The following is a 115,343-nucleotide window of genomic DNA, read 5'->3' as shown; positions in this document are numbered from 1 at the left end:
GTTTCCATGGTGCGCCGGGGCAGTGTAATTGTTTCTTTCTTGTTTGGTGCGATGGTTTTCCAGGAAAAGAATTTGCGTGGAAAGGCTGTCGATTTGGCATTGGTCCTGTTGGGTATGTTGTGCCTTTATATGGGTAGCCGTTAATTCTTCTCTTTTTGTTTATATTCAGGGCCTGTTTAAAAATCGCTTTCTGTCATGTTGAGTAGAGCGAAGCGAAGTCGAAACATCTCCCTAATACTTTTTCATGCGCATAGTGGACTCCCTCGATACCCCCTTTTGCCTCTCCCGTTTGGCGGGGGAGAACAACGCTCGGGATGACAGGGAAAAGGAATTTTAAAGAAGCTTTTAGTTTGGGAGATTGGAAAGCCTGTTGGTCGGCAAGTATATATTTGAGGAAAGTATAAATAAATATTTTGCCGCACTTGTTTGTCTCACACTTTATCCCCATCTTTGCGTCGCAATTTTTTAGAAAACCGATATGAAAAGACTGATTTCCACCCTCTGCCTGTTTGCTGTACTTGCAGTTGCTTCAGCGCAAGAGGCCCGCACATTGTTCGTCCACATGCCCGATTCCATTCTTCCTCTGCTGACTCCTGTCAATAGAGCCGATTGCATAGATTTCCTAGACAGCCGGATGCGTGCTGTGGTAACCAACCGCTTGGGAGGAAAATCGGAGATGCTTACTCTGACGCCGGATTATATCCGTTTGCAAATGACGCCTAAAAGCACCTGGCAAATGCGCTTGTTGCCATTGACAGATTCTACACAAGTCATTTGTACCGTTAGCACAGTCTATGGTCCTGCCCCCGATTGTACTATTCGCTTTTATGACACCCGCTGGCATTTTCTGCCTGCGGTTTCTTACCTGCCCGTCCTTCCACAAGTAGAAGATTTCTTGCTTGACATACCAGATTCGGCTTGCAATTATCGCCTGCGTGACGTCCGCCGTCAGGCCGATTTGCGCTTGCTTGATGCTACTCTCACCGCCACCGGCGACAGTCTTGTTTTCCGTCTGGGCACACCATCTTATATGGAACGCGAAGCGGCAGAAGAACTTAAGCCGTTCATCCGCCGCTCCATATCTTACTTGTGGCGTGATGGACAATTCCATCCCGTCGTCAGGCAATAATCCTATTTCACTTTAATCCGGTCAAAACCTTCGCCATATACACCAATCACGGCGCTTTGTGATACAAATGCTTTCGGGTCGATGTCTTTAATCAAGCGGAAAATGATGGTCGACTCGCGTTTCTTGGCCAGTACAAACAACATTTTGATTTCACGGCCTGTATAGAACCCGGATGCATTGATCACCGTCACGCCCCGATGAGGATATTGGTTGATGTGTTTCCCTATTTCTTCATATTTTTCACTGATGATGAAAAACTGTACCGATTGCCGGGCACTGTTCACAACCTGGTCCAATACAAAACTTGAGATGAACAGGGTTACATATCCATAGACAACTTTTTCCCAGTCGTGCAATACCAGATAACTGGACGTAATGATGGTCAAGTCCATGATGCGCATCACCTGTCCCAGCGTTATGTCCCGATATTTATGCACCACGGCAGCGATGATGTCTGTTCCTCCCGTACTGCCGTTGTTTGAAAACGCAATGCCGATACCCGTTCCACAAAATGATGCTCCTAATACACAAGCCATGAAAGGCTGGTCGTCCAACAGATGTACATCTTGGGTTATTTCCTGGATAATGGCCAAGAATGTCGACAAGGTAAATACTGCAAATATTGTCTTGATACTGAATTTCCATCCCAGTTGCCAGATGGATACGATGAGCAGCACGACGTTGACACCCAGGTAGACATATTGCACGGGCAGCCCTATGGCAAAATAGACAATAGAGGCGATGCCCGGCACGCCACTGGCTGTGATGTCTTGTGGCAGCAGAAACAGTGTCCATCCGATGCCATACAGCACCATGCCTAAGGCAATCATCAGATAATCCCGCGCTTCGCGCATGACATTAAGCCGCAAGGGCGGGATGACAGCAGGAGTTTTCATGCCTTTAGTTTCAAGCCGTCTCTGAAAGCATTGCCGACTTTTTCACCTATTGCCAAATATGCATTGTGTACAGGGTCAAACGTCAAAGCATGTAATTTGTCGGGGTCTATCTTGCCCTGCTCATCCAGGATGCACTCGTCGGCCGATACATTGACGATGCGGCCAACCAGATGGCATGTCTCTGCGTCGTATGAAATAAGTTCACATTCTACGGCCATCGGCAATTCTTCGATAAGAGGTGCATTGACAAATTCGGACTTTACGGCATGGAAACCTGCTTTGGCAAATTTCTCTGCTTCCTTGTTGCCCGACACGATACCTACGTAATCACAGGCCACCAGTTGTTCTACGGTTCCCATGCTGACGGTAAAGGCACGTGTAGCCAGCAAGTTTTTCACTGTTTTATGGCCTGCACTGAGGCACAGATTGATTTGGTCATCATAATCGATACCACCCCAGGCTGCATTCATGGCATTGGGTCGTCCCTCTTCATCAAATGTCCCTACTATAAAAACGGGTTGTGGATATGTCCACGGTTTGGCTCCAAAATTCTTTCTCATAGATTTTTGATGGTTTTAGAACCTGTTAAAAAATCGCTCTCTCTGTCATGTTGAGCAAGCGGAGCGGAGTCGAAACATCTCCCTAATACTTTTCAGGCGCGTAGTGAGATCCCTCGACTACGCTCGGGATGACAGGAAAATGAATTTTAAACAAGCTCTTAAAAAAAGCATCCACAAGGGATGCTTTTACTTTTTAGTTATCAGTATATCTGTAATTTTAGATAGACAATTCACGAAGGACGTTCACCAACTCTTTCTTGATTGGCTTGTCTTTTTTGATAGCTTTGATGAAAGGTACATACACCACTTCGTCGTGGTCGATGCCAATCATCACGTTGCGCTGTCCCTCCATGATGGCGTCGATGGCTGCGGCACCCAGGCGGCTGGCCAGGATACGGTCGTGGGCCGTCGGGCTTCCGCCGCGTTGCAAGTGTCCCAGAATTGTTACACGTACGTCATATTGCGGGTATTCATTCTTCACGCGTTCGGCATAGTGCATGGCACCACCTGTCAGTTCACTTTCTGCCACCAGTACGATGCTGCTGTTTTTCGACTTGCGGAAACCGTTTTTGATAAATTCTTCCAATTGGTCTACTTCCGTGCTGAACTCGGGGATAATGGCTGCTTCCGCTCCGGAAGCAATAGCTCCGTTCAAGGCCAGGAAACCGGCGTCACGTCCCATCACTTCAACGAAGAACAGACGTTCGTGCGACGTGGCTGTGTCGCGAATCTTGTCTACGGCATCCAGAATCGTGTTCAGTGCCGTGTCATATCCGATGGTCGTATCGGTGCCATACAAGTCATTGTCGATGGTACCCGGCAAACCGATGCAAGGCACATCAAACTCTTCGGCAAAGATACGTGCGCCTGTCAGCGAACCGTCTCCACCGATGATGACCAGTGCGTCGATGCCTTCTTTTTTCATGTTGTCATAGGCTGTCTGCCGGCCTTCGGGCGTACAGAACTCCTTGCAACGGGCTGTCTTCAGGATGGTTCCGCCCAATTGGATGATGTTGCTTACATTCTGGCTTTTGAATTCCTTGATTTCTCCCGTCACCAATCCTTTGTATCCTCTGTATATGCCTTTTACGCTCAGTCCGTTGTAAATGGCGGCACGCGTCACGGCGCGGATGGCGGCGTTCATGCCGGGGGCATCACCTCCCGACGTCAAAATACCTATGCATTTAACTGCTCCCATGATGTATTTATTTTAGGATTAATTATTGTCTTCCGGTCAATTCGTTTTTCCGACCCTGCAAAGATACGAAAAAGCTAAAGTTGCCTGCTGTTATTTTACATTAAAATGTTATTTCAACTTCAGAACCTGTTTAAAATTCATTTTCCTGTCATCCCGAGCACAGTCGAGGGACCTCACTACGCGCCTGAAAAGCATTAGGGAGATGTTTCGACTCCGCTCCGCTTGCTCAACATGACAGAGAGAGCGATTGTTAAACAGGCTTTCATTCTTGCCTGTTCCTGAAAGGAGATTTTATTCCTTGGAGGCATAGAAGGCGTGGATGGCTTCTGATATCTCTTCCATCAGCCACTTCGGAGTCGAGGTGGCACCGCACACACCGATGGATTCAGCCCCCTCCAATAGCGAGTTGTCTATTTCTGTGGCGCTGTCAATCAGGTGTGAGTTGGGATTTACTTTCAGACATTCGCTGAACAGCATCTTGCCATTGGAGCTTTTCTTGCCACTGACGAAGAAAATCAAGTCGTGTGAGGCCGCAAACTCGCGGATGTTTGGAATCCGGTTGGCCACTTGCCGGCAGATGGTATCGTAATATTGGAATGTCACCCCCGGTGCCATGTGTTCCCGGATATATTCCACAATCTCGCGGAACTCATGCAAGGATTTTGTAGTCTGCGAATACAGCCGTATGCTTTTGTTGAAATCCAGTTGTTTGGTTTCCTCCAGGCTTTCTATCACGATGGCATGCCCTGCCGTCTGGCCTACCAGCCCCAACACCTCGGCATGTCCGCTTTTCCCGTAGATGACGATTTGTTTCTCCGAATCGTCGTCGCGGTTGTATTCCTGCTTAATGCGTTTTTGCAGTTGCAGCACCACAGGGCAGGTGGCATCTATGATTTCGATGTTGTTCCTTTGTGCGGTCTCATACGTTTCGGGCGGCTCACCGTGTGCCCTGAGCAGCACTTTGGCATCGTGCAGGCGGCCGAACTCTTCGTGGTTGATGGTCACTAATCCCATGGCCTTCAGGCGCTCTACTTCGCGGCTGTTGTGCACAATGTCTCCCAGGCAATAGAGTGTTCCGCCTTTTGCCAGTTCTTCTTCTGCTTTGCGGATGGCGTTTACCACGCCGAAGCAAAACCCCGAGCCTTTGTCTATTTCTATTGTTACGTTTGCCATACATTTTTCCCGGTCTGATTCTTTTTGTTTTCCTGCCATCTTTATACCAGATTCGTTTCTCCTCCCTACCTGCTCCCTACCTGGTCCTTGTGTATAGACAGGGACGAGGTAGGGAGCAGGTAGGAATTGGAAGCCTGTTTGCTGCGTCACGATAATCCGCACGTCCGGCGATACTGTTCTATCAGCCATGCCTTTTGTTCGGCTATGGTCAGATGGCTGTTGTCCAGCAGCAGGGCATCGTCGGCACGGCGCAGGGGGCTGACGGCGCGGTGTTGGTCAATGTCGTCGCGTTGTTTCACGTTGGCCAGTATGTCTTCGTAGTCAGCCGGTTGTCCCTTGGCTTTCAGCTCGTCGTAGCGGCGTTGGGCACGTATCTCCGGCGAAGCGGTGACGAACACCTTCAGTTCGGCATCGGGGAAGACCGTCGTGCCGATGTCTCTCCCGTCCATTACGATGCCTTTTTCGCGTCCCATCTGTTGCTGCTGGGCCACGAGGGCTTGCCGCACGAATGGCAGGGCAGCCACGGGGCTGACGTGTGCCGATACTTCCATGCTGCGGATGCGGTTTTCTACGTTGACGCCGTTCAGGTAAGTGTCCGGCCTTCCCGTTTCCGGGTTCAGGCGGAAAGAGATGCGGATGTTTCCCATTTCCTGTTCCAGCCGTTCAGTGTCGATATCATCTCCCGTGAACAGACCGTTGTCCAGGCAGAAGAGGGTGACGGCGCGGTACATGGCGCCGCTGTCGATGTAGATGTAGCCTATTTCCCGTGCCAGGTCTTTGGCCATGGTGCTTTTCCCGCAAGAGGAGAAGCCGTCGATTGCAATGGTTATCTTTTTCATGTGCTGAAATTTTTGTCAAAGGTACGGATTATCTTCCAATAATCTACCTCGGCGGGCAAAATCTATGAGGCTGTATCCAAATGAACTATCCTGTATCCTTTTGCGCTGTCATCCTGAACGAAGTGAAGAATCTCCTGCTTGCTTGGAGGGCTGGGAGATGCTTCACATACGTTCAGCCCGACAGACTATACCTCAATGAAATATTCAAAAGAGGTTTTGAGCGAAACTAATGATAGCGTTTCTCCTTTTTGAGGTGCCCTCATAGCGCTACCCTCAGGAAGGCAAGGGCCTATGTCCTTTTCCGATAGGTCCGGGCGGCTACGAGGCAAAGCAATCCCGCAAAGGCGGACAAGGCCGTGTAGGGCACCCAAAGGTCGGCCAAGGTAGCCCCTTTCAGGTAGACCGAACGCATGATTTCGATGAAATAGCGGGGCGGGATGGCGTAGGTAATGTACTGTGCCCATTGGGGCATGGAAGCGATGGGGGTGAACAGACCACCCATGAGCTGGAAGATGACGATGAAGGCGAACATCTGGAAGATGCTTTGCAGGATGGTGGATGAGCGGTTGGCGATGGACACACCGAGGCCGGACATGACGAGGCTGAACAGGATGGCTGCCAGATAGATGTTGAAGATATTCCCTTCCGGCACTAAGCCGTAAATCAGCCAGCCGATGAGCATTCCCACCGTGACGACCAAGATGCCTACAACCCAGTAGGGAATCAGCTTCGACAAGACAAATTCCAGCCTCCCCACCGGCGTGACGTTCATGGCCTCTATAGTCCCTGTTTCTTTCTCGCTGACCAAGTTGAGGGTGGGCAGGAAGCCGCAGATGATGATGAGCAACACGACCATGAGGGCGGGTATCATGTAGTTGCGGAAGTTGAGCGTAGGGTTGTAGAGGTTCACCGTGCTGTTCGCTGTCGCTTGGGGCAGGCTGATACCGGCTTCCGACTGCCATTGCGCAAGAGTGTGGGCTATGGACAGCGTGGCATATTGCGCCCCCAATGTTCCTTTAGTGGCGTTTACTCCGTTGGCCCTCAAGTCCAGCTTCGGCCTTCCGCCGTTGGCCAAGTCCTTCGAGTAATCTTTCGGAATGGTGACCAGCACATCCGCCTCGCCTGTTTCTATCTGCCGGAAGGCTTCGTCGTAACTGGAGTGGCAGCCCGTCACCGACAGGTATTCGGAGGCATCCATGTCGGCTATCAGGCGCCGTGACAATACCGTGTGGTCGTTGTCCACTACAGCCACGCCCACATCTTTCACGTCGAGTGTAGCCACCAACGGAATGATGGACATGACCAGAATGGGCATGACAAAAGACACATACCGTATAAGGGGGTTGCGCTTGATTTGCGTAACTTCTTTCCAGAGCAATATTTTCAAAGTCTTTGCGTTCATAGTGCGTTCATTGTTTCGTGTTAAACTTCTTGATGGCCAAGGCCAGCACAACCGTTGTCATGCCCGACAAGACCAGCACTTCGGTCAGGACGTAGCCGACGGGAAGCTGCTGGATCATCAGGACACGCATGGCAGAGATGTACCAGCGGGCCGGGATGATGCACGAGAACCATTGCAGGACTAAAGGCATGTTTTCCACCGGAAAAATCATGCCGGACAGCAGGACGACCGGAATCATAAACATCACGCCGGAAACCAACAGGGCGGAGACCTGCGTGGCAGCTATCGTGGATATAAGCAGCCCCAAGGCCAGCGCCAAGATGATGTAAAGGATGCTGAGCCATACGACATGTATGATGCCTGTGGAGAAGGGAAGCTCCAGCACGGTATAGCCCAGCAGCAGGATCAATACCAGTATGAGGCACGACAACAGGAAATAGGGCACCAATTTGCCTAAGATAATTGTCCGTGGACGCACGGGAGATACCAGCAGCAGGTTCATGGTTCCCGTCTCCTTCTCGCTGACAATCGAGACAGAGGTCATCATGGCGCAAATCAGTATGAATATCATGCCCATGATGCCGGGGACGAAGTGGTACGCACTCTTCAGTTGCGGGTTGTAGAGCGTGTTGGTCACGACGGGCACGTTGGTTCCTTGGCCCATGACGCTCTCGATATAGGCTGTAGCAGTCTGTGCCAAGGTGGTGTTGGAAGCATCCACAATGACTTGGTGCGTCAACTTCCCGTCTTCCACACGGAAGATGACGGCGGCATCCGCTTTCCCTTTCCGCAAGAGATTCTCCACCTCGTGGTAGGGCACCATGCCTTCGAACGTGAAATAGGAGTTGGCGCGGAAACGGTCTATCATCTGCCGGGTCTCGTCGGTGTGTTGTTCTGCCACGGCCACAATCCGTACGTTATTGACCTCGGTAGATATGGCGAACCCGAACAACAACAGCAGCACGGCAGGTATGACCAGCACCACCAGGGTGGTGCGGGAGTCGCGCAGGAGGTGCAGCACCTCTTTCTTGATGAGTGATTGGAATATCGACATTTTTTTAATAAAGAATTAAGCAATGAATGATGAAGAATGAAAAACCGGGCATGGGGATAAAGAAGGGAGGAATATGCGGTAGCTGCTTTCCGGTGCCTCTCTATTCCGAGTGTTTTATTCTTCCTGAAATTAGTCTCCTCCTCTTTGGGCATCCTGGGCTACGATTCTGAACACCTCGTCCATCGTCTCGGCCTGGTATTGCTGTTTCAGCCTTGCCGGGCTGTCCAACGCCTTGATGCGCCCGTCCACCATGATGGAGATGCGGTGGCAATATTCCGCCTCGTCCAGGTAGTGAGTGGTCACGAAGACGGTCATGCCTTCCGACGAAGCCCGGTAAATCATTTCCCAGAATTTGCGCCGGGTAGCGGGGTCAACACCTCCTGTGGGTTCGTCTAAGAAAACGATGTCCGGTTCATGCAGGGTAGCGGCGGTGAACGCGAGCTTCTGTTTCCATCCGAGGGGAATTTCCTTGACCATGACATTCCGCATGTTCTCCATGCCCAATGCCCGGAAAGCCGCATCGGTCTTTTCCTTTATTTGGGAGGATGACATGCCATAGATGGTAGCGAAAAGTTTCAGGTTCTCCCACACGGTCAGGTTTTCGTATAGCGAAAATTTCTGGCTCATATAGCCGATGTGGCGCTTGATTTCCTCCGCCTGGCTGAGGATGTCGTATCCGGCCACGGTGCCACTGCCTGACGTGGGATAGCTGAGTCCGCACAACATACGCATGGCGGTGGTCTTGCCTGCGCCGTTAGCCCCCAAGAATCCGAATATCTCGCCTCTCCGCACCTGGAGGGTGATGTGATTCACGGCGGTGAAGTCTCCGAATTTCTTGGTCAGGTCTTTTATCGAAATGACGGCTTCTTTATTTTTCAAGGTCATTGTCTGGTTCATCATGCTTGGCTAATTTTATAAACAAGTCCTCAATATTTCCTCGGGCCGGATATATCCTGGCATCTGCCAGTCCGTCCCGGCGGAGTTTGGCGACCGCGGCATCAGGATTAAAGTTGTCGCGGGCTACTACGTGCAGTGTGGCTCCGAAGGTGTAGCAATCCTCCACGTCCGGCAGAGCACGCAAAGCTTTGAGCAACGGGTACATGTCTGCGGCCGATGCGTTGTACAGGTTCTTGTCCATACCTTCGATCAACCTGGCCGGGGTGTTCATGTCGAGGATTCTCCCTTTGTTCATCAGGGCAATCTGCCCGCAACGCTCGGCCTCATCCATGTAGGAAGTGGAGACGAGAATCGTGATGCCTTGTTCTTTCAAGGTGGTCAGCATGTTCCAAAACTCACTTCTCGACACAGCATCCACACCGGTGGTCGGCTCGTCTAAAAGCAGCACTTTGGGCCGGTGTATCAACGCGCAAGCAAGGGCCAGTTTCTGCTTCATGCCGCCCGACAAAGCTCCTGCCCTGCGGTTGGGGAATTTCTCCAACTGAGCAAATATCGGAGCTATCAGGTCGAAATTGTCCTCTACGCGCACACCGAACAGCGAGGCGAAAAAGTGCAGGTTCTCGCGGACGGTGAGGTCGGGATAGAGGGAGAATTTCTCCGGCATGTAGCCGATTTCGGTGCGCAGTTGCCGGAAATCCTTTACCACGTCCAGTCCCGCCACGGTGACCGAGCCTTCATCAGGCGTCAGCAGGGTAGTCAGTATTTGGTACAACGTGGATTTGCCCGCGCCGTCCGGCCCGATGAGGCCGAACAGGGAGCCTTCGGCGATGGAGAGTGTCACAGAGTCGAGGGCCGTCAACTTCCCGTACCGTTTCGTGAGTCTTTGGATGTCTATGATGTTTCTCATAAGCGTATGGATAGTTCATTTGCCATAACCAACGTCCATGCTTCCGGTTGTTCCGGGCTGTCCTTTGCAGTGAAAGGCATTTCCTTGGTGTTGCAGAAGGATGGAATCCGCACTGCCTTTCCCGGAAATCCGTGGCATGGGGGCTATTCTTCGTCACTGTGGAGGGAAGCTTCTTCCATTTGGCTTATGCGTACCTCTCCGTATTGGCCGAGTTTCAACCTGCCGTCATTCTTCACTGCAACCTTTACGGCATAGACCAAGTTGGCCCTTGAGTCTTGCGTCTGGATGGATTTGGGGGTAAACTCGCTTTCCTGCGCTATCCATGTGATGCGGCCCGGATATTCATACCGTTCGTCTCCGCCGAAATCGGCAATCACGGTTACCGCTTGTCCAATGTGGATGTGGGCCAGTTGCGAGGCCGTGAAGTAACTCCGCAGGTAGATTCCGTCCAAGTTGGCCATTTTGAAGAGCGGACGTCCCGGAGTGGCATATTCGCCTTGTTCAGCATATTTCTCCAAGACTGTTCCGGTGGTCGGGGCCGTGATGCGGCTCTTACGTATCTGCTCTTCGACCTGTTCCTTCTGGTATTGCAAGGCCAAGGCACTTTCGGTGATGGAGGAGCGGTTTTTGTCGAGGGTAGATAGCAGGCCTTCCAGTTGCCCGCGCAAGGTGTTTAGCTGCGCCCTCGCGTCATCGCTTTGTTTGGGAGTGGCCGCACCGTCGGACAGCAGACGGGCGATGCGTGCACATTCGTTTTGCTGGTGGGCAATCTGCGACCTCAACGCTGCCGCTTGGGCAGCAATGTCGGGCGATGACTTTTCGGCAGAGCGTTGTTGACTCCAGAACTGTTGCCGTTGGAGCGACAGCAGGGTCGTGTCTACTAAGCCGACCGTTTGTCCGGCCATCAGGCTGTCTCCTTCTTCTATGCCGAATGTCACGAGCTTGCCTCCTGTTTCGGCAGATACAGTCACGGTATTGGCCTCGAAGATGCCGGTAGCATCATACTTGTCTCTGTCTTGGCAGGCAGCCAATGCGAGAAGAGCCACGGAAAATAAGGTTATCTTTTTCATTTGTTCAGAGTATATTTAAGTTGGTAAATGCTTTGAAGAAGTTGGATTTCGTGGTAAGCCGTAGCGAGCCGGGCTTGTTTTTCGTCCGTCAGCTTGGTCAGCAAGGCGGTGGCGTCAATTACTCCGTTGTCCAATTGCGACTCGGCGGCCTTCCGCACATTTTCGCGCAGGGTTACGATTCGGCCATCCTCTTTCATAACAGCTTTCAGTTCATGGATATGATCCAGTTGCGACCGGACTTTCATCCGGGTGTTGAACAGGAATACATCACGTTCCACGGCAATGTTTTCCGATGCAAGGCGGAGTTTCTGCCGGTGGTTTTTCTTGGTGTAAAAAGCTCCGATGTTCCACGAGACTTTTACTCCGGCAAGGAGATTGAAAGACAGGTCGCGGTTCATCATGCTTTCGAAATAATCGAGTCCCGGATAGCCATAGTACGCTTGGGCGAACAGGCCGATTTTGGGCATGATGCTGCTGGTGATGCTTGCGTTTTGGGCATCATTGGCCATCAGCCGTGCTTCGAAATGCTTCAATTCCGGTCGGTCGGGCATCAGGTCTTGGGGTATCGACGTCTCCGGCTTCAACAGCTTCTGCCCGGCAAGGCTCTTCCCGATGAATATTTCAAGCACTTTGCGGTAGCTTTCTGCTGTGCTTTCTGCTTGGGTGAGCTGTTGGGCAGTGTTGAGACATTGTGCTTCCACCATGTCCGCATCGCTTTGCAGAGCGGTGCCGTTTTTCTGCATGGCCCGCAGCTTGTCGAGATTGCTTTGGAGTAATCCCTGCATGTTCCGGGTTTGCTTGACTTGTTCTTCAATCAGCAATATCCCGAAATACAAATTCTCTACTCTTTCCCGGATCGCATAAAGCTGCACTTCCAGTGCCGCCTGGCGTTCTGCATCTTCGGCATGTTCAATCTTCCGCCGGGATTGGGCTGCTCCCCCATCCCAGATGTTCTGGCTGATGTCCGCTCCGATTTTATATTGCCATTCATTCAGGCCGGAGACAGGGGTACCGGTTTGGCTGATGAGCCGTGCCAAGGATTGTGGAAAGGAAGGAGTTTCATTCTGCACGGTGCCTTGCCCGTACAGGCTGATTTGCGGGAGCCAGCTTTTGTTGATGTCTGACAGGTTCACCTCTTTGGTCTGGGTCAGCAAATCGTATTTCCGGATGAGCGGATAGTTGTCTTGTGCCAACGCGACACATTCTTCTAACGTCATCTGGGCAGAAAGATGGGTTCCCGCCCAGAGTGATAATACCAAAAGAAAATATAGTTTCAACATAGTCAATGGATTTTTAGTTTCCTCAAAACAGTTTCCACGTTCTCTTTCTTGCGCAAAGCCAGAAACTCGTCATAACTTTCATAATAATCTCCTATTGCTCCTTGGATAATCGGGGCTGCCATAAAGGGGAAAACATTGAGCGACACGATGTCTATCAGTAGCATTCGGGCATCTACAGGGCGGCAAAGCCCTTGGGCAGCGTATTCGTCAATCTCATGCTGTAGGCTATTCAAGAGGTTGCTGACGATATGCAATGTATTCTGCTTCATAAGCTCGACATGTTCCGGTCGGGTGAGTACCTCGTTTACAATAAACCGCGGCAGGTCTCTGTTGGCCGAGATGAAATCGAAATGTCGCTCTACTCCTTGGCGGATTCTGTCTTCCAAAGGCAGATGATTATCGCCTATGGCACTCAGGATAATGTCGCCTAACATGTTGATTTTCTCTGCTAAAATCCGTTCGAAGAGTTTATCCTTTGTACGAAAATAGTAGTGCAGCATGGCGTGAGTCACACCGGCAGCTTCTGCAATGGAAGCTGTTCTTGCTCCAATATATCCTTTTTCAAAGAATTCTTTTTCAGCCGCTTGAAGAATCCTTGTTTCTGTGTCTCGTGACTGGTTCTGCTCTTTATCCATCTTGTATAACATTTTAGTTTGACTAATTTGATTAACAGACTTGTTAGTGTAAAGATATAGCTTTTTCCGATACATAAGTTATGGCGGAAAGCGGTTTTACTTAGATTAAGATTTATTTAACGAATATTTATTGCATATTCTTTCGCTTTATTCTATTTTCGCGGCGAATCTTAAACCATTGAAAGACTTATAAGCATATATTATGAAAACATATTTTAAGAAGAAACTCTGCTTGCCTTCGGAAAAAAGGTAGAAGTAAATTCATCCCTAATGAATTTTGATGTAGAAGAAGAATCCATGGAAACTTTTAATAACCTATTCGTTTAATTACCTAATTCAATTAACCCAAATTTATGAAAAGAAGCAAATTGTCGCAATTATTATTGCTTTTGCTGATGTTTCCCGGAGGGAGCCTTGTGCTTGCCCATCCGAATGGGGCATCAAAACCAAGTGATTTGCCGATCTCACAGCAGACAGTGTTGAAAGTAAAAGGCACTGTTGTCGATGCGGCGGGTGAGCCATTGATAGGCGTGAATATCCGCGAGCGAGGGACGAGCAACGGTACGATTACCGACATCAACGGTAGCTTTTCCTTGTCTGTAGCTGAAGGAGCCGTTATTGAGGTTTCTTATATAGGCTACAAGACGTTGGAGCTGGAACCGCAACCGGACCTCGGGCAGATAGTAATGACGGAAGATACCGAAGTGCTGGACGAAGTGGTCGTGACCGCATTGGGTATCAAGCGTGCTGAAAAGGCATTATCGTATAATGTGCAAGAAGTGAAATCCGATGAATTGATTCGTGCCAAAGATGCCAACTTTGTCAATTCACTGAACGGTAAGATTGCAGGTGTGACCATCAACCGGAGCGCCAGTGGAGTGGGTGGTGCAACCCGTGTGGTAATGCGTGGTGCCAAGTCCATCGAAGGAGACAATAATGTATTGTACGTGGTCGATGGTATTCCCTTGTTCAATACTAATTTGGGACAAGGAAACGAAGTGCTCGGCGATACCAGGGCCGCTACGGAGGGCATTGCCGATTTCAATCCCGAAGACATTGAGAGCATTTCCGTATTGAGCGGCCCTTCGGCTGCGGCCTTGTACGGAAGTAGCGCTGCCAATGGTGTGATATTGATTACTACCAAGAAAGGAAAAGAAGGAAAGCTACAGATTTCATTCTCTTCTTCCACGGAGTTCAGCAAGGCTTATATGACTCCTGAATTCCAGAATACATACGGAAACAAGGAAGGCGTGTTTGAAAGCTGGGGAGACAAACTGGCGACGCCCAGCTCATATGACCCGAAGGATGATTTCTTCAATACCGGAACGAATTTTATAAACTCGTTGACATTGTCTACCGGAACGGAGCACAATCAGACTTTTGCTTCGATTTCGTCTACCAATTCGAAAGGCATTGTCCCGAACAACCGGTATGACCGCTTGAATTTTACCATCCGCAATACATCGACGTTCTTGGACGATAAGTTGCAATTGGATTTGGGCGCATCGTATGTGAAGCAGAAAGACCGCAACATGGTGTCTCAGGGCCAATATTGGAATCCGGTGATGGCTGCTTATTTGTTCCCCCGCGGTGAAAACTGGGATGCTATCAGGACATTCGAACGCTACGACCAGAGCCGTAACATACCGGTGCAGTATTGGCCGGTGAGTGACGGTACGTATGGCAATCAAAATCCCTATTGGACGGCCTACCGCAATGTGGCTCCCAGCGAGAAGAACCGCTATATGTTCAACGTAGGCTTGACTTATAAGATTTTCGACTGGTTGAACGTGGCTGCACGTTACCGCATGGACGATTCTTATATAGATTTCGAACGGAAGATATATGCTTCTTCTTACGACGTGTTCACGGAAGGTTCCTCAAAAGGTCTTTATGAATACAATAACTACAAAGACCATCAGGAATACGCGGATTTCATGGTAAACATCAACAAGCAATTCAAGGATTTCAATATCTCTGCTAATATCGGTTACAGTTATTCTAATTACGGGTCTGAAACCAAGGGATACAGAGGCCCGTTGCTGTTGGTTCCGAATTTGTTTGCCGCCAGCAACATCGATTCTTCCAAAGCTCGTGCGATTGAAGACGGAGGAGATTCCCGTGTACGCAATCATGCGGTGTTTGCCAGTGTCGAATTGGGCTGGAAGAGCATGGTTTACTTGACCCTTACCGGACGTAATGACTGGAACTCGCGTTTGGTGAATACAGACGAAGAGTCGTTCTTCTATCCGTCCATCGGCTTGTCGGGCATCATTTCCGAAATGGTAGACCTTCCCGATTTCATTTCTTACTTGAAAGTCCGTGGTTCTTATACAGAAGTGGGTGCCCCGATTTCAAGTTCAGGTTTGACTCCGGGGACTGTGACGACTCCCATCGTAGGTGGCAGTTTGCAGGAAGATGGCATCTATCCGTTTACCGACTTTAAGGCCGAACGTACCCGCTCTTATGAATTTGGCCTGAGCGTGAAATTGTGGAACCACTTGAACGCTGAGGTGACTTACTACAAGTCGAATACTTACAACCAGACTTTCCTTGGAGACCTTCCGGAATATTCAGGCTACAAGCAGATTTATTTGCAGGCAGGTAATGTGGAGAACCGTGGATGGGAAGCTTCACTGGGTTATAGCAATACCTTTAAGGATTTCGGATTCTCTTCTTCGCTGACGTTCTCTCGCAACATCAATGAAATTAAGGAGATGGTTCACGATTATCATACCGACCTGAGCCTGGAGCCCATTAACATTCCGCAGGTATTGAAAGAAAACGGCCGTGTCATTCTGAAAGAAGGCGGCAGCATCAACGACATCTATGCCAACTCGTTCTTCAAGAAAGACAGCCAAGGTTTTGTTGAAATCAAGCAAGACGGATCTTATAGTTTGGAAACCGGTGATCCGGTATATTTGGGTAAGACGACTCCTGATTTTACTTTGGGATGGAACAACTCGTTCTCTTATAAAGGATTTGGCCTGAGCTTCTTGATCAACGGACGTTTCGGCGGCGTGGTCACTTCTTCCACAGAAGCCATTTTGGACCGCTTTGGCGTGTCAAAGGCTTCGGCCGAGGCACGCGACTTGGGCGGGGCTTTGCTTCCCGGACAAGGAAGAGTGGATGCTGAGACCTATTACAAAATGATTGGTACGGGTGACTACCAGACTTCCGGTTATTACGTATATAGCGCAACCAATATCCGCTTGCAGGAACTGACTTTAAGTTATACCTTCCCCAATTCGTGGTTTAAGAATGTATTGAAAGACGTGACAGTGTCGTTCATTGCCAATAACCCGTGGATGATTTATTGCGAAGCTCCGTATGACCCGGAACTTACCCCGTCGACAGGGACCTATGGGCAAGGTAACGATTATTTCATGCAGCCGAGCGTAAGAAGTTTTGGTTTCGGTATTAAAGTTAAATTGTAATGTTACTATGAAAAAAGTAAATCGATATAAAGTATTTGCAGGTGTTTGTGCATTGGCCTTGTTAGGTTCTTGTGACTATGAAGACATAAACACCAATCCGTATGAGATGACGGAAGAAATGGGCAAGATGGACGGCATTGCCATGGGTGGCCCTATGGTGACGTTGGAAAGGTATGTTATCCCCGTAGGCACGCAGGCCGACGGTACGGACATCATCAACCAGTATCAAACGTCTTACCATCTGGCAGGAGATATTTGGAGCGGCTATTTCAGTGAAGACAACAACTGGTACAGCGGCAACAATCACATGACTTATTATTTGCAGGACGACTGGGTTTCTTCCATGTATCGTAATTCCTACACAGAGCCCTTCGCTTCTTGGAAAAAGATAAAGCAGGAATCGGAAAAAGCCGGTGCGCCGGAAGCCTTTGCATTGGCGCAGATTCTGAAAGTCTCCGCATGGCACAAGACGCTTGAAACCTTTGGTCCTATTCCTTATACACATGCCGGGGAAGCTGCCTTGGTTATTCCTTTCGACAGCGAAGAGGAGGTGTACGACGCCATGTTTGCCGACTTGCAGAGTGCTGTGACTGAATTGTCTTCGTTGGCCGAACAGGGAGGAACGGTAGTCGCCGATTTTGATGCCGTTTATGGCGGCGATGCAGCCAAGTGGGTGCGGTATGCCAACTCGTTGATGCTGCGCCTGGCGATGCGCCTGAAATATGTAGCGCCGGACAAAGCCAAGCAGTGGGCAAAGACTGCTGTTGACGGCGGAGTGATGACCGTAAGGACTGACGAGGCACAGATGAGCACTGGTGCCGGGTATGTATTTGTCAATAACATCGAGTGGCTGGCCGCGCAATATGGAGAGGCTCGCATGGGTACAAGCATGTTTGCTTACCTGAACGGTTACGAAGACCCGCGCCTGAGCAAGTATTTTTCTCCTGCCGACGCCGCTAATAGCTATGCGCTGGAGGCTTTTGACGGAAGCAAGTATGCCCCGGTTCCTCCCGGACACGTACAGGGAAATAACTTGTTTGAATTGTTCTCGCTGCCGAACATGACCAGCTCTACGCCTACTTATTGGATGCGTGCGTCGGAAGTTTATTTCTTGCTGGCTGAAGCAGCATTGGAGTGGCCGGAGTTCGGCGATGCAGAGTCGTTGTACAAGCAGGGCATCCAGATGTCGTTCGAAGAAAACGGCCTTACGGCTTCCGAAGTCGATGCCTACTTGGCTACGGGAGCTACACCGGTGGCTGTCAGTGTCAGGGCCGATGGCTATTCTTACGGAGCGTCCGCTCCGACAAGGGCCACGACCGAGTTTACCGGCAGCAATGAAGAAAAACTGGAGAAAATCATGATTCAAAAATGGATTGCCCTTTATCCGAACGGGCAGGAAGCATGGACAGAATTCAGGCGGACGGGTTATCCGAAGCTGAATCCTGTGCAGAATAACAGAGGGGCGGCCCAAGGCGTAACAACGGAAGGCGGTATTCGCCGGATGGTTTACCCGTTGAGTTTCTCGCAGTCGGAGGAAGACAGGGCCAACTATGAGGAGGCTGTGCAGAAGTTGAAAGACAAAGCAGACACGCCTGCTTCCAGATTGTGGTGGGATTGCAGGTAATTATTAACAACTAAAAAATGATGAATATGAATAGTATATTGAAAAGAATATTGTATGCGTTTCCTCTGCTCGGAATGATGGTTGCATCGTGCACGGATGTTGAGAAAATCGAGATGGACCATATCGGAGGATACAATACGATGGATAATGAAGAGAGCGAAGCTTATTATTCCGACCTGCGCGCGTGGAAAGCTACCGCTCAGAATTACGGGCGTCCTGTATCTTTTGGCTGGTTCAGCAACTGGTCTCCGGAAGGCCCGATTCGTAAAGGTTATCTGACGTCATTGCCGGACAGCATTGACATGGTCTCGATGTGGAGTGGCCCGTTTGACTTGAATGAAGCCAAGATTGCGGATAAGAATACGTTCCAGCATAAGAAAGGCGGCAAGGTTTTTGTCTGCTACATCCTGCATAACATCGGAACGGGCATTACCCCGGCTTCTGTGGCAGAGAAAGTGCAAGAAGAGAATCCTGACGCTTCCAGCGATGAGATTACAGCCTTGACCAAGAAGGCCACCGAAGAGTATTGGGGATTCACCAGCGGCGTGAAAGGCTCGGAAGACCATACTGCCGCCATCCGGAGATATGCCAAAGCTTTGGTGGATACGATTGTCGCCACCAACTATGACGGCCTGGACATCGACTGGGAGCCGAATAACGGCGGCGATGGAGACGGTAGTTTGAAAGGCAACGGCGGACGCTATCTGCACGTGCTGGTGGAAGAAATCGGCAAATATTTCGGCCCGAAAGCCACGGAGCGCCCGAATGGAAAATATTACTATTTCATGATTGACGGCGAAATCTGGAATGCCTATAAGGAATCGGCACCTTACTTCGATTACTTCATCACGCAGGCATACGGGGACAGCTACTTGGACTATCGCGTATCGACGCTTCAGAACTGGTGCGGCGAGTATTATGACTACCGGAAGCATATCTTTACCGAGAACTTCGAGTCTTCTTGGAACACGGGAGGCGTATTGCTCCGCCAAGCTGCCTACAACCATCAGAACGGGCCGAAAGGCGGCGTGGGAGCGTTCCGCCTGGACAATGACTATGACAATACTCCAGACTACAAGTATATGCGCCAGGCCATTCAAATCAACCAGCAGGCTTACGAGGAATGGATAGAGGAGCATAGTGGCAATAACAACGATAACACAGAACAGTAACCTTATGAAACGTATCAATTTATATTCAGGTATTTTGGTTGCAATGGCTTTCTTGTTTTTCGGTTGCAACGATAGTGAGAACGACTTGCTGGAATCGAAACTGTACTTCGAAAGTGATGTAATCAATGTGGAAACGGAAGAAGACACTTATGAATGTGAGGTAGTCTCGCGGCTGTCGAGCATGGTGGGCAATGACGTAAGTGTCAGTTACAGCGTGGGCGGCCAGGATTTGGTGGACCAGTATAACCAGAAACACGGGACTGCCTGTCTGCTCATGCCGGAAGGCAATTATGAGATGGAGGGACATTCGTCTGTCATCAAGGCCGGTGAACTGTATGCCGGTGCGTGCGCTGTCTCGCTGAAGAACATCCAGGCCGGGGAAGATGGCGTCACTTACGTGCTGCCGCTCTTGCTGAACAGTTCGGACATCACGCTGATGAACGGGGAAAATGTGACGTACATTGTGGTGAAGAAACCTATCATCATTGATAAAGTGTATGACATCACTCCCAACTGGCTGGATGTGCGTTTGCCGAAGAGTTGCGCGTCGATGAGTTCTGTCACCTACGAAGCTTTGCTTTATGCGGAGCGGTGGAACAATCTGGGTACCATCATGGGCAACGAGGGCATCTTGATTTTGCGTACGGGTGACTTGAACCATCCGGACAATGAAATCCAGGTAGCGGGCAACGTGCAGCTCCAGATACCGGAAGACGTGGTTAACAGCTATGCGCTGAACAAATGGTACCACGTAGCATTCACTTACGATTCTCCTTCGGGCATGGCTGCCATCTACCTGAATGGGGAAAAGGTGGCTGAAAAGGGCGTGGGAAGCGGTCTGACCTTCGACTTGAACCAGCACTTCAGCATCGGTTATGCTTACGACTACGACAGCCGCCGCACATGGTATGGCTTCATGAGCGAGGTGCGCCTGTGGTCAGTGGCCCGCACTGCCAACCAACTCCGCGACAACATGATGTACGTAGACCCGGCGAGCGACGGATTGGTCGGCTATTGGAAACTGAACGGCGAAGATTACTACGAGGAAAATGGCGTATGGTACGTGAAAGACCAGTCGCCCAACGGCAACAACGCCACTTCCAACCGGGGCCTGCGCGGAGACAATGGCGGCAGCCAGACGTTCGTAGAACCGACAGTCGTAGACATGAGAGTGAAGATTGAATAATCCGAAGGACTTGTTATCGCGTTGGACACGGACGGCGTGTCCGGGATAAACAGAGTGAAGCCTGCTTGCCGAGGATAACTTGGCAGCAGGCTTTTTTCTTGTGCGCACGAGCCATTTGGAGGGTGCGGACGAAGCAAGGCTGAAGTTCGGGACAGGCAGAGCTTTGCCGTAGGGGCAGCGCGGGCACTCAATGGCCAATGCCCTCTTTGGAAAGTGTGAATCCTTCGTGGAAGGATAAAAAGGCCGGTTGCTTTGCAGAAAAACAATCTTTTGTGTACAGGAATAGAAGGAAAAACGCTATATTTGCCACAAAAGGAACACTGATACGAACCGAATGTATGGGTTATGGAAGTAAAGAAGTCGTCCGAAGCTGACTTGGAGCAATATCGAAGCACGTGGCTGTTGCTTGGCTGCGTGGTGGCATTGTCTGTCTTGTTTGTAGCTTTTGAATGGACGGGACGTACCGATGACCCGGATTTGCAGGCATTGCTTCCGGAACTGGTGTTTGAGGAAGAACTTGAAGTTCCGGTGATTGAGCAGCCCGAGGTTGTTCCTCCTCCGCCTCCTGTGGTGCCATCCGTTACGCCGGAAGTGATGACGGTGGTGGAAAATGATGTCCCGGTAGAGGATACGCCTGTCGAGATTCAGGCACAAGTAGATGTGGCTTCTGTCAATGAGTCAGCGCCCATGGAAGCGGAAGAAAATTTATCAGCAGAAAAAGAAAACTTTGTTTTGGTTGATGAGTTGCCTGAATTTCCGGATGGAGGACAGGCTGGCCTGATGCGTTATCTGACTCAGCATATCCGTTATCCGTTGTATGCACAGCATCGTAACTTGCAGGGCAATGTACTGTGTCAGTTCATGGTGAATGAAGACGGCAGCATATCGGATGTGCGTGTGTTGCAAGGTGTTCATCCGGTTCTGGACAATGAAGCAGTCCGGGTGCTTCGCTTTATGCCTCGTTGGAAGCCAGGGCGATTGCGCGGAAAGCCTGTACGTGTGTGCTATTCCTTGCCTGTGGTATTTAGGTTACAGTAAAATTTAGTTTAATAAGATATTGTATGTTTACGACTACTGAATTGTTGGAGAAAATAAATAATCACCTTGCCGGGCTGAAATTTACCCGCCAGCCGCAGGGCTTGTATGAACCCGTTTCTTACGTACTCTCGTTGGGAGGGAAACGTATTCGTCCCGTGTTGATGCTGATGGCCTATAACTTATATCACGAGGACGTGGAAAATATTCTGGCACCGGCTACGGGCATTGAGGTGTATCATAATTATACGTTGTTGCATGATGACTTGATGGACAAGGCTGACATGCGCCGGGGCAAACCGACTGTGCATAAGGTCTGGAATGAAAATACGGCCATTCTGTCCGGCGATGCAATGCTGGTGCTGGCCTATCAGTTTATGGCGCAGTGCAATCCGGTTTATCTGAAGGCAGTTTTGGATGTGTTCAGTCTTACTGCCCTGGAGATTTGTGAAGGGCAGCAGATGGACATGGACTTTGAGGTCCGTAAGGATGTGACAGAGGCGGAATATTTGGAAATGATCCGTCTGAAGACGTCGGTCCTTCTGGCTGGCAGTTTGAAGATGGGGGCTATGCTGGCAGGGGCTACGGAAGAAGATGCCGGACATTTGTACGATTTTGGCATAAACCTGGGCATTGTGTTCCAGTTGAAAGACGATTTGTTGGATGTGTATGGAAATCCGGAAGTGTTTGGAAAAAACATCGGAGGGGACATCTTGTGCAACAAGAAAACTTATTTGTTGATAAAGGCCCTGGAACTGGCAGATGAGAAGCAGCGCCGCGCTTTGGATTTTTGGATAGATGCCGATACTTATGTGCCCGAGAAAAAGATTGCGGCAGTAACGGCGTTGTACGACGAGATAGGGGTAAAAAACGTGTGTGAGGGCTTGATGGATGAATATCTTATTAAGGCTCGTGCTGCATTGTCTGCTGTGAACGTGCCGTCGGAGCGGAAACATGCTCTGGAGGAGCTGATGGATAAACTGACGATTCGCCAGTCTTAAAAGAATGAGATAAACTGATGTGTTACACTAAATAATAGAAGTGATGCCATACAGACGGTTGCCAAACACAGATCAAGCCAGAATTCGTTCACTTAAAGCGGTAGCAGCCAAAGCTGATTCCTATAATGTATATGACTTGGCGGTTTCGCTGAAAACATTGCGGGAGATTTGTAACTTCCTGCCCAAATTTGAAGCGGCCCAAATCTATTATTCAGAGTGTTATGCCCGTCAATCGGAGGCTGCTCCCAAACATCAGCAACACGTTAAGATGGCCCGCCTCTATGTGTCACACTTCATTCAAGTGCTCAATCTGGCAGTAATACGCAATGAAGTCCGTGCCATACATAAAAACTTATATGGCCTGGACTTGCAAAACAATGTTGTACCCGACTTATCGTCGGAACATGCCTTGGCCGAATGGGGACGAAAGATTATAGACGGGGAAACACGGCGTACGACACAAGGAGGTGTTCCTATCTATAATCCTACGATTGCGAAAGTAAGGGTGCATTACGACATTTTCATGGAGAGTTACGAGAAACAGAAAAGCCTGCAAGCATTGACTGCCCGTAGCCTGGAACAACTGGCTTCCATGCGCGCAGAAGCGGACGCTCTGATACTGGACGCCTGGAACCAGGTTGAGAAAAGATACGAGAAGGTAATCCCTGCTGAAAAACGGATGGAGCTTTGCCGGGATTATGGATTGATTTATTATTATCGGACCGGAGAAAAGAAAAGAGAAGCGAGCGTATGAGATTGGTAGATTCACATTCACACCTGTTTCTGGAAGAATTTGACGAAGACTTGCCACAAGTGGTTGAACGTGCCAGGCAGGCAGGTGTTTCACATATATTTATGCCTAATATTGACAGTACGACAATAGCACCTTTGTTGCGAGTGTGTGAGGAATATCCTGGCTATTGTTTCCCCATGATAGGGTTGCATCCCACGTCTGTCAACGATAATTATGAAGCCGAATTGTCCGTGGTGAAACAACAGTTGCTTTCCAATGAACACTATGTGGCTGTGGGAGAGATTGGGATGGATTTGTATTGGGATAAGACTTATGAGAAACAGCAGCGAAAAGCTTTGGACGTTCAACTGAGTCTGGCATTGGAACATGATTTGCCTGTTGTCATCCATTGCCGTGAGGCTTTTGAGGAAATCTTTCAAGTGTTGGAGCCTTATAAGAATACACATTTGAGAGGCATTTGGCATTGCTTTACTGGGACAAAAGAAGAGGCTCGGCGTGCCTTGGCTTTTTCGAACTTTTTGTTGGGCATCAATGGAGTGGTGACATTCAAGAAATCTGCCTTGCCGGAAGTGTTGCGTGACATACCACTGGACAGAATGGTATTGGAGACGGACGCTCCCTATTTAGCACCCGTCCCTCATAGGGGACAAAGGAATGAGACTGCTTTTGTGAAAGACACTCTGCTGAAATTGGCTGATATCTTGGGAGAGCTGCCGGAATATGTGGCCGAGACGACCTCTGCAAATGCTCTGAAAATGTTCGGTCGAGAGAGCTAACTCTATCTAATTTCTTTAAAATATATTAAAAAGACTGCTATTGACAGATAAAAGCTTCTTGAATGTGGAAGAAAATAAAAAAATAAACTACTTTTGCACCCGAAAAAATTGAAACAGCATTTTCGAGAGTGAAGGAAAGATGCTCGAGTGGTTGAAGAGGCACGCCTGGAAAGCGTGTATACCCCAAAAGGGTATCCGGGGTTCGAATCCCCGTCTTTCCGCAGAATTGCAAGGATAACGAAAAGAACTTCTAAGGTAAACTTAGAGGTTCTTTTTCTTTTTATGGCAATTTGTAACAAGGGAGTAGAAGAGGTATTTGAAAAAAAGCTATCTTTGAGGCGTAATTTAGAATCAGATATTTATATAATCACGATGAAACGTTTATTCCTGTTGTTTATTTTGTCCGGTATATTGGCTTACTTGCCTGTGCAGCGGATGGTGGCGCAAGAGGCTTCAGAGGTTCTTCCGGTAGAAGAGACGGAGCATGTGCTGGAGAAGGAAGGAGAGTCGAAAGATGGCATCCACAAGGTGTTGAAAGTCAAGTTTATCGAAGGCTCGGCTTTCTTTATGAGTTGGATTGCCATTGCTTTTGTCATTGGATTGGCTTTCTGTATCGAGCGGATTATTTACTTGAGTCTGTCTGAAATCAATACGAAGAAATTTGTGGCGAGTGTCGAATCGGAACTGGAGAAGGGGGATGTCGAGGCGGCCAAGGAGCGTGCCCGCAACACGCGGGGGCCGGTGGCGTCCATTTATTACCAGGGGCTGATGCGGATAGACCAAGGGGTGGATGTCGTGGAGAAGTCGATGGTGGCTTATGGAGGCGTGCAGTCGGGCTACTTGGAGAAGGGGTGTTCGTGGATATCGTTGTTCATAGCCATAGCGCCGTCGTTGGGTTTCTTGGGCACGGTCATCGGCATGGTGCAGGCTTTTGACAAGATTCAGCAGCTTGGCGACATATCGGCTACGGCGGTTGCCGGGGGGATGAAGGTGGCGCTGATTACCACGATTTTCGGGCTGATTGTCGCATTGATTTTGCAGGTATTCTATAATTATATCTTGTCGAAGATAGAGGCGTTGACGAATGATATGGAGGATGCGTCGGTGTCGTTGTTGGATATGGTTATCAAGTATGAGTTGAGGCATGGGAGGCAAGGGCATGAGTGATGCGGAGAATCGGTCTCTGCGTAAGTCCGGGAGGCTGCGGATACAGAGGCTTTCGGGGGCGGTCTTATGGCTGTTGTTGGGCGTGACGCTGTTGGTGTCCGTAGGGTTCTTCATGGGTGGTGAGACGCCCGAAGGGCAGCGTGTGGTCGCAGATGCTTCGTTGTCGGAGCCGCGGGGCACGGACGGGCTGATGGTGTGGATGTATGTGTTGCTGGGGCTCACGTTGCTGGTGTCTGTGACCGGTGTGATTGTCAAGTTTGCGGCACGCTGTGTGGTGGCTCCGCGTTCGGCTCTGCGGTCGTTGATGGGCGTGGCGCTGGTGGCGGTGGTCTTGGCTGTGTCGTGGTGGGCGGGCAGCGGTAGTCCGTTGTCGATGCCGGGTTATGACGGCGGGGAGAATGTGCCGTTCTGGTTGAAGGTGGCCGACATGTTCCTGTACACCATCTATGTGTTGATGGGACTGGCGGTGGCATTGATGGTGGGGTTTGGCATTGCCCGCAGGTTCAGGTAAATCGGGGGAGGAGGAGTGACGATGTACAGGAACAGGAGGTTTGGGCGGAGGGTTCCCGAAATCAATTCGAGCTCGACGGCAGACATTGCTTTTCTGCTGCTGATTTTTTTTCTGATGACTACTTCGATGGATACGGACATGGGGTTGCCGCGGCGGTTGCCGGAGTGGGCGGCCGACGGAAGGAAGCCGGAGACGGTGGAGGTGCGCGAGCGGAATGTGTTGTCCGTCAGGCTGGATGCCGACGATCGCTTGTGGTGTGACGAGCGTCTGGTCGGACTGGCGGAGCTGCATGCCGTGGCCAGGGAGTTTGTTGGGAATCCGGAAGGCCGCGAGGACTTGCCCGAACGGGTGGCGACGGAGGTGCCGGGGTTGGGGACGGTGGAGGTGACGAAGAATCACGTCATCCTGTTGTCGTGCCACCGCGAGGCTACGTACAAGGCTTATGTGGCGTTGCAGGACGAGTTGGCCGGGGTGTACGAGGAGTTGCGCAACGAGTTGTCGCGCCGTCGTTGGGGGCAGGATTATGCCGACTTGGCACCTGCCCGTCGGCAGGCCGTGCGCATGGTTTATCCCCAGCGGGTGTCGGAGGAGACGTATGGCGGGGAAGGAGGGCGGCCATGAGCAGGCGGTTCGGGCGGGAGCGCAGGAGGGAGGTGCCGAGGTTGAATACTTCGTCGTTGCCCGACCTGATATTCACTTTGCTGTTCTTTTTTATGCTGGTGACGAACTTGCGCGAGTCGCGGCCCAAGGTGGACTATCGCGTGCCGGAGGCGGCGAGGGCCGAGCGTTTGGAGAAGAAGTCGCTGGTGACGACCATCTATGTGGGGCGGGCCGCCGCTGGTGATGCACCCGGTGCCGTCGGTGGGTTTTGCATCCAGTTGAACGACAAGCTGGCCACGGTGGACGACATCCCGGCCTTTATCGCCGCCGAGCAGGCGCGGCTGGCGCCGGAGGACCGCGGGCGCATGGTGGTGAGCCTGAAGGTGGACGGCGATGCCCCCATGGGGTTGGTGGCCGACGTCAAGGAGGCGTTGCGTAGGGCGGGGGCGTTGAACGTCAGTTACTCGGCACGCGAGGCGGAAGCGGACGAGGCGTCGGCAGACTGAGGGTGCGCTGCCCCGGCCGGCTCTTTCTCAAGGATTCTTTCGCCAGGCTTTACACGGCCTCTCCGCATGGGCGGGGAGGCCGTCTTTGTTACGGTCGGAAGCATGTCTTCACTACGCTGGGAAATGTGTCTTCGCACCGCTCGGAATCTTGTCTTCGCACCGGTGGATTCTTTATCGCACACTGTGATATATTCATAGCGCACTGCGATATATTCGTAGCGCACTGTGATATATTCATAGCGCACTGCGCTATATTGTTTTTATCAGCCTGAGCATATATTTTCCATCCCTGCGAGCGATGATTTCCCGCAGGGGTCTTCAGGTATGGTTGGAAGTATCCGTCGGTGGATGGAGACGAGTGTGAGGAGTGTCCCTCCGCCTCAGTCCGGGCAGGTGCCGTACACCTCGCGGTAGATGCGTTGCTTGACTTCGTCGTAGGCCCGGTCGGCGTCCAGTGCGCCGTAGGCCATCAGGAGCATGGGCAGGAAGCTGTCGCCGGGCTTGTAGGGCGGTTGCCGGTAGGGCTTGTCCCACAGCCGGAAGCCCTGCCGCTGGTAGAAACCTATGCGGCGGCGGGCCAAGTCGTTGTCGGGCATCTCCACCTCCAGTACCAGCGGCCGGGGGGCCAGGTCGGCACATAGCCGTTCGATGACTCGGGCGCCGTAGCCTCCGTTGCGTCGGGCGGGGTCGATGGCAAAGTGCTCGCCGTAGCAGAAGGTGCCGAAATCCCAGTAGGTGAAAAAGCCGACAGGCGTGTCGTCACTCTCCAGGACGATGTTGTTGTAGAAGGCCGGCTTCGTGTCCGTGTAGAGGCGCAACTGCTCCAGCGGCCTGTACTCCTCCGGTGGGAAGGACTGTACCATCAGTTCTTCCATGAACCGATACCAGTCGGCATCGGCTGTCGTGATACGTTGCAGTCTAATCATGTTCTTACGATGTTTAAAGTCAGGTTATTATTCTGTGTAGAACTCAATCAGCCGGCGTAAAGCCCGCTGGCATACGGGGCAGAAGGCCGGATACTCGTTTGTGCGCATGCGGCAGTTGTACGAGGCACGGTACAGCCCCCGGGCCGAGTAGGCCGCCCCTTCGTACAGGCCTACCTCGTGCATGTTGAAGTTGTCGGCCGGTGTGGGCAGAGGCGTGCCTTCGGGAATCATGTCCTGCCACTTCGAGGCAAAGTCCACGCGCGTCGTCACGTTCTGTTCCCACGGCTCCACGTCGGTCGGATACGTATCGTTCATCACATCCTCGTCGTAGAAATACTCGTCGGCCAGCCCCCCGAAGCTGTGTCCGAACTCATGCACCACCACCGGGCGGAAGTCCTTGTGATGCGCCGTCGTCAGCGTGTACGAATTGTAGATGCCTCCTCCTCCATATTCATCGGTATTGGCCAGCACGATGATATGCTCATAGTCTATCCCCGCCAGTGCGTCGTGCAGGGTCTTGAGGTGCGAGGTCGTCAGGTAACGGTCGGAGTAGAACGTGCTGAAGTGCGAGCCGAAGGCCGTGCTCCGCCACTCGCTCAGCCGTGGGATGCTCACCCCGCTGTCTTCCGACGGGCTGGCCACTGCCACGACGTTGAACCGCTCCTTCATCGAGCGGAACGGCTCGTGTCCGAACAAGCTCTCGCAGGCCGTCTGCGCGTCGCGGTAGAACATGTCCATCTCTGCCTCCGTGTAGCCCTCGGCCACGATGGCTACGTCGATACAACGGTCGGCCTGTCCGCTTTTCAGCAGGTAGCGGTGCGGGCAGACATGAGTCTCTCCCTTCCGCCGTATCAGGATGTCTTCCGGGTCTACACGGTGTTGCAGCCGGGCACGTACCTGTCTGTGCGAGTCGAACAAAGTGACCTCTACCGACACCGCCCGCCGGGGGAAGGGCAGCAGGAAGGTGTTTTCGAAGCCCTTGGCCGTGGTGCGTGCCTCGTCTGTCTCCAGCCATTCCTGGAACAGTGCGGAGAAAGAAGTGCGGTATATGACCGTTCCGTCTGTTGCGTCCTTCATCGTGATTTGTCCGTTGCCGGCCAATGGCAGTTCCGACAGGTGGTGGCGCCTTCCGGCCCAGCGGGGCAGTGAGGAGAGTTCGTCCACGCAGATGGTTTGCCGCTCGGCATTGCCTGTAAACAGGTAGTCCACGCGCAGTGTCCGGTCCGTAAAGTAGTGTTCGAATGTTTGTGCCTTCACTGCTCCCAGGCAGAGGCACAGGCAGGCAAGAAGCAAGTGCTTTTTCTTCATAATCGGGTGTATTTTTTCTCGGCAAAGATACACTCTTTGTGCATCATTCGCTCCTTTTCTGCTAATAAAAGTAACAAACTGTATCTGTTTTGAGGGGAAAAATGACTAACTTTGCATCAACTTGCAAGCGGATGCAGGGGTTAATGTGTTTTTTTCAATCAATAATACGAAATGGGACAGCATCAATTGGATAGTTTGGACGTGCAGATTCTGAAGCTGATTGCAGACAATGCACGTATTCCTTTCCTGGAGGTGGCGCGCGCCTGCAACGTGTCGGGGGCGGCCATCCACCAGCGCATACAGAAGTTGGCAAACATGGGCATTCTGAAAGGCTCGGAGTTTATCATCGACCCGGAGAAAATCGGTTATGAGACTTGTGCTTACATTGGCATATACCTGAAGGACCCGGCATCGTTCGATGCGGTGACAAAGGCATTGGAGGCTATTCCGGAGATTGTGGAGTGCCACTTCACGACCGGTAAGTATGACATGTTCATCAAGCTGTATGCCCGGAACAATCATCATTTGCTGAGCATCATCCACGACAAACTGCAACCGCTTGGTCTGGCTCGTACGGAGACGTTGATTTCGTTTCACGAAGCCATCAAGCGGCAGATGCCGATATTGCCGGCGGAAGAGGAGGAGTAGCGGCAGCGGAATCAGCGTCGCACGTAGTCTACAAACGCATAAGGGCAGGGATGTTTCTCGTCAGCAGGACGGGCGTCCCTGCTTTTTTCTTGCCACGTGGCGGGGTCGATGGGGGGGAACCATACGTCGGCCCGGGGGGCTTCGGCGTCTATTTCTGTCAGGCACAGCTCGTCGGCCAGGGGGAGGGCCTGGTGGTAGAGGCTGGCGCCGCCGATGATGTAGACGTGTTCATCCGGTCGGCACGAGGCCAGGGCTTCGTCCAGGGTGGGAAACACCTCCGCGCCGGGCAGTTGGAGTCCGGCTTGGGAGGAGAGGACGATGTTACGTCGGTTGGGCAAAGCGCCTTTGGGCAGGGATTCGAATGTCTTGCGGCCCATCAGGATGGTGTGGCCCGTGGTGAGGGATTTGAAGCGTTTCAGGTCGTTGGGCAGCCAGAAAAGCAGCTTGTTTTGGTAGCCGATGGCACGGCGGCGGTCGATGGCGGCGATGAGGGTGAGGGTCATGTTGGAAATCGTTTTTAAGGGGTTTGAAAAAAGACCGCGGTGTTTCCGGAAAAAGACCGCGGTGTTTCTGGAAAAAGACCGCGGTGTTTCTGGAAAAAGACCGCGGTGTTTCTGAGAAAAGACCGCGGTCTTTTTTGGAGAGGACCACGGTGTCTTCGCGAGAGGCCCGCGGTGCTTCCGCGTTGGCATCCTCATTCCCCCGCGGAGGAGGGACGGGGAGGGGGTTACACCGACACTTGTCCGGCAATGTGCGGCCAGGGGTTGTAGTCCGTCAGCTCGAAGTCTTCGTAGCGGAAGTCGAAGATGCTTTTCACGTCGGGGTTGAGGTGCATCCGGGGCAGCGGGCGTGGCGTGCGGGTGAGTTGCAGCTTCACCTGCTCCAGATGGTTGGTGTAGACGTGCGTGTCGCCCAGCGTATGTACGAAGTCCCCGGCCTTCAGCCCCGTCACCTGGGCCATCATCTGGAGCAGCAGGGCGTAGGAGGCGATGTTGAAGGGGACTCCCAGGAACGTGTCTGCGCTGCGCTGGTACATCTGCAGGCTGAGCCGTCCGCCGGCCACGTAGAACTGGAAGAGCAGGTGGCACGGGGGCAGGTTCATCCGTCCCAGGTCGGCCACGTTCCACGCGCTGACGATGATGCGGCGCGAGTCGGGGTTGTGCCTGATGGTCTCCACGGCTTCGCTGATTTGGTCGATGAAGCCCCCCTGGTAGTCCGGCCACGAGCGCCACTGGTAGCCGTAGATGTGCCCCAGGTCACCGTCGGCATCGGCCCATTCGTTCCAGATGCGCACGCCGTGCTCCTGCAGGTAATGCACGTTGGTGTCGCCGCGCAGGAACCACAGCAGCTCGTAGATGATGGACTTGAGGTGCAGCTTCTTGGTGGTCAGCAGCGGGAACCCGTCTTCCAGGTTGAAGCGCATCTGGTGGCCGAACACGCTCAGCGTGCCCGTGCCCGTGCGGTCTTCCTTATGCACACCTTCGGTGAGGATGCGGTCGAGGAGGTCTAAGTATTGTTTCATTGCTCAGTATGATTATGTGTCAGGTCGTTTTCTTTTCTCCTGCAAAGGTAAACTTTTCTCTGAAATGGAGCAAATCGTCCTTACAGTACAGGCGTGAACAAGTGGGCGAACCATCCGACGAACTTCTTCCAGCCCGAGCGCTGTTTCCAGATGTCCGGCGTCAGCAGTGTGCTGTTCTGGCGGTTGCGTTCGAACAGCGCATTGAGCGCTGCCGTGGTGCGGGGGGCGAAGATGAAGGCGTTCGTCTCGTAGTCATAACGCAAGCTGCGGCTGTTCAGGTTGGCCGTGCCCACCGTGCAGTAACAGTCGTCCACGGTCATCACCTTGGCATGGTGGAACCCTCCGTTGAAAAGGTAGATGCGCGCGCCGCGCTTCATCAGCTTGTGCACGTAGTAGAGGGCGGCTTCGGGCGTGAAAGGCACATCGCTGACGCTGGGAATCATGATTTCCACCTGCACACCGCGTTTCAATGCCCGTTTCAGGGCGGTGCGTATGGACTTGGTAGGCACGAAGTAGGGATTGATGATGCGGACCACGTGGCGGGCACTGTCGATGGCGGCCGTGTAGGCATGGCTGATAGAGCGGGGCGTCTCGCGCGGCACGCGGTCTACGATGGCCACCTCCTCAGCCTCCTGTTCCGGGATGTCGATGTCGGCAAAGTATTCCGGCCCACCCACGTGCTGGCCGGTCTCCCGGTTCCACATGGTCAGGAAGATGCCTTGCAGGTAGCGCACGGCATCGCCGTCGATGCGCACATGTATGTCATGCCACGCCCCTATCTTCGGCAGTCCCGTGATGTAGTAGTCGGCCACGTTCATGCCGCCCGTGTAGCCCGTCCGTCCGTCGATGACCACAATCTTGCGGTGGTCGCGGTGCAGGGCGTGGTTGACGTAGGGGAAAGTGATGGGGTCGAACTTCACCAGCTCGATGCCTCGGGCGCGGATGGCCTTGATATGCTTTTCTTTCAGCGGCTGGCTGTTCGACCAGTTGCCGAAGGCGTCAAACAAGGCACGTACTTCTACGCCTTCCTGCACCTTCTGGGCCAGCAGGTCGAACAAGGCATTGGCGATGGAGTCGTTGCGGAAGTTGAAGTATTCCAGGTGTACATGATGGCGTGCCCGGCGGATGGCGTCGAACAGGTCGGCAAATTTATCCCGTCCCGTAGTAAGCAGTTTCACGCGGTTGTTGCCTGTCACGGGGATGCCTGTCGCACGCAGGTAGTCCATCATCAGCGTGTCGCTCGCTGTTTGGGCGCGTGTGGCAGCCACGGGGAGGAGGATGCCCAGCAGGATAATCAGTATAGTGTGCTTCAAAACTATCTTTGCTTAATCAGTTTCCGAGGGGGCAAAGGTAGCATAAAAAAGCGAAACTTGGTGCAAAGCGGGGCTACTTGTTCCGTTTTCTTGTCTTTTAAGCCAATGAGGCTATTTTTTTGTAAGCCAGGAACAGCAGTACTGCGCCAGCTATGAGCAGCGACTTGGGGTCGACGTCGGCCGCCATGCCTTGCTCCACCATCGAGGTGACGGCCTCGCGCAAAGCGTTCCACAGCAGTTGTATGCCGTCCAGCGCAATGAAGAGCACCAGGGCGAGGGTGAAGCCCAGCCGGGTCCACCACAACACGAACCGTTCGCGGCGGTCGGGCAGGTGCCGCATGACGCGGCGGCTGAATCCGTTGTCGGCAATCTCCCGGCGTCCTGCGGAGAGGAACTGTTCTATTTGTTTGTCATCTGTTTCCGTCATATCCATTCTGTTTTAAGTACGTAGCCAGTTTTTGTTTCGCCCGCGACAGGTGGCTCTTCACCGTGCCTGCGGGGCATCCTGTGATGCCTGCAATCTTGTCGATGCTCAGGTCATCGAGGTAGAAGAGTGTGATGCAGGTGCGTTCTATTTCTTTCAGTGTGGCCAAGGCTTGGTAGAGGTCCATCTCCAGTCCCACGTCTTTCTGGCGGGTGCTGCATTGGGCGTCGACCTGGCTTGTGTCCAGTTCGTCGGTCTCTTTCCGGCTGCGAATATAATCATAAAATACGTTATATGCAATACGGTAGAGCCAAGTGGAGAAGTTGGACAGCCCCTTGAAGGAGGCGATGCAGGTGTAGGCTTTGATGAAGGTTTCTTGGGCCAGGTCGTCGCTGAGGTCGGCATCGCCGCAAGTCTGGTTTAGGAAGAAGCGCCGCACGGGCGACTGGTATTTCCTGACCAGCTTGTCGAAGGCCGCGGTGTTGTTGAACACCGCGACTTGTGCCACCAGTGCTATGTCGTCCAGGCGTTTCATTCTGCCGTCGGGGCGTTAGCATCGGACGATTCTTCGTTCCGCGTCTCGTCCCGGGTGGATTCTTGCCGGGGGCGGGTTTCGGTGTGTGTCGTGGGTCTCTCTTCTTTCTTGGGTGTGGTGTAGTAGATTACGAGTTGGCCGGCTCCGATGCACATGATGAGCAAGCCGATGCAACTGATAGAGGCTTCGCCTGTCAGCAACCACAGGAAGATGACCAACCCCAAGCCCAAGGCAATGTTCTTGATGCCCTTCACGCGGTTGTCCGGCAGGGTCACTTCTTTGAAGACGTCCTTCGGCAGCGGTTGTCCGCTGGCCAGGGCCTGCTGCATCAGGAGGAAGCGGCGCTTGCGGTTCTTGTTGCGGAAGTAGAATATGAGGAGGATGATGGCCAAGGGGGTGATGAAGAACACGAAGCTTCCCGCGAAGAACAGTGTGACAAACATCTGTGCCTTGCTGCCCAGCCATTCCCAGTCGGTGATGTCCCAGGTGTAGTCGATGCTGCGCGATGTGGTGTAGGTGTGGTCTTGCGCCGTTTCGTAGGTGGTGATGCTCAGCGTGTCGGTCTCGGCTTTTCCGTCGCGCACGGTGTCCAGCAGTTCGATGATGCGTTTCGTGTTGCCCAGACTGTCGCGTTCGGTCACGATTCTTTGCTTTCCTTGTGCCGGCAGACAGAGCGCTGCGGCGGCGATGAGAGTTAAAAACAGGGTTTTCATAAATCTGATGTCTTTTTTATGGTTTCTTTGTGTGTTAGACGGAAACCGGAGTCCATTTGGTTGCAAAGGAACGACTTTTTTTGCAGATTTTCTTCTGGTGCGGCCGGGCATTTGCTCTTGTTCGGAAGGAAGACGGCTCGTGTTCGGAGTGGCGGCGGCTTTTGTCCGCAAGAGGCGACGGGCGAAAGAAAAGGCGGACCGCCGGGAGTTGGTTGCCCGGCAGTCCGCCTGCTTCAGTGCGTCAATGAATGTAGGTCCGGCAGTCGGTTTCAGAACAATTCCTGTTCGGTAAACCGCCCCAGGCGTACGTATTTGTCATACAGATGCTGGTAAGCCTCGTGCCGGGCCGCATCAGGCTGGTATTCTTTGGAAAAGCCCGAGTTCATGGCTTCGATGGCGTCTTCCACCCTGGGGTAGACACCTGCGGCCGTGGCGGCAAACATGGCGGCTCCCAAGGCACAGGCCTGGTCGGTGTGGCACACCTTGATGGGCATGCCCAAGACGTCGCTCATGGTCTGCATGACAAAGGGGCTCTTCAGGGCAATGCCGCCAATGCCGATGATGGAGTCGATGCGGCAACCCTCCTGCGTGAAGCGGTCTACGATGGCTTTCGTGCCGTAGGCCGTGGCTTCCACCAAGGCGCGGAACACCTGCGGGGCCGTGGTGCCCAAGGTCAATCCGGCGATGGTGCCTTTCAGCAGTTGGTTGGCGTCGGGCGTGCGGCGTCCGTTCACCCAGTCGGTGGCGATGAGCGTGCTTTCTTCCATCGGAATCTTCTCGGCCTCGCGCGTCAGGTCGCCGATGAGCCGTCCCGTCGCTTCGTCAATGACCGCCTGCAACTCGTCTGCCGACAGTTTGCCGGCCAGCGACGTAGCCGGAAGGACCTGTCGCAAAGGAAATTCGAGCATCCGGCAGAACATGGCGTAGACGTCGCCGAAAGCCGACTGTCCGGCTTCCAGACCCACCATGCCGGGGATGACCGAACCGTCCACCTGTCCGCAGATGCCGTGAATCAGCCGTTTGCCCATCTCTTCATACGAAGCCACCATGATGTCGCACGTCGAAGTGCCGATGACGCGCACCAGCGTGTGCGGAGTGACGGCCGCTCCTACGGCTCCCATGTGGCAGTCGTAGGCTCCGCCGGCCACCACCACGTCCGTGCTCAATCCCAGTCTTTGCGCCCATTCCGGACAAAGCTTGCCTACGGGCTTGTCGGCAGTCTCCGTCTGTTCGAACAGGCGGGCGCGGAATCCTTTCAGTCTCGGGTCGAGTTTCACCAGAAACTCTTCCGGAGGCAAGCCGCCCCATTGGGTGTGCCACATGGCTTTGTGTCCGCAGGCACAGCGGCTGCGCACAATGTCTTTGGCATGTTTCACGCCCGTCAGCACGGCCGGCAACCACTCGCAGTGTTCAACGATAGAATAAGCCTTTTCGGCCACCAGAGGGTCTTCACGCAACACATGGATGGCTTTGGCCCAATACCACTCGGCGGAGTAAATGCCGCCTTCGTATTGCGAGTAGTCCACGTCGTTGGCCTTGCACTTCTCATTGATTTCCGCAGCCTCTTTCACGGCCGTGTGGTCTTTCCACAAGATGAACATGGCGTTGGGATTGTCTTCAAATTCGGGGCGCATGGCCAGCGGCATGCCGCTCTCGTCGGTAAAGGCGGGCGTGGAGCCGGTGGTGTCGAAGGCAATGCCTACGACTTTGGCAGGCACGTCGGGCGGACATTGCGACAATGCTTCTTTCACAGTGCTTTCCAGCACTTCCAGGTAATCTTTCGGATGTTGGCGCCACTGGTTGGCACGCGGATTGCAATACAAGCCCTGCATCCAGCGAGGATAATATTTGACCGACGTGGCCAATATCTTTCCCGAAGACGCGCCGACCACCAGAGCCCGGGCCGAATCGCTGCCGTAATCCAGCCCTATGACATATTTGTCGTCCATGATATTCCTGTGTTAAAAAGTTAGCATAACGCTTTGTTCAGCATATAGTAGACTTCGTTTATGCGAAGTTCTTTCTTGAACTCACTGATAGTCGTTGCCTGGTTGATGTGCACCATTTCGATGCCTGCCATCTCGGCGTAGTCTTCCCAATATTCGGCCGTAAGGTCGTACGAGAAGCAAGAGTGGTGCGTCCCTCCGGCCAGAATCCAGGCTCCTGCGCCGATTTCGAAGTTGGGCTGCGGAATCCACAAGGCCGAAGCCACGGGCAGTTTGGGCAACGGTTTCGGTTCGATACATTCTACATCGTTCACAATCAGGCGGAAGCGGTTCCCCAGGTCGACAACCGTAGCCGTACAACCTTTTCCTACTTTGCTGGTAAATACCAGTCGGGCTGTCTGACTCTTGCGGACTCCGATGCCCAGGAAGTGCACCTCCAGACGAGGCTTTTGGGCAGCAATGAGCGGACATACTTCCAGCATGTGAGCCTGGAGGATGGCACTCCGTTCGCCGTTGAAGTTCAGTGTATAGTCTTCCAGGAACGAGCAGCCACCCGTCAGTCCCTGGTTCATGACCCACACGGTGCGGTACAGAGCGGCCGATTTCCAGTCACCTTCGGCACCGAATCCGTAGCCCTCTGCCATCAGACGTTGGGATGCCAGGCCGGGAATCTGGTCGAAATGGCTGCCGTCGGTCTGCCCCAAGTCGTCGAAGTTGGTCGTGAACCCCTTGGCGCCCTTGGCTTTCAGGATAGCGCGCAAAGCCAGTTCCGCTTTGGCCGAGTTCCACACTTTCTCGTAAGCCGTGGTGCGGCTGTCTTCCAGTTCTGTGTCGTGGTCATACAGGCGGAAATATTCGTCCACCAGCGCCTTGACATCCTCGTCTTTCACCTGGCTGTGGTATTCCATCAGCTCGCTGACCGGACAGTAGTCTACGTGGTATCCCATGCGTTGTTCGGCTTCTACCTTGTCGCCGTCGGTCACGGCCACGTTGTTCATTTGGTCGCCGAAGCGGATGATGAGCATGTCTTGTGCATCGGCCCATGCGGCGCATACACGCATCCACACGGCTATTTTATGCTGGGTCTCCTCATCTTTCCAGTAACCGACCACCACTTTGCGGCGGATGCGCATGCGGGTGCAGATGTGTCCGAACTCTCGGTCGCCGTGGGCAGACTGGTTCAAGTTCATAAAGTCCATGTCCATCGTTTCCCAGGGAATCTCTTTGTTGAATTGAGTATGCAGGTGCAGCAAGGGCTTCCTGAGCTGTTGCAGGCCGTGAATCCACATCTTGGCGGGCGAGAACGTGTGCATCCAGGTGATGACACCGACGCACTTCTCGTCGTTATTGGCTGCCTTGAAGACTGCTTCTACTTCTTTCGACGAGTTGGCCGTACCTTTATATACGACCTTTATCGGAAGTCTGCCGCCGTCATTCAGTCCGGCTACCATTTCATTACTGTGTGCGTCTACTGCGATGACCGCATCGCCCCCATACAGAAGCTGCGCTCCTGTTACGAACCATACTTCGTACTGGTCAAATAAGGTGTTCATAGCTTTTTGTTTTTATTAAAGGTGAATGTTGTTCTATTTCTTTTGTCCGTAATAGGCATTGGGACCGTGTTTGCGGCTGAAATGTTTTTCTATCAGCCAGGGATTCATGCTCAGGTGTGGGTTAATACTGAAAGCAATGGATGCCATCTTGGCCACCTGCTCCATGACTACCGCATTGTGCACAGCGTCATGGGCGTCCTTGCCCCAGGCAAACGGGCCGTGGTTTTTCACCAATACGCCCGGAGTGTGTACAGGATTGATATGGGCAAAGCGTCTTACGATGACATTGCCCGTCTCCCGCTCATAGTCTCCTTTCACTTCTTCTTCGCTCATGTCTGCCGTACAGGGGATAGCTTCGTGGAAATAGTCGGCATGCGTGGTGCCGATGTTTGGCAAGTCAATGCCAGCTTGTGCCCAGGCTGTGGCATAGGTAGAGTGTGTGTGTACCACGCCCCCGATTTCGGGAAAGGCTTTGTACAGCACCAGGTGCGTGGGCGTGTCGCTGGAAGGACGAAGGTTGCCTTCTACCACATTGCCTTCCAGGTCGACCACCACCATGTCTTCAGCTTTCATCTCGTCATAAGAGACGCCGCTGGGCTTGATGACTACCAAACGGCTCTCCCGGTCGATGGCCGAGACATTGCCCCAGGTGAAGATGACCAATCCATGTTTTACCAGCTCGAGGTTGGCATGGAATACTTGTTGTTTCAGTGCTTCTAACATATCTTTTTAGTCTCCTATAATTTGAATCTGGGATCCTTGCGGTAGGCCTTGTCGTTGAATTTATAGAGATAAGCCCCCTTCTTGGAACCAGTCTTGTCTATTTTATCTGTTTTCTCAATGAATCCCATGTCGGCAATACGTTTGCGGAAGTTGCGTTTGTCGATGGACTCTCCGTAGATGGCTTCGTAGAGGTTCTGCAGTTGGGTAAGTGTAAACAGTTCCGGCAGCAGGTTGAAGCCTATCGGTGCACACGATGCTTTCTGTTTCATGGCATTGCGGGCTTTTTCCACCATCTGGTTGTGGTCGAATATCAGGTGCGGAAGTTCGTTGACGTCTACCCAATGTGCATTGTGCTGGTGCACCAGCTCGTGGTCGTAGGCGTTGATGTCTATCAGGGCATAGTAGGCCAGTGAGATAACCCGTTCGCCCGGGTCGCGGTGCACCTCGCCGAAAGCTCCTACTTGTTCCATGTATACGCTCTTGAGTCCGGTCAGTTCTTGCAAGACACGTTTGGCTGCCTCGTCGGCACTTTCTCCTTCTTGCACGAATCCTCCCATCAGCGACCACTCACCTTTGGCTGGCTCAAAATTGCGTTGCAGTATCAGCAGGCTTAGCTTTTTCTTGTCGAATCCGAAGATGATGCAGTCGATGCCGACGTAGAAGCGGGGATTTTTACTGTAATAGTCGTTCATAGCCTTTACCAGAAATAACAATAGAAGGCTATGCAGAGGATGACAACGCCCAGTGAGGCAATGATGTCCACTGTGCTCCAACTGGAGCGTGTCTCTTTCTTCTGCTCTTCACTTTGTGTGAGGAAGGTGATACCTTTTAACTTTTCTTCGTCGGCCGGACGGGTGAAGATGCTGACAACAGCCATAAGCACTATGATGAAAGCCAGCAGGTAGATTTCAAATACCAGCCAGTTGGTGTTCCAGAACCAGCCGAACACATCGTTCAGGGCGGTCATGTTGTTTAAATCTGCTTTGAAGATGTTGCAGATCAGTCGTACCATGCCAATGATGAAACCGGTGATAATGCCCACTTCTCCTGCTTTGGGCGTGATTCTTTTGGTGAAAATGCCCAGAGCAAACACGGCGACGATAGAGGGGGCCAGCAGCGACTGTACGTCCTGCAAGTATTCGTAGAGGCCGCCTAAACCCATCATGACGGGTATCCATACCAGCCCAAGCAATACAACAGTCCATGTGGCGGCACGGCCAATCCATACCAACCGTGCTTCGCTGGCGTCCGGATGCTTCGGTTTGTAGAAGTCTACGGTATAAAGGGTGGCGCAGGAATTGAAGAAAGCTGCCAGCGAGGCTACCAGAGCTGAGATGAAGCCTATCGTAACAATGCCTTTGACACCGGCAGGAAGTACAAACTTCACCATCGAGCCGAACGCTTCGTCTGTGCTTCCCATTTCGAAGCCGGAGCCACTCTTGGCTGCCAAGGCCGCAGCAATCATGCCCGGGATGAGGAACATGAATACGGGCAATACTTTCAGATAACCGGCAGCAATGGTACCTCGGCGGGCGCGGCGCATCACGTCGGCTGCTTTTTCACCTTCTTGCTGGCCAAGTACACGTTGTACGATGTGCTGGTCGGTACACCAGTACCAGAAACCGATGATGGCCGATCCGGCAATAACCCAAAATCCTGGGAACTGTCCGTAAAGTGGGTCTGCCTTGTCGAGGTGCATCAGGTGATTGGTGCCATACCCTTCGTTCAGGCCACGCGCATGTTCCAGCATAGCGTTCCATCCGCCGCCGATACTTCCGTCGCCCAACGTGTAAAGCCCCAGAAACAGCACCAGAAAGGAACCTATAATCAGAATGGGTGTCTGTATCTTCGAGAGGGTCATCACTCCTTTCATTCCTCCAAAGACAGTGAATATCCCGGTCAGCACAATCAAACCGATGGCGCCATACCAGAAGGGAAGCCCTAACAAGCTTTCCATGAAGATGCCGCCGGTAAAAGCCGTCACGCTCACTTTGGTCAATATGTAAGAGATGAGGGTGATAATGGACAACCAGGAGCTGGTCTTGCGTGTATAGCGGCGGTTCAGAAATTCAGGCATGGTGAAGACTCCGGCATGCTGATAGAAAGGTACAAATAACCAGCCCAATACCAGAATCATCCATCCTTGCATTTCCCAGTGGGCCATGCCAAGGCCTGTTTTTGCTCCGGCACCGGCCAGACCGACCAGGTGTTCCGAGCCTATGTTGGCTGCAAAAATGGCGGCGCCCAATACATACCAGGGTTCTCCTTTCCCCAGGAAGTACCCTCCGCTGGTTTCGCTGCCTTGCAGGCGTTTGTCTTTCTGTACTTCTCGCCAGACTGCCCAAGCTACGAGGACTATACCGGCTGCGATAATGGCCCAGTCGAGCCATACGAATTGATGTGAATTCCAGTTCATGATTCTTTATGTTTTAGATGATACTTGTCGATTCAGGCCTGGTGGAATGACACGTTGGATGTGTCTCTTCCTTTTTTCGGGTGCAATATTACTGAATAAGTGTAAAGAAACACTTATTATTTCATATGTTGTTGAGCATGTTTTAGTAAAATAGTGAAGTTTGATGTTCTTGGAGTGGAAAATCTCGTTTATCTGTCAGGTTATTTCCTAAAGTGAAGGCTTTGTTCTTGTGGTAAGTAAGGGATGTGCAAGACTGGCATCGTGTTGGGAGTAATTGTTGCACAAGTGAGAATCATCTCCTATATTTGCAGCATTATTATATAATGTAGCCCATGATTCTACCAGCCGCTTTTATAGCACAGCTTCGTTCCTTGTTGGGACAAGCCGATGCCGATGCTTTTTTCAACGCTTTGCAGGGGGATGCCTCTGTCAGTATTCGTATGAACCTTCGCAAAGTGCAGGAAGGGATGTTCCCTTTGGAGGCTTGGGTGCCTTGGTGCCCGCAGGGCAGGTATCTTTCTCAGAGACCTTCGTTTACGTTAGACCCTCGGCTGCATGCGGGAGCGTATTATGTACAAGAGGCTTCATCGATGTTTCTGTGGCATGTGCTACGGCATTGTGTGGGCGACTGTCCGGTGGTGATGCTGGACCTTTGTGCTGCTCCGGGAGGAAAGTCTACTTTGGCTTGCGATGCTTTGCCCGAAGGTAGTTTGCTGGTGTCTAATGAGGTGATGCGTGCACGGGCGCAGGTCTTGGCGGAAAATCTGACGAAGTGGGGAAATGCGTGGAGTGTAGTGACTCACAATGACCCGGCTGATTTTTCTCCATTGGTGGGAATGTTCGACTTGATTCTGGTAGATGCTCCCTGTTCGGGTGAGGGGATGTTTCGTAAAGATGCCGGGGCTGTGAACGATTGGAGCTTGGAGGCTGTGGAAATGTGTGCTCGTCGTCAGAGGCGTATATTGGCAGATATTTGGCCTTGTCTCAAGCCGGGTGGATGGCTGATATATAGCACTTGCACGTATAATCTTTCCGAGAATGAGGAGCAAGTGCGTTGGTTGCGTGATGAATGGGGAGCATGTCCCGTATCAGTACCTGTTCCTTCAGAATGGGGAATCACGGGTTGTTTGCTGGAAGGAGAGGATTTGCCGGTTTATCGTTTCCTGCCTCATAAAACCCGGGGGGAAGGCTTCTTTCTGTCAGTCTTGCAGAAACCGGTTGAGGCGGAAGAGGAACAACCGCCGGTTGGGCGGCGCGGGAATAAAAAGGGGAAGAGTGGCAACGGCACTAAAGACCGTCTTCCGCTTCTTCCCAAGGAAATCATGTCGAGGGCTGCCAATTGGTTGCATGACCCCGATTCTTATGTGCTGATGCCTCAAGGCACGGGTCTGTTCGCTTTCCCTCTTCTATATAAAGAGGTGCTGCAACGTTTGCGCGATTCGCTTTATCTCTTGCAGGCAGGAGTGCCTTTGGCCGAGGTGAAAGGCCGCGACCTGTTGCCCACCCATGCTTTGGCCATGAGCACGGCCTTGCGTCCTGATGCTTTTCAGCGTGTGGAAGTATCGGCTGAGCAGGCGCTTGCCTATCTGCGCAGAGAGGCGATTGTCTTGCCGGGAGATGCGCCCCGTGGCTTTGTGCTGCTGACCTGCGAGGGGCTGCCCATAGGTTTCGTGAAGAACATCGGCAACCGTGCGAACAACCTTTATCCGGCAGAATGGCGCATCCGTAAGAGCCTGCCTTAAAGCCGGCTCTTGTACATCTGTGCCATTACCTTCTGGTATTGGTTCTCCAGCAGCAGCAGGTTGGCTTTGCTCTGGTAGACCACGGACACTTCCACGAAATATTCTATCATGCTGATTTCGCCGCCTTCCAGTGCCTTGCGCAGCAGCGAGAGGTCGCGTTGCCGGGCGAAGGTGTCGTTGTATTCGTCGATGGATTGCTGGAGGCTGCGTGCTTCGTCGTAGAGTTGCCACAAGGCCGATGAGGCTTGCAGGAGAGCGTCTTCTTTCTGATAGTCCACGTTGAGGGCCTGGCTCTTGGCCATCTTTACCTGATGCCGGTTCTCGAAGAGGGGGAAGGAGAAGCCTACCACGATGCCGTTCAGCGGGTGGCGTGTCTCGGTATTGCGGCGGTAGCCCAGTTCCAGTTGAGGCAGCCATCCCTGTTTGCTTACGGAGACTTGCTTGCGGGCGGCGGCGCTTTCGTGTTGCAGGGCTTGCAGGGCAGGGTCGGCGGCCAGCAGCTCGTTCAGCACCGGGGTGAAGTCGGCGGGCAGGGGAGTGGGGGTATAGTCGGTCAGTCCCAGTGCCTCGGGGCCGGGCATGGCAGGCTCGGGCTGCGGTCGTCCGGGGGCCAGGGGCAGGTTGCCGTTCAGGGCGGTCAGTTCCTTCAGCTTGTTTTGCAGGGTGGTGGCGTTGGTGCGGCTCTCGGTACGCACGTTCAGCAGCTCCAGGTTGATTTTGTTGGTTTCGAGGGCATTGGCGTCTCCGGTTTTCAGTCGTTCGGCATACATCTGTGCCAGTTCTTCGGCATTCTTCAGGCGTTCGTCCAGCAGTTGTTGCTGTTGGTGCAGCAGCACGATGTCCAGGCAGAGCTGTTGGGCTTGCAGCAGGACTTGCTGGCGGACGGCGGCCGACTGTGCGTCGAGGGCGGTGCTCTTCAGGCGGCTCACGCGGTTGCGGGTGGCGTAGAGGCTGGGGAAGTCGAAGCTTTGCGAGATGACCAGCTCGCCCACGGTGATGTTCTTGTCGTCAGAGTCCCACAGGTGCGAGTAAGACAGGGTGGGGTTGGCCAGGTTGTTGGTGGCTTTGCTCTCCAGCTTCTGCGAGGCGATGAGCTGGGTGTTGGCCTGAAGCGCCTTGTTGTTTCGGGCGATTTGTTGCAGGATGGCTTCCATGCCTTCCTGGGCGTGCCCCTTGGCCGTCAGAGCCAGGGCTACAGCGAGTATCAGTATGTGTTTCATTGTTTCTGTTTATGTATGAATAAGTAGACAATCGGTATGATGAATCCGTTGAGGAAAGTCGAGGTGAGCAGGCCGCCCAGGATGACCTTGGCCATGGGGCTTTGTATCTCGTTGCCCGGCAGGTCGCTGCCCAGTGCCAGGGGGATGAGGGCCAGGGCCGAGCAGAGGGCGGTCATGAGGATGGGGTTGAGGCGGTCGAGCGAGCCGTGGATGACGCTGTCGCGGATGCTGTAGCCTTCTACCTCCTGCAAGTGGCGGTAGTGGCTGATGAGCAGCATGCCGTTGCGGGTGGCGATGCCGAAGAGCGAGATGAAGCCGATGACGGCCGGTATGCTGACTTCGCCCGTGGTGAGGAGCAGGGCGAACACGCCGCCTATCAGTGCCAGGGGCAGGTTGATGAGGATGACGGCACTCTCGCGGGCGCTGCGGAACTGGTGGTAGAGCAGCAGGAAGATGACAACAATGGCCACGACAGAGGTCAGCATCAGCGTGCGGCTGGCTGCCTGTTCGCTTTCGAACTGGCCGCCGTACTCCACGTGGTAGCCTTCGGGCAGGGGGACGCTCTCGTCGATGCGTGCCTGAATGTCGTTGACCACCGAGCGCAGGTCGCGCCCGTCGACATTGGCACTGATGACTATCTTGCGTTTCACATTCTCGCGGCTGATGGTGTTGGGGCCTGCGGACGAGCGGATGTCGGCCACGTAGGACAGGGGGACTTTCCGGCCGTCGGCGGTGTCTATCATCAGGTTGCGCACTTCGTCGATGCGGTCGTGCAGGTCGTGACGCACGCGGACGACGAGGTCGAAGCTCTTGCCCTGCTCGTAGACTTGCGAGACGGCTTCGCCGGCCAGGCAGGCGTTGACGAACTCGGCGAACTGAGGCAGGGTGATGCCGTAGCGGGCCAGCATCTCGCGGCGGGGACGGATGGTGAGCTGCGGGCGTTCAATCTGTTGCTCGACGGTGAGGTCGGCCACGCCGGGCACGTCCTGAATCTTCTGCTTTATCTCATTACCCAGTTGGAACATGCGGTTCAGGTCGTCGCCGAAGAGCTTGATGGCAATGTTGGCCTGCGTGCCGCTCAGCATGGCGTCGATGCGGTGGCTGATGGGCTGGCCTATCTCGATGTTCGCCCCGCTGATGGTCGACAGCTTGCGGCGCACCTCGGCCGTCAGCTCGGCGCGGCTGCGGCCGTCCAGTTCGAAGGGAGCCTCTATCTCGCTGACGTTCACGCCCAGGGCATGTTCATCCAGCTCGGCGCGGCCCGTCTTGCGCGCCACGGTCTGTATCTCGGGGATGGTCATCAGCAGTTCTTCGGCGCGGCGCCCGATGCGGTCACTTTCTTCCAGCGAGATGCCGGGCAGCGAGGAGACGTTGATGGTGAACGACCCTTCGTTGAAGGGCGGCAGGAACGAGCGTCCCAGGGTGAAGAACAGGCCCAGGGCTACCAGAAAGAGGACGACGGTCACGCCCAATATCTTGCGGCCGTGTCCCAAGGAGAGCAAGAGCAGGCGCTCGTAGTGCTTCTTCAGCCATCGGGCCACAGGCGAGTCGGCTTCAGCCCGTTCCCGCTTGCCCTTATTCTTCAGCATCAGCGAGCAGAGCACCGGCGTGACGGTCAGGGCCACTATCGTAGAGGCAGCCAGGGCCGTGATGAAGGCGATGCCCAGCGGCACCAGCATACGCCCCTCCATGCCGCTCAAGAAGAAGAGGGGCAGGAAGCTGACCATGATGATGAGCGTGGAGTTGAGGATGGGCAGGCGTACTTCCTTCGATGCCTCGAACACGACTTCTTTGATGGGCAGGCGTCGCTCCGGAGGGAGCAGCCGGTTCTCGTGCAGGCGCCGGTAGACATTCTCCACGTCGACAATGGCGTCGTCCACCAGCGACCCGATGGCGATGGCCATGCCGCCCAGGCTCATCGTATTGATGCTCAGTCCCAGGTAGTGTAGAACCAGCAGCGAGGCCAGCAGCGACAAGGGCAGGGTGACGAGCGAGATGACCGTCGTGCGGGCATTGGCCAGGAAGATGAAGAGGACGACCACGACGAACAGTCCGCCCTCGACCAACGACTTCTTCACGTTGCCGATAGAGCTTTCGATGAAGCGGCTCTGGCGGAAGATGTCGGTGCTGACGTGCACGTCAGCCGGCAGGTTCTTCTGCAGGTCATGGAGGGCCGCCTCCAGTTTGTCGGTCAGCTCCAGCGTGCTGGTGTCCGGTTGTTTCGTCACCGTCAGCAGCACCGCCGGACGCCCCTTCTCCGAGGCCGTGCCCAGCTTGGGCAGCTTCGCCCCGATGCGCACGTCGGCAATGTCCTCCAGCAGCAGCGGTGCTCCCTGCGGCCCCTGGCTGCGCACCACGCTCCTGCCCATCTCGGCGGCGTCCGTCGTGGCCAGCAGCCCGCGCACGATGTACTCGTTGCCATACTGATACAGCACCCCGCCGTTGGCATTCACATTCATGCCCCGCGTCGCCTCCAGCACCTCCGTCAGCGTCACGCCGTAGTGCCGCATCCGTTCTGGGTCAAGCTGTATCTGATACTCCTTGATGTCGCCTCCCAGCACGGCCACCTGTGCCACGCCCCCGGTCGACAGCAGGCGCGGGCGGATGGTCCAGTCGGCCAGTGTGCGTAGGTCAATCATCGAGGTCGAGTCCGCCGTCAATCCCACGATCATCATCTCGCCCAGAATAGACGATTGCGGGCCCAGCGTCGGGCGTCCCACGTTGGGCGGCAGCGACTCGTTCACCACCGCCAGCTTCTCGCTCACGATTTGCCGCGCCAGGTAGATGTCCGTGTCCCAGTCAAATTCTACCCACACCACCGAGAAGCCGTTGGTGCTCGACGAGCGCACGCGCCGCACGCCCGTCGCCCCGTTGACAGCCGTCTCGATGGGGAAGGTTACCAGTTGCTCCACCTCCTCGGTGGCCATTCCGTTCGCTTCGGTCATGATGACCACGGTCGGCGCATTCAGGTCGGGGAAGACATCCACTTCCGTATGCATCGCCGTATAAGTTCCCCCTACCAGCAACAGCACCGATGCTACCAGCACCAGGATGCGGTTGTGCAGGGAATAGTGTATGATTCTGTTCAGCATGTAGGTAATGGTTAATGGTTAATGGTTAATGGTTAATGGTTAGTGGTTAATGGTTAGTGGTTAATGGTTAGTGGTTAATGGTTAGTGGTTAATGGTTAATGGTTAGTGGTTAATGATTAATGGTATGGACGACAAGTCCGTCCCTTATTAACCATTAACCATTTACCATTAATCATTATAGTTAGTGTTCGTGTGTGTGGGCCGGTATTGCGTTCGAGGCCGAGGCCAGTTTCACCTGGTAGGCTCCCTGCGTCACGATGCGGTCGCCCGCCCGTATGCCCGAGAGTATCTGCACCTGTTCCCCATCGTCGGCTCCCACGATGACCCGTTGCTTCTCGTAGCACTCCTCGTCCACCTGCCGGTAGACAAAGAAGCTGCCCTGTTCCTCGGTCAAAGCCGATTCCGGCACCGCCAGCACCCCTTCCATGGATTGCGACAACAGGAAGATTTCCACGAACGAGCCGGGCACTACGCCTCCCCGGTTGTCGAACTCGAAAGTCACGGGGATGTAATATCCTTGTTCTCCCGATGCTTTGCCGTAGGATAGCAGTCGACCGTTTAACTTCTTCAGGTCATATACTTCGTCATTGTAGGGAGTCCGGAAATGGGCCGACACGATGCTTCCCAGGTCTTTGTAATATTTCTCCGACACGTCAGCCCGCAGGAACAGCCGTTTGTTCTGCGTAATGCTCACCAGCGGCTGACCGACCGACACGTAGTCGCCTTCCTTCACCAGCAGGCTCTTCACATACCCTCCGATGGGTGAGGTCACCACCTGCCCGTTCTCTGTCTGGTTCTTAGCCACGGCCTCGTAGCTGATGCGGGCATTCTCATACGTCTGTTGGGCTTGGGCAAACTCTTTCTCCGATACGATTTTGTCGCCCACCAGCGCGGCCATGCGCTCGTACTCTTTCTTGGCCACTTCGTAGGCCACGCGGGCCTTCTGTACGGGGTCTCCTTCGGCCATGTGGCGTGACGAGAGCACCACCAGCGGCATCCCCTGGCTGACGCTCATCCCTTCTATCACCTGGTTCTTGAACGATACCACGCCGGCCACCGTTGCCACGGCCACCCGTTCGTCACCTTGTGCGGCCAGCACCTGTCCGCTGGTCTTGATGACCTGGTGGAAAGTGCCGGGTTGTATTTCGTTCACTACCACGCCGGCAGCCTTTGCCTTTTCCGGTGTCAGTACGATTTCGTTACCACTTTCGTGCGTCTCTGTCTCATGGTTGTGGCCTTCGTGCCCGGCTCCTTCGGCGGCATGGTCGTGTTGCTCGGTAGCGTGGTCATGCTCGTCATGCTCTTCGTGATGTTGGCTGTTGCAGGCGCCGAGCAGGAAGAGGCTCAGCGTCCCGATAAAGAATGTTTTTCTCATATATATAATAATGTGTTGGTTGTGTGTGAATAATTTAGTTGACGAGAGGACGAGTTAACGAGACAACAAGGGCTTGTCAACTTGTCTGTTTGCCAATCGCCTGTTAATTTGTCTGCTGAAACACTCTTCCTGGTAGCCTCCTCGTCAACTCATCAACTCATCAACTCGTCAACTCGTCAACTTGTCAACTCATCAACTCATCAACTTATCAACTCATTAACTCATCAACTCATCAACTCATCAACTCATCAACTCATCAACTCGTCAACTCATCAACTCATCAACTCGTCAACTCATCAACTCATCAACTCGTCAACTCATCAACTCATTAACTCATTAACTCATCAACTCATCAACTTGTCAACTCATCAACTTATCAACTCATCAACTCATCAACTGAAAAAGAGGCTTCCTCGCTGCAAAATTAGTCGTTGCCGGTTGCAACCGGTTTGCAAAGTGCGTTGTGGGAAGGAATGGATTCAGGAAAGGAGGGTAGAGGGAGGGGCACGGAGTCCTGTGGCACGTGCGGTAAACTTTTCGTGCAGCGACTCTATGTAGATAGGTATTTGTTTCTTGTCGGCATTGGTCAGGCTGTCGGAAAGCCGGAGCAGCAGAGGAGACAAGAAAGGAATGATTTCAGAAGCAGCCGGTTGCATTTCGTTCCGGGTGTCTGTCGGCATTTGTTGAAAGAAGTGGTGAGCCACACATCCCGTTTGACAGCAGCAATGTCCTTCTCTCGGGGAATCGGAATGTTGCAGGCAACAGTCGGTGCTGATGTCGTTTTTCATGCACAGCAGGCCATTGGCGTGATGGTGGTGGGGGAGAACAGGCACTGCTGTCATCAGCAAGCTGACAACAAGCAATATATAAGTAATGTGCCTTTTGAATTTCATTCCGGTATTTTTCTATCCGGCGCAAAGATAAATTTTATCTGATGATTAGCCAAATATATAGTTGGAAAAATGGGAGAGACTGTACGAGAACTTTTTCGGATACTATTATTTCATCATACAGGGGATTGTTCGTAATGACATCGGCTTGTGTGAGAGCGATGTGCTCCAGGTACCTGAATATACGAACACGGTGAAGATCAGCGGTGCCGTGATGATGCCCAATACGGTCTCGTACAGCGAGGGTGAAGGGGTGAAGTACTACTTGGGTCAGGCCGGTGGCTACAGCCAGCACGCGAAGAAGAGCAAGAAGTTCATCATCTACATGAACGGCCAGGTGGCCAAGGTGAATGGCAGCGGTCGCGGACAGGTGGAGCCCGGTTGCGAGATTGTGGTGCCGAACAAGAAAAAGAAGAACGGTGTCCTCCTGTCCAACATCCTGGGTTACGCCACATCTTTCGCTTCGTTGGGTACAATGGCTGCTTCGATAGCCAACCTGGTGAAATAAGTCTTCGTCTGTTCGGCAGTTTGTCCGGGCAGTTCAGATGGAAGGGAATAGAAGAATCAGGCCGGAAGTGCACATGCACCTCCGGCCTGATTCGTTTCTGCCTGTCGTGCGCAATAGCCTTGTCTGTTGTGCGCAACGGGCTGGGCTGTTGTTCGGCGTTTCTTATTCCGTCTTTTTCCGCTTCTTGATGTTTTCCTGGATGAAGCGGATTTTTTGATTGGCTTCGTCTTTCTGTTGCTGGATGTGGGTGATGGAAGTAAGCACTTGTGAGAGGGCATACACATCGGCGGCAGCCTGGCGGTCGGTACGGGTGAGGGTGGTGTTGTAAGTGCGGTCGCCTATGTATTCCACCTGCAGGTTCTTGTCTTTGTTCAGGCAGATGAACGAGATGACCCCGCCATCTTCTCCCAGCTTATAGTCTGCTTTCTCTATCCTTTCTCCCAAGTCAGAAGTCTCGTAACTGTCTTTCGAGGCAGGCGTCTGGGCGAAAGTGTGGTCGGGTGCCGAGACTTTCACGGCAGTGTGATGGATGTTTTGTTTCCCGCAGTAGATAGACGTCAAGCTCATCACCCCTTTTTCATCAGTCTGGAAACGCAGGTACGAACGGTGCAGGTTTCTTTCTACTACTTGTGCCGGTGCCAGATAGCGCCCGATTTGTTGGTAGGCAGTGTCTTTTTCGAGCGTGAAATTCTTCCGAAGGGCAGCAAATTTCTCTTGTTCAATATGCAACAAACTGTCCAGGTAGACGAGCGACCTCTGCTGTTCGGCCAGCTCGATGTCCTGCATCAGATAGAGTCCAGCCCTGCGCGTGTCGAACGCCTTCGGATATAGTATCTTGATGCTGTCAATCAATGACTTCGCTTCGCTGAACTGGCCTGCCTCGTAGGCTTGGCGGGCTGCTTGTAGTTTCACTCCTGCTTTCTCCTCCACATTCTCGCACGCTCCCAGCAAGCAGCCAAGAACTGCTAAAAAAAGATATACCGGTTTCTTCATAACTGTTGTTCTTCTCTGTTACAGGGGACAAAAATAGAAATAATATCCGTATCTTTGCAGCCATTTATGAAAGAAAAAAGCAAAACGACATGTTGGAACTGACGACAGAAGAGCTGAAGCAATATTTCAAAGATGACATATTCAAGCAAATCTCAGCCGTGGCCGACACGCTGGGCGTAGAATGTTATGTGGTGGGCGGTTATGTGCGTGACATCTTTCTACAACGCCCGTCGAAAGACATCGATGTGGTGGTGGTAGGCAGTGGCATCGTCGTGGCGGAAGCCTTGGGAAAACGCTTGGGACGTGGTGCGCACGTTTCGGTTTTTCGTAACTTCGGTACTGCACAATTGAAATACCGGGGAACGGAGGTCGAGTTCGTGGGAGCCCGTAAGGAATCGTACACGCATGATTCGCGCAAACCGGTGGTGGAAGATGGAACATTGGAAGACGACCAGAACCGCCGGGATTTTACCATTAATGCCTTGGCCGTCTGCCTGAATGCCTCTCGGTATGGCGAGCTGGTAGACCCGTTTGACGGCATCGAAGACCTGAAAGAACGCACCATCCGTACGCCTTTGGACCCGGATGTGACTTTCAGCGACGACCCTTTGCGAATGATGCGCTGCATCCGTTTCGCTACTCAACTGAAGTTTTATATAGACGACGAAACATTCGAAGCGTTGGGGCGTAACCGCGAACGGATTTCCATCATCTCGCGCGAGCGCATAGCCGACGAGTTGAACAAAATCATACTGTCGCCCGTACCCTCCAGGGGCTTTATAGACTTGGACCGTTGCGGTCTGCTGGAACTGATTTTCCCGGAACTGGTGAAGCTGCAAGGCGTGGAAACCCGGAACGGAAAGGGGCATAAAGACAATTTCTATCACACGCTGGAGGTGTTGGACAACATCAGCAAGCAGACCGATAACCTGTGGCTGCGTTGGGCGGCGCTGCTGCACGACATCGCTAAACCTGTGACCAAACGCTGGGAACCGCGTATCGGCTGGACATTTCATAACCATAACTTCGTCGGCGCCAAGATGGTGCCCGATATTTTCCGGAAGATGAAGTTGCCCATGAATGAAAAAATGAAGTATGTGCAGAAACTGGTAGGACTGCACATGCGTCCCATTGTCATAGCCGACGAAGAAGTGACAGACTCTGCCGTGCGCCGTCTGTTGTTTGAAGCCGGAGACGATATCGACGACTTGATGCTATTGTGCGAAGCAGACATAACCTCGAAGAACCGTGAGCGTAAGGAACGTTTTCTGAACAATTTCCAACTGGTGCGCCGCAAACTGAAAGATTTGGAAGAACGCGACCGCATCCGCAATTTCCAACCTCCCGTAAGTGGGGAAGAAATCATGAAGGTTTTCAACCTCCCTCCCTGCCCAAAGGTTGGCTCGTTGAAGAGTGCCATTAAAGACGCTATTCTGGATGGGGTCATTCCCAATGAACACGACGCCGCTTACGAATTCATGTTGCAGCGTGCCAAGAAAATGGGATTGGATAAGGTGGAATAAAATTAGAACCTCTTGTGCTGTTTAATCCTTATTTTTGTATGCTTAATACCTAAAGAATGACGGATAGAAGGTAAACTGCTTCTTTTTGTTTAATCGTGTCAAAAAATAATCTTTATATTTGCGTGCAAATATAATTGAATGATTTAAACAAATTGAATTATACACATTAATGCCTAACAAAACTTTGGCGGGAAAAACTTTCATAACAAAGGATTTTTCTTGTCAATATATATCAAACGCATTATTGTTGGTGTATGTTTTGCTAAATTTACTTCACTTTTCAGTTTATCGCAAGTTTTTCCGACATAAGAGAATTGCTTGAGTTATCTTGAGCACTTTTTGCGCAAGTGGTTTATGGCTATATGGTTAATAGCCAATCAAAAAAAGTATAAGCAAAGGAAATAGGAATAAGGTACCATATCCATACAGATGTCTTATCCTCAAAATTTCTACCATGAGAATAGTAAGCATATGCCACGTGTAACCTACAAAGAGGTGGTTAGGTCGTTTTACTGTGTAGCCGAAAGCACCTCCAAGAAATATCTTATTATTCCGATATTCAGAACGGTTAAACACACCGAAGGTTATTACCGATGAATGGTTGTGATTATGATATATTCGTCAAAATATACGAAAGTGTTGACTACGGCAAAGGACAATATGCATGTGCTAATGCTTACACTGCAATAGAAGGATTTTGGAGCGGATTTAAACGTAGTATACAACGATACTGCCATTAATCCGTAGATTCAGATGGAATAAACGCTTGGCTTATTATTTTTTTTAAATTTAAACCTGATTTATCTGTCGCAGAAGAACTACGCTGAGCAAGAAAAAATATTGGAGGAAGCCATTACTAAATATCCGGTGTCACTTGACTTCTTGTACAATCTGGTGAATGTGCATATTGCAACCAATAACATGCCAAAATTGTTGAGTGCCATTGACCGTATACTGAAGGTGGATCCTAACAATGTGCAGGTGCTTCCTATAAAAGCACGTATTCTGGAACGCCAGGGGAAGAATATGGAGGCTCTTGATATATATAAACGTATGTATGCTTTGTCACCTGACAGTTTTGAGCTGTTGACGGGGCTTGCCCGTGCCAATTTCAATGTTGCAACAGAGATTGTGAACAGTGGATTGACGGTGGCCGATGATGCAGAATATGCTTTGATACGTCAACGGGCATCCGGTTACTTGTTGGAAGCCAAAGATTTGTTTTTGAAAATCTTGGAGAAGGAACCTACCTCCCAATTATATATGCAAGGGTTGGCTGGTGTATATCAGTATATGGATATGAAACCAGAGTATGAAGTATTGTCCAAGATTATAGCAGATGGAGCTTCTTATACTTCTTTCCCATCGCGTTTGCTTGCCTATAATGAGGCTTTGAAACAAACCAAACCGGAAACAACTACCAATGAACCGATTCCAGTGCCTGTGGAACCGGCTATGCTGGTGATTCGCGTAGACAGCTTCATAGATGGCAATGCCAATAAGGTGATTGATGCCGGTGAAAGTTTTGCTATTCAGTTTACGATAGAGAACCAGGGCAAGGGAGATGCTTATAATATCCGTCTTCGTTTCTCGGAACAACAGGGTTATGATGAGTTTTTCGATGGACCGCGTGAATTGGATGGAGGTAATATTCTGGCTGGGACTTCTAAACAATATACGTTCCGTTATCTGGTGAAAAAAGACATGCCTACCGCGTTGGCTAAGATTAATATTTATGCTTTTGAGGCCAATGGTTTTGATGCGGATCCGGCAGAGCTGGTTGTCAATACACAGGAATATGCCATGCCTCGTCTGCGTGTGGCAGACCATCAGTTCCTGGCGGCTGATGGTTCTTCTATCACATTGGGTAAAAACGGGAAATTGATTCTGGCTATCCAGAACTTCGGTGCGAAGACTGCCCGTAATGTGAAATTGAGTTTTAAATTGCCGAGAAATGTGTTCAATACAGAAGTGCCGGAAATGACAGTCGACAGTATTCCTGCCGGTGAGGTGGCTACCGTGGATTATGATTTCCTGGTAAATAAACGTTTCGACGGCGATTCGGTTGCTGTCATGGTAAGCGTGAGCGAGGATTCTCATTCTTCCTATTTGAACGAGGCATACAAGGTCAAGCTGGGTGAGTATCTGACATCTTCCAATACAATCAAGATTCAAGGCAATATGAGAGCTCGTCAAGAGGTGGGGAAATATACGATTTCTACTTATAACAGTGAATTGATGGAAGATGTGCCGGTGGGTGCCGTTAATCCTCATCGCTATGCTTTGGTGATTGGTAACGAGGATTACAGCATGACAGGTGCCAATGCGGAAATCAACGTGCCTTTTGCCGTAAACGATGCCATGTTGTTCCGCGAATATTGTGTACGTACTTTCGGTGTGCCTGAAAGTCAGGTTCATATCGTGCCCAATGCGACGGCGGGTATGATGCATGAACAACTGGACTGGCTGATGAACATGGCGAGTGCAGACCCGGAAGCCGAACTGATTTTCTATTATTCAGGACATGGTAACAATGATGAGGCTACGAAAGAGCCTTACTTGTTGCCCGTAGATATCACGGGTAAGAACATTCATTTGGGCATTTCGTTGGCAGATTTGTACAAGCGTTTGTCCCAGTATCCCGTCAAGGGGGCTTACGTGTTCTTGGATGCCTGCTTCAGCGGTGGGTATAAGAGCAACGCGCCGTTGATAGCACAGAAAGGTGTGCGTGTAGTGCCCCGGATGGGTGTGCCTCAAGGGCATACGCTGAGTTTCTCATCCAGTAGCGGCGACCAGACCTCCAGTGTGTTTCACGACAAGCAGCAGGGTTATTACACTTATTATTTGATTAAGGCCATTAAAGATGCTAAGGGAAACATTACGATGAAACAACTGTTCGAGAAGACCAATGCCGATGTCAAGCAAGCTACGGCTTTGATTGGCAAGATGCAAGAGCCGCAATACATGGTTTCTCCCACTTGGACCGGCTGGGAGGATGTCCAATTATGGACACCGCTTCCGGAGGAACTTTCTACCGAACCTACGGTTACTGCCAACTGACTTCGAGGGAGATATATAATGAGAGAAGAGCGGCCTCTGTATCCGGATGCCGCTCTTTTCTTATATATTATCTTGCTGTCACTCCCACTCGTGAGGTGTCATCAGACCCCACTCGTGAGGTATCATCAGACCCCACTCGTGGGGTATCTATATCGCAACTTGTTGCTCGTGATAATGATTTTAGTAATCATTTCGTCGTGCCAACTGATGGCTCTTGATTGCGGTCGTCGTCCGTATTTGATTTAAGGATATCCTTGGTAGATTCAATCTCTGCTTTTTGTGGCAACAGCTCTTTTTGTACATTGCTCATGGCTCCCCACATGCTGTAACGTGCTTCCGGATTCAATTGTTCCAATTGTTTGAGGATGCTTTTTATCTGTGTACGTCCGGACAAATTCTCATAAGGACAATTTTTAATCTGATGAGGCCACTTGCGCAAGGCACTTAATTCCATTAAATCGTCCTCATGTACTAAACAAAGTGGACGGATAAGAGTCATTTGAAATTTTCTCATCAATAGTTTAGGAGGCATGGTCGAAAAAGTCCCTTGGAAAGTAAGATTCATCAACAGTGTTTGTAGAATATCTTCCATGTGATGGCCTAAGGCAATTTTGTTACATTTCAATTCATGCGCTAAAGTAAAGAGGGCTTTTCGCCGGTTCCATGAACAAAGGAAGCAAGGCGATTTCCGCTTGTCAGTCGACAGGTCGAATGAAGATTCCCGCACGTAAAACGGAATCTTCAGTTCTTTGCAAAAGCCTGCTAACCATTCCACATCGCTTTGATAACCCATATTTGTTATTGAGATATATGCTGCTGCCACTTCAAATCGTGGTTTCCAAACCTGAGAACGGCGGGCCAGTAATTCGGTAAGCGCAAGTGAATCCTTACCTCCAGATAAACCTACAAGAATACGGTCACCATCTTCTATTAACCCATATTCCATGATGCCCTTCATAAACCTCCGTTCTATCCGTTTCATTAAGGTCTTTTCCGGGTCAATTCCTTTATTTACGTTACACATATATATGAAGAAAAGATTGAATTAAAAAGAAACAATGTTGACAGTCTCCAACAGTCAATTACATTCTTGTTGTTTGCAAAGATAGTCTTTTATACTGATCTGGCAAATGATGATGATTGCATAGAAATGAGTTGTTATAAGTCTTAGATCCTGTTTAAAATTCATTTTCCTGTCATGTTGAGCGATTTTTAAACGACAGACTCTTATTTTGAGATTGATTTTGACCGACAGTTTTTTAGTTCATACTATCGATGTGTCTGTCATTCTGAGCGAAGCCCACAGGGCGTAGTCGAAGAATCTGTGCCATCTGCAGCCAACCCCGGTAACTTATCACCTAATCTTAAACAAGAGGTGCGCCAGCGATATGCAACCGCAATTACACACCACGAGCACACCTCCACGCCTTCAGACAAGGCCGACGCCCTTATCAGCCAAATGTGCCTTGGCCACTGTCATCATCCGAGCCCTCTTCCCCGTCGGCACCACCGTCGGGCGAAGAAATAACCTCATCATCCTGCAAACACAGGCTGTTCGATACACTCTGCCCCTGCGCATTCCGAAAGCTCAGATAGACAGCCAACGCCTCATCGCCCCAACTGCCCGGCAACGTCAACTCTGCCGTGCCATCGGCCCTTGCACCAGCCCCCAGGTCATAGACCGCTTCCGCCTTCACCTTATTATAGACCAGCACCATTGCCACATCGTCGGCAGCCGCATTACCATTGCCACTGTTGTCCGTCCACGTGAACGTCAACTTTCCGCCGGCTGCTTCTACTGCCGCATCTCCAGGCACTACCAGACAGCCGCGGCTGATCATGGCTTTCCGGAAATCAACGGTCGCATCAGCGCCGCAACCCTCCACCGCGTTTTTCAACACGTAAGACATAGCCGAACTATAAGCCGATTGCCCGGCCGGATGTTCCTTGTAACCGATGCGCAAATAAGGCACCATTGTTTTCAAGAAACGGACAACTTCCGCAAAACGCCCCCGTTGACACACCTGTTTCTCCGTCTTTGGGTCAGTATAACCATCTGCCAACGAACGCATGTAACTGATAGAGTTCCACGAACTGCCTACCACAGTCCCGACTTTCCCGGAAAATCCCCCGAGAATACCCTTGGTAATTGTTCCCATGTTAAAATCAAAAATTAAAAGGTTAAAGATTTGGTTTACTCCAGCGTCCTCTTCCGAATGATTTCTGCAGCAATCCTTCGCAAGATTTCACATATCAGAAACTTCTATCGTTTCTGTTTCGTGTGCAAAAATAAAGAGGATTTTTTTAATCAATCGGTCAAAAAAAGGGAAACCGTTCCACAAAATGAGAAAAAGTTTGCAATCACCTGCCAATCAGCACTAACTAAAGCAGATGAAGCATACACATTTTCGCAAATTTACGAAAGAAACCAATGCTGAAAAAACGTTTCACCCTCTTCATACGGATAAGGAACAAAAAACAACACTAATAAAAGCCCAACGAAAATGATTGCAATCACGACTATGCTCCAACACACCAATGCCGGAGGAATCGTGCCTATGATATTACGCACCTTTTCCGAACGGAGTTCCATTCGGTCAGAGGCACTACCTTTTTTTACTTCCATATCAATTACCTAACTCCAGTTGATTCTTTACCAGATTATAATACACGCCCTGTCTCTCTATAAGAGAAGTATGATTCCCGATTTCTGCAACTCTGCCTTCATCAAGTACGACTATTTGATCAGCGTTTTTCACTGTTGAAAGCCGATGGGCAACAACGATGACTGTACGTCCTTTATAAAACTCATTCAGGTTCTCCACAATCACTTTTTCATTCTTGGCATCCAAGGCATTGGTAGCTTCATCCAGGAAGATGAAAGATGGATTCTTATATACCGCACGTGCTATAAGTATTCGTTGCTTTTGCCCTTGACTCAGCCCTATTCCATCCCTGCCGATTTTTGTATTATACTTTAGCGGCAAACTTAGAATATAATCTTTTATGTTTGCAATTTCTACCGCTTTAACAAGCCGCTCTCTGTCTATTTCACCATCATCTACTGCAATGTTCCTTTCTATTGATTCCGAAAAAATCACTCCGTCTTGCATAACCACCCCACATTGCCTGCGCCACCATTTCAAGTTTATATCATTTATGTCAACATTTCCAATATGCAAACTTCCGCCACCTACCGGATAATAACCCAACATCAGTTTTATCAAAGTTGTTTTTCCGCTTCCGGAAGCACCGACAATGGCAGTAATTTTGCCTTCAGGTATTGTAAAAGTAATATTTTCTATCGTATTATGAGGATTGTGCAAATCATATTTGAAATCGACATGGAAGAAACAAATGCCTTGACAACAATCATCCACGACCACATTCCGCATCTCATTGTCTTCATCCTCTTTCGAATGAATCTCGTTGATCCGCGCCAAACTGAGCTTCACATCTTGCAGAGAATAAATGAAATGCATCAACTGCTCTATCGGGCTGTTTAATTGCCCAATAATATACTGCACAGCCAGCATCATACCTAACGACATATTTCCTTTTATCACAGCCGTAGCCGAGAATATGGTGATAATGATATTCTTGATTTCATTAATAAAAATGCTTCCCGCCTCTTGAGTTTGTTGCAACTTTAGTGATTTCATACGTACAAGCGACAAATCGGCTTGAACATCCTCCCATTCCCAACGCCTCCGTTTTTCACAATTTTGAAGTTTTATCTCTTGCAACGAAGTCAGCAATTGATAAGTATAACTGTTGTTTTGAGCTTGTTTTTCAAACAACTCATAATCCAGATTCTTGCGCTTATGAAGAAATGACAATATCCACACCCCATATAAGACGCTCCCAAAAAGAAATATACACAAAATCAGCCAATCATATACGCCCACAATAACGGAATAGACCACAAAAGTCAACAAAGAGAACGATATGCTCAGCAACTGTGTTGTCAGAAATTGCTCAACACGACTATGGTCATGCATTCTTTCTAACAAATCTCCCATCTGTTTAGTCTCAAAATAAGCCATGGGGAGATTCAACAATTTAATGAAAAAATCGCTTAGCAAAGCTATGTTTACACGCAGACTAATGTGCAGAAGTAGCCATCGCCTGATGAAATCGACAGATGTTCTGCTAATCGTAAGAACCAACTGCCCCAACAGAATGAGCCATATAATATTTATATCACGCTGTTCTATGCCAATATCGACGATCGCTTGCGTCAGAAAAGGCAGAATAAGCTGCAATAAGCAGCCAAGAAGCAAGCCTAAAATAACAATTCCAAGGTGTTGCCTATAAGGCCTTAAATATTTCAGCAAAACACTTAAATTCTTTTTCTGCTCCGGCATTTCCTCACGAATTACATCGAATGAAGCAGACGGAGTTAAGAACAAGGCTATGCCTTTTTTAGCTGCATTATCAACGCACTGAGACCATTTCGCCTCAAAATCATCTCTGCCATATACCACCTTCCCTTTCCCGGGATCAGCAATGTAATACTTTTGTTTTTTAATTTTGTACAGAACGACAAAATGGTTCTGATTCCAATGAAGCACACACGGCAAGTTTTTCTCGCGCAACTGCTCCAATGTCAAGCGATTGCAGACCGTTTGAAAGCCTAACTTCGTCGCAGCCTCCATGATGCCAAGCAACGAAACCCCTTCTGTCGTTGCATGGCAATATTTGGATATAAAGTCCGAAGAATACTCCCGGCCATAATAAGCACACACCATTCTCAAACATGCAATGCCACATTGCATGGCATCATATTGCCCGTAGAATTTGAATTTCTTCATAACAGTTTATTACTGTATGCCGAAACGTGAAGTATCCACTTCCTTATATTGCTTGTTTTTATACCCCTTGAATTTATAAGTGAAACTCAGCGTAACACTTCTTCTGTATGCACTTTCATTCACATCCTGATACTGGCTTTCAAAACGCACTTTGGTTTTGGGATAGATTGTTTCAAACAGGTCGTTGCATTGCAAGCTCAATATAGCGCAGTTTTTCAAGAACGAATAACGGATGCCTGCATTAATCCCCCAATTGCTTTCCAAGTCCCAAATACCTTGTATCGTAGGTGTCCGATAGAACACCATAAGGTTGACAGATAACCGGGGCTTTCGTGAGACAATGAAAGTGCTGTTTGCCATAGCCGTCCCTGTCCATTTGCTCCGGTCATATTGGTATCCATACCAATCATTGCTCTTATACTTTTCATTGTATGCACTGAAAATCAAGTTCGAGCTAAACCATTTCCCTATGCGTACCGGCACAACGGAGGTGAAATTCAAGCTGGAAGTATAATCGATGTTGAACGACTTGTACAACAACCTCAGTTCGTCCGGCATTTGATAACTCTGGTCGATAAAGAAATCATTTACACGATAATACGACACTTGGAACACATATTTGTTTTTCAGAACATAAGTCAAATCTACATTGGAAGTACGGGCTGGCTTCAACAGCGGATTGCCCATATATACGGTGTATTCGTCCGCATAAGAAGTATAATCCTGCTTTTGCCAATAGGTGGGATAAGTACGCAATGTATGGTAGCCCAACTGGAAAACATGTTTCTGCGAAGGAACAAATGTCACCCCCACATTCGGTAGCAAGGCATTTTTCTCATACTCGCCATATTTATACAGCTCTCCGGACAACGAGGCGTCGAGCGAAAGTTTGCCTTCCCAAAAAGACTTCAGGAAGCCCACATACGCCACAGCCGTGTGCTCGTCTATTTCCAGTGTTCTTGTATAATCATTTTCGCCCGAACCTGCCAAGTCCTCATTTCTCTGCTCGTTCCGGTTGTTCACATAATTATAGTTCGCGCCATAATTAAATACCCAATTATGCTTCAAATTATGGCTCATATCCAGATAAGCCGTGACCCTGTCTATATATTGCTTTCTCCAATAGGAGAACGCTTGTTGAAAAGAATCGCCGCTATAGACTTCCATGTCTTGCGTGCCCGCATCGGCATAATTCGTATATTCAACGCCTGCCGAAATCCCTTTTTGGGAAGTATAGGACAATGCGAGATTATGAAGATTATTATCACGCACGTTGATGGAGTTTGCATCGCTGAACAAGGTATTCCGGCTGTATGACTTACTGGTCATCTCAGGCGAAATCTGCCCGTTGTAAGAGAAATCCACTGATTGTTCTTCATCAATCTTATACCTGACACTTGCATAAATGGAGTGTTTATTCCCCTTGTTATAGTTCTTTGTGGTAGAAGAAATCTCATAAGCAACATTCTTCACCGTATGAATCCCGCTCATTTCTGTCTTATCTACACTTTGCTGGTCGGCAAACCTATAGATTACATCCAAGTCCCATTTGGGCGTCGATGCAATGACCGTACCGCTGGCGTTCAATGAGTTTCTGTGCTGGTTAGCCCACTCCCCCCGTATCTGCCCGTTCAGGGTATAGTTCTTTTTCTTTTTCAAAACGACATTGATTACCGCCCCTTTTACATGCCATTGCGGGGGAGCATTGTAAAGCACTTCAACCTTCTTCACCTCTTCGACAGGCAGGGATTTCAAGTAATCTGTCAATTGCTCCATGTTCAAATGCGATTTCTTTCCAGAAATGCAAATGGTCGTGCTTGAAGCGCCTACAAGAGACAACGTATTCCCGTCCAAACTGATGACAGAAGGCAATTCCTTTAAAAGTTCATGGGCATTGCCCACAATCTTCTGTTGCATGATAGGCTCCACATGATAAGTCAAACGGTTGTTTTCCATGGTGACCAATGGAGCCTCCCCTTTGACCACCACTTCGTCCAGCACCCGAACATCTTCTTCAAGGACAATCGTCCCTAAATCGCCTGACGAACATTCCAGTTCCTTCGCCTTATAACCGATATACGACAATTTGAGCACATAGCTTCCCTCCGGGACAGCCAATTCAAAACATCCGTCCATGCTGCTTGTCGCACCGGCAACAAATGTCGAATCCGGCAGCTTCAGCAGCACGCAACTCACATAAGGAATAGGAGTCAGTTCTTGATTCACCACTTTCCCGGTGATACTTTGAGCAAAAAAGGGTTGAACAAAACATGCCAACAGTGCAACCCATATGACAAAACCTCTAAACATTGTATGTATCTTTATTTTAAGTAGATATTGATATTTATTTATTCTATAAATGAAAATTAGAACCATAGATGACACAGATTGTAAGGATTATCACGGGTAATTCAACTGCTTAAAAATCTGTACTTATCCGCATCATCTGTGCTCAATTCCTATAAATTATCATTTAATTTTACACAAATTCAAATATCCAAATTAAGTAAATGTTGATATTTGGTTTATACAATAAATAGAAGGTTACAGGAGGTGCCGCATCCTGCGGCACATTTACTTTGCAGTATACTACAAGCGTTCAGAAACAATATGATGGTATGCCGCAAGGATGCGGCACCTCCTACCGCTAAAGTGTCATTTAATTTTGCACACATACTTATGTGTACATGCAAAGCTACACAAAAATCGTGGTATAAACTAATTTTCAACATCTACTTAGATTGAAATGCTTAATACCTCAAATTTGAATTGAATACCGGAGCAAATTGACAACGAGGATCTGGATAATTCCATTTATTGATTCCATATGCCTTCACCGTTTTCACAAAACATCGTCTATGCCGCTGGTTACACGAATCCAGAATTTTACATTCCGTACACGGACTACCCGTTTCAAACAAATTACGATGCAAATGGAACAATTCGAGGGCTTTATCAGAACTCCAAATCTCTTCTAACGACTGTTTTTTCAAATCTCCTATAACAAATTGAGGATGCCAATATAACTGTTCGCAGACGCCTACCTTTCCATCAGGCAAAATAAACAACCGATCGTTCAAAATCCCGCAAGTTCCCCCGTTAAAATACTCGTCATCCGCTTTGCCGGCATGGAATTTTTCTTCCAATGCCTCCGAACTCAGATAAATCCGAAACCTAGAATCGGGGATTATTTCTTCTTTTACAAATCTGCAAATTTCATTCAACTGCTCCCTGTCGGCTTTTATCGAAGCAAACTCCTCTGGTGTATAAATAGACACTTCTGGAATCCTGATCTCCCAATATCTCAGGTTCTTGACCCCTTTCAGAAATGAATACAACTCCTGCAGTTGCTTTTTAGTCGCATTTAAGCGGGTTAAAACGGTATCTATTTCCAGCAAATATCCATACGACTGCAACCATTCTATCCCGTTTCGTATTTTTTCGACATAACCGCTTTTACATCCTATCATTTCCTTCAGGATACTTTCATCCAGAGAGTCCAACGACAATTGTACCACATCATTATATCCCGTCTGATACAGCTTCTCAACTATATTCCGGGTGACAGGCACTTTCGTCGAAATATAGCTGGGTGTCATATCATACTCGACCAACCGCGACAGAATAGCATCCCAATCTTTCCGGCAAAACACCTCACCACCAATCACATCGACATACAACACTTTCAACGCATGTGCGTTGTCTATGAATTGCAAGATTTGTTTAGTTGTCAAAGGTATGTATGCCGTCTTACGGTCTGCATAGCAATACTTACATTGAGTGACGCACTTATTGGTAAGCATGAACAACAGAGTATGAGGAGCCTTATGCATACGATCTTGAGAAAGACATACGGTATCGCACTTCAAATCTTCCATTGTGAAGTCATACCTCATTAAACAGTTGTCATCGATTTCACTGTACGGAATAAGCACATTTTTCGGAAATAACACCTTCTCACTTCCTATTTCGGTATATACAGGAGTAGGATTATTGACATAAGGCATTATCAAAGTTTCCACTTCCTCCGGAGTCAGGCGGAAATGTTTCTCTATGGCTTTACAGTGCAATTTCAAAGATTTCGGCACGGTAAACAATCCTAAAATCATAGCCTGCATGGGATGAATATAACTTACCCATTCCGCAGAACTATCGAAAGATACCTTTCGCTTTGAATACATGACAATCCGGTCTCTGTCATTCTTGAAATGATAATCCGGGTTCAGTACTACTATTCCGTCTTTATTCATGACAAGCTATCTATTTGAAACATTTATTCAAAAAAGACTGTATGAGAAAGTTTCACATGTGTTCTACACAACAATGGAGATTCTCATTCTCATACAGTCTTGCATTAGCTACGAAAGCTAATCTCGGAGGTCATCAATAGGATCTTCCGGTTCTTGAACAACTGCACTAACGCCCGGTGCGCATTTAATAGTAACAGCCGAACGAAAAATGCAAATTATTTTTTTACCCGAAGTTCCACCTTTCACTTCCATCAGTTCCTGCATATCCAATGTTTCAGGAATGTCTTGTAATGTCACAATTTGTTTCATGCTATTATGATTTCCATTTATTACACCTACTCTTTAACAGCTTTTCGGCAACCGCTCCTTTGGACAGGTTGGTCTGTATCCTAATTATACCGGTACATTATTTCTAACTATAATCTTGTCATGGAATATCTAAACATCCCTCATATACCCCCTTTTCTGTTATATAGAGAATGCTATATGCGCCGGAGTTCAGTTCGACAAACAACGATGCTTCCCCATTTGTCAGATAATATGTAAAGCTACAGCCTGTATTCAGTTCCGTGATGACAACCTCGACATCGTTAAACGTCTCAGGAGCATCAAAACGCATTTCTCCGGAATTATAATGACAGTCAATCCATAAAGGAACACCTGATTCTGGGCGATCTGTAGATGCAGAACTATGCAAACGCGACGATGACTCTCCATTATTTGTTGCCGCCAACATTGGTACAAACAAGCCGGAATTTGCAACGGCACTCATAAGGATTAAGCAATACAATAATTTTCTCATAGCTCATAAATGTTGTTTAATCACTCATGCAAAATTAAGCGACAAAAACAAAATATTATCATTTTTAAGCTCAAATAATCTATCCATGCAAATTAATATATTGCTGATTATCAATAAAATAAAAGGAAGATAGTTTTCATTTTCTATCCTCCCTCAAACTTTGATCATATTACGCTGATTGCCAGCAAGATACGTCAATTAAACATAAAGAAGTAAAATAGGTAATTGGTAATCAATAGGTTAACTACATGTACTGCAAAAAAGACTCTTTTTCCGGTGATAGGCTACGATTGATTTTCTGCTTCAGGCGAGATTTCCTGTTATAGACCACCTCCAACTTTTCGCCGATAAAGATACTGATGGCACGCGGCGAAAACCCTGCAACGGAATAAAGGTAGAGGAGGCTATCGGACTCTTTCATATCGGGAAAAGCCTCTCTGAAGCGTGACATCAGATTGTTCCTGTAAGTATTGACAAAACGTTCCAACTCTTCGAGCGTTTGCTTGTCCGAGCCAAGTCCGGAAACAAGCTTCATGACATCCGCATAAATCTTATGCTTTTCGTTGGCGGTTCCCTGATATTCGTAATACGCACTGCTCAGCTTGTCAACAGTGGCAAAATGTTGTTCAAATAGATTGTTAATTGCCTTTTGCAAAGCTTCGTGCTCCATTTGTTGATTTTCCAACCTCCTGCTAATCGCATCCCGCATTTCCCGGGCTTCCGTTTCCTTTAGCGTCAGCAGATTGCGCAAGTCAGATGCAAGCAACATATTGTTTTCTATTTTCTTCTTCTGGGAACTGATGTGTTGCATCACAATAATGGCAATCAACAACAAAATGATGAAAAACACAGCAACATTGCGCTTTATGCGCATCAATTCCTGCTTTTGCTCCTGCATTTCATAGTGGTGGTAGTTGGAAACCGCCTCTGTCACATTCTGGTTGATGACCTCATGCAGCACTTTGTTATTGTACGAATTTTCTTTTTCCAAAGCGAGCAAGGCTTCTTGGTAGTTTCCCTGGCGTTTGTTCCACAAGTAAGGCAGCCATCCCTGGGTGCTATCGGCCGAAGCCAACCTATCCATATAATATTGGGCACTATCCATTTGGCCGGTTTTCAGATAAGCTATCCCGAGATTGCGATAATCGTCCAACGTCATCCGCCCGGCATCAAGCTTTATAATACGGCCATAACATCTTCGAGTCAATCCGTAGTCTCTCTTTCCTATGCCTGAAGTTGCCAGAAGCTTCAGGGCTTCGCACCACAAAACGGTATCTTGTTTGGCCGAAGCAATATCCGCTACTTTTTGCAAGACTTCAACGCTGTTGTCATAATCTTCGCCATTATGAAACGAGCGGCCTATATCCAACAGCCCCCAGTCGGCATGAAGGGTATGCCCCGACTTTTGGAAACATTCGTAGGCTTTTTGGGCATACTTCACCCCCTCCACACCATTGAAAATGCAATTGTAAATATCAGAAAAAGACCGATATATCATCCCCAAATAAAAATAATCAGGAATCTTCTTCGCCGCTGTTTCGGCTTTCAGCAGATTGACAATGGCCATGGAATATTTGTGCCTATTTTCTTCCACACGAGCCAAGTAATAATAGGCCAACATCTTGTGATAATCATCTTTGCTGTCCGCATAAAAATCGACAGCCGCCTGTATCTGAGCAGTATCTTGCACATCAACATGATTCTTATATCGAGTTTGCACAGACAACAATGAATAAAGCGCTTTTTCTTCCGACGATTTAAGCGTCAGCGTATCCATTCCTTGCAGTATAGCAAGAGCAGAGTCAGGTCTTTCGTCCATAAGTTGTTCGACAGAAGTCAATGTCGGATTTGAATGGCTACACCCACCCATCCCCCAAATGAACAAAAGTGCCGCAATGCCGAATAAATGAATAGTCTGCTTCATGCTCAATCGAATTTTCTTGCAAAGTCAAGTTTAATCCATAATGCAATGCCTGCTAAGCAGTTTGCCTCCCAATTAATGCACTTGCACTAAGTCCACTTAACCCACAGCAAAGTTACATCTTTTTGCTATACAATAGCTGTTTTATCGAAAAAGAATAAGAGCGTTTAAACTCATTCTCTCTGTCATCCCGAGTTGTTCTCCTCCGATAACGGGGAGTAACAACGCTCAACCAGACAAAAGCGAATCTTGAACAGCCTCTAAAACCTATACGATAAAAATGCGCACCACTCGGGAAAGACGCTTTCACCCGCCGAAGATTGGCTTACGCGCAAAGGGTCAGTATTTTTTACCATAAGTGCCTCTCCGGCCACCCGACCGACCCGGCTCGTACCCGGTTCGTACCAAAGTCGTACCAAGTTCGAGTGTATAGACACGAACCAGGAGCGTCTTTAGAAGGTTTTCTTTTCCTGTTTTTTTACTGATTGCTTTAGTATATCCCCCATTCTGAATGTCGAAGGGCATAAAAAAGCCTGAACGGGTCAGGCTTCATTCTTGCGCTGCCAGACGGACAGAGCCCTTAGAGAGATTCTTCGACTACGCCCTGCGGGCTTCGCTCAGAATGACAGACACTTTTCAGCGCATAGTGAGATCCCCCGACTACGCTCGGGATAACAGGAAAATGAATTTTAAACACTCTAAATAAATGGATGTTTTATGTTTTTTAACGGTCACACGGGATTTTTTCTTTTGATACAAACATAAAAAATCTCATCTTTGCAGGCAGTTTTCTATATTTAGGAAGGATTAAAATAGATATAAAATAAAGAATGATAAAGTATAGACATGTGTTTTGGGCGCTTTTGCTCATGATGTTGTCAGAAGTGGCTTTTGCTCAAAACAATACAAATTCGCCTTATACACGTTATGGATACGGTCAGTTGACAGATCAAGGGTCTGCTAATAGTAAGGCTATGGGCGGTGTCGCATATGCTTTGCGGGACAGGTCTTTGGTCAATTTTGCCAATCCGGCTTCTTATACAGTGGTGGATTCATTGACTTTTATTTTTGATGGAGGAATCTCATTACAAAATACGAATTTTAGTAATGGCGTGTTGAAGCAAAACGCCAAAAATTCAAGTTTTGATTATGTTACCATGCAATTCCGGGCTGCAAAATGGGCGGCTGTCAGTCTGGGCTTGATTCCTTATGCCAATATTGGTTATAACATCGGCGAGTTTCGTGAGAATCAAGACTCGGAGACGGCGTCCAGTTCTGTGCAATATAGTGGGACCGGTGGCCTGCATCAATTGTATATAGGTGCGGGATTTAAGATATTAAAGAATCTGTCGGTAGGTGCGAATGTCTCTTACTTATGGGGAGATGTATCGCGCAGCAATACGCTGATTTTCCCTTATAACAGTGATTTGTTTTCTACTATCATCAGCAGAGAGGTTGATGTAAAGAGCTATAAACTGGATTTCGGTGCCCAGTATACGCAACAAATAGGTAAAAAACATGCTTTGACGTTGGGCTTGGTTTTCTCTCCGGGACATAACTTAAAAAGTGATGCTGTCGAGTATCGCCAGACGGGAACGGATGCAAATGCATCGTTGAGCCAAACTGAATTGGAAGGAGATTTCGGAATCCCTACTACATGGGGTGGGGGATTGGCTTATGTGTATGACCAACGTTTGACTGTTGCTGCTGATGTTATGATGCAGAACTGGGACGAAGTCGCTTACATGGGCGAGAAGAATGTCTTCTGTAAACGGACCCGTTATTCGTTTGGTGCAGAAATGATTCCGAATCCGATAGGCCGTAATTATCTGGCTCGCATTAAATACCGTGCAGGTGCTTATTATTCTCTTCCTTATTATAAAATAGATGGAGTGCGTGCTGCCAAGGAATATGGAGTCAGTGCGGGCTTTGGATTGCCTATACCGAGAACTCGTTCAATGGTCAGTGTTTCAGCCCAGTATGTGCATACTCAAGGCGAGAGAGCGACATTCTTGGATGAAAATACCTTGAGGATATGTATCGGCATAACCTTCAACGAGCGCTGGTTCTTTAAACGTAAGGTTGATTAAACAGTGAGACAGGTATCGGCAAAGAAATGGTGTAGGCCTTGCGGGGCTTTGGCATGGGGCATGATAGGGGGGATACTCCTTTCATGCTTTTCTTGTTCGGGGAACCAGAAAGCTATGGGGGAAGCCATCACTGAACGTGATTCTTTGCCCGTGATGGATACCCGGGGAGTGACGACGCTGATATCCGATTCTGGTATGATACGTTACCGCATTAATACGGAAGAATGGAAGGTTTTCGACCGTAAAGTTCCTCCTTATTGGGCTTTTGAGCAAGGTGTTTACTTGGAAAAGTTTGATACATTGTTTCAGGTAGAAGCCAGTATTGAAGCCGATACGGCATATTTTTATAACAAAGAAGAGTTATGGAAGTTGGTAAGTAATGTCCATATTCAGAATCTTAAGGGTGAGAAGTTTGATACGGATTTGTTGTATTGGGACCAGAAGAAACAACGGGTGTATTCAGATCATCGCATACGCATAGAGCAGCCGGACAGGGTTATCATAGGACGTGGCTTTGAGTCGAACCAGCAAATGACAATCTATACTATTCATAAGCCTGAAGGTATTTTTTATGTGGATGACACTGCGACGGCGCCTCCTGATAGCTTGCAGGCCGATACATTACAGAAGAAGTAAATGGATACTTGGGGATATTTGTTGATAGCCGTGGCTTGCCTCGTTTTCTTTTCCGGCGTGGAAGCAGCCTTTTCATCCATGGATAAGATGCGCCTTGAGTTGGCGAAACAATCACGTTGGAATTCTTGGGTGATTTCTCTTTTCCTGCGCCATACGGCAAGTTTCCACTCCTCTATGTTGGTGGGGAACTATGTTGCATTGATTATTTGTGTTATTCTGTCGGCTGTCTTTCTGGAACAATCTATACCGGAGAAGTTCATGCCTTATCCTGCTTTTCTGTTGCTGTTGCAGGTGCTTGTGGTGTGGGTTGCCGTTCTTGTCTTCGGTGAACTTTTGCCGAAAACGTTGTTTAAAATCAATCCGGATTTCGTATTATGTTTCTTTGCTCTTCCCATACTGTTATGTTATGTCTTTTTATGCCCGATTGCTAAGTGCCTGCTTGGCGGAGCTCGCTTGTTATTCTGGATGACAGGGGTTAAGATGAATAAAGAGAACACCAATAAGGCTTTAGGTAAAGTTGATTTGGACCAGTATGTACAAAACAGTTTGGAGGGTGTTGCTGACGAAGAGGATTTGGATGATGATGTGAAAATTTTCCAGAACGCTTTGGACTTTTCGAACATTCGAATCCGTGATTGTATCGTTCCGCGTACAGAAGTCGTAGCTGTGGATGTAACAGAAACGCTGGAAGAACTTAAGAGCTTGTTTGTAGAATCGGGACTGTCGAAGATTATTGTTTATGACGGGAATATTGATAATGTGATAGGTTATATTCATTCGTCAGAGATGTTTCGGACTTCTTCGGATTGGCGTAATTGCGTCAAACCAATTCCGATTGTACCAGAGACAATGCCGGCGCATAAGCTGATGAAACTCTTTATGCAGCAGAAAAAAACGATAGCAGTGGTTGTCGATGAGTTCGGAGGAACGTCGGGCATCGTCTCATTGGAAGATTTGGTGGAAGAGATTTTCGGAGACATTGAAGACGAACATGATAACACAAGTTATGTATGCAAACAAGTCGGTGAGCATGAATATGTGCTTTCTGCCCGTCTGGAGATTGAGAAAGTTAATGAGACATTTGATTTGGATTTGCCTGAGTCGGATGACTATCAGACGGTTGGTGGACTTATATTGAGTTGTTACCAGAATTTTCCGAAACAGCATGAGGTCGTTACGATAGGCAAGTTTCAGTTTAAAATATTGCGGTTGACTGCTACAAAAATAGAACTTGTCCGCTTAAAAGTGAGCGAATGAATCTTTTAAACGTAATTTTTGGGCAAATAAGTAGATGCTTATTGGCATTTTTCGTATCTTCGTGCGCTAAAACGGAAATAGAAGAAATAAGTAATAAATAATATAATTGTATTAACGTAAAAATGGCAACATTACAAAAGATTAGGTCTAGAGGACCGTTAGTGGTGATTGTGGTCGGTTTGGCATTGTTTGCTTTCATTGCAGGTGATGCATGGCAAGTGATGCGTCCACACCAATCGCAAGATGTAGGAGAAGTGAATGGGGAGTCAATATCTGCCCAAGATTATCAAAAGATGGTTGAAGAATATACGGAAGTCGTAAAGATTGCGAGAAACGTAAATTCTTTGACGGATGAAGAAGTCAGCCGGCTTCAAGACGAGGTTTGGCAGACTTATGTTGAGAATAAGCTGATAGAGAATGAAGCCAAGAAGATGGGTTTGGAGGTTTCTGATGCCGAGCTTCTGTCTATCATTAATACGGGTACGCACCGCTTGTTGCAAAACACACCTTTCCGTAATCCGCAAACCGGATTGTTCGATAAGGATATGTTGAACAAATTCCTGGCTGATTACGCTCAGATGAATCAAGCACAGATGCCTGCCGAGTATGCAGAATATTATCAGAAGATGTACACGTATTGGCAATTCATCGAAAAAACGTTGGTACAGACGCGTTTGCGCGAGAAATACATGTCTCTGATTGGCAATGCACTGATTTCAAATCCTGTTGAGGCTCAAAATGCTTATGATGCCCGTGTAGCTCAGTCGGATTTGCTGTTGGCTGCTGTTCCTTATTCTTCTGTATCAGATTCTACGGTGACGGTCTCTGAAGCTGATTTGAAAGCTGCTTATGACAAGAAGAAGGAGCAATTCAGACAATATGTAGAGACGCGAAACATCCGTTTCATTGATGTACAGGTGACTGCCAGTGCCGAAGACAAGGCTGCTTTGCAGGAAGAAATGGAAGAATATACGACTCAACTTGCCGGCAACGTAACGGACTATACGACGTTCGTACGTTCGGCTGGTTCGGATGTGCCTTATGTGGACCTGTTCTATACCACTCGTGCGTTGCCGGGTGATGTGGTAGCTCGTTTGGATTCAGTATCTACGGGAGATGTCTTCGGTCCTTATTACAATGCTTCAGACAATACGCTGAATGCCTTTAAGAAACTGGCTGTTGCTTCTATGCCTGACTCTGTGGAATTTCGTCAGATACAAGTCGTTGGCGAAAATGCCGCGAGAACTAAGACTCTGGCCGACAGTATTTATGATGCCATCAAGGGAGGAGCTGACTTCGCAGAAGTGGCCAAGAAGTATGGACAGACGGGTGAGCCGACATGGATATCTTCGGTTAACTATGAAGGCGCGCAAATTGATGGTGATAACTTGAAGTATATCGAGGCTATCACAATGGGCAAAAAGGATGAGTTGAAGAACCTTGCGTTGGGACAGGCCAATGTGATTTTGCAGGTTACAGATAAGAAAGCTGTGAAAGAGAAGTATAAAGTGGCTGTCGTGAAGCGTGTGGTTGAGTTCAGTAAGGAAACATATAGCAAGGCTTACAATGATTTCAGCCAGTTCATCGCTACCAATAATACGCTGGAGAAAATGGTGGCCAATGCTGAAGATGCAGGTTACAGACTGTTGGAACGGAACGATTTGCGTAGTTCTGAACATGGCATCGGTAGTATCAGAGACACGAAGGAGGCTTTGAGATGGGCGTTTAATGCTAAGCCCGGTGAGGTTTCAGGCTTGTTCGAGTGCGGTGATAATGACCACATGCTGATGGTTGGCTTGTCCGGCATTGTGCCTGAAGGCTATCGTCCCTTGTCTTTGGTTCAGAATCAGTTGCGTTTCGAATTGTTGCGCGATAAGAAGGCTGAGAAGATTATGGCCGACATGAAAGCCGCCGGTGCCTCTTCTTTCGAACAATATAAGAACTTGAAAGATGCTGTGAGCGATTCTGTGAAGCACGTAAGCTTTGGTGCGCCGGCATACGTGGCTGCCTTGAGAAGCAGTGAGCCGTTGGTGAGCGCTTATGCTTCTGTGGCTGAACCCAACCAGTTGAGCCAGCCGATTAAGGGTAATGGCGGGGTGTTCGTGTTGCAACCTTATGCAGAGGAGAAGCAGAACGAGGAGTTTAATGAGAAAACAGAGCAGGAGACTCAGGCTTCCATGCATGCCCGTATGGCTATGCAGTTCATCAATGATTTGTATTTGAAGGCAGAAGTGAAGGATATGCGTTATCTTTTCTTCTAATAATCTTTTGGTTTATAGATTTTATTGAGAAGCCGGCTGACATTTGTCAGTCGGCTTCTTTTTATGGGCAGGCTGTTTGTCTTTGTCGGCTGATGGAAGGAAGAACCAGGAGGCTGACGTATGCTGTTGCCCGAGGGTATGCGAAAACCGAGAAGGCGTCGGGGGCATCAGGTAATAAAGGTTAAGCTTTTTAAACCTTGGGGAGAAAGGTGTCGTCTAACTGTCGACGGGATGTTCTTTCCAGCTCGATTTGCCTGGAGATTGCCCGGTGGAAGGTGTTTCAGAGTATAAACGTTTGTAATATTTTGTGGTATGAAAATGAAAGTTTTATTGTCGCTATTGGCCCTTTGGGGTGCGTTCGTGTCGTATGCGCAAACCAATGACCGCTACATCGAGGTGACGGGTACGTCGGAAATAGAGATTGTGCCCGACAAGATTCATTATTTGATTGAAATCCGTGAATATTTTGTGGAGGAGTTTGACGGGAAGTCAAAGCCCGAAGAGTATCGCACCAAAGTGCCTCTGTCGGAGATTGAGCAGGGGGTACGGAAGGCGTTGGCTGAAGCAGCCGTCCCGCAGGATGCCATCCGTACGGAAGAGGTTGGCGACTATTGGCGGCAGCAGGGACAGGATTTTCTGATAGCGAAGCGTCTGGACGTTACGTTGACCGATTTCAACCAGATAAACGAGATTGTCAAGCGCATAGACACGCGAGGGGTCAATACCATGCGTATCGGCGAGCTGGAAAACAAAGACATGCTGGCATATCATCAGAAGGGGAAGATTGAGGCGTTGAAGGCGGCCCAACGGAAGGCTGCTTATCTGGTTGAGGCATTGGGCAAGAAGTTGGGCGGTGTGCTCCGCATTGTGGAAGAGGGGAGCGGAAACTCCTTTTCGTTGTCACAGAGCAATGTGATGTCTTCCGATGCCGCCTCTTTCGAGAGCTTCCGCACCATTAAGAAGAAATATTCCATGCTGGTGCGTTTCGCGATTGCCGATTAGGCGTGGAGCAGAGGGGTTGTGCCTTTTATTCGGAACGGCCGTGTTTCTTGTTCGGAACGGCCACGTCTTTTGTCCGGAAGAAACAGGGGAGATTTTCGTCCCGGAGTGGCCGGAATTTCTATCTTTATTCCTACCTTTGCATCTTGTTATAACAGGAAATATCGGACGAACATGCAGAAACAATCCCTTTTAGGTTTGACGCTTGCCGAATTGCAGGCATTGGTGAAGGAACTGGGCATGCCAAGCTTTTCCGCCGGGCAAATCGCGTCGTGGCTTTATGTCAAGAGAGTGACCTCGATTGACGAGATGACCAACCTGTCGTTGAAATCGCGCTCTTTGCTGAAAGAGCGCTTTGACGTGGGGGCGGCAGCTCCGGTTGATGCCATGCGTTCGGTGGATGGCACCGTGAAATATCTCTACGGAGTGGGAGAAAACCATTTCGTCGAGTCGGTCTATATCCCGGACGATGACCGCGCCACGCTCTGTGTCTCCTCGCAAGTGGGCTGTAAGATGCACTGCAAGTTCTGCATGACAGGCAAGCAAGGTTTCTCCATGAATCTGACAGCCGGACAAATCATTAACCAGATTGTTTCCTTGCCCGAATGTGAACGCCTGACCAATGTCGTCATGATGGGCATGGGAGAGCCCTTGGACAACTGGGACGCCGTGCAGAAAGCCTTGGAGATTATGACAGCCCCTTACGGCTTTGCGTGGAGTCCCAAGCGCATCACCTTGTCGACAGTGGGGCTGCGCAAGAACCTGCGCCGTTTTCTGCTGGAGACCGATTGCCATCTGGCTGTCAGCCTACATTCCCCCCTGCCGCAACAGCGTGCCGGGCTGATGCCGGCCGAAAAGGCCTTTTCTATCGTCGACCTGGTGGACGAACTGCGCAACTACGATTTCAGCAAGCAACGCCGCTTGTCGTTTGAATACATCCTGTTCAAAGGTGTCAACGATTCGATGGCCCATGCCAAGGAACTGCTGAAACTGTTGCGCGGCCTTGACTGCCGCGTCAATCTGATTCGTTTCCATGCCATACCGGGCGTCGACCTGGAAGGGTGCAGCATGGAGGCGATGACCACATTCCGCGACTACCTGACTTCGCATGGACTGTTCACCACCATACGTGCCTCGCGAGGAGAAGATATATTTGCTGCGTGCGGCATGTTGTCTACGGCCAAAATGGAGGAAAAAGGAAGAATTTAATATAAATTATCACCTCATAGTGGCAGATATACCACATTCTTCGTAGTTTTGTCAGAATAAAGACGAAGCAATGACCAGGGAAAGCCGTTGTGCAGCTCCTATGTACAGCGCTTGCCAGGTGAGGAAAATGATGTTACAACAACTAAAATAAGTGGAGATGGAAGAGAATAAAATAAGAATAGGAATAACACAAGGCGATATAAACGGAGTCGGATATGAAGTCATTCTGAAGACATTTGCAGATCCGCTCATGTTCGACCTGTGTACCCCGATTGTCTACGGTTCCCCCAAGGTTGCTGCTTACCACCGCAAGTCGCTTGACTTGTCGACCAACTTCAGCATCGTGTCTTCTGCAACCGAAGCTGCCGATGGGCGGCTGAATGTGGTCAATTGCACGAACGATGAAGTAAAAGTAGAATTTTCGAAAGCCGATGCGGAAGCAGGGAAAGCAGCCCTGGATGCGCTGGAAAAAGCGATAGAAGAATATCGGAATGGTCTGGTGGATGTCATCGTCACAGCTCCTATCAACAAACACACCATCCATTCAGAGCAATTTGCCTTCCCGGGCCATACGGAATACATCGAGCAGCGGTTAGGAGACGGCGGGAAAGCTTTGATGATATTGATGAAAGACGATTTCCGGGTTGCTTTGGTGACGGGCCACATCCCAGTCAGCCAAATAGCTCCCACGCTTACCAAAGACCTGATAAAAGAGAAGCTGACCATATTCAACCGTTCTCTGAAGCAAGATTTCGGCATCAGTGCCCCCCGCATTGCCGTCTTCTCGCTGAATCCCCATGCGGGAGACGGCGGTCTGCTGGGCACGGAGGAAGAAGAAATCATCATTCCCGCCTTAAAGGAGATGAACGCTCAGGGTGTGTTGTGCTATGGCCCTTATCCGGCCGATGGCTTTATGGGCTCGGGCAACTTCATCCATTTTGATGGCATCCTGGCCATGTACCATGACCAAGGGCTCGCTCCGTTCAAAGCATTGGCTATGGATGCCGGTGTGAATTTCACCGCCGGTTTGCCCGTGGTCCGCACCTCGCCGGCACATGGGACTGCTTACGATATAGCCGGTAAAGGCATAGCTTCGGAAGACTCGTTCCGTCAGGCTATATACGTGGCTATCGATGTCTTCCGTAACAGGCAACGCGAGAAAGCCGCTTCTTCCAATCCGCTGCGTAAACAGTATTATGAGAAGCGGGATGACAGTGACAAGCTGAAACTTGACGCGGAAAAAGACTGATAACTATGACAAAAGCTGAAATACAACAGGTCAAATTGCGATTTGGCATCATCGGCAACAACGAAAGCCTGATGCGTGCCATAGACATTGCCATTCAGGTAGCTCCGACAGATTTGTCCGTGTTGATTACCGGTGAAAGTGGTGTGGGTAAGGAAAGTTTTCCCCAAATCATCCACCAATACAGCCGGCGTAAACATGGGCAATACATCGCTGTCAACTGCGGAGCCATCCCGGAGGGGACCATAGACTCTGAACTATTTGGACACGAAAAAGGAGCTTTCACCGGAGCTATCGGCGAGCGTAAAGGCTATTTCGGCGAGGCCAACGGGGGGACCATCTTCTTGGATGAAGTCGGTGAGTTGCCGTTGCCTACGCAGGCCCGCCTGCTTCGTGTGCTGGAGAGTGGCGAATTTATCAAGGTCGGTTCGTCCAAAGTAGAGAAGACCGATGTACGTATTGTAGCCGCTACCAATGTCAACTTAAGGCAAGCTATTGCTGAAGGGCGTTTCAGGGAAGATTTGTATTATCGGTTGAACACAGTGCCTATCCAGATTCCTCCCCTGCGTGAACGTGGCGAAGACGTCGTCCTGCTGTTCCGTAAGTTTGCTTCCGACTTTGCAGAGAAATACCACATGCCGGCCATTCAGTTGACAGACGATGCCAAACAGATGCTCCTGTCCTATACATGGCCGGGTAATGTGCGTCAGTTGAAGAACATTACAGAACAAATTTCCATCATAGAGACCAACCGGGATATCACAGCAGCTATTCTGAAAAACTACCTGCCCGAACAAGAGCAGCATTTGCCGGCTCTGTCGGGAAAACGTGAGAAAAGCTTTGAAAGTGAACGGGAAATCCTGTATCAAGTCTTGTTTGATATGCGGCAAGATGTGACAGAACTGAAGAAACTGGTGCACAGCATCATGGCCGAACGGGAAGCCTCCGCGGGTGTGAACAGCAAATCGGCTTATTACACCCCTTCTCCCACTGTCGTTCCCCCCTCGTTGGAAGCAAATGTACCCACCATCATACGGCAGCCTGCCAAGCCTTCGCCTGCCGAAGACGATGATATCCAGGATACGGAAGAATACGTGGAAGAATCCTTGTCACTGGATGACGTAGAGAAAGAAATGATACGAAAAGCGCTTGAGAAACATCATGGGAAGCGCAAAAATGCTGCTCAGGACTTGAATATATCCGAGCGTACGTTGTACAGAAAGATTAAAGAATATGGTTTGGATTAAAAAGATAATAATACCGGTTGTCGCTTTAGGGATGTTGCCTTTTCTGGTGACTTCGTGTAAGGTGCAGATTGGCCTTGCGCCCATCAGCTCTATTGATTATTCGAAAGTGAAGACTATCTCCATAGCAGAGTTCCAGAATCATGCGGAGTATGTTTATGCACCTTTGGCTATCGAGTTCAACCAACGCCTGAAGGATATGTTCATCCAACAGACTCGCCTGCAATTGGTCAATTCGGGAGGAGACCTGGAACTGGACGGTGAAATCACAGGCTACAATCAGTACAACCAGGGAGTAGATGCCAGCGGATATTCTTCGGAAGTGAAGCTGACGCTGACCGTCAATGTGCGTTATGTTAATAATACTAACCACGAGGAAGACTTTGAACAACAGTTTTCGGCTTTCCAGACCTATGAAGCTAATCAGTTGTTGACGGCTGTGCAGGACGAACTGATTACGTTGATGGTAAAAGATATTACGGAACAGATTTTTAACTCGACGGTAGCAAACTGGTAATGGCTTTGGTTCTTTTGCAACAATGGATGGAACATCCGGAGCTGTTGAATAAGGAGACGCTGTCGGGATTGCGTGAACTTGTAGACCGTTATCCTTATTTCCAGTCAGCACGTTTGTTATACTTGAAGAATCTTTATCTGCTGCACGATGCAAGCTGGGGTGAAGAATTGCGTAAGGCTGCGTTATGTGTTGCCGACCGCCGGATATTGTTTCATTTGACAGCAGGAGAAAGTTATGCGTTACACTCGCGCACATCTGCCTCGACCCTGTCAGATAAGATGGAGGAGCCAAGCGTCGACCGGACATTGGCTCTGATAGATGCATTTCTGGCTAACTCGCCAGAGGAGCAGAGGACTGTGCAACAGCCAATGGATTTGGATTATACAGTGGATTATACTGCTTATTTGTTGCAAGAAGATGCCGATGCGGCTGCAGAAGGTGCGGACACAGAAGTGCCACAGTTGCGCGGGCATGAATTGATAGATGACTTTATTCAGCAAAAGGCAGAAGGCTTTTCCGAAATGAAAGAAAATGCAAAGGACGAGAAGGTATCCGGACCTGGTTGGGTGGCTGGAGAAGATTCGGATGAAGCCTTAGACGAGAGCTATTTTACGGAAACATTGGCTAAAATCTATATTAAACAGCACAGATATGAAAAGGCTCTTGAAATTATTAAAAAGTTAAGTTTGAATTATCCAAAAAAAAACGCTTACTTTGCAGACCAAATCAGATTCTTGGAGAAATTGATTATTAACGCTAAATCAAAATAACAAAAATGTACGTATTATTAGTTATCTTAATGCTGATTGCAGCAGTGCTGATGTGCTTCATCGTATTGATTCAAAACTCCAAAGGGGGAGGTCTGGCTTCGAGTTTTTCTTCGTCCAATCAGATTATGGGCGTGCGCAAGACTACCGATTTCTTGGAGAAGACTACTTGGGGACTGGCTGCTTTCATGGTAGTGATAAGCATTGCCTCTGCTTATGTATTGCCTACGGGGCCGCAAAAAGGAGATGTCATTTTGGAGCAGGCCCAACAAGAAGAGAGCACGAATCCTTATAACATGCCTCTGGGCACGAATGCACCTCAGACTGAAGTGCCGGCAGAGACAGCCGCACCGGCAGATTCCAATGCTGCTAATTAAGACGAAGGCGTGTTGTCTTTGGTTGAAAAAATAGAGAGGGTTGATGTCGGTGTTGGCATCAACCCTTTTGTTGTATATGCAAATTTTTAAGTATAGAAGAAAATGACAGAACAATTGAAACAAAAGTTGAATGATTCGAAAGCTACTCGTTGGGGAGCGCTGGCCATTGTGGCTTTTACCATGATGGCTGCGTATTATGTGAACGATGTGGTTGCGCCGTTGAAGTCGATGCTGGAAGTAGAGTTGGGGTGGTCAAGCTCCGATTACGGTTTCTATACGGGCGGTTATAGTTTCTTGAATGTATTCTTTTTAATGCTGATTTGGGGCGGCTTGATTCTGGACCGTTTCGGCATCCGCTTTACGGGCAAACTGGCTGCTATACTGATGGTGGTTGGTACGGCTCTTGAGTATTACGCCATGACCGGTCTGGTGGGACCGGAGGCTGAATTGTTCGGCTGTTCTGAGATGTTTGGCTATCAAATAGGTGTGTTCACCGCTTTCTTGGGGTATTCCATTTTTGGAGTAGGTGCTGAGGTGGCCGGCATTACGGTGACCAAGATTATTGCTAAGTGGTTTCATGGAAAGGAACTGGCTACGGCTATGGGACTGCAAGTGGCTTTGGCCCGCATCGGTTCGCAGGCCGGATATGCTGTGGCCATACCTTTGGCACGTGCTTTCCAAATCACGACGCCGGTTATGGTGGGATTGCTGTTGTTGGTGGGCGGATTGATTGCTTTCTTTGTCTTCGCAATCATGGACCGGAAGCTTGACAAGCAACTGGAGGCCGAAGCTGTGGCTTCCGGAGAAGCAGACCCGGCGGAGAAATTCTCCTTTAAAGATGTAAAAAACATCTTGTGCAATCCGGGTTTCTGGCTGATAGCTTTGCTGTGTGTGTTTTTCTATTCCTGTGTGTTCCCTTTCCAGAAGTTCGCTTCCGAGTTCATGGTGCTGAAGTATGGCATCAATGAGAATGTGGCCGGTACCATAGCCGGTCTGCCTGCTTTGGGTGCTCTGTTTCTGACTCCTATTTTCGGAGGGTATATCGACAAGCGCGGTAAGGCCGCTTCCATTATGTTGCTGGGGTCGGCCATGCTGATAGGGGTGCACTTCATCTATGCTTTGCCGGGCATCAGCTATTGGCTGGTGGCTATTGTGTTGATGATAGTTTTGGGCATTGCCTTTTCGTTGGTTCCTTCGGCCATGTGGCCGGCTGTGGCCAAGATATTCCCTTTGAACCAACTGGGGACGGCTTATTCGTTGATTTTCTTTATACAGAACATTGGGCTGTGGGGAATCCCTACGCTGATAGGCAAGGTGCTCGATGTGTATTGCATCGTAGGCCAGGATGAGAAAGGGGGGAATATCTATGATTATACCATTCCTATGTGTATCTTCACGGGCATTGCCTGTTTGTCGCTTCTGGTGGCTTTCCTGCTGAAACGGGCCGACAAGAAGTATGGCTATCAGTTGGAAGAACCTAATATTCATTGAGTTGGCAGATGTCCTGCGGGTGAGATGAGTCGTTCTGCGAAATATAATCTGCTTGACGCTGTTCCTGTGCGTAGTGCGCATGTGGTGACGGAGTGGGAGGGTGAGTGTGCTGTTTTGGCTTACCCTCGTTTCAAGCGGGCATGGGTGCGCCGTTTTTTCTTGCCCAAGGGGATGTCACCCTTTATCCGTGTCCGTTTGGAAGAGCATGGGACGGCTGTCTGGAATCTGATAGACGGCCGGCGTAGGGTGAGTGAAATCGTGTGGTTGCTGTCGGAACATTTTGGGGGAGAGGCGGGTTATGCTTCCCGTGTCACTACTTATCTGATGCAGTTGCAGAGAGACGGCTTTATCCGTCTGCTTGCTCTTCCGGCCTGACGGGCGGGGGAAGGTTTGTTTTTTTAAGAGGCACATGAGCGTTCTCAAGAGGGATTTGGGACGCGTAATGTGCCTCTTTAGCTTTTTCTTTTTTTTGTTGGCTATCGTTCTACTTTTATCAGTCCGCCTGTGGTGGTATCGAACAGTACCTGGATGGTGGAGTTTTTATTGAACAGCACGGGTGCCAGGTATTCGATGGTTCCGAATTGGGTGACGGGCACTTCTGTCTTCAGCAGGGTGTTGTTGCCTTGGCGCAGGATGATTCGTGCGCGGCCTGGAACTCTGTATGCGATGCCTTCCAGGCTTTCTTCTTTCTTCTTTTTCTTTCCTTCAGGTTCGACGACGGGTTCTGGCAGCGGGTTCAGGTTGGTGATGTCGAGGTAATAAGGTTCTCCGGCCAGGTCGTCCCAATCCAGCAGCCCCAGTTTGCGCGAGAAGCGGAAGATGACTTTGTCTTTCATTTCTTCGGGAGTTGTTTTGATGTGGATGGTCTTGGTCTCTTCGACCGTATGTCCGGTGAACATTTCTGCCAGCGAGCGTTCTTGCAGCTCCAGGTTGTCCAGCATCAGTTTCAGTTGTTCTCCGTCTTGCGGTGTGTTTTCCGCCTCGCCGCGCAGCAGTGCATTGCGGCTTTCCCGTATGTTGTAGATTTCTTTGGCTATCAGTTCTGCCTGTTTGGCGGTGGAGTTGGCCAGCAGCATTTCTTCAGTCAGGAAGCGTTTAGGGTCGGGCAACTGTTTTTTCTTGTTGGGTACGGGTTCTTCGGCCTGTTGGTTTTTTTTGCCGCTGAGGGGTCTGTTGATGGAGCGTACGATGCCGTCTTCCGTCAGTTCCATCAGGGGAGCGACGGTTTTGTCTTTCAGTTTCACGAAGTAGACGTTGTCTTTGTCCGGCACGCCTGCGGTTTGCATTTGTATGTTGTCCAGTGTCCAATATTCGGTTTTCGTGCCCGATATGTCGTTCAGTTGCAGGTATTGTCCGGCGTATTGGCAAAGCTTGCCGGGAGTATAGGTGTGCTTGGTCACTTCCAGGCTGAAGATGATTTCGGTTTTGGGCAGCATGTAGGTGACGCCGTAGTCTTTGCCGCGCATCACGCCTATGGTGACTTCGGTTTGTGCCACGGCCGGGAGGGCGGTGAGCATGAGAAATGCTGTGGCTATCAGACTGTTCTTTCGGTTCATTGTCTTTTGTTTATTAGGTTTATATCTTGTATAAAGACAAAGTTAGTCAACTTCCTGTTTGCACGTGTTTCCGTTTATGGTTTATTAACGAATACGATGCACACGGGCTTGTCTACGTGTATGTCTTGATGTGTGTCGTTCAGCAATCCCGTCCGGTTGTCACGTCGGTACACTTGGATGACGTTGTCGTCGCGGCAGGCAGCCAGCAGGTATTTCCCGTCGGGGGTGATGCCGAAGTTGCGAGGATGTTTGCCTGTCGGTTGGTAGCCTGCGGGCGTCAGCGTACCTTTTTGCGGGTGGATGGCGAAGATGGCTATGCCGTCGTTTTGCAAGCGGTTGCTGGCATAGAGGAATTGTCCGTCCGGACTGACGTGTATGTCGGCACTGCCGCGTGCTCCCGTGGTATCGGCTGCGATGGTTTGTATCGGGGTCAGCCGTCCGGCTTCGTAGGCGAAGGCTGTGACGCACCCGGACAGTTCGCCGATGAGGTAGGCGTGACGTCCGTCCGGCGAGAACGTCAGGTGCCGGGGGCCTGAATCGGGATTGACGGAGACGATGGTGGAGTCGGGCGAAGGGCTCAGGCCGTTTTCTGTCACGTCGAACCGCAACAGGCGGTCGGCGCTGAAATCTGTGGCAAAGACATATCTCCCGTCCGGCGAGAAGGCGGTGCAGTGCACGTGCGGCTCGTTTTGCCGGACGCTGTCGAGGCCATTGGCCATGCCGTGGAACAGCGTGTCGGCAGGAGCCGTTGTGCCGTCGGCATGCAAAGGGAATACGGATATGCTTCCACCGCTGTAATTGGCCGTCAGGACCATGTGCCCGTCCGTGGCTACATGACAGGGGTCGGTGCCGAAAGTAGGATGGCGGTCAAGCAAACGCAGCTTTCCCCCGGCCGGGTCGAACGCCAGCAGGTTGAGCATGGCACTGCTGTCGTTCATCTCGCTGACGGCATAGACGTGTTTCAGGTCGGCAGATACGGTCAGGAACGACGGATTGGGCAGGGCGATGGAGTCCAGCAGGCGGCTTTCTCCCGTGTTCCCGTTGAAACGGAAGGTGTAGATACCGTGGCTGTTCCCGTTGGTGTAAGTGCCCACCAGCAGGGTCAGTCCGTCAGCGCCGCCACTCGAAGGGCGGGAAGTGCATGCCCCCATGCAGCATGCAAGCAGAAGGAATGGCAGTGTTCTCATCTTTACAAGTTGAATGTTCGTGCGGACAAAGGTACGTAAATCTGCGGAAAAACTCTCCGGAAATCTTTCTTTCCGCCACACAGAAGCCTTGGCTCTTGTTCGGAACGGGCGCGCCTCTTGTTCGGAACGGGCACGGTTCTTGTCCGGGACAGGTAATCGTTTCTTCCTTCCTCCGGGCGGACGAGATATTTTCCGGGCCGTTTGGGATGGAAAATCAAAAATAATGCGTACCTTTGCGGTGAAAATCAAAAACGCATCGTCTTTTACGGACGACCGACTCATGGGCTTGACTGGATTTGACAGCGGGCAGAAATGGTAGGTAAGCATGCAGTGCTTCGTTGGCTGGCACTTAAATCTCAGTCCTCGAAAATTTATCTGGCGAAAACAACTACGCTCTCGCTGCGTAATCGAAGTACAGTAGATTAGAGCTTAATTCCGGCACCAGGTGCTGGAACGAGACATCACTCGGAAGCTGTGGCTCCGAAGCATTCCGGTTCAGTGGTGCAGTCATATCGGAGATAGTCGGCATCGGCCTCGCGGCGTCGGCGAAATCTTTAGAGGATAAGGTTGCGGTTGATGGCTTTGGTTCTGCCGCAGCACGAAAACTTAGGCAAAGATAAGCATGTAGAAAGCTTATGATTTCCTCGTTTGGACGAGGGTTCGACTCCCTCCAGGTCCACGAAGTAAGAGAGACGCCGGGACAGTTTCTGCAAAAGCTGTCCCGGCGTTTTTCTGTTCTTTTGTGTAAGAAAAGCGGCCTCGGAAAAAGGAATTTTCGATAATACTTCTTACCTTTGCGCATACGAACAACCAATCGATTCTAAAAACATATAGTAATTATGGCAACACCAGAATTCAAGTATGCGCCCATGTTCCAGTTGGGCAAAGACGACACTGAGTATTACCTGCTCACCAAAGACGGTGTGTCGGTAAGCGAATTTGAGGGGAAACCTATCCTGAAAGTAAGCCCCGAAGCACTGACGATGTTGGCCAATGCCGCTTTCCGCGACGTCAACTTCCTGTTACGCCGTTCGCACAACGAACAGGTGGCTAAGATTTTGACCGACCCCGAAGCCAGTGAAAACGACAAGTACGTGGCCCTGACCTTCCTCCGCAATGCCGAGGTGGCCAGCAAAGGCCAGCTCCCGTTCTGCCAAGACACCGGCACGGCTATCATCCACGGTGAAAAAGGCCAGCAGGTCTGGACCGGTTTCTGTGACGAAGAGGCTCTGTCGAAAGGTGTCTACAAGACCTACACGGAAGAGAACCTGCGCTACTCGCAGAACGCACCGCTCACCATGTACGAAGAAGTCAACACCCGTTGCAACCTGCCTGCCCAGATTGACATCGAGGCTACGGAAGGCGACGAGTACAAGTTCCTTTGCGTGGTGAAAGGCGGAGGCTCGGCCAACAAGACTTATTTCTATCAGGAGACGAAAGCCCGTATCCAGAACCCGGGTACGCTGGTGCCCTTCCTGGTGGAGAAGATGAAGACGCTGGGCACGGCCGCTTGTCCTCCCTATCACATTGCTTTCGTCATCGGCGGTACTTCGGCCGAAAAGAACTTGCTGACCGTCAAACTGGCCTCTACGCACTACTACGACAACCTGCCTACGACTGGCGACGAGACAGGACGTGCCTTCCGCGACGTGGAGCTGGAGAAGCAACTGCTGGAAGAAGCCCACAAGATTGGTTTCGGCGCCCAGTTTGGCGGCAAATATTTTGCCCACGACATCCGCGTCATCCGTCTGCCGCGTCACGGTGCTTCTTGCCCCATCGGCTTGGGAGTGAGCTGTTCGGCCGACCGCAACATCAAGGCGAAAATCAACAAGGACGGCGTCTGGATTGAGAAGCTGGACGACAATCCCGGCGAACTGATTCCTGCCGAACTGCGCAACGCAGGCGAAGGAGGTGCCGTGCGCATCGACCTGAACCAGCCGATGAGCGAAATCTGCAAGATTCTGTCACAATATCCCGTAGCCACGCGTGTCAGCCTGAACGGCACCATCATCGTGGCCCGTGACATTGCACACGCCAAGCTGAAAGCCCGTTTGGATGCCGGCGAGGACCTGCCGCAGTATTTCAAAGACCATCCCGTGCTCTATGCCGGTCCGGCCAAAACGCCTGCGGGCATGCCTTGCGGTTCGATGGGCCCGACGACGGCCAACCGCATGGACCCCTATGTGGATGAGTTCCAAGACCACGGCGGCTCGATGGTGATGATTGCCAAGGGCAACCGCACGCAGGTGGTGACGGATGCTTGCCAGAAGCACGGCGGTTTCTACCTGGGCAGCATTGGCGGCCCGGCTGCCGTACTGTCGATGAACAGCATCAAGAGCATCGAATGTGTGGAATATCCGGAATTGGGCATGGAAGCCATCTGGAAGATTGACGTGGTAGACTTCCCCGCCTTCATCCTGGTGGACGACAAAGGCAACGATTTCTTCAAGCAACTGAAGCCGTGGAACGGCGGTAAGTGCTGATGACAGGCCGGAAGGCTCGTTGATAAATAAGAAGATGTGGAGGCTGCCCGAGCTGTTCGGAGCGGCCTCCACTTTTTTAGGCAAACAACCGGCTAGTTGCGACACCGGCAACCGACTAGTTGCGACACCGGCAACCAGCCTGTTACGAGACGGGTGCTTCAGAATTGCTTGATGACCCGGGCCGGGACGCCACCCACTACGGTGCGGGCGGGCACGTCTTTCGTCACCACGGCACCGGCGGCCACTATCGCATAGTCACCTATGGTTACGCCTTGCAGGATAGTGGAGTTGGAGCCTACCCACACGCCTTTTCCCAACACGATAGGGGCAGGGTAGGTATGCAGGCGGTCTTCAGGCTCTATGCCGTGGTTCAGGGTGGCGAAGACCACGTTGTGGCCTATCTGGCAACCCTCGCCCAAGGTCACTCCGCCGTGGTCCTGGAAATGGCAGCAGGCGTTGATGAAGACGTTTTCGCTCACCCGGATATTCTTGCCGAAGTCGGTGTAGAAAGGCGGGAAGACGCGAAAGGTTTCGGGGACGGTATAGCCGAACAATTCGGACAGGAGCGCACGCACTTCGGCCGGTTCGCAGTAAGCTGTGTTCAGCCGGAAAGTGATGCGCCGTGCTTCGCCGCTCATGGCGTCCATGAATTGGTGTATTTCGTCACTGCTCAGGGCTTGCCCTGTCTTTACATAATCCAGAAAACGTTCTAATGTCATAGTCATATCCTTCTTTTTCCGGCAAAGGTAGGGAGTGGCACGGGAAGAATAGGTATATGAATTACGGATTCTACAACCATTGTTCCACAATCTTCTCCGTGCGCTGCCAAAGCTCCTGCATCTGCACATGGCGCGTGTATTTCTCCGACAGAGGCTTGGCGTGCCCGCTGACGTTGAACGTGCCCGTGCGCTGTCCGGCATCTTCGTCCAGCAGCAGGCGGATGGCCGTGTCGGCACCCTGGCGGGGCGTGCGGATGAAGGGGCGGAAGAGCAGGTCGGTCAGCGGGTCAAACCACATGTGCATGGTGATGATGTCCGTCGAGACAATGCCCGGGTCGGCCGCGTTGACCACGATGCCCCGGTCGCGGACGCGCTCGGCCAGGTCGATGGTGAAGAGGGTCAGCGCCAGCTTGGTGTTGCTGTAAATGGGGATGCGCCAGAAGCCGCCCCGCCGTCCGCGGGTGAAGAAGTCAGGGAAATCCAGATGGCCGATGGCGTAGGTGCACGACACCATGTTGACCACGCGGCTGCCGGCGTGCATCAGCGGGAGCAGCTTGCGGGTCAGCAGGTAGGGGCCTACGTAGTTGACGCTGACCGTGCGCTCCAGTCCGTCTTCAGTGATGTGCAGGCCTGTCTCCATCGTGCCTGCACAGTTCATAAGCAAGGTGATGGGGTAACTTTCCTCCAAGAGAATGTTGGCGAACTCGGCGACCGATGCCAGAGAAGCCAGGTCGAGTTTGCGTACTTCTATCTGTAAATCCCGGTGGTCGTGCAGGAGGGTGCGGCGCACGGCTTCGGCCTTCTGCTTGCGGCACGAGGCCATGATGACGCGGTAGCCCGCCTGGGCCACGGCACGGGTGATTTCGGTGCCCATGCCTCCGTCGGCTCCGGTGATGACGGCCAGTTTCTGCCGGCTGCTTTCCTTCTTATTGCTTTCCATGGGCGGCTTGTCGTTTTTCTATCTGTTCGATTTCTTTTTGCAGGCAGGGGGGCAGCGGTTCGTTGAGGTGCTGGTGGCAGGCCATGTCGATGGTGTACATGCGTGCGATGCAGTAGTTGCTGTGGCGGCATTGGCAGCGCGCGTCTTCTTCGGCCTTCATGCGGTTGACGAAGCCGGGCTCGTTGAGCAGGGCGCGAGCCATCTGTACGGCCTCGAAGCCGTGGTCCAGCACTTCGTCTATCTTGCTGCGGGAGACGAGCCCGCCCACATAGATGAGTGGCATCTTGATTTCTTTGCGGAACTTCAGGGCGTCGTCCAGGAAATAGGCTTCCCGGAAGGGCACGGTGGGTATCATCCATTTGCCCACCAGGCGGACGCCGTATTTCAGCCACCACGTGGTCATGTAGTGGGTCATGGTGCGTATGGGCATCTCGCCGCGCATGACGTACATCGGTGCTTTGCTGACGAAGCCGCCGCTGAGCACGAGGGCATGGGCGCCGCTCTGCTCCAGGCGATGGGCCACTTGCAGGGTCTCGTCCAGCTCCATGCCGCCGCGGAAGCCGTCGCGCATGTTCATCTTGACGATGACGGCCATGTCGGTGCCGGCGGCTTGCATGACTTCCTGCATCACCATGTCCATGAAGCGCATGCGGTTCTCCAGCGAGCCGCCGAAGAGGTCGTGCCGGTGGTTGGTGGCGGGGGAGAGAAACTGGCTGATGAGGTAGCCGTGGCCGGCGTGTATCTCGACGGCATCGAACCCGGCTTCGCGGGCCAGTCGGACGGAGCGGCCGTAGGCGCGGGCCATTTCGGGCAGCTCGTCGGCGCGGAGGCCGCGCACGAAGGTGGGTGAGTAGAGGTTGAAGCCGGTGGAGGCGCCTACGGGTGTGCAGCCGCAGATGCTGCGATGCGACATGTTTCCGCAGTGGCCCAGTTGGATGCCGGCGGCGGCGCCTTCGGCGTGGACGGCGTCGGTCAGTTGGCGGAGGCCGGGGATTATCTCGGGGCGCATCCAGAGTTGGCGGTCGAAGGAGAGGCCGCTGCGGGTGACGGCTGCGTAGGCTACGGTGGTCATGCCCACGCCGCCGGCGGCGACGGAGCGGTGGTAGTCGAGGAGTTGTTGCGAGGGCTTGTTGCCGGGGCACATGCTCTCGAAGGCGGCCGAGCGGATGGTGCGGTTGCGCAGGGTCAGCGGGCCGAGGGTGACGGGGGTGAATAGTTTGCTCATGATGAATTGAAAATTAAAAATTGAAAATGAAGAATGGGGGGGCGCGGCTTCGTTCCGATGGGGGCTGCGCAGTTCTTCATTTTTCATTCTTCATTCTATATTAATATATGTAGGGTATGATTCGTTTCCGTCGTCCGACGGCCTGGGCGCCGAACTCTTCTATGTACTTCTGGTGGATGGCGTGGGCGCGGGGCACGAGGTTGGCGGCTGTCCACCAGACGAAGACCCAGGCGGCGGGCGAGGCGGTGAGGATGGCGAAGCCTGTCCATTCGACCAGTTCGCCGAAGTAGTTGGCCGAGGTGACGTAGCGGTAGAGGCCGCGGGCGGGCAGGTAGTGGCGTGTGTCGCCGGGGCGGCGGAGGTGGCGGATGACGTGGTCGGAGTGCAGGTTGATGCCCATGCCGGTGAAGAAGAGCAGCAGTCCGCCGATGGCGCGGGGTTCGAGCAGGTAGCTCCAGCCTGCGTCGGGCGGTACGGTGGGGTACCAGAAGAGGCCGCCGGCCTGCATCACGCCGTTGAGCAGGTTGAACACGACGCCCATCAGCAGGATGGACAGGGGCATGCGGCTCCGGCCTTTCAGCAGCAGGGGGAAGATGAAGGAGCGTTGCAGGTAGTGGAGCTGGAACAGCAGGAAGAACAGGTAGGCGGGCATGGCGAACCCGGTGCCGCTGCGGGCCCAGAGGATGAACATCAGGATGAAAACGGGGGCTTCCATCAGCAGCCAGCCCAGGCGGTTGGGCACGGAGGGACCCCATTGCGCGGTGCGGAAGATGCCGTAGCCGGCGCGGACGAAGTAGAGGGCGATGAAGACGGCGAGGGCCGTGGCCGACATGGCCCAGAGGAGGATGTGGAAGTTTTCTTGGCTCATGGTCTTGATTTTGAACGCGCAAAGATACGGAAATCCTGGCGAATATCCGCGCCGCCGGGGCAAAAAAAGGGGATGCGGGCGGAAGGCCTGCATCCCGTTGAAAGTGTCCCGCTTGGCGCCTGTGGGGTCAGCCGAAGGTGCCTTGGCCGCTGTCGTCGTCGTCGCTGCCGCCGGTGCCGCTGCCGCCCGGGGTGGGCAACTGTCCCGTCTGCTTATAGTCCAGGTAGGCTTTGGTGGTGGGGAAGGTGAAGCCTTCTTCGACCACGCCGGCGTTTTCAAACACCAGGTCTTTGCGGATTTCGGCCATAAGGGCCTTCGACGGGGTGAATACGATTTTGACGTTCTTAATCATCGTGGCGGCGTCGAACTGGGTGAGGTCTTCCACCCCCTCGCTGCCGAAGGAGAGGCGCAGCCAGCCCAATTCGCCCAGTTGGACGCTGTTGCCCTGCTGCAGTTCGTGGACGATGCCGTCGCACACGAGGTTGAACGTCGATTCGGCTTCGGTGGGGGCGGTCGTCGTGTTGCGTGTCACGACTTTGCAGACGGAACGGGTCGTCAGGCGGTTGGTGATGGTGGGGATGGCGTGCCATTCATCGCCTTCTAACGGTTTCGTGGGGTTCTTTCTCTTCTTGGCAAACTTGTACTTGAAAGACATAACGGTAATGTGTTTTAAAGGGTAAATAATCGGTTAATTCAATCTTTTTTACTCGGAATAAAACGCGCCATAGTGTCGTTAAAAATACGCTATATTGTCGTTAAAAATGCGCCTTGACGCGTTTTTAACTCCGCCTTGGCGCGTTTTCAACTCCGCCTTGACGCATTTTTAACCGCGCCTTGTCGCATTTTCCACCGAGTCAACAAGCGCAAAGATACACATTCTTCCGGAATATGCAAGCGGGTGGGGCAGAATCTTCGCGGATATTCGTAACTTTGCCGCATGAAACCGCAAGCAGACATCCAAAGCCCCGCTGCGCACATCGAGCGCCAGCAGTTGCTCCTGCGCATGGAGTATGAGTACGAGAAGGCCGAGTTCCAGCGGCAGACCGAGACGATGGGCGTGGCACGCCAGGTGAAGCGCGGCCTGTGCTGGTGGCCCGTCGGCGTGGGGCGCAACTACTACAACTCGCTCAACCAACTGGTGCTGGAGGTCGAGCGCACGCGCGACACCGACATCGAGCACAGCTTCGAGTTCGGCCGCCCCGTCGTATTCTTCCGCCAGTCGGCCGACGGGCAGGTATCCTACTACCCCTTCCAGGCCACCGTGTCCTACGCCGACGACACGCGCATGGTCCTCGTCATGCCCGGCATGAACGCCGTGCTCGACGTGCAGGGTGCCGACGCCCCGGGTGTGCAACTGTTCTTCGACGAGACCTCCTACCGCACCATGTTCGAAGCCCTGGCCGACGTGGCCCGCGCCCGTGGCAACCGCCTGGCCGAGCTGCGCGACCTGCTGCTGGGCACGCAGAAGCCCGGCTTCCGCCAGCTCTACCCCGTGCGCCTGCCCTGGCTCAACCCCACGCAAGAGGCCGCCGTCAACCGCGTGCTCTGCGCCCGCGACGTGGCCATCGTCCACGGCCCTCCCGGCACGGGCAAGACCACGACGCTGGTCGAGGCCATCTACGAGACCCTCCACCGCGAACCCCAAGTGCTGGTCTGCGCGCAGAGCAACACCGCCGTCGACTGGATATCGGAGCGCCTCGTCGACCGCGGCCTCTCCGTCCTGCGCATCGGCAACCCCACGCGCGTCGACGACAAGATGCTGTCCTTCACCTACGAACGCCGCTTCGAGGCACACCCCGCCTATCCCGAGCTCTGGGCCATCCGCCGCGAGCTTCGTGCCCTCCAGAGCCGCGCCCGCCGCCCGGACTATGCCGGACGCGAGGCCCTGCGCAACCGCCTCAGCCGCCTGCGCGACCGCGCCACCGCCCTCGAGGTGCAGATAAATGCCGACCTCTTCGACTCGGCGCACGTCATCGCCTCCACCCTCGTCGGCGCCAACCACCGCCTGCTGCACGGACGGCGCTTCGGCACCCTCTTCATCGACGAGGCCGCCCAAGCCCTCGAGGCCGCCTGCTGGATAGCCATCCGCCGCGCCGACCGCGTCGTCCTGGCCGGCGACCACCAGCAACTGCCCCCCACCATCAAGTGCCCCGAAGCCGCCCGCAGCGGACTGGAACGCACCCTCATGCAGCGCCTGGCGCAGACCAAGCCCGAGGCCGTCAGCCTCCTCCGGGTGCAATACCGCATGAACGAAGCCATCATGCAGTTCTCCTCCCGCCGCTTCTACAACGGTATGCTCCAGGCCGACCCCTCCGTTCGCCACCGCGGCATCCTCGACCTCGACACACCCATCGACTGGATAGACACCACAGGCCTCGACTTCAAAGAGCAATTCGTGGGCGACACCTTCGGACGCATCAACCGCGACGAGGCCGACCTGCTCATCCGCCACCTCGAAGCCTACGTCGCCCGCATCGGCACCGACCGCATCCTCGACGAGCGCATCGACTTCGGCATCATCTCGCCCTACCGTGCCCAGGTGCAATACCTGCGCGGCCGCATCCGCCAGAGCGCCGTCCTGCGCCCCATCCGAGACCTGCTCGCGGCGAACACCGTCGACGGCTTCCAGGGGCAGGAGCGCGACGTCATCTTCATCTCCCTCGTCCGCGCCAACGACCAGGGGCAGATAGGATTCCTCGGCGACCTGCGCCGCATGAACGTAGCCATCACCCGTGCCCGCATGAAGCTCGTCATCCTGGGCGAAGCGGCCACGCTGGCCCGCCATCCCTTCTACGCCGACCTGCTGGCCTACATCCGCCGCCTGCACGAAGCGGAGTAAACAGAAAGGGGGGCACGGCCGTTTCCGTACCCCCCTCCTGGGATTCACCTATATATAATAATGTATATAGGAACGTTAATTGTTCTCCGGGCGAAGCTTACGCACCGTCACGGCCGTCTGCCACATTTCGCTTTCGCGCAGCGCCTTGAGCTCGGCGTTCAGCTTCTCGCGGTAGTCCGGCTGCGAGTTGCTGTCGATGGAGATTTGCGCCTCGTTGCCGCTCTTCACACTCTCATAGAGCTTCTGCATGACGGGCTTGATGGCGTCGTGGAAGGGACCCATCCAGTCCAGTGCGCCGCGCTGCGCCGTGGTCGAGCAGTTGGCATACATCCAGTCCATGCCATTCTTCGCGAACAGCGGCATGAGCGACTGCGTCAGCTCCTCCACCGTCTCGTTGAAAGCCTCGGACGGGGTGTGGCCATTTTCGCGCAGCACCTCATACTGGGCCAGCAGCAATCCCTGTATGGCTCCCATCAGCGAGCCGCGCTCGCCGGTCAGGTCAGAGTAAACCTCGCGCTTGAAGGTAGTCTCGAACAGATAGCCCGAGCCGATGCCGATGCCGAAGGCCAGCGTGCGGTCGGTAGCACGGCCGGTGGCATCCTGATAGACGGCATACGAGCTGTTCAGCCCGCGGCCTTCGAGGAACATCGTGCGCAGCGACGTGCCCGAACCCTTGGGCGCCACCATGATGACGTCGATGTCTGCAGGCGGGATGATGTGCGTGCGCTCCTTGTACGTGATGCCGAAGCCATGGCTGAAGTACAGCGCCTTGCCTGCCGTGAGGTAAGGCTTGATGGTGGGCCATACGGCAATCTGCGCGGCATCGCTCAGCAGCATGCACACGATGGTGCCGCGCTGCGCAGCCTCTTCGATGGAGAAGAGCGTCTCGCCGGGCACCCATCCGTCGGCCACGGCCTTGTCATACGTCTTGCCCTCGCGCTGGCCAACGATGACGTTGAATCCGTTGTCGCGCAGGTTGCATGCCTGTCCCGGGCCTTGCACGCCGTAGCCCAGCACGGCGATGGTCTCGTCTTTCAATATTTCACGTGCTTTCTCCAGAGGAAATTCTTCGCGGGTAATCACATTCTCCATTACGCCGCCAAAATTCATTTGTGCCATTGTTTTCAGTGTTTAGTAGTCATTAATTATACATGTATTTGGTTCTCTTCAAACGTTATCTTCGAGCGGCACACGGTCTCGGTGCCGTTCTTCCGTATCTCCACGTTGCAGGTGTCTTCCCCCGCCTCGGTCTCGAGGTAGAAGTCGAGCTGGTCGTCGTAGTAACTCTCGGCCACGTAGGCCATCTCGAAGCGGCGGATGCGCTTCTGCCTGTACTGTTCCAGCGGGAACAGGTCGAGGATGTGCTCGATGTAGCGTATGCTGTTCACATGGCCATTGATGTCGATGTCGCTGTATTTGGCCCGCAGAGAGGCGGACGGCCCTTCGGCGTGCACCTTGATGCGCGAGGGCTTGTCGATGGGGCAGGGCGCGTCGCAGATGTACTCCGTGATGCTTCCCCCGTTCACTTCCAGCAGGTCGATGGGCCGCCGGGTGTGCATGTTTATCATGGCCCACACCGAGCGCGCATAGCCCAGGGGATGCCCGTCCTTGTCCAAGATGGCGAAGTTGCGGTCGGTGAAGAGGCGGTAGACATTCTCCACCCATGTCTGCACCGAGAACGGCTCGTATTGGCAGGGCATCTCGGTCATCTCGATGGCCAGGCGCGAGAGCACCCAGGTGTAGTTCTCTTCGTTCAGCGTGGCCATGCCGAAGCCGCGTTCCTCGGCGTGGAAGCCAGCGCAGTTCAGCAGGTGGTTGCCCAGCACGCCCAAGGTGAGCCGTCCCGTAAAGTCTGCGTGAAACGGTTCCACCACAAACGGATAGGTCCCTATCTTCTCATTGGCTGTATTCATGATTGCTGCTCTTTGGATTGACGGTATTTGGCTTCGCGCTCGGCCAGGTATTCATTGACCCGCTCGATGCAACTGGTGGTGATGGCCACCCGTCCCGAACGCACGAACTGAAGCACACAACCCAGTTTCTGCAACTCGTGGTAAAGCTGCGTGATTTCTTCGCTCATGCCGTTCATCTCCACAATGGCGAATACGGGGTTCACCTCGACGATGCGGGCATGGAACTGGCGGATGACTTTCGACACCTCGTGTTTGTTCTCCAGCACCGGGGTAGTCAGTTTGTAGAGGGCAATCTCGTGCTGGTAGATTTCGCTGTCGGTGAAATAATGCGCCTGCAGCACGTCTATCTTCTTCGATATTTGCTTCACCACCTTCTCAATCGTGTCTTTGTCTGTCCATGCGGTGATGGTGTATTTATGCACGCCCTGAATGGAAGATGCCGACACATTGAGGCTCTCGATGTTGATTTGCCTCCGCGTGAAGACGGCCGTCACCTGGTTCAGCAGTCCGGCAATGTTCTCCGAATGGACGATAATGGTATATAATGTCTTATCCATAGCTTTCAAGTTTACTCAACATTCCAACAACATCTGATTGACCGAGCCTCCCGGGGGAGTCATGGGCAATACGTTTCCTTCCTCTACCACGCACGCTTCCAGCAAGAACGGCCCGTCGGTGGAGAGCATCTCGTTGACGGCTTCCCGCAGTTCTTCGCGCGTCATGACACGACGGGCGGGGATGCCATAAGCAGCCGCTATCTGAAGGTAATCGGGATTAAGCATCGGGGTGAAGGAATAGCGGCGGTTGAAGAACATGGCCTGCCACTGGCGCACGTTGCCCAGGAAGTTATTGTTCAGCATAATCATCTTCACCGGCGCCTGTTGCTCCATGATAGTGCCCAGCTCTTGCAAGTTCATTTGGAAACCTCCGTCACCCATAAATACGCACACAGTACGGTCCGGTCTTCCGAAGGTTGCACCGATGGCAGCCGGCATACCGAAGCCCATCGTACCCAGTCCGCCCGAGGTTACGATGCTGCGCGGCTCCTTGTAACGGAAATAGCGGGCCGACATCATTTGGTTTTGGCCGACGTCTGTCACCAGAATTGCCTCGTCATGAGTGGCATCGCTCACGGCACGTACCACTTCTCCCATGCTCAGCATATCGCCTGACGGTTGTAACTCCGGACGAATCACCTTTTCAGTTTCCACCTCTTCATAGGTGTGGAAGCTCTGAAGCCAGTCCTCGTGCTTGGCCGGTTTTAAAAGAGCCGTCACAGCCGGCAACGTTTGTTTACAGTCGCCCAGCACGGCCACGTCGGCCTTGATATTCTTATCTATCTCGGCTGGGTCGATATCGAAGTGTATGATCTGAGCCTGTTTGGCATAGGTGTTTACGTTGCCAGTCACACGGTCGTCAAAACGCATGCCGACGGCAATAAGCACGTCGCACTTGTTGGTATTGATGTTCGGCCCGAGATTGCCGTGCATGCCCAACATTCCTTTGTTCAACGGATGAGCGGTAGGCAAAGCAGAGAGTCCCAATAAGGTACGGGCGGCAGGCAGTCCTGCTTTTTCTATGAAAGCACGGAGTTCGGCTTGTGCATTGCCCAACTCTACCCCCTGTCCCACCAATACCAGGGGGCGCTGGGCGTTATTGATAAGGTCGGCCGCCTGACGGATGGCTTCTTCATCCGGCTCAGGTACGGGCAGATAGCTCCGTATATAGTCCACCTTGACGGGCGCATATGCCATCTTGTCCGTCTGCGCATTCTTGGCGAAATCCAACACGACGGGACCGGGCCTTCCGCTCCGGGCAATGTAAAAGGCGCGTGCCACCGCCCAAGGCACATCTTCAGCACGCCGAATCTGATAGCTCCACTTGGAGATGGGCTGGGTGATGCCCACGAGGTCGACCTCTTGGAAAGCATCCGTGCCCAGGAATCCCGTACCGACCTGCCCGGCAATGACCACAACGGGCGTGCTGTCCATCATGGCATCGGCAATGCCTGTAATGGTGTTGGTAGCACCAGGTCCACTTGTGACAAGGCAAACTCCTACTTTGCCCGATACACGCGCATAACCTTGTGCAGCGTGGGTGGCTCCTTGTTCATGGCGTACCAATATGTGTTTCAGTCTGTCTCGATGGTCGTAAAGCGCGTCGAAGACGGGCATGATGCTTCCCCCCGGATAGCCAAAGAGAGTATCTACTCCTTGAGCTTCCAATGAGCGCATCAAAGCTTCTGCGCCAGTTATAAAGTTTTTTGTTTCATTGCTCATGATTGCATAGAAAATATTGTTTGTCTGGCAAATGGAAGATGATTGATTTCTTATATAATTCTTACTCCACCTTTATCGGCAGAGCTGACCATAGCTGCATACGCTTGAAGTGCTTTCGACACACTCCTTTGTCTGGTGATTGTTCTCATCGGACGTTCTTTTAGCTCTTTGTCTGACAACTTTACGTTGATACTCCGGCGAGGGATGTCTATTTCGATAATGTCACCATCCTGAATTTTGCCGACATTACCGCCTGCGGCTGCTTCCGGTGAAATATGTCCGATGCTTAATCCTGATGTACCTCCACTGAAACGTCCGTCTGTGATGAGTGCACATTCTTTGCCTAAGTGGCGTGATTTAAGATAAGAAGTAGGATAGAGCATCTCTTGCATGCCAGGGCCTCCTTTCGGACCTTCGTAAATGATGACAACTACATCTCCGCTTTGCACTTCTCCTTCTAAAATCCCTTGACAAGCGGCTTCTTGTGAATCGTAAACACGGGCAGGGCCAGTAAAATGTAAAATGCTTTCGTCTACGCCGGCTGTCTTCACTACACAACCGTCTTGAGCGATGTTTCCCTTTAGTACTGCCAATCCTCCGTCTTTGCTATAAGCATGTGCCAGATCGCGGATGCAACCGTTGGCACGGTCCGTATCCAATTCTTTATAATAAGTCTCTTGCGAACCTAATTCCAGGTTGAACTTTCCGCCAGGAGCAGAAGCATATTTTTTTAGGGCTTTTGAACTTACGTTTGAACCGGTGATGTCATATTTTTCTATTTCTTCACCTAAAGTCATTCCATCCACACGTTTCACATTCGTGTCCACCAGTCCTCCTTTGGCTAGTTCACTCATGATTGCTACGATGCCGCCTGCCCGATTCACGTCTTGTATATGATACTTTTGTGTATTGGGGGCTACTTTACAGAGGCAGGGGGTGCGGCGTGACAAGGCATCAATGTCATCCATGCAGAAATCTACTTCCGCTTCATGAGCAATGGCCAACAGGTGCAACACGGTGTTTGTTGACCCTCCCATAGCAATATCCAATGTCATGGCGTTCAAGAAAGCTTGTCGGGTTGCAATGCTTCGTGGAAGAATACTTTCATCACCTTCTTCGTAATACTTTCGTGCATTTTCCACAATGAGCCTTGCTGCGTCCTTGAATAGCTTTTTGCGATTCTTATGCGTAGCTACAATGGTGCCATTCCCCGGCAGAGCCAATCCGATGGCTTCATTCAGGCAGTTCATCGAGTTGGCTGTAAACATGCCCGAACAACAACCGCATGTAGGGCAGGCATGTCGTTCTATTTGAGCTACATCTGCATCGCTCACGTTGTTGTCGGCCGACTGTATCATGGCATCTATCAGATCCAGATGCCGTCCGTTCCATTCGCCGGCTTCCATCGGTCCGCCAGATACGAATACGGTGGGTATGTTGAGGCGCATGGCGGCCATCAACATTCCAGGTGTAATCTTGTCGCAATTACTGATACATATCATGGCATCTGCCTTATGGGCATTTACCATATATTCTACGCTATCTGCAATAAGGTCTCGTGAAGGCAAAGAATAAAGCATGCCGTCATGCCCCATAGCGATGCCGTCGTCTATGGCTATCGTGTTGAATTCAGCTGCAAAACACCCCAGTTTTTCAATTTCTTTTTTAATGTATTGTCCGATATCGTGCAAGTGCACATGTCCGGGGACGAATTGAGTAAATGAGTTGACTATGGCAATGATAGGTTTACCCATCTGTTCTTTTTTCATGCCGTTGGCTGTCCAAAGAGCGCGTGCTCCTGCCATGCGACGTCCCTGTGTACTGGATGAACTACGTAATTGCTGTTTCATTCTCTTTTGTTCCTTTCATTAAAAAAGCCTTTCCCACGGTAGTGAGAAAGGCTTTATTTTTTCTATATGTAAATATACATACACGTCCTTTCTCACGCTCTTGATGCTATGACCACGACGCGAATAATGTGCAGGACTGCCAATAGGTTGGATGTATGTAGGTTTATCATATCGGTTGTTATTTCTACTTAATGTTGGTGCAAAGGTAAGGCGTTTTTTATAATATACAAACAATTTGAAGAGAAAAGTGATAAAAAAGTGATTATCCGTAAGAAGAACAGGCGGATAATGCATGATTTTATTAGATGGACGTCATTTAGCAGAGTTTTTCTAAATCTTCTGCTTTGTCCACGATGTGTGCGGGAGTATATTCTTCCAGTTCTGTTCGTGGACGAAATCCCCAAGTCACTCCACAGGCTTCTACACCAGCATTGCGGGCCGTCAGCATGTCTACGCCTGAATCGCCTACATAGAGCACATCTGCGGGCGAGACGGCCGTTATCCGTAAGATATCATGCACGATGCATGGATCCGGCTTGACGGGAAGGCCTTCTCGTTGCCCCAAGACAGCGGCAAAATGGATGTTGGGGAAATAGTGCCTGATGAGTTTTGTTGTGGCTTCCTGGTATTTGTTGGAAGCCACTGCCAACTGTATGCCGAGCGCTTGCAAGCGGTTCAGCAAAGCCTGTATGCCGGGATAAGGCTGGCTCATGTCGGCATTATGTATATTATAATACGGTATGAACTCGGCGCGCATGCGCAGTACATTTTCCGGCGTCTTTTCGCCTTCGGGCAATGCCCGTTCGAAAAGCTTATTGATACCGTTTCCCACCATGAAGGGATATTCTGAAAGTTCGTGTGTGGGATAGCCCAATGTCCGGAGGGCATGATTGGTGCTTTGTGCCAGGTCGGCGATGGTGTTCAACAGCGTACCGTCCAGGTCAAAAATGACAAGTTTCTTCATATCTTTCTACTTCTTTAAAGAAAAAAATCAATCTGTCAATCCGGGGAAAATACTTCAATGCGAGGCAGGAGGCCTATCAACTTTTGCTTTTGTTCGCCCGCTTTTTCCTCGGTGGAAGATGGCTTTTTTGAGGCACAAAGATACGACTTATGCAGATTCTTCCTATCTTTGCAGCCTCAATTTAAGTTAATACGACTATGAGTTACAATTTGTTGAAAGGAAAAAGGGGCATCATTTTCGGTGCTTTGAACGAACAGTCCATTGCCTGGAAGGTGGCCGAGAAGGCCGTTGAAGAAGGCGCGACGATAACCTTGTCCAATACGCCCGTGGCCGTGCGCATGGGGCAAGTGTCCGACCTGGCAGAAAAGCTTCATTGCGAAGTGATTCCTGCTGATGCTACCAGTGTACCTGATTTGGAGAACGTTTTTCGCCGTTCTATGGAGGTGTTGGGCGGACAGATTGACTTCGTGCTGCACTCTATCGGAATGTCGCCCAATGTGCGCAAGAAACGTACCTACGATGATTTGGATTATGATATGTTGGGAAAGACCCTGGACATTTCGGCTCTCTCTTTCCACAAGATGATACAGACGGCTAAAAAGCTGAATGCTATTGCCGAATATGGTTCTATCCTGGCTTTGAGCTATGTAGCAGCCCAGCGTACTTTCTTCGGCTATAACGACATGGCCGACGCCAAGGCTCTGTTGGAGTCCATCGCCCGTAGCTTCGGATACATCTATGGCCGCGAACACCACGTGCGTGTCAACACCATTTCCCAATCGCCTACCATGACCACTGCCGGTTCGGGCGTGAAAGACATGGACAAACTCTTCGACTTCGCCAGCCGCATGTCTCCTCTGGGCAATGCTTCCGCTGACGAATGTGCCGACTATTGCATCGTGATGTTTTCCGACCTGACCCGGAAGGTTACCATGCAAAATTTGTATCATGACGGAGGATTCTCCAGCATGGGCATGAGCCTTCGTGCCATGAATACCTATCAGAAGGGATTGGATGACTATATGGACGAAAACGGAAATGTAATCTACGGATAACTTTGCAGTGGCCAATGATGAATGGAAGAAGGCTGGAAAATCAGTGCTCACCCATTAATCATTGGCCCTTTGACATTTATTTTTATGACCCATGGAATCTGCACTTTATCTGTTGCCGGTAACTTTAGGCGATACGCCTGTTGATTCTGTATTGCCTGCCTATAATAAAGAAGTGATAAAAGATATACGTCATTTCATAGTGGAAGATGTACGCTCAGCTCGTCGTTTCCTCAAGAAAGTTGATCGTGAAGCAGACATAGATTCCATGACTTTCTATCCTCTGAACAAACATACCTCTCCGAACGATATTTCCGGCTATCTGCAACCGTTGTTGGAAGGTCATCCGATGGGTGTAATCTCCGAGGCCGGTTGCCCGGCTGTAGCTGATCCGGGCGCAGATGTAGTGGCCATTGCCCAACAGAAGAACTTAAAGGTAGTGCCTTTGGTGGGGCCTTCATCCATCATCTTATCCGTAATGGCTTCTGGATTCAATGGGCAAAGTTTTGCTTTCAACGGTTATCTTCCCATCGAACCCGGGGAACGGGCTAAAAAGCTCAAGCAATTGGAACAGCGCGTTTACGCAGAGCATCAGACCCAATTATTTATCGAGACTCCTTATCGGAATAATAAAATGTTGGAAGACATTTTGCACAATTGCCGTCCTCAGACTAAACTCTGTATTGCTGCCAATATCACGTGCGAAGGGCAATTCATTCGGACAAAGACAGTCAAAAACTGGCAAGGAAATCTGCCTGATTTGACTAAGATTCCTTGTATTTTTCTCTTGTACAAATAATCTCCCGTAAAGGTTCGTATTCATACTCCAGGAATTTGCTGAAGTATTGTTTCCCCAAGTCTTGCTTTATCTGTTGGAGTGTCCATAGCTTGCCCTCTTTGGGGGGGAGGATACTGTTGTCCAATTCGAGTGAGAACAGATAAACCAGCCGGTTGGCTGTATGGTCGCGGTAGTAATATCGGAAGTGAAAGCGGAGGTTGCGCAAAGAAATTTTCGGCATCAGTTCTCTTGCTATTCTTTTGGCTGCCTGTTCGATATTTTCTCCATAAACCGGATATCCTTCCAGGGGCAAATCGTTTTTCCCTTTTTCACAAAAGCAGGTTTGAGGACGAGGTAATAAATAGAGCATATTATAAGCAGTTATGGCAATACGCACTACCGGAAAGATTGCTTTCTTATCCGAACGGAGGATGGTTGCTAACAACGGCTTTTTGCCAATGACATGGCCCAATGTATTCACCACAGGGACAAAAGAAACTCTTCTTAACCGTTTGTTGAAATAGTATAGACCTATTTGGTTGAGCAGTATGGTGGTAATGAATATGCCCAGAGGTATTGTCTCGAAAAGAAACGTGTGAAATCGGGGGATGTCGGAAACAAAAAAATGCGCAGCTAACAGAAGAATCAAGTGCAAAAAGACAAGAACCATCAGAATACGTGCCGATACAATGGCAGCTTCGATGCTCTGAATGAACTTGCGCCGTCGTTCATTTGAAGGATGGGACAAGTGGTTTGCCCATTTTTCTCCGAATAACAGCAGCAGCAGAGAAGGGCAGGCGATGGCGCCTTCTATAAGCAACGGGAGTTTATCGCTGGATTGAAAGAACGGGAGCCACATGGCAAGCAGTAACGTGCCTGTTGTCCCGTACAATAAAAGCGGAAGCATCTGATGATGGCTGAACAGGCACAGTAACAGCCCTAATCCTGCCCCGGCGTATAAAGCTATGTCAGGTTTTATAAAGAAACCGGCAATCATGGCAACTATTCCGGGCAGGAATCCCAATGACAGGTTGAATTTAGGCGACAAGACTTGTGTGTGATTCATCTCTGCATTGTTTAGACCTTTCCGTCTTAACATACATTCGGCAGGAAATGTTCACGGTTTTTGGGCCAACATCTTGCTTTTGTCTGCATGATAAGATGAACGTACCAATGGGCCGCTTTCCACTTGGTCGAATCCTTTTTGCAGTCCCATTTCCTTATAGATGGCAAATTGGGCAGGGGTGACGTATTCTGCCACCGGATAGTGCTTGTGCGAAGGTTGCAGGTATTGTCCGATGGTAAGAATACGGCATCCTGCGTTTCTCACATCATCTATCAACTCTTCCACTTCCTGAGGCGTTTCCCCCAGCCCTACCATAATACCCGATTTGCAGCAGATGCCGCTTTCGGCTATTTGTTGCAAAACCCTCAGACTCGTTTCATAGCGGGCGGCACTACGCACGACAGGGCTGATGCGGCGCACAGTCTCCATGTTGTGCGACATGATGTCCGGTTGTGCGTCGATAACCATTTGTACCAGCTCCTTACGGCCTTGAAAGTCCGGAATGAGCACTTCGATGGTGGTATCCGGGTTCTGTTCTCTAATGGCTGCGATGGTGCGTGCCCAGTGTGCGGCTCCCAAATCCGGCAGGTCATCACGGTCTACCGAGGTAATGACCGCATGCGACAGTTTCATGAGGGCAACAGATTGGGCTACATGTGCCGGCTCTCCTTCATCCAGCGGCAAGGGCTTTCCGGTACGGGTATTGCAGAACTTACAACAGCGTGTACAGATGTCTCCACCTATCATGAAGGTGGCCGTACCGCGGCCCCAACATTCTCCCATGTTGGGGCAACGGCCACTGCTGCATATCGTGTGCAGGCAATGGGATTCCACTATACGTTTTGTTTCACTATATCTTTCGTTGGCTGCAATGCTTATCTTGAGCCATTCAGGTTTGCGTACCCTATCCGTCATTTCAAGTGCGTGTTGAAGAAATTCGTCAACTTGGTGTACAGATGCTTTCTTGTGTTGCCGCCATAAATGCTGTGGTTGCGGTTTGTATATATCTGCATGTCGAACTGCTTGCCCAATTGAACCAGATGTTCGGCATATTCGGCGCAGTTCTGGTAATGCACGTTGTCGTCGGCCGTGCCGTGCACCAGCAAGAGGTCGCCGTGCAGTTTGTCTGCACGCGTAAAGGCAGAAGCGGCTTTATATCCGTCGGCATTCTCTTGCGGAGTGCGCATGTAGCGTTCGCCGTAGATGGTGTCGTAATAGTTCCAGTCTGTCACGGCTGCCACGGCCACGCCCGCTTTGAATACCGGAGTTCCTTCGCTCATGCTCATCAGAGTCATGTAACCTCCGAAGCTCCATCCCCAGATGCCGATGCGGTCTTTGTCTACGTAAGGCTGCAGACCCAGGTAGACAGCCGTTTCCACCTGGTCATGCGCTTCTTTGACTCCCAGGTTCATGTATGTGCATTTTTCGAAAGCAGCGCCGCGTCCGCCGGTACCCCGTCCGTCTACACATACGATGAGATATCCTTGTGAAGCCATGTAAGTCTCCCAACTGATGCTGAAGTCATCGAGCACCTCTTGCGAGCCGGGGCCGCTGTATTGGTACATGATGACAGGATATTTTTGGTTTTCGTCGAAGTCCGCAGGTTTCATCATCCAGCCGTTCAATGTCACGCCGTCTGAGGTCTGGAACGTGAAGAACTCTTTCTGAGGCATGTCATATTCCTCCATTTTGCTTTTCAGTGCTGCGTTGTCTACCAGTGTAGCAAGCGTTTTGCCCGTGTTGTCGTTGAGGGTGATGACATAAGGCGTATTCAGGTTGGTGTAACAGTTCAGGAAATATTTGAAGTCAGTGCTGAACAGTGCCATATTGATGCCTTCTTCGGCAGAGAGCTTGGTCTTTTTCCCTTTGCGGTCTGTTTTCCATACAGCCTGACGCAAAGGGCTGCCTTCGTTGCTGGCATAATAGAAAGTGCCGTTCTTCTCGTCGTATCCTAAAAAGTCTTTTACTTCAAATTCCCCTTTGGTGATTTGCTTGCTCAGATTTCCGTTCATGTCGTACCAATACAAGTGGTTGAAACCGCTGCGCTCGCTGACGAACGAGAAATGGTCTTTGTAGAAGCGAATATTGTCGAACGTGCTTTCTTTGATGTAAGTATCTGTTTCGTCCCGCAAGGCCAGTTTGCAGACAGTGCTTCGTGGGTCGCCCAGATAAAGGTCGAATCGGTTCTGATAACGGTTCAGCGTAAATATGGCCAGCTTATTGGGGTCTTGTGTAAAGCGGATGCGGGGAATGTAACCATCGGCATCGAGAGGCAATCTCATTTGCCGCGTCACTTTTGTTTTGATGTCAAACGTGTGCACTGTTACTTTCGAGTTTCTTTCACCGGTTTTGGGATATTTGTACACATAGGCACCGGGGTATTTCTCATATTCTTTCGCGTGTGGCTTTTCGCCGGCATAGAGCGGGAAGGAGAAAGACGATACTTCAGACTCGTCCCAGCGCACATAAGCCAGCATTTTGCTGTCGGCGCTGAACTCCAAGGCACGGTTATAGGCAAATTCCTCTTCATATACCCAGTCGGGGATGCCGTTCAACACAGCGTTGCGCTTGCCGTCTGTCGTCACTTGGCTTTCGCTGTTTCCATAAAGGCGTTTTACCAAGAAAATATTGTTGTCGCGCACGAAAGCTACCATTGTGCCGTCCGGTGAGAAAACAGGAGCCTGCTGCGGCCCGCCGTCCGACAGACGTTCCACTTTGTTGTCTATTTCCCCCTCCATGTTGCGCCGGAGGCTGTATAAATAGTAGATGGCTGTGTACGAACGACGGTAAATGGGCTTGGTTTCTGTGGCAATGAGCAATGTATTTCCATCCGGCGAGAACCTGTAACTGTCGAAATTCTTGAAAGGACATTCGCGCACCGTGGTCACGTCGAACAGCACTTCCACTTGTTCCCCTGTCCGGAAAGAATATTTAATGATTTGCGTCCCTTCGTCATTCATTTGCGAATAATATTCGCCCTCGCCCGGGATGGGAGTGATTCCGTAGAGATTTTCGGGACGGAATGTGCCGTTTACGACTTCTTCCAGCGTGAGAGGCCTCTTTGTCTGGGCTACCGTCAGGATGGGCAAGCAAAGACATAAAAATAAAAGAGTAGAAATGGTCTGTTTCATGATGATTGATATTTTTTGCTGGGCAAAGATACGCAAAGGAAACAGAGTTGCCAAGGACAGAATGGAAAAGATGGCAGTTGGATGGGATAAACACGATGTTTAATGCGCTAAAGTGCCTCTTTAGCCGTGTCAAGAGCCATTTGGCAGCCAACGTGTCTCAGGTAAAAAAGACTGATGCTTTTATGGGATAAATTCCTTCCAAATTCGTTTCTTGTTCGTTTCTAAGGAGACGAACTTGGAACGACTTTGGAACGACTTTGGTAGGACTTTGATATTGTTTGTTTGGGGGAGCGAATGAATAGGAATTCGGAGTTTTGCTTTTTTGACAAATTATGGTATGAATGAAATTTTCAGGGAAAGGTTTGAGTGAAAAGTGCCGGATTGGAGGTATGGGTGAAAACACAGATAGTACAGTGAGCGTTAGTACTATCTGTGCATTGAAATAATCAGTAATGTATTAGCCGTTATTTATCAGTTCGTCCACTTGCCGGAACAGTCCTGTCATTTCAGGTGTGCGGATTCGGTTTACTTGCTCCATGATTTGACGGGCGAGGCGATTGGTGTCGTTACCGGCATACCATGCAAAGAGATATTGCAGTTCGTTGGTGTTACTGCTGAGTGAAAGTTGACCACAGTTGAGGTTGAACTGGGCATCCCACATTACTTCAAAAGGTTTCTGGTTGAGGTTGCGGATGGAGAAACAAGTCTGCATTTGTCGGAAAAGGGGATTTTTATCCATTAGTTCGTAAACTTTTTTGCAGGTTTCTTCATCAGTGTTTCTAATCCATAGCCGACAGTTATAGCCGCTCCAAGAGTGAAGGGAAAGAAACTTTGAGGGATAATCCTTGAGTTTCCATTCGATGTCCCAAGCGTTCCAGATTGTGCATGTCCATTCTGTATGATTGGCATCAATGCTTGTCAGTGACATGAGTTCACGTTGTAGCTTCTGATACCAACGATTGCGTATTTCTTCTTTTGAGTTGGCCAATTCTGTAAAGGCGCTCCATTTCTCGGGCGTATCAAACATGCCCATCGATTTTTGTAACATTTCTTCAGTCATAACTATTGCGTTTTAAAGTTTCTTACATGTCATTTGATATTGTCTGAGGAATTCCCGCAAAGCATGGTTGCCAGAGGGTAGGGCTTGTATGCAATCTTCTATCCATTGGCAGATAAAGCCATTGAATGTACGGATGTCTGGTTTCATAGGCATCTGCTTCGGTAAATCTGTTGGCCAATTTTCCGGGCGTTCCAAAGTTTGAAAAGTTGGAATTTTGTATTCATTGGGCGTGAGATATACGATGCGGAACAGTTCCTTACGATTTTCATAGAAAGCAACCTCTGAATGTTTGGTACGGCTATAAATTGCATTGTGCCAGTAACGATATAGCTGGTTGGGTTGGTCTATGGCCCAATTAGATTTATTTTCTATAACGACCACGCTTAATGGATGGTTACGTACCAGCAAAAGGTCGATGCGTCCCTGTTCTGCAACTATATTCCAATGTTCTTCATCCATATGTTTGGCTATCTTAATGTCAAGCCTTTGTAAGAACAGGCAAAGAAATAAATTTCCTTGTCCGTGTAGTTCGTTTGGCTCCAACAGAAACTTTAGTAGCCGGCTGTGGCTGGTTTCTCCGATGCTGATGCCGCATAAATCCAGCAGAGAAAAAACGTTGAAGTTGTGTCCGTCTTCTTTGTGAGACTTTCGGTCTGTTTCTATCCATTTATACAAGGTTTGCATAAAGCTGAAGCTTTCTTGCCAAGCATTAACAAGCGCCTTGTCGTTTTGTTGTCGCAGGGCACAAATTTCATTTAAGATATTGGTGCAAATGGGAATAAAGTTTGAAGAGCTTTCTTTATGCAGTTGGGATATTCTCGTAAGTAAAGATTCTTTCTCTTTCTGCGCATTTTGCTGCTCTTGGGCAAACCGGTCAAGCGTATTCTTGTTTATGAGTATTTCTGTATCGTCCATAGTTTCAATTGTTATGTCGTAGAAGCCTTGGCGGAAAAGCGCACGATGTCTTCCATATAATACCAAACAATCAGCGTTGTTGTCAGTCCGGCAAACGATGTGGTGAACCGATTGATTACATAGAGCAATGTCAGTTCAAACATACTCGTATTGCTGTTGATATAGAGCATGCGTCGCGAAACGACTTCGTCCATGTTGATAGCGGTAAAAATGGCTACAAGGATGCCGAATACAAGCGGCGGCACCAGAAGCCCCCAAATGTTTCCGGGGTCGTTTGCAATGATTATAAGGTCAAGAAAAGCGAAAAACAAAAGTGTAAGCAGACAATAGACGAACTTCTTGGGTGCCATAGCCCAGCATAAGACACCTGTAAGGATGATAAATCCGCCTGCGGAAGCTTGAGTCATATCATCCCAATGTGCGAAAAGAAATCTCGCACTGATGGTACAGATAATGAGGATAAAGATTATCAATTATTGAATCTCGTAGAATGATATTATTATCAGATTACTTTGATGATTATCTTTTTATGTATAACTTTGTACTGTTAATATAATATGAAACAATATGGCGAAAATAGAATGCTCAAACCGGTTGCGTGTAATTTTGGCTGAAAAAGAAATAACTAATCGCTGGTTGGCAGAACAGATGGGGGTTACAGACATGACTGTTTCACGATGGAAAACTAATAAGGTACAGCCATCAATGGCCCAGTTTGTTGAGATTGCCCAACTGCTTAAAGTGGATATTAAAGATCTTATTGAGGCTGATTTTAATTATGATATAGAATAATTACTGGTTATGAGGTGTACTGAAACGGCAATTAAAAATGTAATAAAACGCATAATATAACATATATGAATCTGTTACAGATAGACATATACGGAGATGAAATTTTTGAACGATCCCCAAAGCTGCTATCAATGTTGCTCATAGATCGCACTTTAAGTTCAGAAAATTGTCAAGTTAATATTTTCTGGGCGACAAGTAATTATGCCGATTTGGGGGTTGGATATCAGTATAGCGATCAAATTACATTAGAGGCTATTACTGGCAAAAATGGAGATGTGATCAAGCCTCGGGCCGTTAAAAGCCTTGAAATGCAACAGCAACGCAGCCGTGAAATGGCCGAAGTTTTCACTCCGTCATGGATTTGTAATAAACAAAACAATCTGATTGACAATGCTTGGTTTGGGCGAGAAAACGTATTTAATGTAGAGGTAGATAATCCTGACGGTTCACATTCGTGGATTCCGACAGAGGGGAAAATTGTATTTCCTGAAGGTAAAACCTGGCATGATTACATCAACGAAAATCGCCTTGAAATTACCTGTGGAGAGGCTCCCTATCTGGTGAGCCGATATGATTCCGTAACAGGTGAGCCGATACCGATAGAACGAAGGATAGGATTACTTGATAGAAAACTTCGCGTCGTCGGGGAAAATACACAGACATCAAGCGAATGGCTAAAAGCAGCTCAATTGGCCTATATGAGTGTTTACGGTTACGAATGGCAGGGAGACAACCTTGTTCTTGCCCGGGAGTCTCTTTTGTACACCTTCATCGACTATTATAAAGCAAAATTTGGTAAAAAGCCACAACTCAAATCGTTGCAATATATTGCTTCCATCATCTCATGGAATATTTGGCAGATGGACGGTTTGAAAGGGGTAATTCCGGAAAGTTGCCATAGCGTACAACAAACAGTCCAGAACCTGTTTGATTCGAATATAACGGTTCAAGAGTGTGAAGGTTGTCAGAAAGGTAATATTCACAAACATAATGGAGCCTATTGTAAGATTAAGGATTGGCGTGGCAATAAAACGCTGACTTTTATCTCATTGTTAAAGAAAGGGAAATAGTATGGCAGACACAAATTTAAAAATAGATACGACGCTTCTTGATGGCTTGATTGTAGGGCGGGTTGAGCCGCATATCTATGCTTTTTCGACTGAAACAGTTCCCAACTATTTGAAGGTCGGTGACACGGCCCGAGGAGTGCGTGTCCGTCTGGACGAATGGAGAAAGATTTTCCCTAATCTGGTACAGCAGTACGAACATTCGGCACAGATAGACGATGAGACTATTTTTCGTGATTTTGCTGTCCATACTTTTCTGGAACAGGAAAAAGGCAGAACACGGTTGCTACCAGATACGTTTGGGCATCTGCCTTACTATTCAAAGGAGTTTTTTGAAGGGGCAACGACCGCTGATCTGGAAGAGGCTATATCGGACATCTATAAAAGCGCACGGGATAAAAACGGCAAATATCAATTTTATTCTCCGGATCGCCTACCTCAAACATTTACCTACGAACGAACGGATAGCTATCCTCCCCGAGCCAATCAGCAGCAGGTCATTGACAACTTCAGAAATGCGGTCGCTGCCGGACGCACCAATCTGTTGCTGTACGCTGTAATGCGGTTCGGCAAGTCTTTCACGGCGATGTGCTGCGCCAAAGAGATGGATGCGAAAATTGTGGTCGTCGTCTCAGCAAAGGCCGATGTAAAACAAGAATGGAAAAAGACGGTTGAGAGCCATGTTTACTTTTCAGGCTACAAGTTTTTGGACAGTACGTCGTTAAATAGCAATGAAAACATTATTTCCGATACTCTCGCTGCCGGAGATAAGGTCGCATTATTCTTGACGTTGCAAGATTTGCAAGGAAAAGAAATCAAGGCAAAGCACAAAGAGGTTTTTGAGCATCAAATTGATTTGTTAATCGTTGATGAAACCCATTTTGGAGCTCGTGGTGCCTCCTATGGAAAGGTCTTACAGCAATATAATCTCAGCAAATCACAAATTAAAAAGGAACTACAAAGTATCGATGGTTTTGAAACACTCGATCAGGTGGACGAAGCCGTAAAAACATTGGATACAAAGATTCGCATACATCTTTCCGGTACGCCATACCGAATTTTGATGAGCGATGAATTCAAAAAGGAGGACATCATTGCCTTTGTACAGTTTACGGATATTATCGACGAGCAGAAGCAGTGGGATGACGAGCATCTTAAAGAGGATGATTGTAATGAATGGGACAATCCTTATTATGGATTTCCACAGATGATTCGCTTTGCGTTCAATCCGAATGTCTCTTCCGTGAAAAAGATGGAGGAACTGCGTAAAAATGGTATTACCTATGCATTTACTGAGTTGTTCCGGTCCCATTCGATTACGCCTAAAGCAGACGGCAGCCATCGGCAGTTCTTACACGAAGCAGAAATTCTGGATTTGCTGGAGGTAATCGATGGCACGAAAGAGGATGAGAATTTGCTCGGCTTTCTCGATTACGCCAAAATCAAAGACGCTAAGATGTGTCACCATATTGTTGTTGTGCTGCCTTTCCGTGCCTCCTGCGATGCTATGGCTACATTGATTCAACGCGAAAAGGAACGATTCAAAAATCTATGTGATTACGAAGTTATCAACATTGCAGGCTTTGACGAAGAGCGTAAATACTCGACTACGGATATTATCAAAGGGAAGATCAAAACTTGCGAAGAGAAGGGTCGCAAGACACTGACGTTGACCGTTAACCGGATGTTGACTGGAACAACCGTGCCGCAATGGGACACGATGCTTTACCTCAAGGGAACGTCATCTCCGCAGGAATACGATCAGGCAATATTCCGTCTGCAGAATCAATACGTTACCACCTTCAAGGATGAAAACGGCCGAATCATCAAGTACAACATGAAGCCGCAGACATTATTGGTAGACTTCGATCCGAATCGCATGTTCCGGTTACAAGAGTTGAAATCGCAGTTCTACAATGTCAATACGGAGGTTCAGGGTAATGCAAGTTTGAGAGACCGTATCGCAAAAGAGTTGGCAATCTCTCCTATCATCGTACTGAACAAAAATAAGTTGCAGGAAGCGACTCCGACCAATATTACAGATGAGGTTCGCGAATATTCTCGAAACCGCAGCGTATTGGACGAAGCATCGGAGATTCCGACCGACAGCATTCTGTTGGAAGACACCGAAATTCTCAAAGTTATTCGGGAGATTGCTCCCATTGATGCCAAAAATGGTCTCCAGATCAAACCGACAGAAGGTGATGGTGATGACCTTGATATGCCGGACACACCCGATAGGCCGGAAGGAACTGAAAACAGAGATACTGAACCGACCAATCGACCCAATCAACAGCCCGATCAGCCGAAGCCGGCAGAGGAAGACGATAAACTCGACAAACGGCTTGCCGCCTATTATGCGCGTATTCTCTTCTTCGCTTTCCTAACGGATTCGACAGTCAAATCGTTGGAGGAGGTGATTGCCGCTATCCCGGAGACGACGGATAACCGGCGAATCGCCAACCATCTCGGTCTGGACATAGGATTTCTGAAAGTGATTCAAGAGAAGAGCAATCCGTTTATCTTGCGGGCTCTCGACTATAAGATTGAAAATACCAACGATCTGATCCGTGACGCCGCACTGCGCCCCATGGAGCGGGTCGAGATTGCCATGCGCAGGTTCGGACGTTTGTCGGAATCGGAGATAGTTACCCCTGCGAAGGTCGCCGACGAGATGGTTGCCATACTGCCTTTCGAAGAGTTGAACGAGAAGGCTGATGCTAAATTTCTCGATATAGCCTCTAAAGAAGGTGAGTTCTCCGTTGCGTTGTATCAAAGATTCGGCGAGAAGGTCAAGCAGGGATTATATGCAATTGCGACCTCGACCTTGGCCTACGAATTTACGCGCAAGGTTTACACCTTGCTCGGGATGCCGGTTGAAAACATATATGCCGATTTTACGTCGTATGATTTGATTGGCGAAAATAATAATGAGATAATAAAGCAATTAACAGATATGAGATTTGACGTGATTATTGGCAATCCGCCGTACCAGGAAGAAGATGGAGGGGCAGGAGCCAGTGCCAAGCCTATTTACAATCAATTTGTCAATGTATCCAAAGAGATAGCCCCGACCTATTTGTGTATTATTATGCCGTCTCGTTGGATGGCTGGCGGGAAAGGCCTGGATGAATTTCGAAACGCAATGTTGAATGACAAACACATTGCTGAATTGCACGATTTCATGCATCCCGAGGACGTTTTTCCCAATACGAACAATCGTGGAGGTGTTTGCTATTTTGTGCGAAATACAAATTATGATAATACCAAGCATAAAGTAAAGGTGGTTACCCATTATGAAAATCATTCTTATGTTGCGCAAAGGCCTCTGAAAACAGATGATTTAGATATTTTTGTAAGAGATAGTCAGGCTATTAGTATTTTAGACAAGATCTTTAAAGAAGAGAATGTAGATACTATAAATAATTATATATCTGCTGCCAAGGCGTTTGGTTTTAGAACCTTTTTTATTGAAGATAATAGATTCAAAAATTCAGCAGACAATTTACAAGACGCGATAAAGTGCTATGGCCGGGCAGGAAAAATCGGCTATGTGGAACGGACAGAAGTACAGTCTCATCCGGAATGGATTGACAAGTGGAAAGTATATGTACCCGAATCCAATAATATTGGGACAGAATTGAATGACGACAATCAAAATTCATTTGTTGGAGCTCCTGGAACTATTTGTACAGAAACTTATCTTGTAGTTGGTGCGGAGTTAAACTTGACACAAGATGAAGCCTCGCATCTCTCCGATTATCTGAGATCCCGATTTGCCCGATTTTTATTAAGTTTGGCGAAGATAAGTCAGCATGGTACAGGCAAGACTTACCGATTCATTCCACTGCAAGATTTTTCAAAATCTTGGACAGATGCAGAACTCTATGCAAAATATGGTTTAACAGCTGAAGAAATTGACTTTATTGAGGCCAAAATTAAACCTATGGAATAATCCGTTATGCTATTCTAATTCAAAATACAATTAGCGAACAGATGTCGAATACAATGGAATTAGATATTAAATCATTGATAGGCGAAGCGACGGCTTACGACAAGAAGCAGATGCTTGAAATCAGACGGCCTAAAAGTTGGCTTAAGAGTGTCTCAGCCTTTGCCAATGGCGAAGGCGGCATACTGGTATTCGGTATCAGTGATGATGACCAAATATTAGGTCTTGCTGATGCAGAAGGTGACGCTGAAAAAATCAGTGAAGAGATAAAGAGTAAACTTGACCCTATTCCGGCAGTCAGACTTGAACTCAAGGAGGCAGATGGGAAGAAACTTGTGTTGTTGCATGTGTATTCAGGACAGGAAACACCATATTATTATATCGGCGACAAACAGCGTCTTGCTTTCGTCCGTATCGGTAATGAGTCTGTCGTTGCAGATCGTATTCAATTGAAAAGTCTCGTTCTGAAAGGTGCCGGCAAAACTTATGACAGCCTGCCTTCAAGTTACAGATTCGAGGATATGGCTTTTACCAAACTCAGATCTGTCCATTACAAAAGATTGCAACGCTCGTTTGATGACAGCGAATTTGTTTCATGGGGTATCATCGATGAAAACGGCGATCTGACAAATGCCGGAGCATTGTTGGCGGATGAATCCCCGATAAGACAATCCCGTATATTCTGTACTCGATGGAACGGTCTGGATATGACCAGTGGCTTAGGAGAAGCGATTGATGATGTTGAACTGGAGGGTTGTGTAATCGGCCAGTTACAGGATGCTGTGTCTTTTGTGCGGAACAATTCACGGAAGAAATGGTGGAAAGAGAGTGACCACCGCGAAGAATTGCCAGACTATCCCGAACGTGCTGTGACGGAAGCGATAGCAAATGCAATCATCCATCGTGACTATTTGCAGATGGGAAGCGAGATACATATTGACATGTACGACGACCGGATGGAGATATACTCTCCCGGTGGCATGATGGACGGCAGACTTATTCAGCATCTGAACCCTCTTACGGTACCATCCAAAAGAAGGAACCCGTTATTGGCTGATTTTTTCAGTCGATTAGGCTTAATGGAACGTCGTGGCAGCGGAATGAAGAAAATCATAAACACATATAGGTGTTATGAGCGTCTTTCAGACTACCACGCTCCAGAATTCACCTCCAATGCTTCCGAATTTCACGTGACTCTATGGAACTTAAATTTTGAAGGAAATGACAATAATACTACCACAGACAAGGCATCTCAAGAAGTGGAGTTCATAAAAAAACCGATAGAGTTCACAAAAGAGTTCATAAAAGAACCCATGGAGTTCACAAAAGAGTTCATAAAAGCAAGTCGCCAAATATATAAACTGATATCCATGAATCCTAAAGTCAGCACTGTTCAAATGGCTGATTCAATGGGATTATCAACACGTCAAGTTCTGAAATATCTGAAACGCCTTCAAGCATTAGACAAGATAGCTCGTGTAGGTGGACGCAAAATGGGAGAATGGAAGATTATTGATGAAGAGTACGAGGGATTCTTTGATAGGATATAATAGTATATTGTAGTCGTCTGAAAATAATATAATATTT

At 50.2% G+C, this 115,343-nt stretch carries 94 protein-coding genes, 1 tRNA gene, 1 other RNA gene and 4 pseudogenes (1 of these 100 running past the window's edge); 42 read left to right on the top strand and 58 right to left on the bottom strand.

Going from position 1 to position 115,343, the window contains the following annotated elements:
- Together M3090_RS06110 and M3090_RS06105 are read left to right on the top strand one after the other, a co-directional pair.
- A protein-coding gene (locus M3090_RS06110) for a DMT family transporter (protein ID WP_249054572.1) crosses the window boundary here: on the top strand, positions 1–144 show its 3' portion. The gene continues 753 nt to the left of window position 1, outside the view; only the last 144 of its 897 coding nucleotides appear in the window; its start codon lies beyond the left edge, outside the window; it ends in the stop codon at positions 142–144.
- A gap of 334 nt (positions 145–478) precedes the next feature.
- Positions 479–1,129 (top strand): DUF3256 family protein, encoded by a 651-nt coding sequence (locus tag M3090_RS06105; protein ID WP_249054570.1) that lies wholly within the window; start codon positions 479–481, stop codon positions 1,127–1,129.
- 2 nt (positions 1,130–1,131) lie between these two features.
- Here M3090_RS06105 and M3090_RS06100 read toward each other — a convergent pair whose 3' ends face one another.
- The 12 genes and pseudogenes from M3090_RS06100 to M3090_RS06045 all read right to left on the bottom strand — a co-directional run bounded on the left by M3090_RS06100 (position 1,132) and on the right by M3090_RS06045 (position 13,040).
- Positions 1,132–2,025, bottom strand: a complete 894-nt coding sequence (locus M3090_RS06100) for a YitT family protein (RefSeq protein ID WP_249054569.1) — start codon at positions 2,023–2,025, stop codon at positions 1,132–1,134.
- The gene (locus M3090_RS06095; protein WP_249054568.1) at positions 2,022–2,585 is read right to left on the bottom strand and encodes a flavin reductase family protein; all 564 of its coding nucleotides are present in this window, start codon (positions 2,583–2,585) and stop codon (positions 2,022–2,024) included. The genes M3090_RS06100 and M3090_RS06095 overlap by 4 nt, the downstream gene beginning before the upstream one ends.
- 217 nt (positions 2,586–2,802) lie before the next feature.
- Positions 2,803–3,783, bottom strand: coding sequence for a 6-phosphofructokinase (gene pfkA / locus M3090_RS06090; RefSeq protein ID WP_249054567.1), 981 nt, complete (start codon positions 3,781–3,783; stop codon positions 2,803–2,805).
- 291 nt (positions 3,784–4,074) lie between these two features.
- Entirely contained in the window at positions 4,075–4,956 is an 882-nt protein-coding gene (locus M3090_RS06085) for a 4-hydroxy-3-methylbut-2-enyl diphosphate reductase (RefSeq protein ID WP_249054593.1), read from the bottom strand.
- Positions 4,957–5,102: 146 nt separating this feature from the next.
- Positions 5,103–5,795, bottom strand: coding sequence for a (d)CMP kinase (cmk, locus tag M3090_RS06080; protein WP_249054565.1), 693 nt, complete (start codon positions 5,793–5,795; stop codon positions 5,103–5,105).
- Positions 5,796–6,084: 289 nt separating this feature from the next.
- Positions 6,085–7,197 carry an ABC transporter permease gene (locus M3090_RS06075; RefSeq protein WP_249054564.1) on the bottom strand — a complete coding sequence of 371 codons (1,113 nt, stop codon included), beginning with the start codon at positions 7,195–7,197 and terminating at the stop codon, positions 6,085–6,087.
- A 7-nt stretch (positions 7,198–7,204) separates the two neighbouring features.
- Complete coding sequence (locus tag M3090_RS06070) at positions 7,205–8,251, bottom strand: ABC transporter permease (protein WP_249054563.1); 1,047 nt, start codon at positions 8,249–8,251, stop codon at positions 7,205–7,207.
- A gap of 129 nt (positions 8,252–8,380) precedes the next feature.
- A pseudogene (locus M3090_RS06065) lies at positions 8,381–9,112 on the bottom strand (ABC transporter ATP-binding protein); the annotation flags it as partial.
- Positions 9,113–9,119: 7 nt separating this feature from the next.
- Positions 9,120–10,055 (bottom strand): ABC transporter ATP-binding protein, encoded by a 936-nt coding sequence (locus tag M3090_RS06060; RefSeq protein ID WP_249054561.1) that lies wholly within the window; start codon positions 10,053–10,055, stop codon positions 9,120–9,122.
- A 143-nt stretch (positions 10,056–10,198) separates the two neighbouring features.
- The gene (locus tag M3090_RS06055; RefSeq protein WP_249054559.1) at positions 10,199–11,125 is read right to left on the bottom strand and encodes an HlyD family secretion protein; all 927 of its coding nucleotides are present in this window, start codon (positions 11,123–11,125) and stop codon (positions 10,199–10,201) included.
- Positions 11,122–12,405 (bottom strand): TolC family protein, encoded by a 1,284-nt coding sequence (locus M3090_RS06050; RefSeq protein WP_249054558.1) that lies wholly within the window; start codon positions 12,403–12,405, stop codon positions 11,122–11,124. The genes M3090_RS06055 and M3090_RS06050 overlap by 4 nt, the downstream gene beginning before the upstream one ends.
- Before the next feature lie 2 nt (positions 12,406–12,407).
- Positions 12,408–13,040 carry a TetR/AcrR family transcriptional regulator gene (locus M3090_RS06045; protein WP_249054557.1) on the bottom strand — a complete coding sequence of 211 codons (633 nt, stop codon included), beginning with the start codon at positions 13,038–13,040 and terminating at the stop codon, positions 12,408–12,410.
- Between the two features lie 353 nt (positions 13,041–13,393).
- On the opposite strand from M3090_RS06045, the gene M3090_RS06040 reads away from it, so the two are divergent.
- From M3090_RS06040 to M3090_RS05980, 13 genes are all read left to right on the top strand, one after another.
- The gene (locus tag M3090_RS06040; protein ID WP_249054556.1) at positions 13,394–16,477 is read left to right on the top strand and encodes a SusC/RagA family TonB-linked outer membrane protein; all 3,084 of its coding nucleotides are present in this window, start codon (positions 13,394–13,396) and stop codon (positions 16,475–16,477) included.
- Positions 16,478–16,484: 7 nt separating this feature from the next.
- Positions 16,485–18,101, top strand: coding sequence for a RagB/SusD family nutrient uptake outer membrane protein (locus M3090_RS06035; protein WP_249054555.1), 1,617 nt, complete (start codon positions 16,485–16,487; stop codon positions 18,099–18,101).
- A 26-nt stretch (positions 18,102–18,127) separates the two neighbouring features.
- On the top strand, positions 18,128–19,273 hold the full coding sequence (locus M3090_RS06030) for a glycoside hydrolase family 18 (RefSeq protein ID WP_410553175.1): 1,146 nt from the start codon (positions 18,128–18,130) through the stop codon (positions 19,271–19,273).
- Between the two features lie 4 nt (positions 19,274–19,277).
- On the top strand, positions 19,278–20,459 hold the full coding sequence (locus tag M3090_RS06025; RefSeq protein WP_249054550.1) for a DUF1735 and LamG domain-containing protein: 1,182 nt from the start codon (positions 19,278–19,280) through the stop codon (positions 20,457–20,459).
- Between the two features lie 345 nt (positions 20,460–20,804).
- A complete protein-coding gene (locus M3090_RS06020; RefSeq protein ID WP_249054548.1) occupies positions 20,805–21,497 on the top strand; it encodes an energy transducer TonB in 693 nt (230 codons plus the stop codon).
- Between the two features lie 23 nt (positions 21,498–21,520).
- Positions 21,521–22,495 (top strand): polyprenyl synthetase family protein, encoded by a 975-nt coding sequence (locus M3090_RS06015; protein WP_249054547.1) that lies wholly within the window; start codon positions 21,521–21,523, stop codon positions 22,493–22,495.
- A 43-nt stretch (positions 22,496–22,538) separates the two neighbouring features.
- On the top strand, positions 22,539–23,249 hold the full coding sequence (locus M3090_RS06010; protein ID WP_249054546.1) for a hypothetical protein: 711 nt from the start codon (positions 22,539–22,541) through the stop codon (positions 23,247–23,249).
- The gene (locus M3090_RS06005) at positions 23,246–24,025 is read left to right on the top strand and encodes a TatD family hydrolase (RefSeq protein WP_249054545.1); all 780 of its coding nucleotides are present in this window, start codon (positions 23,246–23,248) and stop codon (positions 24,023–24,025) included. The genes M3090_RS06010 and M3090_RS06005 overlap by 4 nt, the downstream gene beginning before the upstream one ends.
- Before the next feature lie 133 nt (positions 24,026–24,158).
- A tRNA-Ser gene (locus tag M3090_RS06000) sits at positions 24,159–24,246 on the top strand.
- A gap of 151 nt (positions 24,247–24,397) precedes the next feature.
- Positions 24,398–25,192, top strand: a complete 795-nt coding sequence (locus M3090_RS05995) for a MotA/TolQ/ExbB proton channel family protein (protein WP_249054544.1) — start codon at positions 24,398–24,400, stop codon at positions 25,190–25,192.
- Positions 25,170–25,703 carry a hypothetical protein gene (locus M3090_RS05990; RefSeq protein WP_249054543.1) on the top strand — a complete coding sequence of 178 codons (534 nt, stop codon included), beginning with the start codon at positions 25,170–25,172 and terminating at the stop codon, positions 25,701–25,703. Before M3090_RS05995 ends, M3090_RS05990 begins: the two co-directional genes overlap by 23 nt.
- Before the next feature lie 21 nt (positions 25,704–25,724).
- Positions 25,725–26,324 carry an ExbD/TolR family protein gene (locus tag M3090_RS05985; RefSeq protein WP_249054541.1) on the top strand — a complete coding sequence of 200 codons (600 nt, stop codon included), beginning with the start codon at positions 25,725–25,727 and terminating at the stop codon, positions 26,322–26,324.
- Positions 26,321–26,809, top strand: coding sequence for an ExbD/TolR family protein (locus M3090_RS05980; RefSeq protein WP_249054539.1), 489 nt, complete (start codon positions 26,321–26,323; stop codon positions 26,807–26,809). The genes M3090_RS05985 and M3090_RS05980 overlap by 4 nt, the downstream gene beginning before the upstream one ends.
- A 380-nt stretch (positions 26,810–27,189) precedes the next feature.
- Here M3090_RS05980 and M3090_RS05975 read toward each other — a convergent pair whose 3' ends face one another.
- Both M3090_RS05975 and M3090_RS05970 read right to left on the bottom strand, forming a co-directional pair.
- Complete coding sequence (locus M3090_RS05975) at positions 27,190–27,735, bottom strand: GNAT family N-acetyltransferase (RefSeq protein ID WP_249054538.1); 546 nt, start codon at positions 27,733–27,735, stop codon at positions 27,190–27,192.
- A gap of 27 nt (positions 27,736–27,762) precedes the next feature.
- On the bottom strand, positions 27,763–29,043 hold the full coding sequence (locus M3090_RS05970) for a M64 family metallopeptidase (RefSeq protein ID WP_249054537.1): 1,281 nt from the start codon (positions 29,041–29,043) through the stop codon (positions 27,763–27,765).
- 171 nt (positions 29,044–29,214) lie between these two features.
- Here M3090_RS05970 and M3090_RS05965 point away from each other — a divergent pair, with 171 nt between their 5' ends.
- Positions 29,215–29,691, top strand: coding sequence for an Lrp/AsnC family transcriptional regulator (locus tag M3090_RS05965; protein ID WP_249054536.1), 477 nt, complete (start codon positions 29,215–29,217; stop codon positions 29,689–29,691).
- A gap of 11 nt (positions 29,692–29,702) precedes the next feature.
- Here the strand turns inward: M3090_RS05965 and M3090_RS05960 are convergent, their stop codons facing one another.
- The 11 genes from M3090_RS05960 to M3090_RS05910 form a co-directional block, all read right to left on the bottom strand.
- Positions 29,703–30,194, bottom strand: a complete 492-nt coding sequence (locus M3090_RS05960) for a dihydrofolate reductase (RefSeq protein WP_249054535.1) — start codon at positions 30,192–30,194, stop codon at positions 29,703–29,705.
- Between the two features lie 224 nt (positions 30,195–30,418).
- Entirely contained in the window at positions 30,419–31,213 is a 795-nt protein-coding gene (locus M3090_RS05955; RefSeq protein ID WP_249054534.1) for a thymidylate synthase, read from the bottom strand.
- A gap of 80 nt (positions 31,214–31,293) precedes the next feature.
- A complete protein-coding gene (gene cls, locus M3090_RS05950) occupies positions 31,294–32,439 on the bottom strand; it encodes a cardiolipin synthase (RefSeq protein ID WP_249054592.1) in 1,146 nt (381 codons plus the stop codon).
- 184 nt (positions 32,440–32,623) lie between these two features.
- Positions 32,624–32,953: a DUF5056 domain-containing protein gene (locus tag M3090_RS05945; protein ID WP_249054532.1), complete on the bottom strand. Its 330-nt coding sequence runs from the start codon at positions 32,951–32,953 to the stop codon at positions 32,624–32,626.
- The gene (locus tag M3090_RS05940; protein WP_249054531.1) at positions 32,937–33,485 is read right to left on the bottom strand and encodes an RNA polymerase sigma factor; all 549 of its coding nucleotides are present in this window, start codon (positions 33,483–33,485) and stop codon (positions 32,937–32,939) included. Before M3090_RS05940 ends, M3090_RS05945 begins: the two co-directional genes overlap by 17 nt.
- The gene (locus M3090_RS05935; RefSeq protein WP_249054529.1) at positions 33,482–34,198 is read right to left on the bottom strand and encodes a DUF6249 domain-containing protein; all 717 of its coding nucleotides are present in this window, start codon (positions 34,196–34,198) and stop codon (positions 33,482–33,484) included. The genes M3090_RS05940 and M3090_RS05935 overlap by 4 nt, the downstream gene beginning before the upstream one ends.
- A 269-nt stretch (positions 34,199–34,467) precedes the next feature.
- Positions 34,468–36,147 carry a ribulokinase gene (locus M3090_RS05930; protein ID WP_249054528.1) on the bottom strand — a complete coding sequence of 560 codons (1,680 nt, stop codon included), beginning with the start codon at positions 36,145–36,147 and terminating at the stop codon, positions 34,468–34,470.
- A 20-nt stretch (positions 36,148–36,167) separates the two neighbouring features.
- A complete protein-coding gene (araA, locus tag M3090_RS05925) occupies positions 36,168–37,697 on the bottom strand; it encodes an L-arabinose isomerase (protein WP_249054527.1) in 1,530 nt (509 codons plus the stop codon).
- Between the two features lie 33 nt (positions 37,698–37,730).
- Positions 37,731–38,420, bottom strand: a complete 690-nt coding sequence (locus tag M3090_RS05920) for an L-ribulose-5-phosphate 4-epimerase (protein WP_249054526.1) — start codon at positions 38,418–38,420, stop codon at positions 37,731–37,733.
- Positions 38,421–38,434: 14 nt separating this feature from the next.
- Positions 38,435–39,112, bottom strand: coding sequence for an NUDIX hydrolase (locus M3090_RS05915; RefSeq protein ID WP_249054525.1), 678 nt, complete (start codon positions 39,110–39,112; stop codon positions 38,435–38,437).
- 5 nt (positions 39,113–39,117) lie between these two features.
- The gene (locus tag M3090_RS05910) at positions 39,118–40,836 is read right to left on the bottom strand and encodes a sodium:solute symporter (protein ID WP_249054524.1); all 1,719 of its coding nucleotides are present in this window, start codon (positions 40,834–40,836) and stop codon (positions 39,118–39,120) included.
- Between the two features lie 332 nt (positions 40,837–41,168).
- Here M3090_RS05910 and M3090_RS05905 point away from each other — a divergent pair, with 332 nt between their 5' ends.
- Entirely contained in the window at positions 41,169–42,578 is a 1,410-nt protein-coding gene (locus M3090_RS05905; RefSeq protein WP_249054523.1) for a methyltransferase RsmF C-terminal domain-like protein, read from the top strand.
- Here M3090_RS05905 and M3090_RS05900 read toward each other — a convergent pair.
- From M3090_RS05900 to M3090_RS05885, 4 genes are all read right to left on the bottom strand, one after another.
- On the bottom strand, positions 42,575–43,798 hold the full coding sequence (locus M3090_RS05900; protein WP_249054521.1) for a TolC family protein: 1,224 nt from the start codon (positions 43,796–43,798) through the stop codon (positions 42,575–42,577). The genes M3090_RS05905 and M3090_RS05900 overlap by 4 nt on opposite strands.
- On the bottom strand, positions 43,795–46,890 hold the full coding sequence (locus M3090_RS05895; protein WP_249054520.1) for an efflux RND transporter permease subunit: 3,096 nt from the start codon (positions 46,888–46,890) through the stop codon (positions 43,795–43,797). The genes M3090_RS05900 and M3090_RS05895 overlap by 4 nt, the downstream gene beginning before the upstream one ends.
- Before the next feature lie 181 nt (positions 46,891–47,071).
- Positions 47,072–48,265 (bottom strand): efflux RND transporter periplasmic adaptor subunit, encoded by a 1,194-nt coding sequence (locus M3090_RS05890; RefSeq protein WP_249054519.1) that lies wholly within the window; start codon positions 48,263–48,265, stop codon positions 47,072–47,074.
- A 479-nt stretch (positions 48,266–48,744) separates the two neighbouring features.
- On the bottom strand, positions 48,745–49,158 hold the full coding sequence (locus M3090_RS05885) for a DUF6769 family protein (RefSeq protein WP_249054518.1): 414 nt from the start codon (positions 49,156–49,158) through the stop codon (positions 48,745–48,747).
- A 136-nt stretch (positions 49,159–49,294) separates the two neighbouring features.
- On the opposite strand from M3090_RS05885, the pseudogene M3090_RS05880 reads away from it, so the two are divergent.
- Positions 49,295–49,663: pseudogene (locus tag M3090_RS05880) on the top strand (capsule biosynthesis protein); the annotation flags it as partial.
- A 162-nt stretch (positions 49,664–49,825) separates the two neighbouring features.
- Here the strand turns inward: M3090_RS05880 and M3090_RS05875 are convergent.
- On the bottom strand, positions 49,826–50,656 hold the full coding sequence (locus M3090_RS05875) for a hypothetical protein (protein WP_249054517.1): 831 nt from the start codon (positions 50,654–50,656) through the stop codon (positions 49,826–49,828).
- Between the two features lie 89 nt (positions 50,657–50,745).
- Between M3090_RS05875 and M3090_RS05870 the strand changes: the two genes are divergently transcribed.
- Positions 50,746–52,179 carry a CCA tRNA nucleotidyltransferase gene (locus tag M3090_RS05870; RefSeq protein ID WP_249054515.1) on the top strand — a complete coding sequence of 478 codons (1,434 nt, stop codon included), beginning with the start codon at positions 50,746–50,748 and terminating at the stop codon, positions 52,177–52,179.
- A gap of 792 nt (positions 52,180–52,971) precedes the next feature.
- Positions 52,972–55,239: pseudogene (locus tag M3090_RS05865) on the top strand (caspase family protein); the annotation flags it as partial.
- A gap of 268 nt (positions 55,240–55,507) precedes the next feature.
- On the opposite strand, the pseudogene M3090_RS05860 reads toward M3090_RS05865, so the two are convergent.
- The 9 genes and pseudogenes from M3090_RS05860 to M3090_RS05820 form a co-directional block, all read right to left on the bottom strand.
- Positions 55,508–56,263, bottom strand: a pseudogene (locus tag M3090_RS05860) (ATP-binding protein); the annotation flags it as partial.
- A gap of 427 nt (positions 56,264–56,690) precedes the next feature.
- Positions 56,691–57,398: a DUF6266 family protein gene (locus M3090_RS05855; RefSeq protein WP_249054513.1), complete on the bottom strand. Its 708-nt coding sequence runs from the start codon at positions 57,396–57,398 to the stop codon at positions 56,691–56,693.
- 257 nt (positions 57,399–57,655) lie between these two features.
- A complete protein-coding gene (locus M3090_RS05850) occupies positions 57,656–57,865 on the bottom strand; it encodes a hypothetical protein (RefSeq protein WP_249054512.1) in 210 nt (69 codons plus the stop codon).
- A gap of 1 nt (position 57,866) precedes the next feature.
- Entirely contained in the window at positions 57,867–60,053 is a 2,187-nt protein-coding gene (locus M3090_RS05845) for a peptidase domain-containing ABC transporter (RefSeq protein WP_249054511.1), read from the bottom strand.
- A gap of 9 nt (positions 60,054–60,062) precedes the next feature.
- Complete coding sequence (locus tag M3090_RS05840) at positions 60,063–62,282, bottom strand: outer membrane beta-barrel family protein (protein WP_249054510.1); 2,220 nt, start codon at positions 62,280–62,282, stop codon at positions 60,063–60,065.
- A gap of 521 nt (positions 62,283–62,803) precedes the next feature.
- Positions 62,804–64,303 (bottom strand): radical SAM/SPASM domain-containing protein, encoded by a 1,500-nt coding sequence (locus tag M3090_RS05835; protein WP_249054508.1) that lies wholly within the window; start codon positions 64,301–64,303, stop codon positions 62,804–62,806.
- A 117-nt stretch (positions 64,304–64,420) separates the two neighbouring features.
- Positions 64,421–64,612 (bottom strand): hypothetical protein, encoded by a 192-nt coding sequence (locus M3090_RS05830; protein WP_249054507.1) that lies wholly within the window; start codon positions 64,610–64,612, stop codon positions 64,421–64,423.
- Positions 64,613–64,730: 118 nt separating this feature from the next.
- Positions 64,731–65,105, bottom strand: a complete 375-nt coding sequence (locus tag M3090_RS05825) for a hypothetical protein (protein WP_249054506.1) — start codon at positions 65,103–65,105, stop codon at positions 64,731–64,733.
- 244 nt (positions 65,106–65,349) lie between these two features.
- The gene (locus tag M3090_RS05820) at positions 65,350–67,029 is read right to left on the bottom strand and encodes a tetratricopeptide repeat protein (RefSeq protein ID WP_249054505.1); all 1,680 of its coding nucleotides are present in this window, start codon (positions 67,027–67,029) and stop codon (positions 65,350–65,352) included.
- An 827-nt stretch (positions 67,030–67,856) separates the two neighbouring features.
- On the opposite strand from M3090_RS05820, the gene M3090_RS05815 reads away from it, so the two are divergent.
- The 13 genes from M3090_RS05815 (at position 67,857) to M3090_RS05755 (ending at position 81,495) form a co-directional block, all read left to right on the top strand.
- Positions 67,857–69,116 carry a hypothetical protein gene (locus M3090_RS05815; RefSeq protein ID WP_249054504.1) on the top strand — a complete coding sequence of 420 codons (1,260 nt, stop codon included), beginning with the start codon at positions 67,857–67,859 and terminating at the stop codon, positions 69,114–69,116.
- A 60-nt stretch (positions 69,117–69,176) separates the two neighbouring features.
- Positions 69,177–69,752 (top strand): LPS export ABC transporter periplasmic protein LptC, encoded by a 576-nt coding sequence (gene lptC / locus M3090_RS05810; RefSeq protein ID WP_249054590.1) that lies wholly within the window; start codon positions 69,177–69,179, stop codon positions 69,750–69,752.
- Positions 69,753–71,009, top strand: a complete 1,257-nt coding sequence (locus tag M3090_RS05805; protein ID WP_249054503.1) for a hemolysin family protein — start codon at positions 69,753–69,755, stop codon at positions 71,007–71,009.
- 122 nt (positions 71,010–71,131) lie between these two features.
- Positions 71,132–73,270: a peptidylprolyl isomerase gene (locus M3090_RS05800; protein WP_249054501.1), complete on the top strand. Its 2,139-nt coding sequence runs from the start codon at positions 71,132–71,134 to the stop codon at positions 73,268–73,270.
- 312 nt (positions 73,271–73,582) lie between these two features.
- Positions 73,583–74,272, top strand: coding sequence for an SIMPL domain-containing protein (locus tag M3090_RS05795; RefSeq protein ID WP_249054500.1), 690 nt, complete (start codon positions 73,583–73,585; stop codon positions 74,270–74,272).
- Positions 74,273–74,443: 171 nt separating this feature from the next.
- On the top strand, positions 74,444–75,478 hold the full coding sequence (rlmN, locus tag M3090_RS05790; RefSeq protein ID WP_249054499.1) for a 23S rRNA (adenine(2503)-C(2))-methyltransferase RlmN: 1,035 nt from the start codon (positions 74,444–74,446) through the stop codon (positions 75,476–75,478).
- Between the two features lie 157 nt (positions 75,479–75,635).
- The gene (pdxA, locus tag M3090_RS05785) at positions 75,636–76,727 is read left to right on the top strand and encodes a 4-hydroxythreonine-4-phosphate dehydrogenase PdxA (protein ID WP_249054498.1); all 1,092 of its coding nucleotides are present in this window, start codon (positions 75,636–75,638) and stop codon (positions 76,725–76,727) included.
- Between the two features lie 5 nt (positions 76,728–76,732).
- Positions 76,733–77,971 carry a sigma-54 interaction domain-containing protein gene (locus M3090_RS05780; protein ID WP_249054497.1) on the top strand — a complete coding sequence of 413 codons (1,239 nt, stop codon included), beginning with the start codon at positions 76,733–76,735 and terminating at the stop codon, positions 77,969–77,971.
- The gene (locus M3090_RS05775; RefSeq protein ID WP_249054495.1) at positions 77,958–78,485 is read left to right on the top strand and encodes an LptE family protein; all 528 of its coding nucleotides are present in this window, start codon (positions 77,958–77,960) and stop codon (positions 78,483–78,485) included. Before M3090_RS05780 ends, M3090_RS05775 begins: the two co-directional genes overlap by 14 nt.
- Positions 78,485–79,255 (top strand): tetratricopeptide repeat protein, encoded by a 771-nt coding sequence (locus M3090_RS05770; protein ID WP_249054494.1) that lies wholly within the window; start codon positions 78,485–78,487, stop codon positions 79,253–79,255. Before M3090_RS05775 ends, M3090_RS05770 begins: the two co-directional genes overlap by 1 nt.
- 5 nt (positions 79,256–79,260) lie before the next feature.
- Complete coding sequence (gene secG / locus M3090_RS05765; RefSeq protein ID WP_249054493.1) at positions 79,261–79,629, top strand: preprotein translocase subunit SecG; 369 nt, start codon at positions 79,261–79,263, stop codon at positions 79,627–79,629.
- Positions 79,630–79,731: 102 nt separating this feature from the next.
- Positions 79,732–81,120 (top strand): MFS transporter, encoded by a 1,389-nt coding sequence (locus M3090_RS05760; protein WP_249054492.1) that lies wholly within the window; start codon positions 79,732–79,734, stop codon positions 81,118–81,120.
- A gap of 24 nt (positions 81,121–81,144) precedes the next feature.
- Positions 81,145–81,495 carry a PqqD family protein gene (locus tag M3090_RS05755; RefSeq protein WP_249054491.1) on the top strand — a complete coding sequence of 117 codons (351 nt, stop codon included), beginning with the start codon at positions 81,145–81,147 and terminating at the stop codon, positions 81,493–81,495.
- Positions 81,496–81,596: 101 nt separating this feature from the next.
- Here the strand turns inward: M3090_RS05755 and M3090_RS05750 are convergent, their stop codons facing one another.
- Both M3090_RS05750 and M3090_RS05745 read right to left on the bottom strand, forming a co-directional pair.
- Entirely contained in the window at positions 81,597–82,676 is a 1,080-nt protein-coding gene (locus M3090_RS05750; RefSeq protein ID WP_249054489.1) for a DUF4831 family protein, read from the bottom strand.
- A gap of 74 nt (positions 82,677–82,750) precedes the next feature.
- Complete coding sequence (locus tag M3090_RS05745; protein ID WP_249054488.1) at positions 82,751–83,863, bottom strand: lactonase family protein; 1,113 nt, start codon at positions 83,861–83,863, stop codon at positions 82,751–82,753.
- Positions 83,864–84,145: 282 nt separating this feature from the next.
- Here M3090_RS05745 and ssrA point away from each other — a divergent pair.
- Together ssrA and M3090_RS05735 are read left to right on the top strand one after the other, a co-directional pair.
- Positions 84,146–84,545, top strand: a transfer-messenger RNA (tmRNA) gene (gene ssrA, locus M3090_RS05740).
- Positions 84,546–84,699: 154 nt separating this feature from the next.
- Positions 84,700–86,346, top strand: coding sequence for a fumarate hydratase (locus M3090_RS05735; RefSeq protein WP_317239144.1), 1,647 nt, complete (start codon positions 84,700–84,702; stop codon positions 86,344–86,346).
- A gap of 158 nt (positions 86,347–86,504) precedes the next feature.
- On the opposite strand, the gene M3090_RS05730 is transcribed toward M3090_RS05735, so the two are convergent.
- From M3090_RS05730 to M3090_RS05710, 5 genes are all read right to left on the bottom strand, one after another.
- Positions 86,505–87,065, bottom strand: coding sequence for a sugar O-acetyltransferase (locus M3090_RS05730; protein WP_249054589.1), 561 nt, complete (start codon positions 87,063–87,065; stop codon positions 86,505–86,507).
- A gap of 70 nt (positions 87,066–87,135) precedes the next feature.
- Positions 87,136–88,005 carry an SDR family oxidoreductase gene (locus M3090_RS05725; RefSeq protein WP_249054486.1) on the bottom strand — a complete coding sequence of 290 codons (870 nt, stop codon included), beginning with the start codon at positions 88,003–88,005 and terminating at the stop codon, positions 87,136–87,138.
- Entirely contained in the window at positions 87,992–89,233 is a 1,242-nt protein-coding gene (locus tag M3090_RS05720; protein WP_249054588.1) for an NADH:flavin oxidoreductase, read from the bottom strand. Before M3090_RS05720 ends, M3090_RS05725 begins: the two co-directional genes overlap by 14 nt.
- A 97-nt stretch (positions 89,234–89,330) precedes the next feature.
- On the bottom strand, positions 89,331–90,098 hold the full coding sequence (locus M3090_RS05715; protein WP_249054484.1) for a DUF1295 domain-containing protein: 768 nt from the start codon (positions 90,096–90,098) through the stop codon (positions 89,331–89,333).
- Between the two features lie 127 nt (positions 90,099–90,225).
- The gene (locus M3090_RS05710; protein ID WP_249054483.1) at positions 90,226–90,753 is read right to left on the bottom strand and encodes a DNA-binding protein; all 528 of its coding nucleotides are present in this window, start codon (positions 90,751–90,753) and stop codon (positions 90,226–90,228) included.
- A 282-nt stretch (positions 90,754–91,035) separates the two neighbouring features.
- On the opposite strand from M3090_RS05710, the gene M3090_RS05705 reads away from it, so the two are divergent.
- Positions 91,036–92,937, top strand: a complete 1,902-nt coding sequence (locus M3090_RS05705; RefSeq protein ID WP_249054482.1) for an AAA domain-containing protein — start codon at positions 91,036–91,038, stop codon at positions 92,935–92,937.
- A 75-nt stretch (positions 92,938–93,012) separates the two neighbouring features.
- Here the strand turns inward: M3090_RS05705 and ilvC are convergent, their stop codons facing one another.
- The 6 genes from ilvC to M3090_RS05675 form a co-directional block, all read right to left on the bottom strand.
- Positions 93,013–94,056: a ketol-acid reductoisomerase gene (gene ilvC / locus M3090_RS05700; RefSeq protein WP_249054481.1), complete on the bottom strand. Its 1,044-nt coding sequence runs from the start codon at positions 94,054–94,056 to the stop codon at positions 93,013–93,015.
- A gap of 26 nt (positions 94,057–94,082) precedes the next feature.
- The gene (locus tag M3090_RS05695) at positions 94,083–94,850 is read right to left on the bottom strand and encodes an acyl-[acyl-carrier-protein] thioesterase (RefSeq protein ID WP_249054480.1); all 768 of its coding nucleotides are present in this window, start codon (positions 94,848–94,850) and stop codon (positions 94,083–94,085) included.
- Positions 94,847–95,407 (bottom strand): acetolactate synthase small subunit, encoded by a 561-nt coding sequence (gene ilvN, locus M3090_RS05690; protein ID WP_249054479.1) that lies wholly within the window; start codon positions 95,405–95,407, stop codon positions 94,847–94,849. Before ilvN ends, M3090_RS05695 begins: the two co-directional genes overlap by 4 nt.
- A gap of 15 nt (positions 95,408–95,422) precedes the next feature.
- The gene (gene ilvB / locus M3090_RS05685; protein ID WP_249054478.1) at positions 95,423–97,129 is read right to left on the bottom strand and encodes a biosynthetic-type acetolactate synthase large subunit; all 1,707 of its coding nucleotides are present in this window, start codon (positions 97,127–97,129) and stop codon (positions 95,423–95,425) included.
- Positions 97,130–97,179: 50 nt separating this feature from the next.
- Positions 97,180–98,979 carry a dihydroxy-acid dehydratase gene (ilvD, locus tag M3090_RS05680; protein WP_249054477.1) on the bottom strand — a complete coding sequence of 600 codons (1,800 nt, stop codon included), beginning with the start codon at positions 98,977–98,979 and terminating at the stop codon, positions 97,180–97,182.
- Positions 98,980–99,295: 316 nt separating this feature from the next.
- The gene (locus tag M3090_RS05675) at positions 99,296–99,943 is read right to left on the bottom strand and encodes an HAD family hydrolase (protein WP_249054476.1); all 648 of its coding nucleotides are present in this window, start codon (positions 99,941–99,943) and stop codon (positions 99,296–99,298) included.
- Positions 99,944–100,140: 197 nt separating this feature from the next.
- Between M3090_RS05675 and M3090_RS05670 the strand changes: the two genes are divergently transcribed.
- Entirely contained in the window at positions 100,141–100,998 is an 858-nt protein-coding gene (locus M3090_RS05670) for an enoyl-ACP reductase (protein WP_249054475.1), read from the top strand.
- Positions 100,999–101,089: 91 nt separating this feature from the next.
- Positions 101,090–101,794, top strand: coding sequence for an SAM-dependent methyltransferase (locus M3090_RS05665; RefSeq protein ID WP_249054473.1), 705 nt, complete (start codon positions 101,090–101,092; stop codon positions 101,792–101,794).
- Here the strand turns inward: M3090_RS05665 and M3090_RS05660 are convergent.
- From M3090_RS05660 to M3090_RS05635, 6 genes are all read right to left on the bottom strand, one after another.
- Positions 101,760–102,839 carry a hypothetical protein gene (locus M3090_RS05660; RefSeq protein WP_249054471.1) on the bottom strand — a complete coding sequence of 360 codons (1,080 nt, stop codon included), beginning with the start codon at positions 102,837–102,839 and terminating at the stop codon, positions 101,760–101,762. The two genes, M3090_RS05665 and M3090_RS05660, sit on opposite strands and share 35 nt — an antisense overlap.
- A 51-nt stretch (positions 102,840–102,890) precedes the next feature.
- Positions 102,891–103,754: a lipoyl synthase gene (gene lipA / locus M3090_RS05655; RefSeq protein WP_249054468.1), complete on the bottom strand. Its 864-nt coding sequence runs from the start codon at positions 103,752–103,754 to the stop codon at positions 102,891–102,893.
- Positions 103,751–105,970 (bottom strand): S9 family peptidase, encoded by a 2,220-nt coding sequence (locus M3090_RS05650; protein ID WP_249054467.1) that lies wholly within the window; start codon positions 105,968–105,970, stop codon positions 103,751–103,753. Before M3090_RS05650 ends, lipA begins: the two co-directional genes overlap by 4 nt.
- Before the next feature lie 457 nt (positions 105,971–106,427).
- Positions 106,428–107,030, bottom strand: a complete 603-nt coding sequence (locus tag M3090_RS05645) for a hypothetical protein (protein WP_249054466.1) — start codon at positions 107,028–107,030, stop codon at positions 106,428–106,430.
- Between the two features lie 12 nt (positions 107,031–107,042).
- Positions 107,043–107,945: a PD-(D/E)XK nuclease family protein gene (locus M3090_RS05640; RefSeq protein WP_249054465.1), complete on the bottom strand. Its 903-nt coding sequence runs from the start codon at positions 107,943–107,945 to the stop codon at positions 107,043–107,045.
- Between the two features lie 11 nt (positions 107,946–107,956).
- Positions 107,957–108,352 carry a hypothetical protein gene (locus M3090_RS05635; protein WP_249054464.1) on the bottom strand — a complete coding sequence of 132 codons (396 nt, stop codon included), beginning with the start codon at positions 108,350–108,352 and terminating at the stop codon, positions 107,957–107,959.
- 160 nt (positions 108,353–108,512) lie between these two features.
- Between M3090_RS05635 and M3090_RS05630 the strand changes: the two genes are divergently transcribed.
- The 4 genes from M3090_RS05630 (at position 108,513) to M3090_RS05615 (ending at position 115,306) form a co-directional block, all read left to right on the top strand.
- On the top strand, positions 108,513–108,737 hold the full coding sequence (locus tag M3090_RS05630) for a helix-turn-helix transcriptional regulator (protein WP_027291200.1): 225 nt from the start codon (positions 108,513–108,515) through the stop codon (positions 108,735–108,737).
- A 65-nt stretch (positions 108,738–108,802) separates the two neighbouring features.
- A complete protein-coding gene (locus M3090_RS05625; protein ID WP_249054463.1) occupies positions 108,803–109,807 on the top strand; it encodes a restriction endonuclease subunit M in 1,005 nt (334 codons plus the stop codon).
- Between the two features lies 1 nt (position 109,808).
- Positions 109,809–113,759, top strand: a complete 3,951-nt coding sequence (locus M3090_RS05620) for an Eco57I restriction-modification methylase domain-containing protein (protein ID WP_249054461.1) — start codon at positions 109,809–109,811, stop codon at positions 113,757–113,759.
- 53 nt (positions 113,760–113,812) lie between these two features.
- Positions 113,813–115,306, top strand: coding sequence for an ATP-binding protein (locus tag M3090_RS05615; RefSeq protein WP_249054460.1), 1,494 nt, complete (start codon positions 113,813–113,815; stop codon positions 115,304–115,306).
- The last annotated feature ends 37 nt before the right edge of the window (positions 115,307–115,343 follow it).

The sequence above is a fragment of the Bacteroides sp. ET71 genome, assembly GCF_023336905.1.
GTDB lineage: Bacteria > Bacteroidota > Bacteroidia > Bacteroidales > Bacteroidaceae > Bacteroides.
This window is presented reverse-complemented; position numbering and strand designations above follow the sequence as displayed.

Bases quoted from the DNA above. Each gene is read 5' to 3' on its own strand.
- M3090_RS06105 (WP_249054570.1), top strand. From the start codon at position 479: ATGAAAAGACTGATTTCCACCCTCTGCCTGTTTGCTGTACTTGCAGTT.
- M3090_RS06100 (WP_249054569.1), bottom strand. From the start codon at position 2,025: ATGAAAACTCCTGCTGTCATCCCGCCCTTGCGGCTTAATGTCATGCGC.
- M3090_RS06095 (WP_249054568.1), bottom strand. From the start codon at position 2,585: ATGAGAAAGAATTTTGGAGCCAAACCGTGGACATATCCACAACCCGTT.
- pfkA (WP_249054567.1), bottom strand. From the start codon at position 3,783: ATGGGAGCAGTTAAATGCATAGGTATTTTGACGTCGGGAGGTGATGCC.
- M3090_RS06085 (WP_249054593.1), bottom strand. From the start codon at position 4,956: ATGGCAAACGTAACAATAGAAATAGACAAAGGCTCGGGGTTTTGCTTC.
- cmk (WP_249054565.1), bottom strand. From the start codon at position 5,795: ATGAAAAAGATAACCATTGCAATCGACGGCTTCTCCTCTTGCGGGAAA.
- M3090_RS06075 (WP_249054564.1), bottom strand. From the start codon at position 7,197: ATGAACGCAAAGACTTTGAAAATATTGCTCTGGAAAGAAGTTACGCAA.
- M3090_RS06070 (WP_249054563.1), bottom strand. From the start codon at position 8,251: ATGTCGATATTCCAATCACTCATCAAGAAAGAGGTGCTGCACCTCCTG.
- M3090_RS06060 (WP_249054561.1), bottom strand. From the start codon at position 10,055: ATGAGAAACATCATAGACATCCAAAGACTCACGAAACGGTACGGGAAG.
- M3090_RS06055 (WP_249054559.1), bottom strand. From the start codon at position 11,125: ATGAAAAAGATAACCTTATTTTCCGTGGCTCTTCTCGCATTGGCTGCC.
- M3090_RS06050 (WP_249054558.1), bottom strand. From the start codon at position 12,405: ATGTTGAAACTATATTTTCTTTTGGTATTATCACTCTGGGCGGGAACC.
- M3090_RS06045 (WP_249054557.1), bottom strand. From the start codon at position 13,040: ATGGATAAAGAGCAGAACCAGTCACGAGACACAGAAACAAGGATTCTT.
- M3090_RS06040 (WP_249054556.1), top strand. From the start codon at position 13,394: ATGAAAAGAAGCAAATTGTCGCAATTATTATTGCTTTTGCTGATGTTT.
- M3090_RS06035 (WP_249054555.1), top strand. From the start codon at position 16,485: ATGAAAAAAGTAAATCGATATAAAGTATTTGCAGGTGTTTGTGCATTG.
- M3090_RS06030 (WP_410553175.1), top strand. From the start codon at position 18,128: ATGAATAGTATATTGAAAAGAATATTGTATGCGTTTCCTCTGCTCGGA.
- M3090_RS06025 (WP_249054550.1), top strand. From the start codon at position 19,278: ATGAAACGTATCAATTTATATTCAGGTATTTTGGTTGCAATGGCTTTC.
- M3090_RS06020 (WP_249054548.1), top strand. From the start codon at position 20,805: ATGGAAGTAAAGAAGTCGTCCGAAGCTGACTTGGAGCAATATCGAAGC.
- M3090_RS06015 (WP_249054547.1), top strand. From the start codon at position 21,521: ATGTTTACGACTACTGAATTGTTGGAGAAAATAAATAATCACCTTGCC.
- M3090_RS06010 (WP_249054546.1), top strand. From the start codon at position 22,539: ATGCCATACAGACGGTTGCCAAACACAGATCAAGCCAGAATTCGTTCA.
- M3090_RS06005 (WP_249054545.1), top strand. From the start codon at position 23,246: ATGAGATTGGTAGATTCACATTCACACCTGTTTCTGGAAGAATTTGAC.
- M3090_RS05995 (WP_249054544.1), top strand. From the start codon at position 24,398: ATGAAACGTTTATTCCTGTTGTTTATTTTGTCCGGTATATTGGCTTAC.
- M3090_RS05990 (WP_249054543.1), top strand. From the start codon at position 25,170: ATGGGAGGCAAGGGCATGAGTGATGCGGAGAATCGGTCTCTGCGTAAG.
- M3090_RS05985 (WP_249054541.1), top strand. From the start codon at position 25,725: ATGTACAGGAACAGGAGGTTTGGGCGGAGGGTTCCCGAAATCAATTCG.
- M3090_RS05980 (WP_249054539.1), top strand. From the start codon at position 26,321: ATGAGCAGGCGGTTCGGGCGGGAGCGCAGGAGGGAGGTGCCGAGGTTG.
- M3090_RS05975 (WP_249054538.1), bottom strand. From the start codon at position 27,735: ATGATTAGACTGCAACGTATCACGACAGCCGATGCCGACTGGTATCGG.
- M3090_RS05970 (WP_249054537.1), bottom strand. From the start codon at position 29,043: ATGAAGAAAAAGCACTTGCTTCTTGCCTGCCTGTGCCTCTGCCTGGGA.
- M3090_RS05965 (WP_249054536.1), top strand. From the start codon at position 29,215: ATGGGACAGCATCAATTGGATAGTTTGGACGTGCAGATTCTGAAGCTG.
- M3090_RS05960 (WP_249054535.1), bottom strand. From the start codon at position 30,194: ATGACCCTCACCCTCATCGCCGCCATCGACCGCCGCCGTGCCATCGGC.
- M3090_RS05955 (WP_249054534.1), bottom strand. From the start codon at position 31,213: ATGAAACAATACTTAGACCTCCTCGACCGCATCCTCACCGAAGGTGTG.
- cls (WP_249054592.1), bottom strand. From the start codon at position 32,439: ATGGACTACCTGCGTGCGACAGGCATCCCCGTGACAGGCAACAACCGC.
- M3090_RS05945 (WP_249054532.1), bottom strand. From the start codon at position 32,953: ATGACGGAAACAGATGACAAACAAATAGAACAGTTCCTCTCCGCAGGA.
- M3090_RS05940 (WP_249054531.1), bottom strand. From the start codon at position 33,485: ATGAAACGCCTGGACGACATAGCACTGGTGGCACAAGTCGCGGTGTTC.
- M3090_RS05935 (WP_249054529.1), bottom strand. From the start codon at position 34,198: ATGAAAACCCTGTTTTTAACTCTCATCGCCGCCGCAGCGCTCTGTCTG.
- M3090_RS05930 (WP_249054528.1), bottom strand. From the start codon at position 36,147: ATGGACGACAAATATGTCATAGGGCTGGATTACGGCAGCGATTCGGCC.
- araA (WP_249054527.1), bottom strand. From the start codon at position 37,697: ATGAACACCTTATTTGACCAGTACGAAGTATGGTTCGTAACAGGAGCG.
- M3090_RS05920 (WP_249054526.1), bottom strand. From the start codon at position 38,420: ATGTTAGAAGCACTGAAACAACAAGTATTCCATGCCAACCTCGAGCTG.
- M3090_RS05915 (WP_249054525.1), bottom strand. From the start codon at position 39,112: ATGAACGACTATTACAGTAAAAATCCCCGCTTCTACGTCGGCATCGAC.
- M3090_RS05910 (WP_249054524.1), bottom strand. From the start codon at position 40,836: ATGAACTGGAATTCACATCAATTCGTATGGCTCGACTGGGCCATTATC.
- M3090_RS05905 (WP_249054523.1), top strand. From the start codon at position 41,169: ATGATTCTACCAGCCGCTTTTATAGCACAGCTTCGTTCCTTGTTGGGA.
- M3090_RS05900 (WP_249054521.1), bottom strand. From the start codon at position 43,798: ATGAAACACATACTGATACTCGCTGTAGCCCTGGCTCTGACGGCCAAG.
- M3090_RS05895 (WP_249054520.1), bottom strand. From the start codon at position 46,890: ATGCTGAACAGAATCATACACTATTCCCTGCACAACCGCATCCTGGTG.
- M3090_RS05890 (WP_249054519.1), bottom strand. From the start codon at position 48,265: ATGAGAAAAACATTCTTTATCGGGACGCTGAGCCTCTTCCTGCTCGGC.
- M3090_RS05885 (WP_249054518.1), bottom strand. From the start codon at position 49,158: ATGAAATTCAAAAGGCACATTACTTATATATTGCTTGTTGTCAGCTTG.
- M3090_RS05875 (WP_249054517.1), bottom strand. From the start codon at position 50,656: ATGAAGAAACCGGTATATCTTTTTTTAGCAGTTCTTGGCTGCTTGCTG.
- M3090_RS05870 (WP_249054515.1), top strand. From the start codon at position 50,746: ATGTTGGAACTGACGACAGAAGAGCTGAAGCAATATTTCAAAGATGAC.
- M3090_RS05855 (WP_249054513.1), bottom strand. From the start codon at position 57,398: ATGGGAACAATTACCAAGGGTATTCTCGGGGGATTTTCCGGGAAAGTC.
- M3090_RS05850 (WP_249054512.1), bottom strand. From the start codon at position 57,865: ATGGAAGTAAAAAAAGGTAGTGCCTCTGACCGAATGGAACTCCGTTCG.
- M3090_RS05845 (WP_249054511.1), bottom strand. From the start codon at position 60,053: ATGAAGAAATTCAAATTCTACGGGCAATATGATGCCATGCAATGTGGC.
- M3090_RS05835 (WP_249054508.1), bottom strand. From the start codon at position 64,303: ATGAATAAAGACGGAATAGTAGTACTGAACCCGGATTATCATTTCAAG.
- M3090_RS05830 (WP_249054507.1), bottom strand. From the start codon at position 64,612: ATGAAACAAATTGTGACATTACAAGACATTCCTGAAACATTGGATATG.
- M3090_RS05825 (WP_249054506.1), bottom strand. From the start codon at position 65,105: ATGAGAAAATTATTGTATTGCTTAATCCTTATGAGTGCCGTTGCAAAT.
- M3090_RS05820 (WP_249054505.1), bottom strand. From the start codon at position 67,029: ATGAAGCAGACTATTCATTTATTCGGCATTGCGGCACTTTTGTTCATT.
- M3090_RS05815 (WP_249054504.1), top strand. From the start codon at position 67,857: ATGATAAAGTATAGACATGTGTTTTGGGCGCTTTTGCTCATGATGTTG.
- lptC (WP_249054590.1), top strand. From the start codon at position 69,177: ATGATAGGGGGGATACTCCTTTCATGCTTTTCTTGTTCGGGGAACCAG.
- M3090_RS05805 (WP_249054503.1), top strand. From the start codon at position 69,753: ATGGATACTTGGGGATATTTGTTGATAGCCGTGGCTTGCCTCGTTTTC.
- M3090_RS05800 (WP_249054501.1), top strand. From the start codon at position 71,132: ATGGCAACATTACAAAAGATTAGGTCTAGAGGACCGTTAGTGGTGATT.
- M3090_RS05795 (WP_249054500.1), top strand. From the start codon at position 73,583: ATGAAAATGAAAGTTTTATTGTCGCTATTGGCCCTTTGGGGTGCGTTC.
- rlmN (WP_249054499.1), top strand. From the start codon at position 74,444: ATGCAGAAACAATCCCTTTTAGGTTTGACGCTTGCCGAATTGCAGGCA.
- pdxA (WP_249054498.1), top strand. From the start codon at position 75,636: ATGGAAGAGAATAAAATAAGAATAGGAATAACACAAGGCGATATAAAC.
- M3090_RS05780 (WP_249054497.1), top strand. From the start codon at position 76,733: ATGACAAAAGCTGAAATACAACAGGTCAAATTGCGATTTGGCATCATC.
- M3090_RS05775 (WP_249054495.1), top strand. From the start codon at position 77,958: ATGGTTTGGATTAAAAAGATAATAATACCGGTTGTCGCTTTAGGGATG.
- M3090_RS05770 (WP_249054494.1), top strand. From the start codon at position 78,485: ATGGCTTTGGTTCTTTTGCAACAATGGATGGAACATCCGGAGCTGTTG.
- secG (WP_249054493.1), top strand. From the start codon at position 79,261: ATGTACGTATTATTAGTTATCTTAATGCTGATTGCAGCAGTGCTGATG.
- M3090_RS05760 (WP_249054492.1), top strand. From the start codon at position 79,732: ATGACAGAACAATTGAAACAAAAGTTGAATGATTCGAAAGCTACTCGT.
- M3090_RS05755 (WP_249054491.1), top strand. From the start codon at position 81,145: ATGAGTCGTTCTGCGAAATATAATCTGCTTGACGCTGTTCCTGTGCGT.
- M3090_RS05750 (WP_249054489.1), bottom strand. From the start codon at position 82,676: ATGAACCGAAAGAACAGTCTGATAGCCACAGCATTTCTCATGCTCACC.
- M3090_RS05745 (WP_249054488.1), bottom strand. From the start codon at position 83,863: ATGAGAACACTGCCATTCCTTCTGCTTGCATGCTGCATGGGGGCATGC.
- M3090_RS05730 (WP_249054589.1), bottom strand. From the start codon at position 87,065: ATGACATTAGAACGTTTTCTGGATTATGTAAAGACAGGGCAAGCCCTG.
- M3090_RS05725 (WP_249054486.1), bottom strand. From the start codon at position 88,005: ATGGAAAGCAATAAGAAGGAAAGCAGCCGGCAGAAACTGGCCGTCATC.
- M3090_RS05715 (WP_249054484.1), bottom strand. From the start codon at position 90,098: ATGAGCCAAGAAAACTTCCACATCCTCCTCTGGGCCATGTCGGCCACG.
- M3090_RS05710 (WP_249054483.1), bottom strand. From the start codon at position 90,753: ATGTCTTTCAAGTACAAGTTTGCCAAGAAGAGAAAGAACCCCACGAAA.
- M3090_RS05705 (WP_249054482.1), top strand. From the start codon at position 91,036: ATGAAACCGCAAGCAGACATCCAAAGCCCCGCTGCGCACATCGAGCGC.
- ilvC (WP_249054481.1), bottom strand. From the start codon at position 94,056: ATGGCACAAATGAATTTTGGCGGCGTAATGGAGAATGTGATTACCCGC.
- M3090_RS05695 (WP_249054480.1), bottom strand. From the start codon at position 94,850: ATGAATACAGCCAATGAGAAGATAGGGACCTATCCGTTTGTGGTGGAA.
- ilvN (WP_249054479.1), bottom strand. From the start codon at position 95,407: ATGGATAAGACATTATATACCATTATCGTCCATTCGGAGAACATTGCC.
- ilvB (WP_249054478.1), bottom strand. From the start codon at position 97,129: ATGAGCAATGAAACAAAAAACTTTATAACTGGCGCAGAAGCTTTGATG.
- ilvD (WP_249054477.1), bottom strand. From the start codon at position 98,979: ATGAAACAGCAATTACGTAGTTCATCCAGTACACAGGGACGTCGCATG.
- M3090_RS05675 (WP_249054476.1), bottom strand. From the start codon at position 99,943: ATGAAGAAACTTGTCATTTTTGACCTGGACGGTACGCTGTTGAACACC.
- M3090_RS05670 (WP_249054475.1), top strand. From the start codon at position 100,141: ATGAGTTACAATTTGTTGAAAGGAAAAAGGGGCATCATTTTCGGTGCT.
- M3090_RS05665 (WP_249054473.1), top strand. From the start codon at position 101,090: ATGGAATCTGCACTTTATCTGTTGCCGGTAACTTTAGGCGATACGCCT.
- M3090_RS05660 (WP_249054471.1), bottom strand. From the start codon at position 102,839: ATGAATCACACACAAGTCTTGTCGCCTAAATTCAACCTGTCATTGGGA.
- lipA (WP_249054468.1), bottom strand. From the start codon at position 103,754: ATGACGGATAGGGTACGCAAACCTGAATGGCTCAAGATAAGCATTGCA.
- M3090_RS05650 (WP_249054467.1), bottom strand. From the start codon at position 105,970: ATGAAACAGACCATTTCTACTCTTTTATTTTTATGTCTTTGCTTGCCC.
- M3090_RS05645 (WP_249054466.1), bottom strand. From the start codon at position 107,030: ATGACTGAAGAAATGTTACAAAAATCGATGGGCATGTTTGATACGCCC.
- M3090_RS05640 (WP_249054465.1), bottom strand. From the start codon at position 107,945: ATGGACGATACAGAAATACTCATAAACAAGAATACGCTTGACCGGTTT.
- M3090_RS05635 (WP_249054464.1), bottom strand. From the start codon at position 108,352: ATGACTCAAGCTTCCGCAGGCGGATTTATCATCCTTACAGGTGTCTTA.
- M3090_RS05630 (WP_027291200.1), top strand. From the start codon at position 108,513: ATGGCGAAAATAGAATGCTCAAACCGGTTGCGTGTAATTTTGGCTGAA.
- M3090_RS05625 (WP_249054463.1), top strand. From the start codon at position 108,803: ATGAATCTGTTACAGATAGACATATACGGAGATGAAATTTTTGAACGA.
- M3090_RS05620 (WP_249054461.1), top strand. From the start codon at position 109,809: ATGGCAGACACAAATTTAAAAATAGATACGACGCTTCTTGATGGCTTG.
- M3090_RS05615 (WP_249054460.1), top strand. From the start codon at position 113,813: ATGGAATTAGATATTAAATCATTGATAGGCGAAGCGACGGCTTACGAC.